Raw genomic sequence first — 115,343 nt, 5'->3', positions numbered from 1 at the left:
TTTCAGTCCCAGGGTTACAACGTATTAATGTATGACTTCAGAAATGCCGGGGAATCTGATGGGAATGAAACGACAATTGCTTTGAAGGAACAGCTTGATTTAAATGGAGCGATTGAATTTGTAAAGGCAGAGAAAAACATGGATCACATCGTCTTAATCGGCTGGTCAATGGGGGCGAGTACCTCCCTTCTTGCAGGCTGTATGAATGAGGATGTGAAAGGGATTATTGCGGACAGTCCATTTGCAAGTCTTGATTCCTATGTTTTGGATTCCTTTCAATATTGGACAAAGCTGCCGCGTTTTATCGGAAGAGTTTCTTCTTATGTAACAAAGCTTAATTTCCTTGGCTTTAAGCCTCATCTTGTTAAACCGATCGAGGTCGTGAGAGAGACGAGGAATAAGAAAATGATGATTATCCACGCGAAAAATGATCCGGCAATCTCTTGTACGGAAAGCGAGAGAATGAAGCTTGCTAATGACGGAATAGATTTGTGGCAGCCGGAAATGGGAGGCCACATCGAAGCATATAGATTAAATAAGCAGGAGTATGAAGAGAGAGTGATTTCTTTTTTAAGGGAATGCTCTTATTAGATACTGTTCCAGATGGCTGTTTTTCAGGCCTTACTGGACTTTTCGACCCCTGTGGTTTATGTTTAACAGTAGCTTAAAAACTTACCGAGGTGACTGAAATGGATTTAGTAGAAATTCGTCAGGAATTAGATAAAACAGCTAAGAGATTAGCGGCTTTTAGGGGGTCTCTTTGACCTCGATTCAAAGGAAGCGCGCATTCAGGAGCTAGATGAGGAAATGGCTCATCCGGCATTCTGGAACGACCAAAATGCCGCACAAGTGGTTATTAATGAAGCGAACGGTTTAAAGGATGTCGTAAATCAGTTTCAGGATATGAGTGAATCATACGAGAACCTGACCATTACGCTTGAGCTTTTAAAAGAGGAACCGGATGATGACCTTCAAAGTGAGCTTGCTTCTGAACTGAAGGAACTCACTGGAAAAATGAATGATTTTGAACTTCAATTGCTGCTTAGCGAGCCATATGATAAGAGCAATGCGATTCTTGAACTTCATCCCGGAGCCGGCGGAACGGAGTCTCAGGACTGGGGCTCTATGCTTCTTCGCATGTATACACGCTGGGCAGAGAAGAGAGGCTTCAAGGTTGAGACGCTTGATTACCTTCCTGGTGATGAAGCCGGAATTAAATCCGTTACTCTCTTAATCAAAGGGCACAACGCTTACGGATACTTAAAAGCCGAAAAAGGGGTTCACCGCCTCGTCCGTATTTCACCATTTGACTCCTCAGGACGCCGTCACACGTCATTTGTGTCCTGTGAAATTATGCCGGAATTCAATGAAGAAATTGAAATTGAAATCCGCACAGAGGACCTAAAGGTAGATACGTACCGCGCGAGTGGAGCCGGTGGACAGCATATCAATACGACAGACTCAGCCGTCCGGATTACCCATCTTCCGACCAACGTCGTTGTATCATGCCAAACCGAGCGTTCCCAAATCAAAAACCGCGAGCATGCAATGAAAATGCTGAAAGCTAAGCTCTATCAAAAGAAAATTGAAGAGCAGGAAGCACAGCTTGCTGAAATTCGCGGAGAGCAAAAAGATATCGGCTGGGGAAGCCAAATCCGTTCCTACGTCTTCCACCCGTATTCCATGGTAAAAGACCACAGAACAAGCACGGAAATTGGCAACGTCCATGCAGTTATGGACGGAGAGCTTGATCCGTTTATTGATTCATATTTGAGATCGAAGCTATAAGCATGTTGGCACCTGGATAATTCCGGGTGCTTTTTTGTTTGGGTAAGTAAAATAAAGGGAATTAAATCGGGGATTTTGTATGGCAGGGGGAAGAAGATGGGCTGTTTAGGATGTTTAGAAAAACCATTGATTGGAATTTTATGCGGAATAATAGGAATAGCCGCGTTTGCTGCCATGTTTCAGGCAGACAGCTGGGAAATGTTTGTGTACTGTATTTCGGTGGTTCTTGGCAGTTTAGGATTTATTCTTATGACATGGAGTGATGGCACAGCAGGGGATTGGGGAGGAGGTTTTTTTACCGCGAGCATTGCCTCAGGAGGGGGACTTGGTTCAATTGAAGCATTCAGGCAGGGTGAATGGGCTCTCGGAGGAATTGTCGGACTCGTCGCAATAGGAGCTGCACTCATTGTGATAGCCCTGCTAAAGGAACGATTCGCTCAGAAACCAGAACGGGATAACCGGATGTAAACAATTTACATGTTTTTTTACGAGTGTACACCGGGTAAAAGAGTAAAAACTGGGCTGTGGGAGGTGAAGCGGATGAAAACTGTAATGAAAGCAATCTTGTCGATTTTGTTGTTTTTTGGTTTTTTATATGGAGCAGGGGGGATATTCCTGGCTGATATCCCTGAGCAGTCATACGATGCTTTAGCCATTGCATTCGGTACAGGCGGAGCCATCTTCATGCTATGGGCTAAAAAAACGATTTATTTATGGGGGCTTGCCTTTATAGCTTTGAGCGGTTCAGTCTTATTCAGTGTGATTGTCTATCGCTGCTTTCGCGATTCAGAATGGGCAATGGGAATTGGATTCCTTTGCGTTGACACGGGAATGCTCATCATGGCAGTTTTCACCCTTCTAGCCTGTTTAAGAGGAAAAGCTCCGAAAAATATATGAAAAAATTATGGACAAGCCGGCTGATGCCGGTTTTTTGTTGTTTACAGAGAGTGGACGGTCATTTTAATCAATTGCAGTGGATAAATGGTTGGTCAATTGATCAATTGCGTGAAAAAAGAATCCCGGTGCATGAGGGGCAGAATCCGCTTAACCGGAACAAATTCCTCATCAGCGGGAATTCCTCTGCCCCCAATTGCCCTTCCAAAACGAGCATAATCACACCGCATCATGGAAAAACTACTCTGGCACTTTACCCCTTTACCACGTTATTTTACCTTCATTTACACCGCCGGATTCCGGTGCTATACTCTTGTCTGGTTAAGTATTCCATTGGAGGGACTATTAAGATGAAACAGCGGAAGCAGTCGTTTACTCAGGAACCAGTCGTTGCAAAAATTCTGGAATATGTCTATATTCTCGCAGGCTCTGCTATTGTGGCGCTTGCTTTTAATCTTTTTCTGCTTCCGAACCGGGTCGCTTCCGGGGGAGTCAGCGGAATCAGCACAATATTGAATGACGCTTTTGGCCTGGAGCCCGCATACGTGCAATGGGCTTTTAATATCCCTTTGTTTGTTGCAGGTGTCATCCTGCTTGGGCGTCAATTTGGTTTTAAAACACTGATTGGGACCTTATTTCTGCCCTTTGTCGTTTTCCTCACAAAGGACGCGGACCCTGTCACAATGGATCCGCTTTTGGGAGCCTTATTTGGCGGAATTGGAGTGGGGCTTGGCCTTGGATTAGTATTTAGGGGGAAGGCATCCACCGGCGGGACGGATCTCGCAGCGCAAATTATTCATAAGTATACCGGCCTCACCTTAGGGACGTGTGTTGCGATGATCGATGGAATGATCGTGCTTGCTGCAACTTTTGCCTTTGATATCGAAGGCGGTCTTTATGCTTTAATTGGTCTGTACGTAACGAGCAAAACGATTGATATCGTTCAAATCGGCTTGGGACGATCCAAGATGGCGATGGTCATTACGAATCATGAAGATGAGGTTAAACAAGCAATTCTGCAGACGATTGACAGGGGTGTAACGAAGGTCTCTGCTTTTGGGGGCTATACAGATATGGAGAAGCCGATCTTAATGTGTGTCGTAGACCAGACCGAATTCACAAAACTGAAACAATTGGTAAGAGGGATTGACCCGTCTGCCTTTGTCGTTGTTATGGATGCTTCGGAGGTTCTTGGCGAGGGTTTCAAGCGGGCCTGACTAGGTTATAATAATTTTATCATTCTATTAGGGAGGCACCTGCCTTGAAAAGAAAAGCATTTGCCCTTATATTCACAGCTTCACTTACATTAACCGCATGCGGCGGCGGAGATTCATCATCTAAACAGGAAGCTTCAGCAATGGATGGAGAACAGCTTTTTAAACAAAACTGTGCCAGCTGCCATGGAGTAGACCTTAAAGGCGGAGCCGGCCCGAACCTGACCCGTGTCGGGGAGGAGCATGATGCGGCAGAAATTGAACAAATCATTAAAAACGGTAAAGGCAGCATGCCCCGGGGGATACTTGAAGGGGAAGATGCTAAGAAAGTAGCAGAATGGCTATCAGAGAAAAAATAAAAGATTCCTTCAGGAGTCTTTTTTTTGTGTGAAAATGTCGAAAAAATGACATAGACATTTTGACAGATAGGCAATTGTATATACCCTAAACCATTGTAAAACATTACTTCTTTTACAGACATGAAATGAAAATGTAATATAAAATGGTCTATTTTTGGCGAATGTTGGTGTTATAATGGACGTTGTGAGAAAAGATTTGGTAATAGGACTATGTTTATACAATCGACAATTACTTACATAAATCGCATTCGCGTTTATGATTCTAAAAAACTAGTTTTGGGTGATTTGCATGATAGAAATGGAAAAGATATATAAAACTTATCCAAATGGTGTAGTCGCCATCAACGGAATTGATGTGAAGATTAACCAGGGTGAGTTCGTTTATGTAGTAGGACCAAGCGGAGCCGGTAAATCGACCTTTATTAAAATGATGTACCGGGAAGAAAAACCGAGCTCAGGGAAAATCGTCATTAACGGCGTCAATCTTGGGAAGCTCAAAGAGAGCAAGGTTCCCTACTTAAGAAGAAGCATCGGTGTTGTCTTTCAGGACTTCAAGCTTCTGCCCCGGCTGACAGTATATGAAAATGTTGCATTCGCAATGGAAGTAATCGGCGAAAGCAATAAAAACATAAAAAAACGTGTAATGGAAGTGCTGGATCTCGTTCAGCTTAAACATAAAGCGAGAAGTTTTCCGGACGAGCTATCAGGAGGAGAGCAGCAGCGGATTTCGCTCGCACGCTCCATTGTCAATAACCCTGGCGTGGTCATTGCAGATGAGCCCACCGGAAACCTTGATCCTGATACGTCCTGGGAAATCATGAATGTGTTCGAAGAGATCAATAACCGCGGTACGACAGTGGTTATGGCAACACACAACAGAGAAATTGTTAACACGATGAAAAAACGGGTCATTGCAGTCGAAGATGGAAAGATTGTTCGTGATGAGGCCAGAGGGGAGTATGGAATCTATGATTAAGACTCTCGGCCGCCACTTCCGCGAAAGCTTAAAATCCCTCGGCAGAAACGCATGGATGTCTTTTGCATCTGTCAGCGCCGTCGCCGTTACCTTGATTCTGGTAGGAACCTTCCTGGTCATTATGATGAACCTCAACCACTTTGCCAATAACATTGAGAATGACGTTGTTATTAAGGTGCTGGTGGATGAGACAGCCTCCAAAGAGGAACAGTCTAAGCTTGAGACCAATATTAAAGGAATATCTGATATAGCAAGCGTCGAGTTTTCTTCCAAAGAAAAAGAGCTTGATAAAATACAGCAGGGCTTTGGTGAACAGGGTGAGGCTCTGGAGCTGAGAGATCAGGACAACCCGCTCCGTGATGTATTCGTTGTAAAAGCAAAAGAACCTCAAGACACGGCTAAAATAGCAAATCAAATTGAAAAATTTGATAGTGCTTATAAAGTGAACTATGGAAAAGAAGAAGTGAAGAAGCTTTTCAAAGGCTTAAATATAGCTAGAAACATAGGAATTGCCCTGATTATCGGACTGATATTCACAGCGATGTTCCTTATTTCAAATACAATTAAGATTACGATTTTTGCACGCCGCCGCGAGATTGAAATTATGAAACTCGTAGGCGCAACCAACTGGTTCATACGCTGGCCATTTTTTATGGAGGGACTCATGCTTGGAACCTTTGGTGCGATTATCCCGATTGTCATTCTGATTTTTGCCTATAACAGCCTGTACACGTGGGCTGCACCTCAAGTTGCTGATTCATTTGCTCAGCTTCTCCCATTCAATCCATTTGTATGGCAGGTATCCTTGATCCTGCTTCTGATTGGAGCCTTGATTGGGGTTTGGGGAAGTTTGATGTCCATTAGAAAATTCTTAAGGGTTTAAGGCGAAAGGGTTTAGACTGGCTGATCCAGCCAGTCTTCCGCAGCCTTACATAGAGATATATTAGGGGAGGAAAAACAGGTGAGAAGAAAGCTTTTAACTTTTGGGGTCGCTGCCATTGTCAGTGTAAACGGCGTTCTGATTCCGCTGAGCAGTAATCAAGTAATGGCAGAAACATTACAAGAAAAACAGAGAAACATTCAAAATGAGCAATCCGGTGTTCAATCCGACCTGTCCAGCAAGCAAAAGCAAATTGCGGAATTAAAGGAAAAAGAAGCCAAGCTGAACGAGGAAATTAAACGTCTGGATACAGAGATTTCTGCAGCCAATGCAAAAATCCGCGAAAAGCAGGCAGATATTGATAACGCAAAAGTAGAAATCGATTCTCTTAAAAAGCAAATTGAAGAAGTGAAGCAAAGAATTAAAGAAAGAAACGATATTGTAAGAGACCGTGCGCGTGCATTACAGGAGAGCGGCGGTATGGGAAGCTATTTAGATGTGCTTCTTGGGGCTCAGGACTTTGGTGACTTTATTTCAAGAATCGGGGCTGTATCTACTATTATTGGAGCAGACAACGATATATTAAAAGCACATGATGACGACAAAAAGCTACTTGAGCAAAAAGAAGCGGAACTAAACAGTACACTTCAAAAGCTAGAAAATGCACTGACAGATCTTGAAGCAATTAAAGAAGATCTTAACAAAAAATCTGCAGAAAAAAATACCGTGATGCAGCAGGTAATGAAAGATAATGAAGAAGCAGAGCATGATATGCATGAACTTGAAGATCAGTCTGCATTCTTAAAAGAACAGGAAGCAGCAGTCCAGCAGGAAATGCAGCGTGCAAAAGCAGCAGAAGAAAAACGCCAGCGTGAAGCGGCAGAAGCGGCAGCAAGAGCAGCTGAGCAAAAAGCAGAGCAGGCTCGTCAAAGCAGTCCATCAGGCAGTTCTTCTGACAGCAGCTCAAATTCTGCACCTTCACCAGCCCCTGCACCGGCACCAAGCGGAAATGCCATTTTCATCTGGCCAGCATCCGGAGCTCATACATCTGAGTTCGGAATGCGTGTTCACCCGATTACTGGACAGAAGAAGCTTCATGGCGGAGTGGATATTGCCAACGGAAATGTTCCTGTACATGCAGCAGCATCCGGTACCGTTATCCGTTCAAGCTATTCAAGCAGCTGGGGAAATGTCGTATTTATTTCTCACGTAATCAATGGTAAGAATTATACGACGATCTATGCTCACCTGGATTCAAGCAGTGTTCACAGCGGACAATCTGTCAGCCAGGGACAGCAAATTGGAATCATGGGTACAACTGGAGGATCTACTGGAACACACCTTCACTTTGAGGTGCATCCGGGTGGATATACCGGTAAAGGCAGTGCAGATAATCCGAGAAAATATCTTCCGTAAAAAGGAAGCTCCCTAAGAACGGCCCAAACGTCTAATGACGCGGGTCGTTCTTTTTAATTTTTTGATTTTTAAACCTGTGGATTTTAGCGGAAAGCGAACGCCTTCTAGCTGCAATCAACAGCAAAGTTTAACAGAGCTTAATTTTAAAAGTGGAAAGCGAGCGCCTGCTCTGGAAGTAACGAGACACTTAGGCGCTGCGGACACGGAACATTATTGTGTTGAATCGAACAACTATGTCATTTCTGTAAATCAGCTCATGATTACTACCTCCCAAAATTTACATGTTTTGTACAAGCCCGGCATATACTAGTAGGAGCCTTATACGAAGCTGTAATCAAACGTTTGTTTAAGGGCAGACAAAAGGAGGAGCTTGATGAATCAGAAGATGACGGCCCTTATGCTTGCAGGTGCCATGATGGTCGGTGCAGGCAGTATGTATACTGGAATTGAACTTATGGAGAAGGAAAAGCAGACCGGGCCTTCAGCCGTTGAACAGGTGGATGCCCTCCCGGCAGCAGCTGTACCAGCTCCAAACGATAGTGCCAGAATCGCTCAAGGGATGGACAAAATCAAGAAAGCTTACGAGCTCATTTCATCTAAGTATGTGGAAAAAATTGATGATGAGGAATTAATGGAGGGCGCCATTCAGGGAATGCTTTCTAAGCTGGAGGATCCTTATTCTGTTTATATGGACCCGGATACAGCGAAACAGTTTTCGGATTCTCTGGATTCTTCTTTTGAAGGGATCGGAGCAGAGGTAGGAAAACGGGATGACCATATCATTATCGTTTCTCCATTTAAAGGATCCCCTGCTGCAAAGGCCGGGCTTCAGCCAAATGATGAAATTCTCCGTATTGACGGAGCTTCCATTAAAAACCTGGACTTAAATGAAACGGTCCTCAAGATCCGCGGTAAAAAAGGGACGAATGTCATTATTGAAGTGAATCGTCCTGGAACTCGCGGTAATCTTACCTTCTCTGTTAAGCGGGATACCATTCCGGTTCAAACCGTATTCAGTGAAGTGAAAACCTATGAAGGCAAAAAAGTTGGCTATATGGAGATCACATCCTTTGCTGAAAAGACTGCAGAGGATTTCACGAAGAATTTAAAAGAGCTTGAAAAACAAAATATAAAAGGTCTGGTCCTGGATGTGCGGGGAAACCCTGGAGGTTATCTTCAAAGTGTGGAAGACATCCTTAAGCAGTTTGTAACAAAGGGGCACCCATATATTCAGATTGCTGAACGGACCGGAGAAAAAACAAAGTATTTTTCTACTCTGAAAGAAGAGAAGGCATATCCTGTCAGCGTCATCATCGATAAAGGCAGCGCTTCCGCCTCGGAAATTCTGGCTGGAGCATTAAAAGAGGCGAGCGGGTATCCGATTGTTGGGGAAACCTCCTTCGGCAAAGGAACCGTTCAGCAGGCTGTACCGATGGGTGATGGAAGCAACATAAAATTAACCCTATACAAATGGCTCACTCCTGATGGAAATTGGATTCATAAAAAAGGAGTAACACCGACGGTTGAGGTGAGACAGCCTGAGTATTACTACGCTGCTCCGATTCAAACGGATAAACCACTCGCTCCCGATACAAACGGGGAGCAGGTAAAAGCAGCTCAAGCGCTGTTGAAAGCACTTGGTTACGATCCCGGACGAACAGATGGATATTACAGCAGTTCGACGAAGGAAGCCGTTAAAGCTTTCCAGCAAAAAAATGGAATGAAGACTTCAGGGATTCTGGATGAAAAAACCTCCTCCAAGATTAATGAAACAGCCGCAGGCAAGCGATTAAATAAAGAGGAAGATCGCCAGCTTCAGGCAGCCATGAAAGTTTTGTTTTAATAGGCAGAAAAAAGAGCAGACCCGCGTCTGTTCTTTTTTTTTTGTTCACGAATAAGAGGGTTATCAGATAGAATGAGTAGGAATAGGTAACCATTAAACAAGACTTACAAAACGATTCTTAAATTGGTTTTACATAGAGCAGGTTCGATTAAAAAAACAGAAGGAAAGATGAGCTTGGCTTCCAAAGACCTGTATTTAAAGTAAAATTCGTAAAAAACGTCATACTTACGAAATAATTTAATCTCAAATATCGTGATAAATCCAATAATTCCTAGTTAGATATGCCTTTTAGCTGGTTTCTTCTGCTATTTCCCATAAAAAATGAATCTTTAGGAAGTTGTTGTTAATCTCTTTTAAATTTACTATGAAAGTAGACACTGTTCTACAACACACTTTATATTGGGGGTTTACAATTGAAAAGGGCTAGTGTGATGAGAGAACAAATATACCGCAAGCTGATGGGAGAGTTAAAGAGCCAGTTACAGCCATCGCTTGTCTCTAATGCGAAAACATCCAAATGGCTTCACTTATTTTGTATGTATCTGGCCAACTATACGGAAGTAAAGGAAAAGAAGGAAATTGATGAAGAGATTATCCAGGAATATTTTTCCTACTTGACATCCAATTATAAAAGGCTGTCTCTGGGTCTCAGTGATATCAAACGGTCTATGCAGCTGCTTGAAGAAACGCTCAATATTAAAATTGATGCACCGCTGCTTGATTTCTCCCTTTCTAATTCTTCCTTATGGGGAAATCTTAAATAATCGTCCTAAAACCGGTTCCGGCCGATATTCAATCCGTGCATCTTTTGATAGAATGGATGATAGATACATCCGTCTAGGATGAATATACGCGTCGAATACTGCTGGAAGCAGGGCTGAACAATCTGTTCAGCCTTTCCGGCCGGGATGGTGAAGGTTTAATGGCTTGGATCATGGAGCTGCTAGAAGGGGCCGTGCATTTTCTGCAGCACCCGCTTACATATTATTTTGTTCTCTATGCCCTGCTGGCAGGGTACTTTCGGATAAAAAAAGAACGAAGCTCCTTTTATACAAAGGTAGAGGTCATTTATGATGACTTAATCTTCACGTATACAAAGGGACTTTTTGCAGGACTGATTGTTTCTGCAGCCGTTATTTTGACGGGGATTTCGCTTCCAATCGGAATGATTGTTCTTATTGGGGCATCCACCGTCGTCTTGAGCTCCTTTTTTAGACTTCAATGGCTTTCTGCAGCCTTCATTATGGGACTTGCATTTGCGGCCTCAGTTCTTCTCATGACTTTTGCAGAGAATAGCCTTCCGCCTTTCCTTAATGAGATCAATCAGCTGAATTCAGCTGTTTTTGCTGTCCTTACAGGAATTCTGCTCATTGCTGAAGGGTGGTTGGTGTACCGCTCAGGCCATCTTCGAACATCTCCATCCATATTGAAAAGCAGCAGAGGGCTGCCAATTGGAAGACATTTGGCGAACCGCCTTTGGATGCTGCCGCTTATCCTATTCGTTCCAGGAGGCACATTAACCTCTGTATTTTCGTGGTGGCCTGTATTCGAAATGAATGGACAAAGCTTTTCACTGTTCATCGTGCCGTTTTTTATTGGATTCCATCAAGAGGTTCGAGGGTCCCTGCCGAAGGAAAGCATCCAGGTGACCGCAAAGCGGATCATATGGCTCGGAGTGATCACCTTACTCATTGCAGGAGCATCCATATGGTGGCTGCCTCTGGCATTTGCCGCTATGATCATCGCCATCGGAGGCCGGATTTTCTTGATCATTCGCCAAAAAATAAACGACCAATCCGCTGCTTTCTTTTTCTCAAAAAAAGACAAAGGCTTAATGATTCTTGGAATCCTGCCTAAATCCCCAGCTGAGAAAATGGGACTGAAAGTAGGCGAAACGATCACAAAAGTGAATGGTGCTTTTGTAAAAACAACAAATGAATTCTATGAAGCTCTTCAAAAAAACAGAGCGCTCTGTAAGCTTGAAATAATTGGATTAAATGGTGAAATCCGCTATGCACAGAGGGCTACGTATGAAGGAGAGCATCATGAACTTGGTTTGCTGTTTGTAGAGCAGCAGAAAAAGAAGGGTAGTCAGGCTGTGTAGTTGTTACCCGCACTCATTCATTTGATCATCTATGGGTTAGAAAAAAACTAAACATCCTGAATGGTAAATAAAACCCGGAAATGCTCTCAGCATTTTCGGGTTTTTTCCTGTATATCCGCCGATGTGAACGGTTTTATTCTTAATACTTTTAGTGAGATGTTTCTATTTTTTTACTAAAATCAAACTTATTTGCTTCATCATAACTGAATGTTGTTCGGTCACGTTTTTTGGCCAATCAATAGGAAATCTGCAGGCGTAATGTTTATTTGTAAATATGAACAGAACATCGGTAAAGCAAATCAATTAATACCGAAATTACCCGGGTGATGCAGATTTAAGGTAACAGAACAAAATAGGATAAAAATGCAGGTTTTTGCTGCAAGGTTTTTACAACTTAGATGGAATCAGGACGCTATATGTAAGCGAACTCCTGATGATTGACCCCAATCAAATTGTTAATAAAGAATATTTTGCAGATCTGGATTTGTTTGAGTTTGTTTTTACAATTGGCGGAGATGCAGAAGAAGATACAGCTGTATTCGTCTGGGGTAAAAACGAAATTGGACAGCTAGTTACAGCACATCGATTAATTTATAGTGAACTAGAAGAAGTAATGGTGGTCCTCTGACCGAGAGGAGCAACAGGAAGTATAGGACCAGCAGGACCACAGGGACCAGCAGGTGAGCCAGGATTGCCAGGAGCACCAGGAGCGACAGGCGCAACAGGAGCAGACGGATTGCCAGGAACGACCGGAGCAACGGGAGCAGACGGATTGCCGGGAGCGACAGGCGCAACGGGAGCAGACGGATTACCGGGAGCACCAGGAGCACCAGGAGCACCAGGAGCAGACGGATTACCGGGAGCGACAGGAGCAACAGGAGCAGACGGAGCACCAGAAGCGACAGGCGCAACAGGAGCAGACGGATTGCCAGGAGCGACAGGAGCAACGGGAGCAAATGTTACTGCTGCTTCTATGTATGCTTCGAATACTTCCGGAAGTGTAATTGCCATTGTGTTGGGTGGAACGAATGTACCGCTTCCGGATAACCAGGATCTAGATGGATTTGCTGCAGATGCTGCCAGCGAAACGTTTACAGTGCCTGAAACGGGACGCTATCGTATAGCTTATCAGGTGAATACAACGGCAGCATTGCTTGCGTCATCTCGACTATTACTGAACGAGACGACTCCAATTCCTGGATCAGTCATTACTCCAACGGCTGCTGTTACAAGCTTAAGCAGTGAAGTTATTGTGCCATTAGCCGCAGGAGATACCATCACTCTTCAACTGTTCGGAGTATTAGCGGCCGCTGTTTTATTGGGCGGGGGAGCGACAGGTGCATTCTTGACGATTAACCGCTTAAGCTAAATATAGAAACGAAATGTGCACCTTCATATTCGAAAACTTGCCTGCTTTTTGGCAAGTTTTTTTATGTAACTTTTTAATTATCCTCACCGGGCTGATAATAAAACGGATCATGTTTATGTTCCTTGGAGCTCTTCGTATCAATATGAAGATTTCCATCGCTTTGATAGGTAGCTAAGAGGACGTTTTCGATAGCGCCTCCTTTGTGGCTTATTTTTTTATCGAGCCACTCCCGGTTATGCTGGAGGTATTTTAAATTATGATCAAGCACTTGCCCGTCCATGATAAGAGGAATCGGGATAAATTCATGACTTACATTTAGTTTTAAATCTTTCGGATTGACGGGACGGTAGTCGGCTTTTGGAATGACACTGATTTCTCCCGAATCCTCCATTAGGGCAATCGCAATGTTTTTCGTTTCGGTAAACCCTTTAATTCGAAGCTGGGCCAGCAGTTCATCAATTGGCATCCGTACCTTTTTCAGTCCTTTTCTGTCAATCTCCCCATTGCGGATCAAAACCGTTGGACTCTCATATAAAATCCACCGCAGCTTGTTATGCAGAGACAGCCTCATGAAGATTTTATAAAAAATGGCTAGAAGGATTGTGTAGAGAACTGCCATCCACACATGGTCTTTTTGTAAAGGCTGGCTAATAATGTTTCCCAAAATGAGAATATAGAGCAAATCAAAGCTGTGCATTTGGGCTACCGCTTTTTTTCCTGTCACTCTTAGTACAAAGTACCCTGCCAGAAATATAATAATGGATCGGTATAATACATCCAATTGTTATTGCCCCAATCTCTTTCGACTTTTAGATAGTATTAGTAATGCTTTCTAATGGAGAATTCATACTTGTTAGCAAAAAAAAGGGAAATATCCGCTAGTTTGAGATTATAAAACAAAAAAACAGGGAAAAGAAGGATTGGAATAATTTTACGAATATGACGATTGGCAGGAGATTTACTTGATGAACAGAGTAGAGATTCATGAAAACAAAACAAAACTTTGGCTGTTATTTATCTTAATGGCAGTGATTGAGGCAGGCTTTTTAATCCCTATTGGTATATATTTCCTGGGTCCGGAAGGCTCAATTGATTTAACGATGCTGCTGCTTTCTGCAGCAGTTGTCTTAATAGTTGGATGGGCAATTAGTAAATGCCTGGCAAGAATCCAAAGCAAGTCTCCTTATTTAATTTTTGAAAGGGAATTTATCACAATATTTCCTTTACCCCAGCAGCCAATGAAGATTTTGATACGGGATATTGATGGTGTTATCCCGTACGTTCTGCAAAACCAGAAGTATATAGGGATTGTGCTTAGAAACGAGGAAGAACGGCTCGAAAATGTTTCGCCTCGTGTGAAGAGGATGGCTCACATCAGTAAAAGTGCCGGTTTTCCTGCTTTTAATATTCACTTAAATTATATTGCCAGGGAGGATCTCCCGACTGTTATGGAACGTTTCGAAGCAATCGGTCTGCCGCTTGGAGTTGAAATGGAAGAAAGAAGATCGCAATAATGAGCGGTCTTTTTTCTTTGTCCTGCTTTAAAGCAGGCAAACTGCTCATTTTTTCTCAATGATTTCGACTATTCATACAATTAAACAAATGCTATAATAAAAACAGAAAGAAACCGCATACATAAATCAGAATTCCTATTAATCAAGAGGATCCTCTGATTTACCTGCATGCAGATTTCTTTTGGAAGGGAATGTTCCAGTTGTTCCATGAAGAGACGGTTTTTATAATAGGAGACGCTCAGGTCTCTCAAAACAATCCTATTTCTAAAGTATTCAGCCAGTTTTTTCTTGGGGTGGTTGTTGATACATCAAATGGCCGAATTGTCGACGCAGAATGCTCGGCAACGATTGATTTGACTGTGAGGTTTGTCCGGTCTATATTTGTTGGCCGGTTAATAGAAGATGAAGAAATCATAACGAGTATCCAAAAAAGATACTTTGGCTCTTCCCAAAAGGCGCTCATCGTCGCTTTTCGGGATGCTCAAAGGAAATATAAACAGCAATTTGCTGCTTTGTCTACCTAATCATAGACAAAATCCAGCCTGATGATCATTCATTGGGCTGGATTTTTTTATTTACTTGCCGCCGCCGTTTTTTAGATTAAAAGACGCCGCTGCACGAATTCAAGGAGGTTCCCAATGATTCAGGATGGATTTATGTATGTCAGTGTGTTAACAGCCTTTGCTGCACTTATGGTTGGATTGGAAAGGAAATTCAAGCACCTTAAGTTTTTTAAGTTCATACCAGGTATTGTTTTAATTTACATTGGTGCCGCATTGATGCAGACATTTGGACTGTTTGCCGCCAACGAATCTACAGGTGCAGCGTATGACAATTTGCGCGGTGCGCTGCTGCCTGCCATGCTTTTTCTCATGCTGTTAAAATGTGATATTCGAAGTGTGATTCAGCTCGGCCCGCGGATGCTGGGTGGATTCTTTGCCGCTGTTATCAGTATTGCTCTAGGCTTTGTGTTTGTTTATTTTCTTTTGCAGTCATTTTATGTGGAGGATACATGGAAGGCCTTTGGAGCTCTGGCTGGAAGCTGGACAGGCGGTTCCGCGAATATGGTTGCTCTTCAAGGGATCTTGGAAGTTCCTGAGAATATTTTTGGCTATGCTTTGATGATGGACACGATTAATTATGCCGTCTGGGTCATGCTTATGTTCTGGCTCGTTCCTTTTGCAGATCGATTCAATAGATGGACGAAAGCAGATACTGGTTTCTTTCAAAGGGGGATGGACGAGTCCGCGGCCGCTTCAGAGGCAGGAGAGCAGTCTATTAAGTTCGAGCATCTGCTTTATCTTTTAGGGATTGGCCTCCTTGTTTCATCCTTATCAACTCTCGCAGGAAACAATCTTCCAGCAGTAGGGGATGTCATTAATGCGACGAGCTGGACCATCATGATTGCTTCAGTGGCAGGCTTGGTATTTGCCCTCACACCTTTGTCAAAGATTCCCGGAGCGCTTGATATATCCAATGTCATGCTGTATATCATTATCGCTATGATTGCTTCTCACTCAGATTTTTCGAATATCGCTCAGGCACCGATCTATCTGCTATCCGGCTTTGCGATTATGGCCATCCACCTGGTTGTCATGATTTTGCTAGGGAAACTATTCCGTTATGACTTGTTCACCCTTGGTGTAGCGAGTCTTGCAAATATAGGGGGAATGGCTTCTGCCCCGATGCTTGCTGCTGCTTACAGCCGTGCGCTGATTCCGGTCGGTGTCATTATGGCGTTGATGGGATCATTTCTAGGAACGTATTTTGGAATGCTCATCGCTAAAATCTTATCGGTTCTATAACGAAGAAAGGAATGTTTCGATGTATGTTCAAAGTATAAAAGCCGTCAAAAGGAAAATACCGCTTCTTGCCCCATTTAAAACCGCGCTGCGTTCGGTTACAGAAATTGAAAGCATCGACGTATCCATTATTTTAGACAACGGGATCATTGGACGAGGATCAGCATCCCCGACAATGGTGATTACAGGAGAATCAGCTGAGAGCATAATGGCAGCGGTATGCGGTCCTATAAAGGATGCATTGACAGGGATAAATATCATGGATTTTCAAGACGCTCTTGGCAGAATACAAGCCGCCTGCATCGGAAATTCCAGTGCAAAAGCAGCAGCTGATATCGCCCTTTTTGATGCCCGCAGCAAGCAATTGAATGTTCCGCTTTGGGGACTGCTCGGCGGAAGAAAATCCATTACTACCTGTATGACCATCAGTGTCGATCATCCTGAGAAAATGGCAGAGGATTCATCTCATGCGGCAGGCAGAGGGTTTAATGTCCTGAAAGTGAAGGTTGGAAGTGATCCGGAGCTGGATTTTGAAAGGATTGAGGCAATTCGATCTGTCATTCCAATAGAAACGCGTCTCCGTTTGGATGCGAATCAAGGATGGAAACCAAAGCAGGCTGTGAGCTTGATCAGGAGAATGGAAACGATGGGGTGGGGAATTGAATTCATTGAGCAGCCGGTTAAAGCAAGTGACTGGGAGGGCCTTAAATATGTGACCGAACGTGTTGAGCTCCCTATTATGGCGGACGAAAGTCTTTTTTCTGCAAGGGATGCGTTAAAACTCACTGCCGGAAAATATGTGGATCTGCTGAATATTAAACTGATGAAATGCGGTGGAATTAATGAAGCATGGAAGATTGCGAGTCTCGCAGAAGTTAATGGTATCCCCTGTATGATTGGAAGCATGATGGAATCCTCGGTATCAGTCAGTGCTGCAGCACATTTTGCTGCTGCTCATCCGAATGTTCATTATTTTGACTTGGATGCCCCGCTCTGGCTAAACGAGCAGCCTGAAGGAATGCAGTATGAAGGAAGCAAAGTGGAGCTGTTTCATTCTCCTGGACTGGGAGTTCATACAGCCTCGCTTTCACAATAAAAAAGGAGTGATGAGAACAATGAAACGTCTCGGGTTGATGATTCTTGGTGTAATCCTTACTATTTGTACCTTACACTTTCCGGCAAATGCTGCAGAGCAGCAAACTGCGTATGTGAATGTATCTGCAGCCACACTTTGGACAGAACCAAATATTTTAAGAGAAATTGATAAGCCTTCTGCTGCTCTTCCAGTTGACTTGTGGAAATGGACCCGCTCCATGACACTTTCGGAAAAGCTTCAGCTATCGGATGACGGGATGCTTGAAACTCAAGCCTTATATGGAAATAAAGTCACGATTTTAGAGAGAAAAGGAGATTGGGTAAAGGTTGCCGTTAAAGGACAGTCCACACCAAGAAACGAACTCGGCTATCCTGGCTGGATGCCGGCTAAACAGCTGGTCTACAGCCGTGCGTTTGCGTTTCATGAGGATAAGCCTTTCGTCCTTGTAACAAAGCCGACTGCTTTTCTGAAAGGAAAACAAAAGCTTGAAATCAGCTATAATACAAGGCTCCCTTTTTTGAAAGAGACAAAGAATGCCTACCGTGTGATGACTCCTGATGGGAAAAAAGCATGGATCAGCAAATTAGATGCAAAGGCTTATTCATCCGAGAAGGCTATTCCTAAGGCAACGGGTACGGACCTTGTTAATACGGGGAAAATGTTTCTGGGACTCCCTTATCTATGGGCTGGTATGAGCGGGTTTGGCTTTGATTGTTCTGGATTTACGTTTACACTGCATCAATCGCATGGAATATCGATTCCCCGTGATTCTTCCGTGCAGGCACGGTCAGGAACCCCGGTGAAAGCAGAGGATTTGCAGCCGGGAGATTTACTGTTTTACGCTTATGATCAAGGAAAAGGCAGGGTGCATCATGTATCTATGTATGCAGGTAACGGGATGATGATTCATTCCCCTAATTCTGAGAGAACGGTAGAAATGATTCCTATAAACACAAAAGGGTATGCAGAGGAATTTGCTGGTGCCCGGAGATATGTAAATTGATCAATTGGGATGCCTTTCCACGGCATCCTTTTTTTATGAATGTCATCTTTCGTTTACATAACTTTAACTTGTCTGTATAGGAACATCCATACTTTTTCCTTACACTATTTTACATAGAACATCAGTAGGTTAATCTAAAGGAGGAATTTTAGTTGAAATTCACGAAACCGTTAGCAGCAGCTGTAATGACTGGGGCATTGCTGATTCCATCCTTTTCTGCAGGGGCAGAAAGTTCGCATAAATTTGAGCAAAAAATCAATCTTTCGAAGATTGCAGGCTACAGCACAGGAGCAACAAGTGAAGAGGGCGGAGTTGCAGAAATCATTAAATATAATCCCGGTAATAAAAAGTTTTACTTAATAAATGGAAAAACGCAAACGATCGACATCGTCAGCCTTAAAGGACTGAAAGCAAATGGGGAGCAGCAGCTTTCTAAAGAAACATCCATTGATGTGGGGAAGGCAGTGAACTCTGAGTCATTTGCATATGGAGATATTACGAGTATTGACGTCAATACAGAGAAAAAAGTCGTTGTGGCGGCTGTTCAGGAAAAGGATTATACCAAAGCGGGCAAAATCGTTGTCATGGATTACAGCGGCAAGATCTTGAAAACCTTTGATGCAGGCGTACAGCCTGACATGGTTAAAATGAGCAAGGACGGCTCATCCATTTTGACTGCGGATGAAGGCGAACCAAGAGCAGGCCTTGAAAAAGGAACCGACCCGGAAGGCTCTGTAACAGTTGTGGATTATAAAACCGGAAAAACGAAGCACATGAAATTCGATAATCAAAAAGTCATTGATAAAGACGTCCACATCCGTAACAAAGAGGGCGGAGCGGCTGCGGATCTGGAGCCTGAATACATGGCCCTTTCCGATGACGGCAGCAAAGCATACGTTACCCTTCAAGAAAACAACGCCATTGCAACGGTTGATGTGAAGAAAGGGAAAATCCTTTCTGTAAAATTCCTTGGGTACAAGGATCATTCCGTAAAAGGCAATGAGCTGGATGCAGCGAAAGACGGTAAAATCAATATGAAAAACCTTCCTGTACTGGGGTCTTATATGCCTGATTCCATTTCCCAGGTGAAGATTGACGGGACAAGCTATTTGATCACTGGAAATGAAGGCGATGCTACAGAATGGGAAGAATTCGAGAATGTGAAAGACTTTAAAGACGTGAAGGATGATATCTCCCTGGACAGCAAGCTGTTTAAGGGTATGTCCAAAAAGGAAGCGAAAGAAAAGCTTGAGGAAATGAAGAAAAATCCGGCTTATGACAAGCTTGAAGTGCTGACAGACAGAGGAAACGATGCGATTTATACATTAGGCGGCCGTTCATTCTCCATCTGGAAAGCTGACACAATGGAGCTTGTGTATGACAGCGGAAGCGATTTTGAGAAAGTTACGGCTGAACGATTCCCTGCCAATTTTAACGGATCTAACGATGATATTGAATTGGACAAGCGCAGCGTCAAGAAAGGTCCTGAGCCGGAGGATGTTAAAATTGGCAAAGCCGACGGCAAGGTTTATGCATTCGTTGGACTTGAGCGAATCGGCGGAATTATGACGTACGATATTTCAAAACCGAAGAAAGCAACGTTTGCGAACTACCTGAACACCCGCAGCTTTGAAGATGATATTGCCGGAGATGTATCACCGGAAGGACTTGATTTCATTCCTGCCGAAACAAGCCCAACGAAGCGCCCGCTTGTTCTTGCAGGCCATGAAGTGAGTGGGACTGTAGCAGTAAACCAGTTGAATGGTGTGAAGGAAAAGCATAAGAAGAACAAGGAAGAAGCAGATACAAAGGAATCCTCTATGTTTGCTGGAATTGAAAAGCTGATGAAGGATGTATTTGCAGGAAAATAAGAAGCTGGAGCGGGATCCATTGCATGCGGATTCCGCTTTTTGTTTGGTGTAAGTCGGTTTATTCGTCGATCGATTAAAAATCGTCGATATATTTTTATTTTCGTCGATATCTTTAAAAAATCGCCTGAGAGATATAATCTAATTTTCGTCGATATCCAGATAAAATCGCCGATATATTCGAATTTTCGTCGATATCTCGATAAAATCGCCGATATATTCTAATCTCGTCGATATCCCGATAATATTGATTGCCGATTTCTGACCCTATGTCCCCAATACCAGACTTAATACAAACGTATTACCGGCTAATTTCCCCGCTGTTTTCCTGCCTGGCAAGAATTTCAATCATAAAATAGCTTTTTGTATTAAAATTGTAAATTCGTAAAAAAGAAGTGCCGGTTAAAGGGGAACTGTGATACGATACTATTTGTTCAAATTTGCCATTGAAAAGAAGGTGCAGCATGGCTCAAACACAACCTGAATTAATGTCCGAAAGGAAGCCGGCAAAAGAGTTAAGTCTATTTCTCCTCACATGGCCGATCTTCCTGGAAGTCTTTTTATTTATGCTAATGGGGATTGCGGATACCTTTATGCTGAGTGCCATTTCAGACGATGCGGTATCAGGGGTCGGAGCAGCCAATCAGTTCCTGCATATTGCCATACTCGTTCTTGAGGTCATCGGTAACGGGGCTTCCATCGTGGTTGCACAATATATCGGATCAAAACGCATGCAGGAGGCAGCTAAAATATCTGCTCTCGCTGTCGTGCTGAACTTGGCCGCTGGTCTTGTTATCAGTGCATGCTTCTTGCTTTTCAGCAGTCAGATGCTGCAATCGCTTAACTTGACAGGCGAAGTTCTAGCCAATGCACAAGGCTATTTGAATATAGTCGGCGGTGCAATTTTTCTTCAAGCCATTATTAATTCACTTGCCGCAATTATCCGTGTTCATGGGTTTACAAAAGAAGCGATGTTTGTTTCGCTCGGCATGAACATCATTCATATTGCAGGTAATTATCTGCTCATTTTCGGTAACTTCGGATTTCCGGAGCTTGGCGTTCAGGGAGCGGCTATTTCCTCCATTATCAGCCGATTTGCTGCGTTAATCGTCTTTTTCTGGCTCCTGTATCGAATTATGGAGGTTCGGATCAAGCTTCAAGATTATTTGAATTTTTCAAAGGAGTATGCCGGAAAAATTTTAAAGATCGGTATTCCATCTGCTTTTGAACAGGTCATGTATCAGGCGTGCCAAATTGTCTTTCTTTTTTACGCTACTTTTCTCGGCTCAGCTTCGCTTGCTGCAAGGCAATACGCTTCCAATCTATCCATGTTCATATTCCTCTTCGCCATTGCCATCGGGATGGGAACTGCGATCATGGTCGGGCGCTATGTAGGCGGCGGCCACAATCAATCAGCCTATGGCCAGGTGTGGAGAAGTGTAAAATGGGCAAGTGCCGTCACTCTTTTTATGGTGGGGGTCATCATTTTGCTCCGTTACCCGCTTATGGAAATGTTTACGGATAACCGTGAAGTCATTGAGCTCGGAGCAAACGTATTGCTGCTAAGCGCTGTGCTTGAGACGGGAAGAACAATGAATATCGTTTTGATTAATTCACTGAGGGCAGCGGGAGATGCTCAATTCCCTGTTTGGATGGGAATGATTTCAATGGTCGGCATGAGTGTCCCGCTTGGCTATCTTTTAGTGTTTCAGCTGGACATGGGGCTTTCGGGAATCTGGCTTGCCATTGCAGCGGATGAATGGACCCGGGCCGTTATTATGTTTTTCCGCTGGCGGAGCCGGAAATGGGAGAAATTCGCGCTCGTTAAGCAGACGGGTGCAGCATGACTGGAAATGAGACTATTCATTAAATCAGTTTTCAAAACAGCCACCTCGATAGTGGATTGTTTTGACTGATTTTCGCTGCAATCCGACAATACGATAATCGTTATTGAACCCCCGGAATGCTTTAATAAAGCGTCCCGGGGGTTCAAGTTTTTTATTGTAAATCCTCATAGACGGGACTGTTTTAGAAAGCCTTTACATATGTGAGATAAATGAAGGAATCGAGCTGAACTGGTTTCTCCTCGAAAGCTGGTTTTTGATTAATTATAATTTTGAAAAAAATCAAAGAAATTACTGTTGTAATTTTTCCCTCTATCATATAAAATCATTTTGAAAACGATTTCAAAAATCGATTTCATAAACAAGGGGGGAATGGATAAGGGGGAAGCTTGCTTGGCGACCATTACAGATGTTGCAAATCTTGCAGGTTTATCACGGTCGACTGTTTCAAGGGTGATGAACAACTATCCTTACGTTTCTGAGGAAAAGAAGAGATTAGTAGAAGAAGCAATGAAAAAGCTCAATTACTATCCAAATTCATCCGCTCAAACGCTGAGAAGCCAGAAAACAGATACCATTGCTGTATTTATTCCAATGCTGACAAACCCGTTCTTTTCATACTTACTTGAGGGAATTGATGCAGTTGCTACTGAGAATGGTTTCAGGCTGCTCGTATGCCAGACCAGATATGACAGAAAAACAGAAAGACAGTTTTTTAATTTAGTAAAGTCTAAGCAAGTAGACGGCATTATTCTTACTTCCATCGAGAACGACTGGAGTACTGTTCGGGATTATATGTCATACGGACCTGTTGTCATGTGCAACGAGTATGATCATGAATCAAACACGCCTAATGTCCGCCTTGATCAGGTGTATGGGGGATACATAGGAACAAGGCACCTGATTGATAAAGGACATAAAAAGATTGCCTTTTGCCAAGGGAGCTTTCGAAGCTTTATCTCAAAAGCGAGAGAGGCAGGCTACAGGCTTGCGATGAAGGAAGCCGGACTTCAGATAAGAGATGAGTATGCCTTTCGCATTGCAGCCGATTATCACGATGGGAAAGAAGTTTTGAAAAAGATTGCAGCTATGGTTGAACGTCCGACCGCTATTTTTACAGGCAGCGATCAGGTTGCAGCGGGGATTGTCTATGAAGCCAGGCATTTGGGCATAAACGTACCGGAAGATTTAGCGGTTATTGGGTTTGATGATCAGCCCATTGCTGAAATGACTCTTCCTCAGCTGACCACCATTCGTCAGCCGGCTCACGAAATTGGCGAACGGGCTATGAAGCTGATGCTTAATCTTGTACTTCCTGAGGAGGATGCCCCCCCTATGCCGGAAGAGCCTTTGAAACTAGAAATAATAGAAAGATCATCTACTTAAATCCTTAATTTTGTAAGGGCTTACAAATATAAAAACAAAGGGGAATTTATAATGAAAATGAAAAAGACGCGTTTTGCAGCTGTCACAGCTCTATCACTTTCTTTAGCACTTGCTGGATGTTCTTCTGATCAGTCATCAAGCACAGATTCTAAAGAAAAAGAAGGAAGCAAGGATGAAAAAGTAACTCTGACTTATGCACGCGGTAAAGACGTAACGAAGGGTACATCTGAAATGGTCAAGGCATTCGAAGAAAAGTACCCGAACATCGATGTCGAGTTCCGAGAAATGCCTGCAGATACAGGCGCTCAGCATGATGCTTATGTAACCGCATTCAATGCGAATTCTACTGAAATTGACGTATTCGATATGGATGTAGTATGGCCGGCTGAATTTGCTCAGGCTGACTACGTACTTCCTCTTGACCGTTACATTCAGCAGGATAAAGTCGATTTGAGCGAGTACAACGAAGGAGCACTTGCAGCTTCCCAATTTAACGGAAAACAATGGGCTCTTCCTAAATTCGTCGATGCGGGTCTGTTATTCTATCGCACCGATTTAGTTAAAGAGGATGAAGTGCCAAAAACATGGGATGACTTAATCAAACAGGCAAATGCGAAAAAAGGACAGGGCGGAACAAAATTCGGATATGTCATGCAGGCGAAGCAATATGAAGGACTTGTTTGTAACGCGATTGAATTCGTAGCAGCTTACGGGGGACAATTCATTAACGAGAAGAATGAAGTTGTCGTAAACAGCCCTGAGACAATCAAAGGTCTTAACAAAATGGTGGAAGTGGCGAAATCAGGCTTTGTCCCTGAGAACGTAACAACATTCACTGAAATTGAATCAGACCAGGCGTTCATTGAAGGTCAAACCGCTTTCCTGCGCAACTGGCCATATGAGTTTGCAAGTGCAAACGATAAAGAAAAATCAAAAGTTGCAGGAAAAGTTGCGATTGCTCCGCTTCCTGCCGGTGATAAAAGTTCTGCGGCTACACTTGGAGGCTGGCAGGCTGGAATCAACAAAAACACTGAGCATCCGAAAGAAGCATGGGAATTCCTTAAGTTTATGGCAGGCGAAGAAGGACAAAAAATTGATGCGATCCACGGAGGCCATGCACCTACTATCAACAAATTATTTGAAGACAAAGAAGTTCTTGAAGCGAATCCAACCTTCGCAGATAAAAACTTCCAGGAAGGTCTAATGGCAGCTGTACCGCGTCCGGTTGCTGCAAACTATCAGGAAATCTCTGAAATCATTCAAATTAACGTTTCCAAAGCAATTTCCGGATCCATGACAGTGGAAGAAGCTGTTCAGGAAATGGAAAAAGAAATGAAAGCTCAAATCAAATAAGTGTATTGCTAGTTTGAGAGCGCACTGGCCCTTTCAAAGGGCCAGTCGCTTTATGTTTTATTGGGAGTATCTTCGTCAAGCTCCATCGCTTTGTTTTGGCTCAGCAGCCGCCTGATTTAAATTAAGGGAGTGAGAAAATGGAAACGAAAACGTCGACTTCTGCCCATGTACCGAAAGATACGAAGCGCAAAAAGAAAAAGAATCCCGAACGGCTCATGGCCTACTCACTAATAGCACCATCTCTGATTCTCATTCTGGCCATTGCTATCTGGCCTGTATTGCAATCATTCTATTTCAGTATGTTTGATCTTAAACTCAGTGATCCCTCTAAATCGGAAACCCATCTAGGCTATGAAATCGATCTCTCCAGATATTTGGACAACTATCCATTCCTCATAAGCGGGATAGATAGCGAAATAAAAGAAAATCCTCAACCAGAGCTAACGGCTATTAAAGAAGATTTGGAGTCTTTGGATAAACAGCTCCAGGATAATCCGAAAGTAAAAGAAAACTATGACCTCGTAAACGACAAACTGCTCAACTTCGAAAAGGTAGATGAAGGAACAGCCGTTGTGGAGATAGATAAAAAACTTGCTCTGGAAATCAGCAGCAAGGCGCAAGAAGCAGAAGCAACACTAAAGGATCTGGAGCTTAAGGATGAAAAGAAAATTACTGGGCTTGCAGACGGACTGAAAGATGTCATACGCCAGCCGAACTTCATTGGATTCAAACATTACTCTGATCAGCTGACTGACGCGAGAATGTGGAAAGCTCTAAGCAATACACTAGTATTCACCGTTTTGTCAGTAGGGTTTGAACTCGTCATTGGACTGGCCATTGCCCTTTTAATCAACAAAGCATTCTTTGGAAGAGGACTCATCCGTGCGACCATCCTTATCCCGTGGGCGATCCCGACCGCAGTATCCGCCCTGATGTGGAAATTCCTTTATGATGGCCAGAATGGAGTCATCGCCAAGATGTTTGAAGAGGTAGGAATCGTTAATAAAATGGCCTACTTGCTAACGACGGATACGGGAGCTATGTTCTCGGTTATCTTTACGGATGTATGGAAAACGACCCCATACATGGCACTGCTATTGCTTGCCGGCCTGCAGACAATCCCGGGATCTTTATATGAAGCAGCATCCATCGACGGTGCGAGCAAATGGAAGCAGTTTACGAGAATCACTCTGCCGCTCCTAAAATCAAGCCTGCTTGTTGCTTTGTTATTTCGAACACTTGATGCTTTCCGTGTGTTCGACTTAATCTTTGTATTAACTGGCGGGGGACCGGCAAACTCAACAGAAACCATTTCCTTGCTGGCGTATAAATACATGTTCAATCAGCAGAACTTTGGAACTGGTTCCGCCCTGTCCGTCATTGTATTTATATGTGTCGCCATCATCTCGATGATTTTCATTCGTTTCCTCGGAAGAGATTTATTAAACGACGGACCAGGAAAGTAGGAGGGAGAAGCAGATGAATAAAAAACCAGGTATCCTATTCTACGTATTTTTAGCAGTCTTTGTTTTTGTCGTCATGTTTCCGTTTTTATGGATCCTGCTTGCATCCATTAAACCGGCGACAGAACTCTTTGGAGAAAAAGCATTTACTCCCTTAACGGACAATCCCACCTTTAAAAACTATATTTCGGTCTTTGTGGATTATCCATTTTTAACATACTTAAAGAACAGTTTTATCGTATCGATCAGCACAACTTTATATACCGTGTTTGTCGCTTCTTTTGCAGCCTATGCGATTGCACGGCTGCAGTTTAAAGGGAAAACCGTCATTCTCGGTTTAGTTTTATCCGTCACAATGTTTCCGCAGATTGCAACGATATCTCCGATCTACATTATTTTGAAAAATCTTGGTTTGACAAACTCCTACCTGGGATTAATCATTCCATATACAACAATCGCACTGCCATTATCGATCTGGCTGCTCGTCACGTTCTTCAGGAAGATTCCATTCGAACTTGAAGAAGCAGCAAGAATGGACGGTGCCACGATTATGCAAACGTTCTGGAGAGTCATCTTCCCGCTTGCAGCACCAGGATTGTTCACAACGGCCATCCTTGTGTTTATCGCTGCATGGAATGAGTTCCTGTTTGCCCTGACGATTAATACAGATGTAGCGTATAAAACGGTTCCAGTAGGTATCGCTTTGTTCCAAGGACAATTCACAATACCCTGGGGAGAGATATCAGCTGCAACCGTTGTAGTAACGGTTCCGCTTGTCATTCTCGTTCTCTTATTCCAGCGCAGAATCGTTTCCGGTTTAACATCCGGCTCTGTAAAAGAATAGAAAAGTATTGAACCCCGCTTCAGGATGGAAGCGGGGTTTTTTCGGAATTTTGTATTCCTGTATGTGAGAAAAAGATTCTAAATAACTGGATAAAAGATAAAATTATAACCAACAAATGTTAAAGTGGTTAGATATTTTATATTACAAGTTTGTAAATGTTGAGGTGCAACTGTTTCGGGTTTCGACAAATTTTTATATAATGCCTAAGGATGCAAAATAAATAGATAAAAAATAATTGGCTCCATGGAGGGATAGAGAAATGGTTTTCTCAAAGAAGAAGGACAAGTTTTCGGATATGCTGATTGAAATTGCGGATAACATAAAAGAGTCATCCGAATATTTCGTCACATATAAAATTTCCAACGCTCATGATTTAAAAAAATTCTTTGAAACGGTAAAAGAGTATGAAAATAAAGGGGATACCCTGGTTCATAACATTATCAAAGAATTAAATCAGGCATTCATTACGCCAATTGAGCGTGAAGACATTCTTCAGCTGGCGATGATTCTCGATGACGTGATTGATGGCTTTGAACAGGCAGCTGCACTGTTTGAGATGTACTCTGTCACTCAGCCTACTGACCATATGAGGAAATTCGTTGTCCAGCTGAATGAAGCGGTCATCGAAATTTCGAATGCAATTGATTTATTATCTGATCGCAAGCTCAATCTTGTCCGCGAACGTGCAATCCGTATTAAAGAAATAGAATCCAATTGTGATAATCTGCTGCGTACATCTGTGAAGAACTTGTTTGCAATGGAAAAAGAAAATCCGATTAAAATCATCCAGCACAAAGAAATCTTTGAAACGCTTGAAGAGATTGCAGACAGCTGTCAGGGCGTTGCAAACACACTTGAAACCATTATCATGAAAAACGCGTAAGGCGGATAACTGATTATGGAAATGACACTCATTATTACCATACTAATTGTCATCTGTGCCCTGGCTTTTGATTTTATTAACGGATTTCATGATACGGCAAACTCTATTGCAACTTCTGTCTCGACTAAAGCATTAAAACCGCGCCATGCCATAATCTTGGCTGCTGTGATGAACTTTGTCGGAGCCTTAACCTTCTCGGGTGTGGCAAAAACCATTACGAAAGATATCGTGGATCCGTTCACCCTGCAGAATGGCTCTGTTGTTATTTTGGCTGCCTTGCTTGCTGCCATTGCATGGAACCTGATTACGTGGTATTACGGAATTCCAAGCAGCTCATCGCATGCCCTGATCGGTTCAATTGCCGGGGCAGTAATCGCAGCTTCTGGTTTTAATGCCTTGAACTGGGCTGGATTTATTAAAATTATTCAGGGACTTATCCTATCTCCAATTCTTGCGTTCGTGATCGGATATATTATATATAGTATTTTTAAAATTATTTTCAGAAAAAATCATCAGCTTTCAAAAACAAACAACCGCTTCCGCAGAATTCAAATTGCAACAGCAGCCCTGCAAGCCTATTCTCATGGAACAAATGACGCCCAAAAAGCGATGGGAATTATCACACTTGCCCTGATTGCTAATGGCTTTCATACAGATCCATCAGAAATTCCATTCTGGGTTCAATTGTCCTGTGCATTAGTAATGGGACTGGGAACATCTGTTGGCGGATGGAAGATTATTAAAACAGTCGGCGGTAAGATTATGAAAATCCGTCCTGTTAATGGAGTAGCAGCTGACGTAACATCTGCAGCGATTATTTTTGGTGCCACATTGATCCATTTGCCGGTAAGTACAACACACGTGATTTCCTCCTCCATTCTAGGAGTTGGATCTTCTCACAGGGTAAAGGGTGTAAAATGGGGGACGGCTAAAACGATGCTCATCACATGGGTAATCACGCTCCCAATTTCAGCCCTGCTCGCTGGAATTATGTACTTGCTCCTGAATTTAATCTTTTAATTGGAAAACCCCCTCTCGCAGGGGGTTTTTTCGTTTGTTTTTATCGTGTTTATAATAGATTTATTTCATCGCCGCATAAATGGAATTTGCAAGCAATCGATAACTGTACTGCGGGTGTGCTTTATTGGTGATGTCGTTTGCAAATAAAGTGATATTTCCTTTCGTGAAGGCAATGGTTTGCCCTTGCAAAGCCTCATGCTTCGGCCACCATCCGCTGATGAAAAAGTCTTTATGATTTGCAACTTTTGCAAGAATTGCGGCATCCTTTGGTACAGCTTTAATGTAGGAGCCTGTGGCAATATATAATTTTTCCTTTTTTGCATATCCGCTTGTCATCATTTGGCCGGCTGAAACATCTGTCCACAAAAGGCCTTCATGGGATGCTCGGGAACCGGTTGTGGTGGAGTAATCAAATCCCGGCAGCAGGTTCTCTTTCTCAGCAAAGTTCAGGGAACTGCTTCCGATACCGATATAGGGCTTGCCCGCCTGGATAAGCGCCTTGGCTGCAAGACCGGAATCATCCACGATAACATCGGCTTCGCTTTCACTTTGGGCAAATTCAAATCCCAGTTCCTTTAGTACATATTTCGAAGCGGCCGATCCGCTGCTGAATACTTTAGGCTGCTTGAGAGCTTTCGTTTTTCCTTTTTTATTATAAGGCTTGAGATCCAAATAGTAGCTGTCTTTAACCAATCCCAATTCCTTACGGGATATCACATAATCTCCTGCTGCATAGCCCTTGCCCGCAGCCGTCAGCTGCTGAACGGGTGCCTTCATTCTGAGAAGCTTGTTCACAGCTTTTACGGCTTCATTGCTGGAATTCTTAACGACGTAGCTGTCCGCTTTTTCCTTTATCTCCGTCTTAGGAGCCGTCACTTTTTTCACTGGCTGCAATCCTTTTGCAAAGGCATTTGCAGAGCGGACTTCCATTCGGGTGAACCCGCGGAGGTCATGGAAGCTGTTCACCACTTCCGCGTACATTTCTTCCCAATCGGATAGATCCTCGCCATCGTAAAGAACGGCATTGACGAACCCGCGTTTTGCCTGTTTCATATCAATGACGTAAGATCCTTTTGGATACGTTTGTTTTCCGGCCTTAACTGCCTTGGATGATTGGCTGACTTTGATGCCATTGCGTATCAGATAGTCGGCCATTTTATGTGCTTCCAGGACGTTTTTTTGAAGCTTCTCATCTACAGGAATGACATAGTAATCCGGGAAGAAACTTTTGTTCCCTTTACGGTCGCGTCCGATTTCTTCTCCTTCCGGATTGACGAACCATTTGTCTGTAGCCCGGTCGTCCCTGCCCAAGACGCCGCGCTCGTAAATATCGAGCTGATTCCTAAATAGCTCCTGTTTGTTCTCCGATACATACTTGGCAGCACCTAAACCAGCATTCACAAGAGCTTTGTAGGATTCCGCATTAAGGTCAGGAATCTCAACCGTATGTCCCATTGCTCCATGGAACATGGAGTAGGTGGAGGTGTAAGAAGGGGTGGCATCATCGAATTTGTTCGGCCAATCCTTTAAAGGAATCAAGTAGCTATCATATTTTGTGTTGGCGATTCCCGCCTTTCCCATCTGTTCTGCCTGTTCGACCATTCCGTCCATGAGCAGATCATACTCGTAATTCTGATTATGGGGAGGGGTACATGGTTCGATAACAAACTCATCATAAAATCCATGGAAATCAAGCAAGGATACCGGAAGCCATTTTGAAAGCCCTTTTGCAAGATTTTGAGTTTCGATTTGCGTTTGGTACGTATTGTCACGGTTTAGATCAAATCCGTTCGCATTTTGACGGGTATTGTACACACGTCCATCCGGATTTTGTGTGAAGTTGAAAAGGAAAATAACATTGTCTAAAGCTTTGTCAATATTGATATTCGTTTCCTTTTCACGGCCCTGGTTGTCGGATGTTTTAAAGGATTTGTTCTTTTCTGTGGCAAAAATGCGGTACAGCTCTACAATGGCGTCCACTCCCGGTGACTCGTCTGGATGGATGTTGTTGATCCAGATGGGTACCTTATAATTCTTAAGCTGGCCATTTGCAATTTTTTTCTTCAATTCTGCCGGATTTTCAAGTTTTTGCTGGGCGATTTGATTTAAATATTGATCAACGGAGGCTTTATCTTTTGCCAGCACCATAAAGTGCATCGGTCTTCCTTCAAATGAAGACCCAAGCGTTTGATAAGAAACATAGCGGCCGTTGATGGCTTCCTTGCTGATTTTATCGATGGCAGGCTTGATTTCGTCCCATTTTAAATATTCATCATAGACGTTCAATTTAAGAGGAACCTTTGCAGCTTGACCCTTTACAGGATCTGTTACGGCTAATTCATAGGTTCCGATTAAGGCAGGGTAAAGCGTACGAAGACTTCTTGGGGAGACATCCTCTGTTCCATAGAGGAGGCTGAACTTCAGTTTCGCTTTAATCTTCGTTGTTCCATCTATGTAGGCAGGCGGCTCTGAGAACGTAATGTAAGGTGAACCGGAGTATTTCTTTGCAGCAGGGTCCCATTGCTTCCACTGATCGAGCGGCTTTCCGCCAAAGGTCCATTGGAGCTTACTTAAGTCTGCTGAATAACCCAGATCGGCTGTTACTTCAATCTCTCTTTCCTCCGTCATGGAGATCAGCGACTGGCTTGCTTTCATCGTCACAGCCAATACAGACTCACTTGTTGTTATAGCCTGTACGGGGGCGAAACCGAATGTGAAAAATACCATTATTGCCATTAAAATAGACAAGCTCTTTTTACCCATAGTTCCCCTTCCTTCCTATGTTTCTATCAAAAAATTACAATACAAGAAAAGGTTATCACAGGATAAGCAGGAGAAAAAGAGAAAAATGAATTAATATTAGTTATTTTGCATATATTTATAGATTAAATGTGATTTGTAAAGGTTTTTCTATATAATAATGTATTATTATTCAAAAAACGTGTCGAAAAAGAAGTAAATCGCTCGTTTTTTGTTCCTTTCTGTCTGAAGTATATTGGATGAAAAGTAATCTCCGACCTAACATAACCCCTTACTCCCTCACATACACTTGTACCTAAAAGGGGGAGAACGATGATTGAATTTCTTTTAGCTGCAGCGGGTCTTCTATTTGTTGGACTGACGGCAAGCTTGCTTAAGGATCGGTGGGGAATGGAGTGCCGCGGGAAAAGCTCCTGGGAACTGCTCATTGAGGAGAAGCGCCAAACAGATGAATATAGAGACTAGTCCGGTTTCTTGTTATTTCTCCCAAATCCCTCTACTATTAAACTAAATAATGGGGAGGGAAGCAGATGAAGCTCGATCATATTGTTCATTATGTAAAGCAGTCGCCGGTGCAAGCGGGTGCTGAATTTCAAATGCTCGGTTTTCACACAATTCAGGGAGGAAGCCATGAGAACTGGGGGACAGCAAACAGTTTGAGTTATTTTAATCTCGCATATCTTGAATTTCTCGCAATTGAAAATAAGGACAAGGCTGAAAAGTCGGACAATCCGCTTATTCAAATGTGCAGCCGCCTTGAAAATGAAGGCCTTTGTCAAATGGCGATTCGAACCAGCGAGATGGATGATTTAGCCGAAAAATTAAAGGGTGCAGGGCTTACGGTAACAGGTCCTTTTTCAGGAAGCCGGACTAGGGCTGACGGGACCGAAATCTCTTGGAGGATGCTTTTTGCCGAACACCCGGAATCCGAACTGCCTTTGCCGTTTTTTATTGAATGGAGCGGTTCGGATGAAGAGCGAAAAGAGGATTTGATACGATCCGGGGCAATTGCGCCCCATCCAAATGGAATAAACACGATCCGGGAAGTCATCTATCTTTCCGAAAATCCTGTGAGGCTTGCGAACCAATGGTCTAAATGGCTTCAGCTTGAGAAAACAGAAACGCACGGAGAAGAAGTGAAAATACAGGTAGGAGAAGCAGATGTCAGCTTTAGAAAACTAGAACATCATCAAGAAAAAGGAATCTACGCGGTTTCTTTCTATCAAAAAAATAATAGGGAGCCCCGTGAAAAAACGTGGCATGGCGGAACCTATATCCTGTAAAAACTTTTACAGAAATCGATTCCTTATGTTAACTTTAAATGAATAACAGTTAACAAAGAGGGGGAGAATGATGGAAAAACAAAGGGTAAAACTGCGCATGCTGATTTTATCCGGAATGTTTGCTGCGATTACCGCTGTATTTGCACAAATTGAAATTCCGCTGCCAATCGTTCCGATTAGCGGACAGACATTAGCCGTAGGAATGGCAGCTACTATTCTCGGAAGCCGGTACGGGGCATTGGCTATGAAGGTATATGCCGGTCTTGGAATGATTGGTCTGCCTGTCTTTGCGGAGGCGAAAGGCGGTCTTCACATATTGGCGGGACCAACAGGGGGATACATAATCGGCTTCATTGCGGCGGCGTTTTTAACAGGATATTTCCTTGAAAAAACAAAGTTTACGCTCAAGTTCGCGCTCGCCGCAAACACGATTGGGATGCTGGTTACACTGCTCTTCGGAACGGTGTGGCTAAAAATCGTGCTGGGTTTGCCATGGGACAAGGCACTCGCTGTGGGCGTCTGGCCATTTGTAGCAGTTGGCCTCATAAAAGCGGTCCTGGCGAGCTGGATTGGAATAGCTGTAAGAAGACGGCTTATTCAAGCGAAACTGCTCAATCAAAAGATTCAAGCAGCCTAGTATTCAGGCATTCATGCTCTTCCTATTGGCAGGAAGGGCTGTTTTTTGTATGGAAAAAAATTGATTGGCTTCCCTTACGATCAAATCCTGGTCAAAATCCATGGATGCTACATGATAAGAATTTGGAAGGCTAATCATCTTTTTACGATTGGCGGAAATGGACTCCATGATCCTTTCAGAACAGGCGGCAGGAACAACATGATCCTCCGGAGAACAGAATACAACGACTGGACACGAGACTTCTGCAAGCCTGATTTTTGCTTCATTCATAGCCTTTCTCAGCTCGGAAATGGCTTTAACAGGTATTTTTTCATAAGCAATTTCCTCCACAGACGGATCCTTTATATCTGGCCGTCCCTCCTTGATAAAACCAGTATCTCCGACAATCTTTTCGTAATCTGGAACTTCAAGTGCTGCATTAATAAGACCTATTCCATCGATTTGCGTGAATTGGCTGGCAAGCTTAATCGTCAGACTGCCGCCCATGGATTGTCCAATAACAAATACTTTTCTGAATCGGCTCTTTAATTTTAAGTAAGCAGTTTCCAGGGAGCGGTACCAGTCTTGAACTGAGCATAGCTCCATATCGGACGGACATGTACCGTGTCCGGCAAGTCTTGGAGCATATACAGAATAGCCTAATGAGGCAAATTTCTCTCCCAGTGATTCCATGCTCTGGGGGGTGCCGTTGAAGCCATGGCACAAAAGAATGGCCTGTTCAGAACTTCTATAGATGGAAAAGGACTGAGCGCCGGTAATCACTCTTTTCAGTTCTTTCATAACTGCCTTCCTCCTTTAAACGATTGTTTCACAGCTGAGAGCCAGCCAAATAAAAAAACCTTCTTTGGCATTGGCTGCTAAGAAAGTTTACGGTCAACATTTCTTTATCGGCCAAAGCACTGCGCTTTGCTGGTAGGAGCACCTTTCCAAATGGAGGTTGCTGTGAAGTCATAGAGCCAGTTCTCTCGTTCACTCTTGATAATTTAATTAATCCTATAAAATTACTTGGTTTTATGTATATTATCATGGCCTGTTTAATGTGTCAATGAAGACTTGTCCGTCCGAAAGGGATAAAATAGTCTATAACATGGAAGAAAATCAATGAATGGAGTGAAATGATGACTAAGCTAGGAATTGTCAGACATGGCCTAACAGAATGGAATATGGAAGGAAGAGCGCAGGGCAGCTCCGATATTCCGCTTCATGAACAAGGAATTAAAGAAGCAGAAATGCTGGCAGAACGGCTTAAGGAAGAGGACTGGGATCTCCTTTATTCAAGTCCGCTGCTCCGTGCAAAACAAACGGCGGATTTTATCAGTAAAAAGCTCGGTGGTCTAGAGGTAGTAACAGATGAACGCATCCGGGAAACCGGTGGCGGGGAAATTGAAGGCACAACAGAAGCTGAACGTGTGGAAAAATGGGGAACTGGGTGGAGAGAACTTGACCTGGGCAGAGAGCAGTCGGGCCAGGTAACAAAAAGAGGAGTAGAATTTGTTGAAGAGCTTTTGGAAAAGCATCCCGGCAAGAACATTCTCATGGTGACACATGGTTCATTTATCAGACATCTCCTAAAGGAATTAACGCCGATGAATGAAGAAAGCGAACCGCTAAAAAATACTTCGATCACCCATCTTCTGCTGGATGACTCTAAGTGGTCATGCGGGCTTTATAACTGCACAAAACATCTCGAAATTAACTAGCTTGCCGGCCCATTACTCGAGCTTGAAGAGTAGCGGGCTTTTTTTATCGCTTTTTTTTGTTGTTCATATAAACGCTTCCAGCAACCCCGCTAAACAGCGCTAATCCAATCGCAATCCACATTTCTAATGACATGAAAAGACGCCTCCTTCTTTTTCTTACCTTAAGGATAATCTGATATTGATTAAAAATCATCAATCAAAAGACGGAGTGACTTAAGTCATTTTTTCCAATTGTGGGAAAAATAAGCTCGTCCGGCTATATCATTTTTTTATAGAAAGCCTTGATGGTAAATGGATTACTTAAAGCAAGATTCCTAGCGGTGAAATTCTGCAGCGACTGAGGGAGAATCAATGATCAGAAATACCCCTTCACCATCCATCCGTTCGACAGTGAAATTGGAAAAAATCCTGTTGCTTTAGACAAAGTGAAAAGGATTTTTTATATTATATGGCAGTTCCCCTTTTTTGTAAAATCAGACCCATATCATCATAAAAATAAATAGTTTGTCTCATTTTGACAGGATATTACAAATATTTTTATATATTTGTCATGTACGGAAGTAACGATTGTTTGCATTTGTGAATCAAATGGGCCTTCTATTAAGGAAGATAGTCTTATTTTTCTGTTTTTCAGAAAAAAAAAAGAGTTAGACAGAGAGGATTTATCGATGTTAAAAATAAAGTGTGCTTTTCCTGAAAACGGAAAATCAACATAGCAAAAGAGGAGGTGAATTCGATGAACAAAGCAGCATTTCTTAAAAACCCGGTTTTAAGAATGAAATCATCCCTATCTGTAGAAAATCCTGCTGGAAACGTACTTGAAGAGATTTCTGCTCAGGATATGATGTCTCAAGTTGGGGGAACAATCATTACGATTTCTCTATGTGCAACTGCAAGTAAATACTTAGGCAACAAAGGTTATGTGTGTACAGCTACAAAAGAGTGCCAGAATTCATGCCAATAATTTTTACATTTTCTGCAGATAGTGGTTGGATCCGCCACTATCTCTATCAAGGTTAGGAGCAAATGATGATGAGCGCAAACATGTACAGCGAACAATTTCAGGATACGCTTCAATACTGGATGACTCTTTATCCGGAGATTAAAACTGCAGAGGATTTTGAACAGGTAATCGGTGATGTGGGTATGACAAGCCTGAATGATTTGCATAGCCGACTACATACCCCGCATCCAGCTTCAGAGAATATTCCTCAATTCATGCAAACCTTCCAATCCAATTTAAATCAGGACTGGTTTATTGACGAGAAATTCAGCCATGTCCCTTTCTATTTCTTTTTTAAGCCGGTAGTGAAGCATCACCTTGATTTGTTTGAAGAGAAACTAAAAAACGATCCGAGTATTTCGTCCCTGCAAACCTTTATCATACGGGCTGCATCGGAGCTTTTTAAAACCCTTCATAATCTTGCGATTCGCACCCTGATTTTAGAGGTGAATATTGCCCGTCTTCAAAATAAGCTCGAAGGGGAAACCTCTGAAGCTCGTTTTCTCTACTTTACCGGCACCCTTCTTAAAGAGCCTGAATTTACCGGGTCTTTGTATGAGGAATATACGGTATTGACCCGTATGATGGACTCTGCTTCTGCAAACTACTTGAATTTTGTCCTGGAAATCGCTGCACATACGGAAAAGGATCAGCTTCTGCTGGAGGAAGCATTCGGACTGAAGGATGGAATTGGAAAAATCGATTCAATTGATAACAATTTGGGAGATGACCATAATGGCGGCCAAACGGTTTCCATCGTCCGCTTTACATCAGGATTCAAGGCTGTGTACAAACCACGCTGTGTAAAGATCGAGCTTGCTTATCAGCGTTTTATTGACTGGCTGAACGAACAGAAGGCAGGCAATATGCTCGCTTTGAAAACGGTTCTGATTATGGACCGGGGTGAGTATGGCTGGATGGAATTTGTTCCTTACGAGGAGTGCACGGATACAGAGGGAGCGGAGAGGTTTTATAAACGAATCGGTCATCAGCTTGCCGTTTTTTATATCCTTAATGCCAATGATTTTCACCATGAGAATCTGATTGCCAGCGGCGAGCACCCTGTTCCGATTGATCTTGAATCCCTGTTTCATTCCGTGATTGTCGATTTGCCTTTTGCTTCGACATCAGAGGTCATGGCCCATGAACAGCTTGCGCGGTCTGTGTATTCAGCTGGATTGCTGCCGCAGAAAATTGTGAAAAGAGTGGATGGCAAGGAAATCAGTGTGGACATCAGCGGACTTGGCGGAGAGGATGAACAGGCATCCCCATTTGTTTCATTGACAATCTCCGGTAATTTGACCGATGAGATCAAAATTGAAAAACATGCCGGCACCCTTGATTCGGAACAAAATAATCCGAGCTTAAAGGGAGAGGTTCAGCGCTCCGAACTATTTTCAAAAGAGATCAAAGACGGATTTACAGCCCTTTATGAATGGATTGCGGAGAATAAGGAACTGGTGATCGCCGAGCTTTCAAATCGGTTCGCGGGAAATCAAAGCAGGTACATAGCGAGGCCTACATATGTTTACAGTCAGCTGCTGAGCACGGCTCTGCACCCGGATTTTCTAAGGGATGAATTGAGCAGGGAAATCCTCCTTCACAGAATCGGCATTCATGCGAGCAGATTGAAAAAACCTTTGCTGAAAGCAGAAATAATGGATCTCATGACCGGATCGATTCCGTATTTCACTTCGAGAACGGATATGAATGCAATTGCCTGGAATGGACGTATCCAGATGGATGAGGCGTTTAACCGGACCCCGCTAATGGAAGCAGCCCACAAAATCAGGAGTATGGGAGATCCGGATTTGCAAAGACAGCTGAGTATCATTGACATGTCGTTTAAAGCAAAGACGAGCAGTGCTGAATCTGAAGTAACAGGGATCCAATTTTCTTTTGAACCAGATAAAAAGGAGCCGGAAAAGTGGCTTGAGCTTGCATGCCGGATTGGCGATCACCTGCTTGAAACGAGTGTTGCGGATCAAGAAGAAGGTTTGGACCGGACCTGGATCAGCACGATGCTGGAAGGAAAAGAGGAAGAGACGTGGTCGATTGGTCCTGTCGGAAATGACCTTTATAACGGCAACAGCGGCATCGCTGTCTTTCTTGCCTGTCTAGGTGAGATCACCGGGATGGAAAAATATAAGAAGGCAGCAGCTCAAACGATTTATTCTCCGATTCAGGAAATAAAGAGCCTGGATTTTAAGCATCCATACCTGGTTGGAGCCTATAACGGTTTAAGCGGTTATTTATATGCCATTTATCATACAGGAAAGCTGTTGAAGGACCCGGAAATGAAGGAATTCGCCATTCGTCATATGAATAAGCTGAAATCCCTGGCATCAGGAGACAAGGTTTACGACGTGGTCGGGGGTTCTGCCGGAAGCATAGGGGCTATTCTTTCCTTATACAAAGAGGAGCTGACTCCAGGAGATCGTGAGGTTATCCTTGATTGCGCTCATACCCATTTCCTTCATTTGAGAAAAAACCATCAAATCTTCGGCTCATCCATTGCATGGAAATCAGATGTGACCAATCCCGGATCCGGTTTTTCTCACGGCAATGCAGGGATTGCTGCATATCTAGGAAAACTGTATGAGCTGACAAAGGATGAGGAAGTGCTGAACACCATCCAGCAAGCCTTAGCCTATGAAAGAGAGTTATTTTCAGAGGAGCACGGGAACTGGTACTCAAGTCCGGAAAAAACAAGAATGTCCATTGGCTGGTGTCATGGCGCGCCCGGCATTCTTCTAAGCAGGCTCTTGCTGAAGCGTTCCGGCTACACCGATGACCAGATCGACTCGGAAATTGTCACAGCTCTTTCAACCACTTTGAGCAATGGGTTTGGACATAATCCATCCTATTGCCACGGGGATCTTGGGAATCTCTCAATTGTTCAGCTCGCAGCCGAAACCTTCGGTGATCAGCAGCTGCAAAGCCAGGCGCTGTCGACCTTTCAGCAGATTTTTGATCAGGTCTTATCAAAGCGATGGAAGGAAGGGGTTTTCCGCGGAACCGATTCAATGAGTGTCATGATCGGGTTAACAGGGTTTGGATATTCCCTGCTAAAGCAGTATGCACCGTCTATCGTTCCGGATATTTTATGGTTTGAATAACCATCAGGAGGAGGATCATATGTCCAATATTCTGGTAGTCGATCAGGTGAGCAGAAGCATTAAAAATCAGCTTGTTACAGACAACGTCAGCTTTTCCATCGGTACAGGAGAAATTGTCGGACTGGCTGGTCCCAACGGAGCAGGAAAAACTACATTAATGAGAATGATTACGGGTTTAATTAAAAATTACGAAGGAGAAATCCTTTTAAATAACAGGAGTGTAAAAACGGGTAAAAAGTTTTCCCGCAAGGAAATCGGCTGTGTGATTGAGGCCCCCGGCTACTATCCGAATATGACCGGCTACGAAAATCTTCAATTCTTTGGCGCTTTAACGAAGTCCATTACGAAGGAAGAAATTTTCGAGGCGGCTGAGCTTACGGAAATTAAAGATGCGCTAAACAAAAAGGTGAAGCATTATTCCATGGGAATGAAACAAAGACTTGGAATCGCCCAGGCGCTCATCGGCGATCCGAAGCTTCTCGTTCTGGATGAACCGACAAACGGCCTGGATCCTTCCGGTATGCGGAATCTGAGAAATTATTTAAAGGTCATCGCGGAGACAAAAAAAATCGCCATGCTGATTTCTAGCCACTCACTTGATGAAATCGAAAAAATCTGCGAGCGGGTCATCGTGCTTAATAACGGGAAAGTTGTCAAAACCTTGCACTTAACGGAAACAGAGCAGGATACCGTGTTCTATGTATTTGAGTCCAATGATGAAATGCTGCTGACTGCCTATCTAGAGGAAGAAGGGTACGAGCCTTCTGCCCTGTCACAGAACCGGATCAGAATCCAAATAAAAAAAGAACAGGTCCAAGCTCTGATTTCAAAAATTGCCGAGCGCGGGATTGGTTTTTCGAGTGTGTATGAATGGAAGGAAAGTCTGGAAACGCAATACTTTGAACTGACAGAAAGAAGTGAGAAGAATGGGTAATTTAGCGGTATTAGAAACGAAAAAGCTGATGAGGAAACCAAGTATTTATTTTGGTGTAATCCTGGCCTCGCTTTTCTCATGCGCGATTGCCTATGTAGCATTTCTCAACCCTGAATCGTTTGGAAAACGAAATGTATATGCATTTTTTGCGGATATAGCGCAGTATGTGCTGATCGTTTTTGCAGCAAAATCACTGGGAGATGAATTTCAGTTTAAGACCTCTGCCATTCTTTTTACGAATCGTTATTCAAGGATGGAGATTCTCTTTTCAAAGATTGTGAGTCTTCTTGGCCTTGGATTGCTGATGGGGCTTGTAAGCGGCATGATTGGAGTCATTTTTTTAGGAGTAATGGGAGAGCTGACTGCATTACATGCAGTGCTTGAACTGACAGGAGTGATTGGCAGATACTTGGTTTATACCTTTTGTGTGGGGAGCTTTGTCCTTTTGTGGACAGTCCTGTCTTTTCATACAATCGCATCTTTATTCTCTGCCATCGGATTTTTCTTTCTGCTGCCGGCGGTAATCGGGATGGCCGTCTCAAAATTCTCGGGGCTTGTGAGAGCGGTTGAGTACATACCTTTTTACTCAGCAAGCAATGTCATTCATCAACCTGCATGGAATCAGGCGGAGGTGACCGGTCTTATTCTATCGGGAATGATCTTTGCAGCATTGGCCGTCTATTTCCTGAATCGCAAGGATCTTACCTAACTTGAAGGGAGGTGAAAATAATGAAAAAAGGTCTTGAACTTATCGAAATCTATAAAACTGAAGATCCAGCAGGTTTCATCCCTGAAAGCGAGCTTAAAAAGCTTTCTGCTGAAAACCCTGCCGGAGGTACTGCAACCATTACGACTTCTTCTTGGGCTTGCGGAGCTACAGTAGCACTTTCTATCGCAGTATGTTCTACATTCAAATGTACATCTAAATGCGGTTGATGTAAGGACAGGTTCGGTTCCTTCCGGTTTGCAGGCCAGCGAAGGAACCGTTCACTATGATCATACCCTTGTTTTACGATACATATGCCAATTTTTACGAATCTAATTGTGAGAGGTTACCAGATGCTATGAAAACCATTATAACTCCTGAACAGCGATTTGCGGAGAAAATAATCCATCAAACCTATGAAAACACCCCTTATGCCAATCATTTTAATGAAACGGGTCTATTTGATGATTTTTATACACCCTTCATCCGCTCCTTTGAACAAGACCTATCCGCTTTGCTCCATTCCATTCCTTCCATTGATTTAGCTATTAACTTCGAAAAAATCATGATCCGCTGCCTTATTTCTTTAAAGGAAGAGCTCATCAATCTATCGATAAAAACGCTTATAACGGACCTGTATGAAAAAAAGAAATCGGGACAGATTCAAGGGGAGACAAAGGAAGAGCGCTATCACGATTATCATCGATCTCTTCAGACGAAAGACGTTTTTATTGAACTATTTAATAAATACCCTGTGCTGATCTATTTAATAGAAGGAAAAATGAAAACGAAGCTGCAGCTGATCTCTGACGTGCTGAACCGGCTATTGGCTGACCTCCTTCCTGTCCAATCGATGCTCGGCGTTTCACAGATGCTGCTCGAGGATATTCAATTCAGCATGGGAGACTCCCATAATAACGGACAGACGGTTCTGATCTTAACAATCAGCGGCAGAAAAATTGTGTACAAGCCTCATACTCTTTCACCGGAGAAAAGCTTTTATACTCTCCTTAACTGGGTTCAGTCAAAAGGGGAACTGCGCGTCCCATTAAAAGGAGCGAACATCATCAGCTGCGGAGAATACGGATGGCAGGAGTTTATCCCTTATCAGGAATGCCGGAGCACGGAAGAGGTTACGGATTATTATTACCGAATCGGGGTCTTGCTTGCTCTATTCAAAATTCTTAAATGCAGTGACATTCATTATGAAAACATCATTTCAAACGGAGAGTACCCTGTCGTAATCGATTTGGAAACCCTGCTTACCCATGAACCCCAAGGAGAGAAAAGCGGAGAACTGATGACCGCTTTTTTCGAGGAGCTGGATCGCTCTGTTCTTGGAACGCTTTTGCTCCCTCAAAACCTGGAGCAGTCGCCTATCGATTTTGATGTGAGCGGTTTGCTTGGCCATGGCGGGGAAACGTCAGACCGCGTGATCACCTATCAGCTTATCAATCCAGGTACCGATGAAATACGATTCACTCCGGATTTCTTTGTTTCTGAAAGCAATCAGAATATTACTAGATTAAATGGAGAAACCGTTCGGGCAGCTGATTATTTGAACAGTATGGAACAGGGCTTTACGGATGGATACCAAACAGTCGAAAAGCACAAGGATGAACTCATTAGACGGATTGAGATGTTTAACGGGACATACAGGCAGGTACTGAGAGCGACTCACATATATGGACGCTTTCTGGAGGCAGCCGGACATCCCGGCTATATGCGCAGCATAGAAGATCGAAAGGCTTTATTTTCCTACCTCAGGGAACATGAAACAGAGGAAACGGCGGCAAAAAACCTGGCTGAGATCGAGTCGTTAATGAGAAACGACGTTCCGTATTTTACTGCGGAATTTTCAGGACTGCACCTGCATGCCGGCCGTGAGATCTGTGCAAGGAATTACTATGAATATTCATTGAAAGATTTGCTCGTTAAAAGAATAGCGGAAGTTAGCATGATGGACCGTAAGAAGCAGATTTCCTACATTCGAATGTCCGTTTTATCAAAGCTTGATAAAAATTGGGGCGGCCGTCATCAGGAAAATCAAGCGGAGATGGTGAATGAAGAAAAGCTCCTTCATTTACCGGCAAGTCCGCTCGATGCTGCCATTCAGCTTGGGGATCTTCTTTTGGAACACGCAATCTGGAACAGCAAGCGAACGAGCTGCACATGGCTTTCCCCTAATTTAGGAAGGGAAGACAAGCTCCATCTGGGGCCAATAAATGATTCCTTATATGAAGGCGCCGGGGCCGTTTTATTTCTCGCTGCCTTGTCTGAAGAAACGGGTGACGCAAGATACAGGATTTTAGCAAGGGGAGCGCTCGGGGGACTTGAGGAGCTGTGGCCGTTAAAGGAGGAAGGGCGGACGCACTCTGTATACTCCGGATTGGGTTCATTGCTTTATTTGTCCTACAACCTGTCTGTTTTATGGAATGACCAGAAGCTATATGAACAATACCGGACATATGTGAAAATGCTCTCGGACATAAAACTGAATTCTGAAACAGAGCTCGACTGGATCGGCGGTCTTTCCGGATTAATCGTCTGTCTTTTAAACATGTATGAGCAGGAAAAGGAAGAGGAGCTTCTGGTTCTTGCATGCCGCATGGGAGAACATCTATTTCTTGAAACCAGGAAAAAAACCGACTATCTAACAGGGTTTTCCCACGGATTAGCCGGATATGCTTACGCACTTTCTTTCCTTGGCAAAGCGGCAGGGGAGGAAAAATATTCAGAAGCGGCTAAAGAACTGGTTGCTAAAGAAAATTCGTATTTTCGAGATGAAACAGGAAATTGGAGAGATTTAAGAACACCTGAAGAAGATCAGGATCTCGTTTTCTGGTGCCATGGGGCAGCAGGAATCGGTTTAGCGAGAGCGAAAATGGCGGTTTTAGCAGCCAGGACAGACGAGGAGCTAATACGGGATGCTGAACGCGCGCTCGAAAAAGTAGTGAAGGATGGATTTGAGGAGGATTCCAATCACAGTCTATGTCACGGGATCTTTGGAAATCTGGATATTCTTCTCGAAGCAGCCGGAATCCTCGGAGACCAGGAACTTCTTGAAAGTGCGCGAAGGCTTGGAGACCGTCATCTTTTCACGCTTAGTGAAGAAGGCTTTCGTTATGGATTGAATCCTTCGGGTGGATTGATGGGTTTTATGCTTGGTTTTTCAGGTATCGGATATTCGCTGCTCAGGCTTCAGAATCCAGTCTATCCATCTGTGCTTTCTTTGGATGTTATGCCATACAGAGGGGTGGGAAACGAAATTGGGCATTCATCATAGGAAGAGAAAAATTCCGTATATTCCCCAGATGCAGCAAACGGAATGCGGCTTGTGCTGCGCAGCCATGATCACGAGATACTACAAAAGCCAGAGCTCGCTGAGTGAACTGAGGGACTTTATTGAAGCAGGAAGAGACGGACTGACTCTTTACCAGCTTAATTCCCTGCTTCTTTCCTTAAAATTCGAAACCCATGTGTACAAAACCGAGTTCGAAGGTCTTTGGCAGCTGGAGCTTCCCGCCATATTATATTGGAATGACAATCACTATGTCATTTTAGAAGAAATCGGACCATCAAAGGCGGTGATTGTAGATCCCGCTTTTGGCCGGAAGAAACTGACGAGGGAAGAACTGCAGCAGTCTTTTTCGAACTATGCAGTAACCGTCAAGCCTTCTGATGAGTTCGTTCCAGTAAGGAAAAAAGAAAACATCTGGTACTCCTTTTTCTCTGATGTGTTTCATCATAAGTATCTTTTTTTGAAGATTGTTTTACTCTCCTTCATAACCTACCTGTTTACGCTCTCCATTCCGATAGCGGTGCAATATTTAATTGATGAGGTGGTAATGAAGGGGAAATTCAGCCAGCTGAATTCTTTGATTGGAACGGCAGCGGGACTGATTGCCTTTTTCGGTCTCCTCATTTATATAAGAGGAAAGAATTTAATCAGCTTTCAGATGGTTTTGGAAAAATCGCTGATGGGGAAAACGTTTATGCATCTGCTTCGGGTTCCGTATAAATTTTTTGAGGTCCGTTCATTTGGAGATATTTTGTTCCGGATGAACAGCTTGCACATTATCCGTGATTTACTGTCAGAACAGCTAATCAAAGGCCTTATTGATTTTGGATCCATCTTTTTTATTCTCATGTATATGCTGTACAGCTCACCTGTCCTTGCGGGGGCAGCCCTTATTTTATTTTTTATAAACGGTGCCTTAACCATGTATACAAGACCTCACATTCTGGAGGCAAATCAGCATGAAATTGCCGAAAACAGCAAGCTGCAAACCATTCAGGTCGAAGCTCTTTATTCCATCCTCGGAGTCAAAACGACCGGGCTGGAGGATACCGTTTATAAGAATTGGAACCATCAATTCAACCGGGCACTGCAAAAGTTTAAAAAACGTTCGGAGATTCAAAATTCCTACACCTCTGTGCAAACAACCATTCAAACCCTGTCTCCGCTGCTGATTTTGCTTATAGGAATCTATCTATTTGCTCAGAAAAGCATTTCGCTTGGAGAAATGATCGCTTTTCATACACTGTCGATCACATTCTTTGCCGTTGGTGTATCAATCTTTCAAACGTACAATAATTTTCTGCTCGCCAATGCCTATTTAGAAAGAGTAAGGGATATTACGGATTCAGAAACAGAGGAAAATCCCGAGAAGCCTGCCGGAGCTCAAATTACCGGGGATATTAAACTCTCGGATGTTTCTTTTTCTTACACAAAGCACTCAGAAAAAGTAGTGAAGAAAATCAGCATGCATATTAAACGCGGGGAAAAGGTGGCGATTGTGGGTCCATCCGGCTCCGGAAAAAGCACGCTGAGCAAGATTCTGCTGGGGCTGTATATGCCTACAGAAGGTGAAATTTATTATGATGACATCGAGCTTGGCCGCTATAATAAGCAGGAGCTTCGTCAGCAAATGGGAATCGTTCCGCAGGATATCAATCTTTTTAACAACTCCATTATGGAGAATATCAAAATGAACAAAGAGGACGTCACAATGGAGGATATCCAAAAAGCGGCTTCTGTTGCGCAAATTGCTGAGGAAATTGAAAGCATGCCAATGGGGTACCATACGCTGGTTTCTGAAATGGGAATGAACCTGTCGGGCGGACAAAGACAAAGGATTGCTTTAGCACGGGCTCTGATCAGCCAGCCTAAGGTGATTATTTTAGATGAGGCAACGAGCTCGCTGGATGCAATCAATGAAGCGCTTGTCGGGGATTACCTGAAGGAAATGGGCTGTACAAGAATTGTCATTGCCCACAGGCTCTCAACAATCTATGACTCAGACCGAATTTTTGTAATGGAGAATGGGAGCATTATAGATGAAGGAACCCATGCAGAATTAATCGGGAATAAAGGGTTGTATTTTGAGCTTTATAAAACACAGTTGGATAGTAAAGAGGAGCTAGCCATTTAATGAAATAGCTCTGTTAAACTTGGCTGTTGATTCAGGCGTTCGCTTATCCTTGGGCGGGCTGCTTGAGCCTTCCCGCCGCTTTGCGCCTGCGGGGTCTCACCTGTCACGCTGCTCTAAAGCACAAGTCTCACGCCTTCCACTACAATCATCAGGCGTATTAAACCAATACCATGCTTTAACATAGCCAATGAAATAAGCGATCTGGTGCAGGATCGCTTATTTCAGTTGTTTATACATGACCTGATGAGGTCCGATTCCTTCTATTTCAAAAACTCCTCCAACCGGATGCAATCCCTGCTTTAAGTAATACGCTTCAACACTTGTTCTTGCATTGCACCACCACAAATCTGCTTTTCTTTCCGCGAGCACTTGATCTGCTTTAGTAAGCAAAGAGCTGCCTGCCTTTCGGTTCCGGTATTGCGGGAGGGTAGCCATTCCACGCAAGCGGTATTGATGATCCCCTGGCAGAAGCGGAGTAACTTCTTCAGAAAAGCTCGCGATGCTGATTAAAAGTTCATCTTCATAGCACCCCAGGTGAAAGGAGCTTTCCTTATCATCATTTTCGTAGCGGCAAGCGTCTTTGGGCTGGCCGGGGCGAAGGAGCTTTTGCCTGAGCGGGATCACTTCTTCAGGCTGTATAAAGGCAACAATCATAGTGTCACATCCTTTGAGACAGATAAGATCGATTGAACCAGGCTTTCTACAGACTGGCTGCGGCTCAGCCTCGGGCTTTGTCCGCACCATAATGACATATACTCTGCGTTATTTTGCTCTGCTGCCGCTTTTCGGATTGTCTTTGTTAAATCATTTTGAAGCGGGTAGGGAAGAATTCTTGTTTCGTTTTCCATCTCATATATGAACTGATTTTTAATTCCGCGTGCCTCTTTTCCTGAGAAAGCATCCGTAACGACTACCTGGTCTTCACGTGCATTTAATACGGCTTCTTTGTATGCAGGATGAGCGGCGCTCTCAAATGCCGTTAGAAAAGCCGTTCCCATTTGAACGCCCTGCGCTCCTAAGCAAAGTGCCGCTCTATATCCCCGTGCATCCATAATTCCGCCAGCTGCAATGACAGGTATTTTAACAAAATCGCAAATCTGCGGAATGAGAGACATTAACCCCAGCATATGGTGAGTGGGAGGACCTGAAAAAGTACCGCGGTGTCCGCCCGCTTCACTTCCTTGAGCAACGATGGCATCAACACCTTGTTCTTCAAGAAGAATAGCTTCCATCACGGAAGTAGCCGTGCCAATAACGATGGATCCGTTATTCTTTAACTCCTTGATAATGTGTTTTGCCGGCATGCCAAAGGTAAAGGAGCAAACAGGAACCTTTTCTTTTAAAACCATTTCAATCTGCTCCTCATACTTGCTGGTTCCTTCATTAAATGTTGGGGGATCTTCTTTTATATGCAGTTCATCACGAAAAACACGCAATGCTTCAAACGCATTTTGAATATCACTCTGGGGTGCTTCAGGATGGTCAGGCACAAAAAGGTTGACGGCATAGGGCTGCTGGATGTTTTTTTTGATGTCCCGGATTAATGCTGAAAGGTCTCCGGGTGCCATATAGCCTGCACCGATTGAGCCGAGGCAGCCTGAGCGGGACACAGCACAAACCAGTTCCGGGCCGGTAATGCCTCCTGCCATGGGCGCCTGGATGATGGGATAATTGATGCGAAGCAGTTCTGTTAAGGATGCTGTCACGTTCATTCCTCCATTTCATTATAGAAACTTTGACAAAGCCCGCCGGAAATCCTTCCATTCCATTAAAAATAGAGGCGGTTGCCGGCCGCCCCTATTTTTACATTATCTATTAATCCCTCTCATACCTTGCTCATCGTATCTTTCGCCTGCTGTTCTTCCAGCCAATGTATCGAGCATGTCCATCTCTTCCTGAGTAAGCTCGATTTTGACAGAATCAATGTTTTCTTTAGCATAGGTTCTTCTCTTTGTACCGGGAATCGGAACAATATCCTCTCCCTTATGCAAAAGCCACGCCAGTGCAATTTGAGAGGACCTCGCCTTTTTCTTTTCAGCAAGCTGATGCACTTCCTCTGCTAAATCAAGGTTGCGTTTGAAGTTGTCTCCTTGAAAACGGGGGAGGAAGCGCCTGAAATCATTCTCTGCAAAATCTTCGAACTGCTTGAATTGTCCGGTCAAAAATCCTCTTCCAAGCGGACTGTAAGCTACGATTCCTGTACCGAGCTCACGCGCTGCCGGTATAATCTCTTCTACATCACGGCTCCAGAGAGAATACTCCGTTTGCAGGGCCGAGATAGGGTGAACGGCGGAAGCGCGGCGGAGTGTTTCGGCTGAAACCTCTGATAACCCAAGATGCAGCACTTTCCCTTCTTTCACAAGTTCAGCCATTGCCCCAACTGATTCCTCGATCGGTGTTTCAGGATCGGGACGATGGAGATAATATAAATCAATGTAATCGGTTTGCAGACGCTTCAAGCTCTCTTCTGCAGATTTTTTCACATATTCAGGGCGCCCGTTAACTCCTCCAGGACGGCCGTTTTCGTCCCTGACGATGCCGAATTTGGTAGCCAGCACTGCATTTTTGCGAATGGGCTTAAGTGCTTCGCCAACGAGCTCTTCATTTTTGCCGTTTCCATACACGTTAGCCGTATCAAAGAAGTTCTGTCCGAGTTCAAACGCCAGCTGAATGGTTTCAATTGATTCCTTGCGGTTTGTTTCCCCGTAAAACTCTGACATACCCATACAGCCCAGACCCAGCGCAGAAACCTCTAAAGAACCCAGCTTCCTTTTTTCCATCGTCATCCGCTCCTCTGGTTATAGTATTTTCAGTTGAAGTATAACCCTGTAAGCTCTTAAAATCAAAAAATTGAGACAATTTAGCGGGTGTGGAATATGATAATTGGGCGCCGGACCCGATAGCTTTTTAACCTTCATTTATGGTATATTTTTTGAAGTGCATCTTGATCTTTGAACCCGACTCTTTTTTAAGAGCTGAATAAACTGATATAGAACGAGGTATATACATGAACTTAAAACAGGAAATTAATAAACGCAAAACGTTTGCGATTATTTCCCACCCGGATGCCGGGAAAACAACATTAACAGAAAAACTGCTTCTCTTCGGAAACGTGATCCGCTCGGCGGGTACCGTAAAAGGAAAGAAATCAGGTAAATTCGCAGCTTCCGACTGGATGGAAATTGAGAAAAAGCGTGGAATCTCTGTAACATCAAGTGTAATGAGCTTCCCATATCATGAATTTCACGTAAATATTCTCGACACTCCCGGACATGAAGACTTCAGTGAAGATACGTACCGTACTCTGACGGCTGTAGACAGCGTGGTTATGATTATCGACTCAACAAAAGGGGTAGAGCCTCAAACGATTAAGCTGTTTAAAGTATGCCGGATGCGCGGAATTCCTATTTTCACATTCATGAACAAGCTGGACCGTGAAGGCCGCGACCCGCTTGAACTCCTGGCGGAAATTGAAGAGGTACTCGGCATTGAGTCCTATCCAATGAACTGGCCGGTAGGAATGGGGAAACGCTTCCTCGGTATTTATGACCGCTATTCCGAATCATTTGTCCGTTTCAACGGGAATGAAGAAGAGACCGTTTATAAAGTAAATGAAATGGAAGAAAAAGCAGCGGATATTTATGAAAACCCAACCTATCAGGATACACTGGGAGAGCTTGAACTCCTAAATGAAGCCGGTAACGACTTTGATCCTGAACGAGTGAGAAAAGGCGAATTGACTCCTGTATTTTTCGGAAGCGCCTTGTCCAACTTTGGAGTTCAGACCTTCTTTGATACGTTTCTTCAATTTGCCGCTTCACCTCAGCCGCGCCGTACGAACGAAGGCTTTGTCGAGCCTGAAAAAGAGGATTTCTCCGGATACGTATTTAAAATACAGGCAAACATGAATACAAAGCATAGAGACCGGATCGCTTTCCTGCGTATCTGCTCCGGTACGTTCGAACGCGGAATGAACGTAACATTAAGCAGAACGAATAAAGTCATTAAGCTTGCGCAGTCGCAATCCTTCATGGCAGGAGACCGGGAAACAGTGGACATTGCTTATCCAGGTGATATCATCGGGATCTATGACCCGAATGCCTATCAAATCGGGGATACGCTCGTAGCGGGTAAAGACCGGTTTGAATATGAAGAGCTTCCGCAGTTCCCGCCCGAAATGTTTAAAAAGGTCCGGGCGAAGAATGTTATGAAATCGAAGCAATTCAAAAAAGGAATTGATCAGCTTGTACAGGAAGGCGCTATTCAGCTTTTCCGCCAGGAGCTTACAGATGATATCATTCTTGGCGCTGTCGGCCAGCTGCAATTCGAAGTGTTTGAAGAGCGCATGCGTTCCGAATACACCGTTGAAATTGAATGGACGTCTCTTGGTGACAGGATTGCCCGCTGGATCGAGGATGAAAAAGTGGACCGCAAAAAGTTCGATAACCGCAGCATGCTCGTAAAGGACCGCTACGGCCAGTACGCTGTCCTATTTGAAAATTCCTTTACGTACCGCTATTTCAAAGATAACAATAAAGACATCAAACTGATTGATCTGCTTGAGAGCAATGATTATCAGAGCTATACGGCTCAATAAGATGGAAAGACGCCCGGCGGGATGCCGGGCGTCTTTTTTGGGTGGTGGCTGCACCAGAAGGCCGTGCGCGATCTTTAGAAGTTTGGCGGCTGCCACTCTTTTTGGCGAAAACTGCCGAATGGGCGCTTTCCGACAGTTTCCCGTTGATAATCGACATTTCTGGGTGGCTATTCGACATACTTCCGTTGCTATTCGACAGAATCCCGTTGCTATTCGACATTCCGCGCCGCTGTTCAACAACCAAAGCCATCAAAAAAGCGCCCCCGAAAAGGAGGCGCTCTGAAACCCTAATTCTCCAGTGTTTTTGGAACAGCAGGAAGGTTTTTTTCTTTGTACAGGTGCTTGGCAAGCAGTGTCTGCAGAATGACGAACACTCCTCCAATGGTCCAATACAGAGGAAGGAATGCAGCTGCTCCGAATGACGCAGCCCCCATCATGATTGGCATCACATAGGCGACCATGGCCATTTGCTTTTGCTGTTCCGCCGGCATGTCCATTTGGGAGACTTTTGCCTGCAGGAAATAGACAGCTGCGGCAATAATCGGCATGATGGTGTCCGGGTGCCCCAGGTCAAACCAGAGAAACGAATGTGCAGCGATCTCCGGAGTTCGCTGTATCGCGAAGTAAAATCCGAAAAGAATGGGAGTCTGGATCAGGATCGGCAGACAGCCCATAGCAAGCGGATTGTACCCATGCTTCTGATAAAGCTGAAGGGTTTCCTGCTGCATAAGACGCTGGGACTCCGGATCTTTTTTCTTGTCTTTGTATTTTTCCTGAAGCTTTTTCATTTCGGGCTGCAGAATCGCCATTTTTTTCTTCATCTGCTGCTGATTTTTGTATTGCTTCATCATAAACGGCATAAGGAGCAGACGGACTAAAAATGTCACCAGGATAATCGCTACTCCATAGCTGCCTCCGAATAGAGAAGCTGTATATTTGATCAAGGCAGAAAAAGGGAATACAACAAAATGGTTAAAAAACCCGGTTGTCTCGCTATTGATTGGTGTATGATCTGCCGAGCAGCCGCTTAGCAGGAGTACTGAAAAAATCAGAAGGAATAAACTTGACCGTTTAAGGAACGTGAACTTAGATGATTGGTTTGGCATAAGTGCCCTCCTCGTATTTTTATCGCCTGTGAATCGTACGAGAAGGGGTGGCGGTCACCGTCATCATCCGGAGAAGAAGCCATTTTCATAATCCTGATTATCCAAGTGTGCAGCTGATCCATGCCGCCGATAAAAAAGCGGTGCGGTTCGGTATCAGATAAGGCCGGCAGCCAATTTCTTTTTATCGACATGTCGGTTTTAACGCTTTTCCCCGATACATAGGTTAAAGCGAGGGTCCCGCCAGCCGATACGACAAGGGATATGAGCAGAATCAAATGGCTCATATCATTTAAAAAATCCAAATCCAAGAACACCCAGTTCACCTCCCTTCCTTTGTAATGCTTCTATTATATCATTTTTTAAGCCCAGGCATTCAAAAAACCGCCGGATTGTCCCGGCGGCTGATGATTTACAGCTCTGAATCTTTTATATGTGCTAGCGGCATAAGGATTTCCTCAGGACTGAAGGCTTCAAGATTCTTCCCTTTGCTGATTCTCTTCGGTGCATCGGGATTGGCTAAAGCTCCTGTACCCAGGCTTACAAAATCAGCATCCCCAGAGGAAATTAAAGAAGAAGCCTTTCTTGGATCCTGAAGCTGTCCATTGGCAATAACCGGCAATCCGCTGTACTCTTTTGCAGCGGCTGCAAGTGATTTACTTCCATCACCAAATGACGATGCTGTACCGTTTGCATCCGTTACATGAATATAATCCAGCGGGGTTTTCCCAAGAAGGGAGAAGATCGCTTCTGCATCCTTATCGCCATGAGGCCATTTGTAATTTGGATCCGACACCTTTGCCTGTGAAATTCGGATTCCGATGATCATATCGTTTCCTGCCGCCTGCTGAACGTCATATATGATTTCCATTAACAGCCTCATACGGTTCTGGAGGGACCCTCCATAAGAATCTTCTCGCTCATTTAAGCTCGCTGTCAGGAACTGGTCGAGAAGATATCCGTTTGCCCCGTGAATTTCTACTCCATTGAATCCGGCCTGACGGGCATTCATAGCTGCGGCCGCGAACCCCCTTTTCACATCCGCAATATCCTGTTCACTCATTTCTTTAGGAACGGGATATGGGCCGGAGCCGCCATAAAACTCGAGCTGTTCTCCTTTAGGGGAAATAGCAGAAGGTGCTGCTGTCTGTTTTGAATGAATGTTTCCCTGAGACTGGCCGCCAGCGTGCATAAGCTGGGCGATAATCAGGGCACCGTGGTCCTGAACAGCTTCAGTAATCGGTCTCCAAGAGGCAATATGACCGGCGGATACTAAGCCCGGCTGGTTTAAATAGCCCTGGCTGTAAAGGTTGTCTGTATAAATACCCTCAGAAATAACGGCGGCAAATCCACCCTTTGCGTAACGTTTGTAATAGCGTGCCATTCGGGAATTAGCCATTCCGTCTTCATCTGCACTGATTCGCGTCATCGGCGAGACTAAGAAGCGGTTTTTTAATTTATAGGGTCCTAGTAGTTGTTCATCAAAAAGTTCAGGGTAATTTCCCATGGCTCATTCCTCCAATATGATTGCGTGTAATGAAACCTTACCCGTTTTCACGATGTAAATCACTTATCAGCATCCTGCAGTGTTTTGCAGGGGCTGTTTTTGTGAAATATACATAACAGATACAAAGGAGGCCATCTCATGACCATTAAAGCAATTCTATTTGACGCCTACGGCACTTTGTTTGACGTTTACTCTGTAAAAGAAAGATGCGAGCAGCATTTCCAGGGAAAAGGGGAGGATATCAGCCGGACATGGAGAGAAAAACAGCTGGAATACTGCTTTTTGACACAGATTTTGCAAAAATATGAGCCTTTTGATCAGCTCACTGAAAAAGCGCTGAAAGCTTCTTTGGCGATTCATGGCGCAGAAGGAAGCGAAAAAGAATGTGCAGACTTAATGAAAGAATACGAACAGCTGAGGCCCTTCGAAGAAACAGAAGAAGTATTAAAACAGCTTAAAGGTAAACAAACGTTTATTTATTCTAACGGAACGAGAGGAATGCTCGATCCTCTCATTAAAAATAACGGATTTCAAGATTTAATAGGAGCGTTGAGCGCAGATGAAATCAGGCAGTACAAGCCGTCACCTGCTTCCTATAGTTATGCGATGGAAAAGCTTGGACTCGATAAAGCCGAAATATTATTTGTGTCCTCTAATCAGTGGGATATTGCAGGTGCTTCAAGCTTTGGATTTAGGACTGCCTGGATTAACCGCACAGGGGAGCCTGTATCCGCATTAGGATTCGAACCAGCGTCTATATGTTCTGATTTAAAAGGGCTTCTAGAAGAAAAATACTAACCAAACTGCCAGCTCTTCCATAAGGAGGAGCTTTTTTCCAATAAGTTAACGAAGATGAAATGTAATGTTTACATTGCTAAACATCCGGCAAACAGTACCTTAATAATTATGCAGTATTATAAATGTAGGAAAGACAAGTGAATAGTAAAACGGTTAAATATGAGAAACCATAAAAACAAGGGGATGCTTTAAATAATCCCTGTACGTTTTTATGGATTTTTTTGTTTACGGAGGAAGGAAGGAAGCAGGATGGAGATACAGCGTGAGTTTATTAAACACCTTGAAAACGATCGGCTCATTTCTTCGATAAAAGATCCTAAAAGTCTTGAGCTTTTTCTTGAGTCGGATATTCAATCGGCTTTTCTTTTAACGGGTAATATCAGTGTGATCAAGCGGTATGTCGATCTTCTCAAGCAAAATGGGAGATTCGTTTTCCTGCACTTGGAGAAAATCCCGGGCATTAGTTTTGACAAGGAAGGGCTTAAATTTATAGCCAAATATGTCAAACCTACCGGGATTGTAACGACAAAAAGTTCTCTGATCCAAATTGCGAAAAAAGAGGGGTTATTGACGATTCAGCGTTTGTTTTTAGTGGATACAGATGCACTCAAGCATGGTCTTCAAACCTCCTGCGAAATTAAGCCGGATGCTTTGGAGCTTATGCCGGGTCTTATTCCTGAAATGATAACAAAAGTAAAAGCGAAAACCGATTTGCCGATTATTACAGGCGGATTGATTTCAAATAAAGCACATATTCAAGCTGCACTAGAGAGCGGCGCAATGGCAGTTTCGACTGGGAAGCCATGGCTTTGGAAAAAGCCTGAATTTTAAAGGATAAGGAGAAAGGTGGAATAATGGATGAAAAGTGTGGAGCTTTCCAGCCTCAGCAAATCCTATGACGGCAAAAATATGGTCATTGACTCTATCAATGCATCCATTCAGCCTGGGGAGTTTTTTGTACTGGTTGGTCCTTCAGGATGCGGGAAAAGCACCATTCTTCGTATGATTGCAGGACTTGAGGAAGTAAGCGGAGGAGAACTGCGAATCGGAGATCGTGCAGCAAACAATCTTCATCCGAGCAAGCGGGATCTGTCAATGGTTTTCCAAAACTATGCCCTATATCCTCATTTATCGGTTGCTGAAAACATTATGTTCGGATTATATACGAAAAAGATTTCCAAACAGGAGCAAAAAGAGAGATGTTCGGAGGCATGCGAAATGCTTGGACTCTCCAGTTTGATGGATAGGAAGCCGCGTGAGCTTTCCGGCGGTCAAAGGCAGCGTGTAGCACTGGCTAGAGCCATCGTTACGCATGCCCCCATTTGTCTGATGGACGAGCCGCTGTCTAATCTGGATGCAAAACTGAGAGCAAAAATGCGCTCTGAAATCCGCCAGATTCAGCGGAAGCTTGGCATTACGATGATTTACGTGACGCATGATCAAACGGAGGCTATGACAATGGCAGACCGTATGATGATTTTGAATGGAGGGAAAATTCAGCAGCTGGGGAAGCCGCTTGATATATACAATCAGCCTGCGAATTCTTTCGTCGCTTCATTTATTGGAGCTCCGCCCATGAATCTGGCTGAAGCGAAGGCTGAAGGAAACCTTCTTCACATTGGAGATAAGCATTTATCTGATGTTCCTCAGGAGGTATTGCTGTCTATAGGGGCAGAGTCTGTTGAAGCCGGAATTCGCCCTGAGCATTTAATACAGGCGCCAGCCGGAGAAGGAAAGCTGACGGGATTGGTTGCTAATGCTGAGATACTTGGAACAGAGACGCTGCTGAGCTTTGACATATCTGAAGGGAAGCAATGGATTGCAAGATGGCCTGGACAATGGGATTTGGAACCGGGTGATTCAATCGAATTAACCTTTAATCAAGAGGATTTACTCTTTTTTGATCCTCAAAACGGAACCAGGCTGAGCACGGGCCATAGATCGCCATTTGCTTCTTCAGAGGAGCAGCCGATATGAATGCCCTGGTTAAGAAAAATCAATCAAAGCTGAAGATGAAAACAGGAAATGGACTCTCTGATTTAGGCTCAGGTCTCCTTTATCTTCTTCCATCTCTGCTGCTGTTCGGAGTATTCCTGTTTTATCCGATGATCAGAACGATTTATCTGAGCCTATTTTATACGGATCCTCAAGGGAATCCCATCGCATTTATCGGTCTTGAAAATTTCACGTATCTGCTCCAGTCTGAGGAATTTTTAAATAGTGCAAAGGCAACGGGACTGTTTGTCCTGTATACAGTTCCAGCGGGTATTCTGCTCTCATTATTTCTTGCTTTAATCGCTAATTTGAAGCTTAAGGGCATTGGTATATTCCGGACGCTATTCTCATCAACAATGGGGATGAGTGTTGCAGCATCCTCAATCATATGGATGTTTATGTACAACCCCTCCATTGGAGTGTTTAATAAGCTATTGAATTTGATCGGGTTTGAAGGGCACTCGTGGCTGCTGGATCCAAACACAGCCCTGCTTGCGGTTGCTTTATCAACGATTTGGATGAACACAGGCTTCGCTTTCCTGATTCTGCTTGGAGGCCTGCAGAACATTGATGAACAGCTCTATGAAAGTGCAAAAATTTCAGGGGCGGGATCTTTTTATCAGCTAAGGAGAATTACTCTCCCCATGCTGTCCCCAACGTTATTTTTCATTACTACCGTTTCTCTGATTAATTCCTTTCAGACATTTGGCCAAATCGATATTTTAACCAAAGGCGGTCCGGTACAATCCACCAACGTGATTGTGTACTCGATTTATCAGGATGCCTTTGTTAATTACAATGCCGGCTCGGCCAGTGCGCAGGCAGTCTTGCTGTTCTTTTGCATACTGGCAGTGACGATTCTGCAATTTCGGCTTGGAGAAAAGAAGGTGCATTATCAATGAGCCTTATGAAGAAAAGTTTATTGTACGTGCTGCTCGTTTTATCCGCTCTGTTCATGATGTTTCCGATTGTATATGCAGTCATGATCAGTTTCATGCAAGGAGGAGAAGTCCTTCAAGGGAAGCTGCTGCCCTCATCTTTTTCCTTTGAAAACTATCAGTCGGCCTTTCAGCAAGTACCGCTGCTTCATTTTTTAATGAACAGTCTAATCGTTTCAGTCACTGTCACAGCAGGTCAGCTCATTGTGTCATCACTGGCGGCTTTCGCGTTTGTGTTTATTAAATTCAGAGGAAGAAATACACTCTTCTTTCTGTTTATATCTACCATGATGATTCCTTGGGAAGCGACGATGGTTCCGAATTACTTAATTGTTCAAAAGCTTGGGTGGATTAATCAGTACAGCTCGCTTACCATTCCATTTTTCGCACTAGCCTTTGGAACGTTCTTGCTCAGGCAGCAATTTAAGACGATTCCATATGAGCTTTTTGAAGCATCGCAGGTAGCGGGTATAAGCCGTTTCCGCTTTTTCTGGAAAGTGGTCCTGCCTGTATCCAAGACGAGTATAATAACTCTTGCTATTTACAGCTTCTTAACGACATGGAATATGTATTTATGGCCGCTTCTCGTCACAAACAACGAGAAGGTAAGAACAGTCCAAATCGGTCTGAAGCAAATGCAATCACAAGAGGTTTCTTCCGAATGGGGAATCGTTATGGCGGCTGCTGTCATTGTTGTTTTGCCGACTCTGATCCTGCTTTTCGCAGGACAGAAGCACCTTCAAAAAGGATTGACTCAAGGTGCAATAAAATAACGTTTGTAAAAGCAGCGGGTATTTCTCCCGTCAATTAACTGAATGAGGCATAGATTGGCCAGCTCACCTTTCTGCATATGAAGGGGAATTGCCAGCCGGTCCATGCATAATCAAATAAAAAATCAGGAGTGAAAACAGATGAAAAAGGTATTGATATTGATTACTGGTCTAATGCTGATCGTGCTCTCAGCCTGCGGCGGAACACAGCCGGAAAAAGAAACAGCAAAGCCTGTGAAGAAAAACGCTGAAGGTAAAATTGAAGTAACATTCTGGCATGCAATGGCTGGAGATTTAGAGACTTCTTTAAAAGAGATTGTGGATGAATACAATAAATCTCAAGATAAGATTGAGGTTAAGCCTGTATTCCAGGGAACATACGAAGAAGCACTGACAAAATTCAATACCGTTGCGGGATCTCCTGACGCTCCAACCATTATGCAGACGTTTGAAGTCGGCACAAAGTATATGATCGACAGCAACAAAATCGAGCCTGTCCAAAAGTTTATTGATCAAGATAAATTTGACACATCTCAATGGGAAAAAAATATTTCAAATTACTACACAGTGGATGGCAAGCAGTATTCTATGCCGTTTAACTCCTCAACACCCGTCTTGGTATACAACAAAGATGCATTTAAAAAAGCTGGCCTGGATCCTGAAAAGGCACCTCAAACTTACAGTGAGCTGAAAAGTACAGCACAAGCACTTACGACTGGCAGCCAAAAAGGATTTTCGATCCTGAATTACGGATGGTTCTTTGAAGAAATGGTAGCTGTACAAGGCGGAACCTATGTGGATAATGAAAATGGACGCAAAGGAGACGCGGAAAAAGCGACGTTCAATGGACCGGAAGGAAAACGTGTTTTTGATCTAATCAGCCAGATGCACAAGGATGGTTCTTTCTACAATAGCGGACAGAACTGGGATTCTATGAGAGCGGCATTCCAATCGCAAAAAATTGCTATGTTCCTTGACTCTTCTGCAGGAATTAAAGAATTGATTGATAATGCTCCATTTGATGTTGGGGTTGCTTATCTTCCTGTTCCTGATGGCATCGAAAGGCAAGGGGTTGTAATCGGAGGAGCTTCGCTTTGGATGTCCAAAGGTACGGCTGAAGAAGAACAGCAGGGTGCATGGGATTTCATGAAATATTTATCTACACCTGAAGTGCAGGCTAAATGGCATGTAGACAGCGGGTATTTCTCTATCAATCCAAAAGCATATGAGCAGGATATCGTGAAAAAAGAGTGGGAAAAGTATCCGCAGCTTAAGGTAACGGTGGACCAGCTGAAAAATACAAAGCCTTCTCCGGCTACACAAGGAGCCTTGATTTCCGTTTTCCCTGAATCCAGACAAAAAGTTGTAACTGGAATGGAAAGCTTATATCAAGGGACAGATCCTCAAGAAGCATTGAATCGGGCAGCAAAGGAAACAGAACGATCGCTTGAGATGGCTAATCGCAAGCAGAAGTAAGCTTCAAAGGGCTGGCCAGAAGAATTCTTCATGGCCGGCCCTTTACTTTTTGGTTGATTTTAAAAACCTGTTGATTGGAGTGGAAAGCGAACGCCTGCTACCTGCAATCAACAGCCAAGTTTAACAGAGCTTAGTATTAAGAATGGAGTTGCAAACATGAAGATATTTGCTCACAGAGGATGCAGCGGACAGTATCCGGAAAATACGATGCTTGCTTTTAGAAAGGCGATAGAAGCAGGGGCAAGCGGAATTGAATTGGATGTTCAAATGTCAAAAGACGGTGAACTTGTCGTCATTCATGACGAAAGAATTGACCGAACGACAGATCGAGTGGGATATGTAAAGGACATGACATATAAGGAATTGCGGAATGCAGATGCAGGAAGCTGGTTTCATCCTTCCTTTCATAATGAAAGGATTCCTCATCTGGAGGAAGTTCTGGATTTGCTTTTGGAAGACCAGTCAGGCACGGTCTTAAATATTGAATTAAAAAATGATGTATTTGATTACCCTAATCTGGAGGAGAAAGCAATGCGGATGGCTGAAGAAAAAAATCTGGCCGGCAGAATTGTTTTTTCATCCTTTAACAAAGCAAGCGTGAAAAGAATGAAACAACTAAATAAAGTCTTTGAAATTGCCTGGCTTTTTGAAGGGAATATGCCAGATGCTGCCTTGATTGCTGAACAGCTTGGCTGCAGCAGTATCCACTGTCCTGCCGAATTCAGTCTCTCCGAAGCCGGATTGGAATATATGAATAACGGGGGAACGTTAAGAGTGTATACGATTAATGACCTTGCTTTATATCAAAGTCTTATTCATACAAAAGTGTCGGCAGTGATGACAGACTTTCCGGATTTGCTGTTAAGAACAATTGAAGAATAGGTTCCTCTAAAGCTATTCAGCATTCGCGGAGCATGATAGAATAACGGTAATATCAAGAAGGAAGAGGGCGTTTCACAATGCTGACGAAAGCGATCCTGGCATTGATTTTTCCGTTTGTTCTTGTCGTGCTTTTTACGAGAGTCACGTACAGTTATATAGTTGGGACTGCTTTAACCGCTGCACTCATCATCGCTTCTTATTTTAAAGGATATACAGAGTTCGACTATATTGTGGGGCTTGATGCTGTATCGCTTGTTGCAGGGGCTATGTATGCACGTAAAATGAACCGTAAACCCAACCATTTGAATAAATAGAGAGAAACCGTGCGATGCGCGGTTTTTTCTGTGCATAAAGAGTGCGTTTAAAGAAAAAGGTTGCGAATGTCTAAAAGCGGGAAAACTGATAGACAGCAAGAAAAATACTGCAAACGTCAGTTCGTATCTTTGGAATTTCCCATATAGTGTATGGTAAAATATAAATACGATAATGCGTGAATTGGGGGCCTTTGTGTGGAACATCGGTTTGAGTTAGTCTCGAAATACAAGCCGGAAGGGGATCAGCCTGCGGCAATCAAGAAACTTGTTGAAGGAATTAATGAAGGGAAGAAGCACCAGACGCTTCTTGGGGCAACCGGAACAGGCAAAACATTTACCGTTTCGAATGTCATCAAGGAAGTCAATAAGCCGACCCTCGTGATTGCTCATAATAAAACGCTGGCAGGCCAGCTCTACAGTGAATTTAAGGAGTTCTTTCCGAATAACGCTGTAGAATATTTTGTGAGTTACTATGATTACTATCAGCCTGAAGCCTATGTTCCCCAGACCGATACTTTTATAGAAAAGGACGCAAGCATTAATGATGAAATTGACAAACTGCGCCACTCTGCAACGACCTCATTGTTCGAACGCAGAGATGTCATCATTATTGCCAGTGTTTCCTGTATCTACGGCCTCGGTTCTCCGGAAGAATACAAAGAACTCGTAGTATCTCTTCGGACTGGAATGGAGCTTGAACGGAATCAGCTGTTAAGGCGTCTTGTAGACATCCAATATGAGCGGAATGACATTGACTTTAAGCGCGGAACATTCAGGGTTCGCGGGGATGTCGTGGAAATCTTTCCTGCATCCAGGGATGAACACTGCATGAGAATTGAATTTTTCGGAGACGAAATCGACCGCATTCGCGAAGTGGACGCCTTAACCGGGGAAATACTCGGCGAACGTGAACACGTCGCGATCTTCCCGGCTTCCCACTTCGTAACCCGTGAAGAAAAAATGAGCGTTGCCATAGGAAACATTGAAAAAGAGCTGGAGGAAGAATTAGTCAAGATGAGGGAAGCCGGCAAGCTTCTTGAGGCTCAAAGGCTTGAGCAGAGGACAAGATATGATCTTGAAATGATGAGAGAGATGGGATTCTGTTCGGGAATTGAGAATTATTCCCGCCATCTTACATTAAGACCTCCCGGCTCCACCCCTTACACATTGATTGATTATTTTCCAGACGATTTTATGATTGTTGTCGACGAGTCTCACGTTACCCTTCCGCAGGTACGCGGAATGTTCAACGGGGACCAGGCACGGAAGCAGGTTCTAGTCGATCATGGGTTCCGTCTGCCTTCTGCAAAAGATAACAGACCGCTTCGTTTTGAAGAGTTTGAAAAACATATGACGAACATGGTTTATGTTTCGGCGACACCGGGCCCTTATGAAATAGAGCATACAGACGAAATGGTCGAGCAGATTATACGTCCGACCGGATTGCTCGATCCTACTATTGAAGTCCGGCCTATTCAGGGACAAATTGATGATTTAATCGGGGAAATCAATGCAAGAGTCGAAAAGAATGAACGGGTTCTCATTACGACCCTGACGAAAAAGATGTCCGAGGATCTGACGAATTACCTTAGGGAAATTGGAATCAAAGTCAATTACCTCCACTCCGAAATAAAAACTCTGGAGCGGATTGAAGTAATACGCGATCTGCGTCTCGGTAAACATGACGTCCTCGTTGGAATTAACCTTCTCCGGGAAGGTCTGGATATACCTGAGGTGTCACTGGTAGCCATTCTGGACGCAGATAAAGAAGGTTTCCTTCGCTCTGAACGTTCTTTGATTCAGATTACCGGACGTGCAGCCAGAAACTCAAATGGCCATGTTATTATGTATGCCGATAAAATCACGAATTCAATGGAAGTTGCGATAAATGAAACGAAGCGCCGCCGTGAAACACAGGAAGAATATAACCGAGTTCACGGAATTGAACCGAAAACGATTCAAAAGGAAATCCGGGATGTAATTCGAGCTACTATGGAAGCGGTGGAGGAAGATACAGACCAAGCAGCACCGGCAATTGCGAAGCTCTCCAAGAAAGAGCGGGAAAAAGTGATTGCTCAGATGGAAAAAGAGATGAAGGATGCTGCCAAGGGACTGGATTTCGAACGGGCCGCAGAGCTTCGTGATTTGCTAATAGAGCTGAAAGCGGAAGGATGACAAAGTATGGCTAGTGAACACATAGTTGTAAAGGGAGCCAGAGCGCATAACCTTAAAAATATAGATGTCACAATTCCTCGGAATCAGCTCGTCGTATTGACGGGCCTTTCAGGATCGGGAAAATCATCGCTTGCATTTGATACGATTTATGCGGAAGGACAGCGCAGGTATGTCGAGTCGCTTTCTGCCTACGCCAGGCAATTTCTCGGTCAAATGGACAAACCAGATGTTGATTCCATCGATGGATTGTCTCCGGCTATATCCATTGACCAGAAAACAACAAGCCGGAATCCAAGATCAACAGTTGGAACGGTCACAGAAATTTATGATTATTTGAGGCTTCTTTATGCACGTGTAGGACGGCCTGTCTGTCCAAATCATGGCATCGAAATCACTTCGCAAACCATCCAGCAGATGGTGGACAGAATTATGGAGTTCCCGGAGCGCACGAAGATGCAGGTTCTTTCTCCAGTCGTATCTGGACGGAAGGGAACTCATGCCAAAACCCTTGAGGACATTAAAAAACAAGGGTATGTAAGGGTTCGGGTAAATGGTGAAATGCAGGAGATTTCTGAAGAAATCATCCTGGAAAAAAACAAAAAGCACTCGATCGAAGTGGTAATTGACCGGATTGTAATCAAAGAGGGAATTGAGGCAAGACTAAGCGACTCTCTTGAAGCAGCGCTTGCCCTGGGTGAAGGAAAGGTCATGATTGATGTCATTGACCAGGAGGAACTTTTGTTCAGCGAGCACCATGCCTGCCCTTACTGCGGATTTTCTATCGGAGAGCTTGAACCGAGAATGTTCTCTTTTAACAGTCCTTTTGGCGCCTGTCCTTCATGTGACGGTCTTGGGTCTAAACTGGAAGTAGACCGTGAACTCGTTATTCCGAATGAGTACCTAACGCTTAAACAGCACGCTATTGCTCCATGGGAGCCTACGAGCTCACAGTATTATCCTCAGCTCCTTGAAGCTGTGTGCAGCCATTATGGAATTGATATGAACGTTCCTGTTAAGGATCTGCCAAACCATCAATTGGATAAAATTTTACTCGGAAGCGGAAAAGATGAGATCTACTTCCGCTATGAAAATGACTTTGGGCAGGTAAGAGAGAGCTATATTAAATTTGAAGGCGTGATGAAAAATATTGAGCGCCGCTACCGTGAAACGAGCTCGGATTACATTCGCGAGCAAATGGAGAAATATATGGCTCAGCAGCCATGTCCTTCGTGCAAAGGATACAGGCTGAAGAAAGAAACACTGGCTGTTAAAATTGACGGCCGCCATGTTGGGGAAACGACCACCCTTTCTGTTCAGGAGGCACACGATTTTTTCGGTAAGCTTGACCTGACTGAAAAGGAAATGAAAATTGCCAAATTGATTTTAAGGGAAATTTGCGAACGCCTTAGCTTTCTTGTTAATGTGGGTCTGGATTACCTGACCTTAAACCGTTCAGCGGGCTCCCTTTCCGGAGGAGAAGCACAAAGGATCAGACTTGCTACTCAGATCGGTTCGAAGCTGACTGGCGTTCTGTATATATTGGATGAACCGTCCATCGGTCTTCATCAGCGTGATAATGACCGCCTTATTGAAACGCTGCAGAATATGCGGGACATTGGGAATACCCTCATTGTCGTAGAGCATGATGAAGATACGATGCTTGCTGCCGATTATCTGATTGATATCGGCCCTGGAGCGGGCGTGCACGGAGGAAACGTCATTTCCGCTGGATCACCTAAGGAAGTTATGAAGGATAAGAATTCTCTGACTGGTATGTATCTGTCCGGCAAAAAATTTATCCCTCTTCCTCAAGAACGGAGAAAACCGGATGGCCGTTACATTCAGGTCAAAGGGGCAAATGAGAATAACCTGAAAAATGTTTCAGTTAAATTTCCATTAGGAACGTTTATTTCCGTTACAGGTGTTTCAGGTTCAGGTAAAAGTACACTCGTAAATGAAATACTGCATAAGGCGCTGGCTCAAAGGCTTCATAAAGCAAAAACAAAACCTGGAGAGCATAAAGAGATTTTAGGTATTGAACATTTAGATAAAGTCATCGACATTGATCAGTCGCCGATCGGAAGAACGCCTCGTTCCAATCCGGCTACTTATACAGGCGTATTTGACGATATCCGCGATGTGTTTGCTTCGACGAATGAGGCCAAGGTCAGGGGATATAAAAAGGGCCGTTTCAGCTTCAATGTAAAAGGAGGCCGTTGCGAGGCCTGCCGCGGTGACGGAATCATCAAAATTGAGATGCATTTTCTTCCGGATGTATATGTTCCGTGCGAAGTATGCCACGGCAAACGGTACAACCGGGAAACACTTGAAGTAAAATACAAAGGCAAAAACATTTCGGACATTCTTGAAATGACCGTTGAAGATGCGCTCGATTTCTTCGAAAACATTCCTAAAATACACCGGAAGCTGCAAACCATTTACGATGTCGGACTAGGATATATCACGCTTGGCCAGCCGGCAACGACTCTGTCAGGGGGAGAAGCGCAGCGGGTGAAGCTTGCTTCAGAACTGCACCGCCGTTCAACTGGGCGCTCACTTTATATTCTCGATGAACCGACAACCGGTCTGCACGTTGATGACATTGCAAGGCTGCTGAAAGTTCTTCAGCGTCTTGTTGAGAATGGAGACACGGTGCTGGTTATTGAGCATAATCTCGATGTTATTAAAGCAGCGGATTATTTAGTCGACCTGGGTCCGGAAGGCGGAAATGGCGGAGGCCAGATCATTGCCTCCGGTACACCTGAACAAGTCATGGAAGAAAAAGCCTCCTATACCGGTCATTATTTAAAACCGATTATTGAAAGGGAACGCGAACGGATGAAAAAACTAGTAAAAGAAAAAGAAGCCGTCGCTAAATAAGTTTGGGCCAGCTCATCTATTGAGCTGGCTATTTTCATATAGTGAAACCAATCACCTATTTGAATCGTAAAAGGATGTAAAGGAGATGGAACTTCATGAAAACCGATAAATTACTTTCTGCACTATGCTATTTCAGTGTGCTTTTTGCACCGTTCTTACTGCCGCTAATCGTTTATTTTGTCACTGATGATGCTGTAACGAAATCACATGCTAAAAAGTCATTTTTGTCTCATGTCATCCCTGCGATCACCATTATTGCTTATATGTTTATCTTTCTGGGTGCAGCCTTTGCCGGACAGAATGAGCTGATAGGTATCGTATTTCTTTCTGGATTTCCTGTCGTGTTACTTGTTAATTTTATTGTTTTCGTCTGGAACATTGTTAAAGGAATTAAGATATTAAAAACAGTTTAAAGGGATTGATTTTCATCTTGCCGAATAGGGTGATACTAGGTTGTATTTTTGAGGAGGAGTTACCGTGCAGGAAGAACGCCGAAGAATATTGAAGCTTGTAGAGGAAGGAAAGCTGAACGTAGAAGAAGCGCTCTCTCTCATAGAAAAGCTTGACCATGAAAAGGAAAGCCATGAGAAAAAGTGGGCATCCTTTACACCCTCAATTTTACTGAAAAAAGACGAAAAAGGCAGTCAGCAAAGCGCTTATCAGGAGAACCCGGAAGGATCGCCTTCAGGAAAAACTGCCTCGAAATTAATGAACTGGATTGATTTCGCCGTGAAGAAGGTAAAAGAACTGGATTTGGATTTAGCCATCGGTTCTTCCTTTGATGTTCAGCATATTTTTCAGTTCAGCGGAAGAGGGTTAATGGAATGGGATGTTCAAATAGTGAATGGGAACGTCACATTTAAACCCTGGCCGGAAGATGAAGTTCGGATAGAATGCGAAACAAAGGTTTATCAGACGGAGGATGCTGCACAGGCAAAAGAGGCTTTTCTTAAAAACTTTTATTGCGAAATGGAAGGCAGCAAGCTAAGAATTCAATGCGAGAAAAAATCTATGAAGGCAAATGTTCTCATTTTCCTGCCGGCAAAGGTTTATGAGTTCGCGAAAGTAAAACTGTTTAGCGGTCCTATTAGAGGGGAACAGCTAACTGTGAAGGATTTTAAAGCAAAAACCGCCAACGGGGTGATTTCACTAACGTCACTCAGTGGTGAAAAAGCAGAGCTTGAAACAGCAAACGGGCAAATTAAATTAGCGCAGCATCAATTTCAAACCGTTGAAGCCGAAACCATTCATGGAATGATTGATGTAAGCGGGGCAGGGAGGAAGCTTGATCTGCAGAGCTTCAACGGGAAAATCCTGCTTCACGTGTCAGATCCGGAATGCAAAACCATCCATTGCAGTGCCGCCACCGGCAGCGTAGAAATTTCGATTCCGCAAACCATTAAAGCGAATGGGGAATTGAAATCAAACCTCGGGTCCCTGCATTGTTACTTGGATGCACTTGAAGTAACAAGTGAAAAACACGAGTCGATCACAAAGGAATTGAAATTCCGATCGAACGAAACCGCTAAAGGTGATTTGTCTGTGTTTGCTGATTCGAAAACAGGCTCAGTTGTTTTAAAGCATATGGAGAGGTGAGAAGAAATGGGAAAACTAACTCGTTCAGTTACGAATAAAAAAGTTGCCGGAGTACTGGGAGGAATTGCTGACAGGTTTGGGATAAATGCGAACCTGCTGCGCGTGATTTATATCATTGCATTGTTTCCGACCGGCGGTGCTCCGTTAATCATTGCTTATTTCGTTTTAGTGCTTTTATTGAAAAAAGAAGGAAATCAAATACATGGTTAGGTGGATCGTCAGCGTTTTAATCAATGCAGTCATTTTAATGGTCTGCGCGCTGATTTTTAAAGACAATTTTCAAATTGCTAGCATCTGGGCTGCCGTATTGGCAAGCCTGGTCCTATCCATAATCAATTTTTTAATAAAACCATTTTTGATTATTTTGACACTGCCCGTTACAGTGTTAACACTTGGTCTGTTCCTCTTTGTCATCAATGCCATTACCCTTATGATTACGCAAGCAATCATGGGCGACGCATTTAACATCGATGGATTTGGAACCGCCATTTTAGCCGCTATCGTCATTTCCCTGCTGCACCTTGTCGTGCAAAAAGGGGTCATTGAGCCAATGCGGGAAAACAAGTAGACCAGCGATATGCCGCTGGTCTATATTTTTTGTTCAGATTGAAGCGCCGCCAGTAAAATCTCATTTGTACTTTCGGGGAAAATGGGAATGATAACGACCAGGTGATGAAATGAAATTTATACGCATACTGCTCATCCTGCTGGTTATCGTTGTTTTAATTGCTCTCCCATATAAAGGCCATGCCGGTGAGGATTTCTCTTTTGTATGGATGTCGGATACTCAATATTACGTTAGAGACCATCCAGAGATACTGACAAATCAAATAAAATGGATTTTAAAAAACAGAACGCCAGAAAGGCTTTCATATTTGATTCATACAGGAGACTTGGTGCATAATTCCAGTCAATACAGCCAATGGGAGAGAAATCATCGGGCTTTTCGCAAGCTTGATGCACAAAGGTTTTCATACGGTGTTCTGCCCGGAAATCATGATTTCACAGGCAATGCGGGCGTTCAGCCTTACCATCGTTTTTTCGGGGAGCATCGTTTTGATTCCAAGCCTTATTATAAGGGCTCCTTTTTAGATAATTGCGGTCACTATGACTTAGCCGGAGGCAAGATTTTTCTTTATATGGGCTGGTGCAAAGCAGGCAAAGGGGAAGTAAAGTGGATGAACCGCGTGCTTAAGCATTACCGGAACAAAGAAGCGGTTCTGGCCTTACATGATTACCTTACGTATCAGGGAACCCGAAGTAAAAATGGAGAAAGAATCTATAGGAATGTAGTCGTTCCAAATAAAAATGTAAAACTGGTCCTGAGCGGCCATTATTATGGAATCGCCAAAAGAGTGGATGTCCCTCAAAAGGGCAGAAAGGTCTATCAGCTCCTTGCCAACTATCAGGGACTTCCTAAAGGCGGAGGGGGATACATGCAAATCTTAACCTGGAAGCAAGACGGGATCCAAGTTAGATCGTACTCTCCATATTTAAATAAGGAATGGGAAAAACCTTATTTTTTGAAAATGAATGGAACCTTCTAAATTTGGGAGGTTCTTTTTATATTCGCTTAACTGTAGTGGAACTATGGATAAACTATAATTGAACCTGCAGGATGTGAAGGAGGCTCACTCCCTGCCTAAGGATAAACGATCACGCGCAGCGGATGGAGTTTAACAGAGCTTATTTTTAAAAAAACTCTACTAAAACTTGCTTCGATTCGAGGACCGTCCTGAAAGACTATATCAGCAGAGATAAAAGTGCTAAAATGGAAGAAGATTTTACATATGGTGTTGGCTAAAGGAGGGCTCATCTATGCCTAAAGTACGTACAAAGGATTTAATGGAAAAATTTAAGATGGAACTGATTAGCGGTGAGGAAGGGATTAACCGTCCGATTATGACAAGTGATTTGTCAAGACCGGGCCTTGAAATTGCAGGTTATTTTGCATACTACCCGAAGGATCGGGTTCAGATTTTAGGCAAAACCGAGCTGTCATTTTTTGAAAAATTATCACGTCATGAAAAAGAAGAGCGGATGACGGCGCTATGCACTCCGATTACTCCGGCAATCATTATTTCTCGTGAACTTGATATTCCTGAAGAACTAAAGGAGGCATCTGAACGAAGCGGTGTACCTGTTCTTCGTTCTTCCATGAAAACTACCCGTCTATCGAGTCATTTAACGAACTTTTTAGAAAGCAAGCTTGCTCCAACTACAGCTGTACACGGGGTGCTTGTTGATATTTATGGTGTAGGCGTGCTGATTATCGGAAAAAGCGGTGTGGGAAAAAGCGAAACCGCACTTGAGCTGGTTAAGCGCGGACATCGTCTTGTAGCCGATGATTGTGTTGAAATCAGGCAGGAGGATCAAAACACACTGATTGGAAATGCTCCTGAACTGATTGAGCATCTTCTGGAAATCCGGGGACTCGGCATTATTGACGTAATGACATTGTTTGGGGCCGGTGCAGTCCGGAGTAATAAACGGATTACGCTTGTGATTGATCTCGAAACATGGGATGCGAAAAAACAATATGACCGTCTCGGCTTAGAAGAAGAGACGATGAAAATTATTGATACGAATATTCAAAAGCTTACGGTACCGGTTCGCCCTGGACGAAATCTGGCGGTTATTATTGAAGTAGCTGCTATGAACTTCCGTCTGAAACGGATGGGACTGAATGCTGCCGAACAATTCACGACAAAGCTTGCTGATGTAATTGAAGAAGGAGAACGCTGATTAACGGTCAGAAGAGGAGCTGAAGGGAATGATAGGAACAATCCAGCCGCTTAATCCAATTGCGGTTGAATTTTTAGGGCTGCAGGTCCACTGGTATGGCATCATAATCGGTCTTGGGGCGCTACTTGGCCTGTGGATTGCTGTAAGGGAAAGTGTAAGGAGAGGTCTTCATAAAGATACATTTGTTGATTTGGTCCTTTTTGCTATTCCAATTGCCATCATCTGCGCAAGGCTTTATTATGTAGCATTTCAGTGGGATTATTATTCGCAGAATCCCGCAATGATTCCTCAAATCTGGCAGGGAGGTCTCGCAATCCATGGAGGTCTGATTGGCGCAGTGGCAACAGGTGTCGTTTTTGCCAGAATCAAAAAGCTCTCATTCTGGAAAATTGCAGATATTGCTGCGCCAAGTATTATATTGGGGCAGGCGATTGGCCGCTGGGGAAATTTTATGAATCAGGAAGCGTTTGGCGGTCCGGTTACGAGGGGATTTTTAGAAAATCTCCATCTTCCGAATTTTATCATTAACCAGATGTACATAGATGGGCAATATTATCACCCTACTTTCTTATACGAATCCCTCTGGAATTTAGCCGGCTTTGCTTTGCTGCTATTCTTGCGAAAAGTGAATCTAAGAAGAGGGGAACTTTTTTTATCCTACGTCATCTGGTATTCAATCGGCCGTTTCTTCATTGAGGGAATGAGAACAGACAGTTTAATGCTGACAGCAGACCTGCGCATTGCTCAGGTCATCTCAATTGTGCTGATCTTAACGGCCGTCGGAATCATCATATACCGTCGCATGAGCGGCCTTTCAAAAAAGAGATATCTGGATTCATAATAAGGAGTGATTCGACTGAAGGCGAGTTTAGCAAATGGCTGGAAGGCGGGGCTTGCTACAACATGGACGCTTGGAAAAGTCATTTTTCCCGTGACGCTTCTCGTAGGGATCCTTCGTCATACACCTGTATTGGATTGGATTATTCAGCTTATAGCACCTCTGATGGGGCTGATTGGATTAAGAGGAGAGGCGGCCATTCCGCTTGTGCTCGGGAATTTTTTAAACCTGTACGCAGGAATTGCAGGCATCCTGACACTCGATTTATCGGTTAAGGAAGTTTTCATACTAGCCGTGATGCTGTCATTCTCTCATAATCTGATTATCGAATCCACGGTCGCCGCCAAAGTGGGAATTAAGCTTTGGCTGATTCTCATTGTGAGAGTGGGGCTCGCCATTATTTCGGCGGCTGTCATCAATCTGGTCTGGAGAGGCGGCGGCGAAATGGCGCAGTACGGTTTTATTTCAAAAAGCCAGTCTCACCCGGATGGATGGGGAGAAATCCTGCTTGATGCAATCGGCAAGGGTGTGCTTGGCATTGTGCAGCTAGCAGCCATCGTGATTCCGCTTATGATTATCATGCAGTTTATGAAGGATTTTGGCTGGCTGAAGGTATTTTCTAAATGGATGGCCCCGGTTACAAGATTCCTCGGCATGAGAGAGAATACCTCAATGACACTCGTTGCCGGCTTAACAATTGGACTCGCGTACGGAGCGGGAGTCATGATTCAGGCAGTGAAAGAGGATGGAGTCAGCTACCGTGATCTGACACTTGCTTTTATCTTCCTTGTTTCCTGCCATGCCGTAGTGGAAGATACGCTTATTTTTGTTCCACTGGGAATTCCGGTTCTGCCATTATTTTTAATAAGAGTCATTACTGCGGTTCTGTTAACCGTGATTATTGCAAAGCTTTGGAAACAGCCTGATTCTTCAGCGAGAAAGGAACCTGTTCATGAAAAGGAATACCATTCTGTTTGATTTGGACGGAACATTGATTAATACAAACGAATTGATCATCGAATCGTTTCTTCATACACTGAATCACTACAAGCCCGGCGAGTACAGCCGCGAGCTTGTCCTGCCGTTTATCGGTCCGACTCTTCACGACACCTTCCACTCAATCAATCCTGAGAAAGCCGAGGAAATGATTGGAGTGTACCGGGCCTTTAACCATAAGCAGCATGATGCTTTGGTTACGGAATTTGCCACAGTTTTTGAAACCGTTCAAAAGCTTCATCAAGAAGGATTCAAGCTGGGCATTGTAACGACGAAGATCAGAGACACCGTAAACATGGGGCTTAAGTTAACGAACCTTGGCCAGTTCTTTGATGTCGTTGTTACCCTGGATGACGTTGAACACGCAAAGCCGCATCCCGAGCCGGTCCTGAAGGCGCTGGAACTCCTTGATTCAAAACCTGATGAAGCAATCATGGTAGGAGATAATCATCATGATATCGAAGCGGGCCAAAACGCAGGTACATTAACTGCGGGTGTAGCCTGGACGATTAAAGGCAGAGAATATCTATCAGCATACAAACCCGACTTTATGCTGGAGCAAATGAGTGATTTGCTTCCAATCGCTGGAGTGGAAAAAGCTTGAGACAAACCACACGCTACCCTGTGTCCGGTGCTAATTCCCTTTGGCATATCTATAAAACGGTGCCGTTTTGGAAGGTTGCCAGAAATTTTATTGTCATCCAGCTTGCCCGATACACCCCGTTTCTCGGCATGAAAAACTGGATGTACCGGACATTCCTGGGAGTTAAAACAGGTGAGCAAACCTCTTTTGCACTCATGGTCATGCTGGATGTCATGTTTCCGGAAAAAATTCAAGTCGGCCGCAATTCCGTGATTGGCTATAATACGACCATTCTGGCTCATGAATACCTCATTAAAGAATACCGGCTTGGTGATGTGATCATCGGGGATGAGGTTATGATTGGGGCAAACAGCACCATTTTGCCAGGTGTGACGATTGGAAACGGAGCAATCGTTTCTGCCGGTACTCTTGTACATAAAGATGTACCAGCCGGAGCCTTCGCAGGCGGCAACCCCATGCAGATCATTTATACAAAAGAAGAAATGGAAAAGAGAGCGACGATCGAACCCGCTGAACAGAAAGACTGATTCTGTTTGGCGGGTTTTTTTGTGGTGGTGCGGTGGCTGGCATTATCCTAGAAAAGCAGTAATGCGTGGCAGGAATGCCAGGGATTATCGTGAAAAGCAGCGATGCCAGGCAAGAATGCCAGGCAAGCGCCCGAAATCCAGTAATGCCAGGCAAGAATGCCAGGCAAACGCCCGAAATCCAGTAATGCCAGGCAAGAATGCCAGGCAAACGCCCGCAATCCAGGAATGCCAGGGAAGAATGCCAGGCAAACGCCCGGAACCCAGGAATGCCAGGGAAAAATGCCAGGCAACATCGTGAAAAGAATCAATGCCAGGCAAGAATGCCAGGCAAGCGCCCGAAATTCAGTAATGCCAGGCAAGAATGCCAGGCAAAAGCCCGAAATCAAGGAATGCCAGGCAAGAATGCCAGGCAAACGCCCGAAATCCAGGAATGCCAGGCAAGAATGCCAGGCAAACGCCCGGAACCCAGGATTGCCAGGAAAAAATGCCAGGCAACATCGTGAAAAGAATCAATGCCAGGCAAGAATGCCAGGCAAACGCCCGGAACCCAACAATGCCAGGCATAACATCCATCTCCCACATTTCAAGGTTGAATCTCACTCAAAAGAGGGAAACATACAAACAGAAGCGAATTTTTCCTTGAACGTCTAACTTTATTTTGTTAGTATGGTAACATATTAGCGAACTAAAGGATTTTGGACATTTCGTATTAATTGGGGGTGCCGATTCGATGTTTATGTTTGAGAAGCCTCTTGGTATGAGGGATACACTGCCAGCTCTTTATAAAACGAAGAGAGCGGTCAGGAATAAGATTATGAAGGAAATCAGCGGCTGGGGGTATGATTTTATTGAAACTCCTGCGCTTGAATATTATGAGACAGTTGGTGTACAGTCAGCGATTTTGGATCAGCAGCTTTTTAAATTATTGGATCAGCAGGGGAAGACTCTTGTGCTTCGTCCGGATATGACGGCCCCGATTGCGAGGGTTGCGGCTTCAAGACTGGCTGGCAATTCGCCGCTCAGGCTTTCTTATCAAGCGAATGTTTATAGAGCACAGCAAAGAGAAGGCGGCCGTCCGGCGGAGTTTGAGCAGATTGGTGTGGAATTGATTGGGGATGAGTCCATAAGTGCAGACGCGGAAGCAATATCCTTGATGATTTCCGCTCTTAAAGCTTCAGGTCTCTCAAACTTCAGGGTTGCAATTGGGCATATCGGTTTTGCGGATGCTCTTTTCAAAGAAATCCTCGGGAACCAGGAGAGAGCGGATAAATTAAGACGATTTCTTTATGAGAAAAATTACGTGGGGTACCGCGAGCATGTGAAATCCCTGGCTTTGTCTTCCATTGATAAGCAAAGGCTGCTTGATTTTCTGGCGCTGAGAGGGGATACAGGGAAAATGCTGCAGGCTCTTTCCATTTGTGAATCCAATGACTGCAGACAGGCTATAGATGAGCTGCAGAAGCTTTGGAGCATGCTGGAAGAATTCGGGGTTTCTGAGTATATAAAGCTTGATTTGAATATTGTGAGCCATATGAGCTACTACACAGGGATTCTATTTGAGGTTTACACAGATAAGGTTGGATTTCCGCTTGGGAATGGCGGAAGATACAACCGCTTAATGGAAAAGTTTGACCGCCCTGCAGCTGCCACAGGATTCGGTTTACAGCTTGGACAGCTTTTAGAAGCACTTGATGTGCATGAAAAAGAGGAGTCAAAGCACTGTGTCCTGTTTTCTCAAGAGCGTATGAAAGAGGCTATTGAATATGCGGGGGAATTAAGAAAAGACGGTAAAATGACAGTCCTCCAAAACCTCTCCGGTGTGCAGGATGTGGATTTCTTTACGAAGCAATTTGAAGAGGTTGCTTATTTTATTGGTTCGAAAAGAGGTGCTTCTGATGAATGATGTGCTGACGATTGCGATGCCCAAAGGCAGGATTTTTGAAGAGGCAGCTGAGCTGTTAAGGGAGGCGGGCTATAAACTTCCGCCTGAATTTGATGACAGCCGAAAACTGATCTTGGATATACCTGAAGAAAATCTGCGCTTCTTCCTGGCAAAACCGATGGATGTTTCGACATATGTAGAGCATGGTGTTGCAGATGTAGGGATTGCAGGAAAAGATGTTCTGCTTGAAGAAGAACGGGATGTATACGAAGTTCTGGATCTACAGATCAGCAGCTGCTATTTAGCGGTAGCCGGCTTGCCGGATCACCCGATGAGTGATGTAGCACCAAGGATTGCAACGAAGTATCCGAACATTGCATCCGGTTATTTCAGAGAACAGGGAGAGCAAGTCGAGATCATTAAATTGAACGGATCGATTGAGCTGGCTCCTATGATTGGTCTTGCTGACAGAATCGTCGATATTGTATCGACAGGCCGGACTCTTAAGGAAAATGGACTCGTTGAATATGAGCACATTACGGAAGTGACATCCCGCTTGATTGTGAATCCTGTCAGCTACCGGATGAAGGATCTTCAGATTGATGAACTGGCTGAACGGCTTTCTAAAGCTGTGAATAACCGGTAAGGAGGGGCGGCGTATGGTAAAAGAAATCATTGAAGCGGTAAAGAAGCAGGGTGATGAAGCCCTGAGGTATTATACAGAGAAATTTGACGGAGTGCGTCTCGATTCATTCAAAGTGACAGAAACTGAGATTCAAGAGGCGTATCGCAATTTAGATGATTCATTGCTTGAGATTATAAGGGAAGCCATTGAGAACATCAGGCTTTTTCACAGCAAGCAAAAGCGTGATTCCTGGTTTATGACAAATCCTGATGGAACGGTATTAGGGCAAAAAGTAACACCGCTCGACTCTGCAGGTGTCTATGTACCGGGCGGGACAGCTGCCTATCCTTCCTCGGTCCTGATGAACGTCATTCCAGCCCAGGTCGCTGGTGTAGAGAGAATCGCCATGGTTTCCCCTCCATCTAGAGATGGGGTTATTCCTGCAGGCGTCCTTGTGGCCGCAAATGAGCTCGGCGTAACGGAAATTTATAAAGCAGGCGGTGCCCAAGCAGTGGCTGCGCTTGCATATGGAACGGAAACTATTAAACCGGTTGATAAAATCGTGGGGCCGGGAAATATATTTGTAGCGACAGCGAAACGTGAGGTTTTCGGTGACGTCGATATTGACATGATTGCAGGCCCTAGTGAAATTGCCGTTGTTGCAGATGAGACGGCGAGAGCAAATGAGGCTGCAGCGGATCTTCTTTCACAGGCTGAGCATGATCCGCTCTCCAAATGCATGTTGATTACGACTTCTCAAGCATTTGCAGAAGAAGTAAAGCTGGAAGTGGAAAAGCAGCTGGAGGATTTGCCGCGGAAAGACATAGCGAAAGCATCTATCGATCAAAATGGAGAATTTCTTGTTGCTGAAACGAAAGAAGAAGCAATCCGTTTGGTTAACGAGCTTGCGCCTGAGCATCTGGAGCTTTTAGTAAAGGACCCATTTGAATGGCTTGGCTCCATTCGCCATGCAGGAGCGATTTTTATGGGAAGATACAGCTCAGAGCCGGTCGGCGATTATTTTGCCGGACCGAACCATGTCCTTCCCACAAGCGGTACCGCCAGATTTTCGAGCCCTCTGAATGTGGATGATTTTACGAAAAAGTCCAGCGTCATTTATTACAGCAAGGAAGCATTTGAGAAAAATGCAGGGAAAATCGCAGAGTTCGCACGCTATGAAGGCCTCGAGGCCCACGCCCGCGCGATTGAAGAACGATTGAAACAGGGGGAATAACACATGTCCAGAAAATCTTCCATTGAACGGAATACAAATGAAACACAAATTAGCCTTGAACTGAATATTGATGGCGAAGGCCAGTCTAATCTTGAGACAGGCGTTCCATTTATGACCCATATGCTTGATTTATTTGCAAAGCACGGGCAGTTTGACCTGTCGGTTCATGCGACGGGTGACGTTGAGGTGGATGACCACCATACAACAGAGGACATTGGGATTTGTCTTGGACAAGTATTCCGCGAGGCTCTTGGCGACAAGAAAGGAATTAAGCGCTACGGTTCAGCGATTATTCCGATGGATGAAGCTCTTGCCCAAGTGGTCGTAGACCTCAGCAACCGTCCGCACTTTGAAATGAAGGGCAGCCTCCCAAGCTCAAAGGTCGGCACGTTTGATACCGAGCTCGTTCATGAATTTTTGTGGAAGCTCGCCCTTGAGGCACGAATGAACCTCCATGTGATTATTCATTATGGCCACAATACACATCACATTATTGAAGCTGTCTTTAAAGCCCTTGCCCGTGCACTTGATGAAGCGTCAACGATTGACCCCCGCATCAAAGGGGTGCCATCGACGAAAGGAATGCTGTAAATGATCGGAATCATTGATTATGGAATGGGAAATATCTTTAGTGTCAGGAAAGCGCTCGAACGTATGGAAATTCCGTATTTTGTCTCCGGTATCCGTGAAGACTTAATCGAAGCAGACGGATACATATTGCCTGGGGTCGGAGCGTTTAAGGATGCCATGCAGAACCTTCACGCAGACAGTCTGGCCGATTTCATTAAAGCAGAGGCTGCAAAAGGGAAACCGATCCTTGGAATTTGTCTCGGGATGCAGCTTCTGTTTGATGAAAGCGAAGAAAATGGCCGCACAAAAGGACTCGGGCTGCTGAAAGGAAAAGTTGGCAAGCTTCCAACTAAAATTCCAGACGGAAGGCAAAAAGTCCCGCACATGGGCTGGAACGTTTTGAATATACAAAATGAGTCATTCCTCATTAACGGGCTTGATGGGAAGCATGCCTACTTTGTTCATTCCTTCTATGTAAGAGCAGACCGTCCGAAAACGGTATTGGCAAGCACAAATTATGGAGTTGAGGTTCCTGCGGTTGTGGGAAGCGGAAATGTGTACGGCACGCAGTTCCATCCGGAGAAAAGCAGTACAGCAGGTCTCGCAATTTTAAAGAGGTTTGCCGAAAAAGTGAAAGAGGGGGCAAATGCATGAAACCGTTCATTTTGTATCCGGCGATCGACATGAGGGACGGCAAATGTGTGCGTCTTGTGCAAGGGGATTACAATCAGGAGACTGTCTATGGGGATTCCCCATTTGATATGGCCAAACTTTTTGCTGAAGAGGGTGCTGAGTGGATTCATATGGTGGACCTCGATGGAGCGAAAAGCGGCAAACCGGTAAACAGCCAGTACGTTCTGCAGGTTGCCCGGGAATTGAAGGTAAAGGTGCAAATCGGAGGCGGTATCCGAACGGAGAGTGATGTTGAACGGTATCTTGATCAAGGTATTGATCGGGTAATTTTGGGAAGTTCGGCTATTTCTGATCCTGCTTTTGTAAAGGAGATGCTCTCTAAGTACAGCGGGAAGATTGCTATAGGGCTCGATGCGAAGGACGGATTTGTTTCAACGGAGGGCTGGCTGAATACATCCCAGGTAAAAGCGGCTCACCTCGGGAAAGAGCTTGCTGAGCATGGTGCGGAAACATTTATTTTCACGGACATCGCTACAGACGGAATGCTGTCAGGACCAAATGTTCAATCGACGGCTGAAATGGCAAAAGCGACAGGCAAAACGGTTATTGCTTCAGGCGGAGTCAGTTCAATTGATGACCTTGAAGCATTATCACGTGAAGAGGGAATTTCAGGAGCAATTATCGGGAAAGCACTCTATACGAAACGCTTTTCACTAAGTGAAGCTCTTCAAGAGGTGACAGGACGATGATAACAAAACGGATTATACCCTGTCTTGATGTAAAGGATGGAAGAGTCGTAAAGGGAGTGCAGTTTGTAGAGCTTAGAGATGCTGGAGACCCGGTGGAACTAGCAAAGTTTTATGACGAAGAAGGGGCAGACGAACTTGTTTTCCTTGATATTTCTGCTTCCCATGAAGGAAGGAAAACAATGATTGAAGTAGTAGAACAAACCGCTGCACAGCTTGCGATTCCGTTTACGGTAGGCGGCGGCATCAACAGTCTGGAGGATATGAAAGCCATTCTTCGGGCTGGTGCAGATAAAGTGTCGGTTAATACAGCTGCGCTCGTAACTCCCCATCTTATTTCTGAAGGAGCCCTATACTTTGGTTCGCAGTGTATCGTGACAGCGATCGATGCAAAATACGATGAAGAGCTAGGGAGTTTTCGAGTATATACACACGGCGGACGCAAGCCGACAGAATGGGAAGCTGTCGCGTGGGCAAAAGAAGCTGTTAAGCGAGGCACTGGTGAAATTCTGCTCACAAGCATGGATCAAGATGGTGCGAAGACAGGTTTCGATCTTGAACTTACGCGAAGAATCAGCGAAGCGGTATCAGTACCTGTCATTGCTTCGGGCGGTGCCGGGAATGCCGATCATTTTTATGATGCATTTACAGAAGGCAAAGCTGATGCGGCATTAGCTGCATCCATCTTTCATTATAAAGAGACATCAGTTAGGGAAGTCAAAAGCCAGCTGAAAGCCAGAGGAGTGAATATACGATGAATACAGATGATATCCGATTTGACGAAAAAGGACTTGTTCCTGCCATTGTCCAGGATGCAGTCAGCAAAGAGGTTTTGACGCTTGCCTATATGAATGAAGAATCGCTGAAAAAAACGATAGAAAGCAAAGAGACCTGGTTCTTTAGCCGGTCCCGCAATGAACTGTGGCATAAAGGTGCAACCTCTGGCAACACTCAATCCGTTGTCGAGCTCTGTTACGACTGTGATAAGGATGCCTTGCTTGTACTGGTGGAACCAAAAGGACCCGCGTGCCATACCGGATCCTTTTCCTGCTTTGAAAAAGCCGGAGGGTCCCAGACACAGCACAATCCATTTTCTATTTTAAGTGATCTGGAACGGGTTATTGCCGAGCGGGATACCGAGCGGCCTGAGGGCTCTTATACGACATACCTTCTCACAGAAGGTGTGGACAAGATCCTGAAGAAAGTTGGAGAAGAGGCTTCGGAAGTCATTATTGCCGCTAAAAACAGAAGTCATGATGAACTGAAGTGGGAAGCAGCCGACCTGATTTTCCATTTGCTTGTTTTGCTTAGGGAGCAAAAGCTTTCTTTCAGCGAAGTATTGAAGGCGCTCGAAGAAAGAAAATAACGATTTTCATGGAAGCCCGGCTTTTGAAGCCGGGTTTTATTTTGGATTGAGTATTCCGGCTATCAGAAAAAGGAAATTCTGCTTTTTTGTGGGGGAACTGTCTTCTGCCCTGTTGTGTACGGGTTAAACTATGGTATACTAACGTACGGTTAAATGTATGAAATGGAGGATTTCCGTGGGAAAACAACTATTTGATCGACAGCAAAAAGCGCAGGTTGTTCCTTTTTTCCAGAACGGCGCCTACTATTACCGCAGAGCATTAAAAGCTTATCGGGTGGAGCGGAATCTGGAGAGAGCAAGCAAGCTTCTTAAGCGGGCGGCAGCGCTCGAACCTGATAACTCCAATTTTCTATCCCAGCTTGCAATGATCTATACGGAAATGGGGAATTACCAGGAATCCAATGAAATTTTGACATCCATTATTGAAAAAGTGGACCCGTCCCAGATTGAGTGTCATTATTTCATGGCCAACAATTACGCCCATCTTGGATTGTTCCATCAGGCGTATAAATGTGCGACTGCCTATTCAACTGAAGCTCCTGACGGAGATTTTATAGAAGATAACGAAGAATTGCTTGAATTACTAATGATTGAAGGGGAAGATGAAGATCCTTCTTTCGAAGATTCAGATGAACTGATTATAAAGCAGGAAACGGCAAGATCTCTTCTTGAGAACGGTAAACTCGATGAAGCGATCTCTCTTTTGCATGAAATCATTGAAGAATTTCCTGAATTCTGGTCTGCTTACAACAATTTATCCCTGGCTTATTTTTACTCGGGAAACGTTGAAAAAGCAAAATACTATCTGGAGCTTGTACTGGAGCTGAATGAAGGCAATTTGCATGCTTTTTGCAATCTGCTTGTCTTTTACTATTACGAGCGCAAGGATAAGGAAGTGCTGGCGCTGACTGAGCAGCTGGCCGCAGTTCATCCAATTATGATTGAACACCGCTATAAACTTGGTGCAACATTCGCCTTGATCGGGAAATACGAGCTGGCGTTTAAATGGCTTCGTTCCCTGCAGCGCCAAGGATTTGAGGGTGATGATACCTTCTTTTACTGGCTGTCCTACTCGGCCTGGCATCTTGGGCATGAGGATCTGGCGAAATCGGCCTGGGACCGCGTCATCCGCGAAAATCCTTCCAAAGCCGGATCTGAGCCATGGGAGAACCAGTCATCGTTAAAGGAAATGACGCTTAAAGAGCGTCTGACACTGGTTTACATTGCTTCAAAATCCAATCAGCTTGAAGAAATTAGGCATCATCATGCTTTAAGACCTCAATCTGATATTGAACAGGAGTTTTTAAAGCATATCCTCTCTCCTGATGCTCACCAAAAAGGAAGCGGGGCTTATTTATATGATGCAGCCGAAGCACTGGAAAAGCAGCTGCATTCAATTGAAGAAAAGACATTTCTCTCCTTCTTTGACACGATGCTTAAGGTTAATTCAGCCAAGCACAGTTTAAAGAATGCAAATGCCTGGTCCGCTGCCTTTTATTACATTCTCAAGGAAAAAGATGAGGAACGGGTGACAAAGACAGAGGTCGCCACTGCATTTGGAGTGACGGTTTCAACTTTGACCAAATATGAACGGCTTGTAAAAGGCCTATAAACATTTCGGGAAAAGTATCGGCAGCGTATGCGGTGCTTTTTTCTTAAATTGAGCAGACCTCATTTAAAAAGATGGCAAAGAAGCCTTACACCATTGATCCCTTTTCATCAAAATGTACTGAACGGACCATCTTCCAGCCTCAGTGCGTTTATTCGTGAGCAAAAAAATAGCGTGTTTTTTTAATATTTAATAGGATGATACTAAGGAATAATAATACGAACCAATCATCCGAATCGGATTTTTTGTAAGGAGTGGAAAAAGTCATGACAGAAGAAAAAATTTACGATGTCATTATTGCTGGTGCTGGTCCCGCGGGGCTGACTGCAGCTGTTTATACATCCCGTGCAAACCTTTCTACACTTATGATTGAGCGCGGAATACCGGGCGGACAAATGGCGAATACAGAAGATGTAGAAAACTATCCCGGGTTTGATCACATTCTTGGGCCTGAGCTTTCTACAAAAATGTTCGATCATGCGAAAAAGTTTGGTGCCGAGTACGCTTACGGAGACATTAAAGGTATTGAGGACGGCGAAGAATACAAAATTGTCCGCGCTGGAAGCAAAGAGTATAAAGCACGTTCCGTTATTATTGGTACCGGGGCTGAATACAAAAAGCTGAACGTACCGGGCGAGAAGGAATTAGGCGGACGCGGTGTTTCTTATTGTGCAGTCTGTGATGGCGCATTCTTCAAAAACAAAGAGCTTGTCGTAGTAGGCGGCGGGGATTCCGCAGTTGAAGAAGGCGTATATCTAACCCGCTTTGCATCGAAAGTAACCATTGTTCACCGCCGCGAGGAACTGAGAGCTCAAAAAATTCTTCAGCAGCGTGCGTTTGACAATGATAAAATCGAATTTATCTGGAATCATACCATTAAAGAAATCCATGAGGACGGCGGAAAAGTCGGCAGTGTAACTTTGGTAAATACACAAACTGGTGAAGAGCAGCCGTTTAAGGCAGATGGAGCATTTATTTATATTGGAATGGTGCCTCTATCTAAACCGTTTGAAAATCTTCGGATTACAAACGAAAATGGCTATATTGAAACAAATGAACGCATGGAAACGAAAGTGCCCGGCATCTTTGCTGCGGGGGATATCCGTGAAAAAACACTCCGCCAAATCGTTACCGCAACTGGCGATGGAAGCATTGCCGCGCAAAGTGCCCAGCACTATGTAGAAGAACTGCAGGAGAAGCTTAAAGCGGTAAAGTAAAACCGTAATTAGGTTTTAACTCTCCTGTAACACAGGTGAAATAAACATGGGGTAAGATATGAATAGTAATTGACCCCCTTTTATAAATAAGTTTAGAGCGCAGGTGCCCTTTCCTGCGCTCCTTTTTTTGTGTAAAAATATATGGTCTGCTTCAAGCCGCTCCGCAAGCTTTTAATTTAGGCTCTGCTAAAGCTGATAGTTGATTTTTAACACCTGTTGATTGAGTGGAAGGCGCGAGACTTGAGCTTTAGAGCAGCGGGACAGGTGGAGACCCCGCAGGCGCAAAGCGGGGAGGATCCCTCACCGCCCGCACAAGGATAAGCGAGCAAATCAACAGCTAAGTTTAACAGTGCTTTAATTTAAAAGGTTCGTTCATTGTGAGTGAACTGTATAAATAGTATAATTAAGTGAATGAAATTTGGCTTTTACACAACGAGGTGAAAGACGTTGCAGCGTGTTGCGAATTGTGTCTTAAAGAAAGACAGTAAAATTCTTCTTCTTCAAAAACCGAGAAGGGGATGGTGGGTAGCTCCTGGAGGGAAAATGGAGCAGGGTGAGTCCTTAAAAGATTCCGTCATCCGCGAATATCGGGAAGAAACAGGCATATATTTAAAAAATCCTGAGATTAAAGGGATCTTCACTTTCTTAATCAAGGAAGGAAATGAAATTGTTTCAGAGTGGATGATGTTCACTTTTTTTGCAGAGGACTATACCGGTGAACATGTAGATGAGTCCGAAGAAGGGCTGATCGTCTGGCATGATGCAGACAAAATTGCCGACTTGCCGATGGCTCCCGGTGACCATCACATTCTGGATTTTATGATGAAGGGATCAGGTGTCATTTATGGCACGTTTACGTATACAAAGGATTTTGAATTATTGAGCTACAGACTCGATCCCCAGTAAAAAATACCCTTTAATTTTAAAAGAAGGGGAGGAGGAAATTCCGGATGGAACTGACAAGCCAGAACATTGGACAGGAAGAAAGCACCCAAACCCACTCAGACATTCAGATGGTCATTATTACCGGAATGTCCGGGGCAGGCAAGACCGTTGCCATTCAAAGCTTTGAGGATCTAGGCTTTTTTTGTGTAGACAATCTCCCGCCGACTCTTCTTCCAAAATTCCTTGAACTGATGAAAGAATCAGGTTCAAAGATGAATAAAGTGGCTTTGGTTATGGACTTAAGAGGCCGTGAGTTTTTTGACAGCCTGCTTCAGGCACTTGATGAAATTGGAGAATCAGCTTGGATTACTCCGCAAATCCTGTTCCTGGATGCAAAGGATTCAACTCTTGTTACACGCTATAAGGAAACAAGACGTTCTCATCCTCTGGCATCTACCGGACTTCCTCTCGAAGGAATTCAAATTGAGAGGGAACTTTTGGAGGAGCTTAAAGGACGGGCGCAAATCATTTATGATACATCCGAATTAAAGCCGCGCCAGCTCCGGGAAAAGATTTTAAAGCAATTTTCAGCAGCAGAGGAGCAAACCTTTACGGTAAATATCATGTCGTTCGGTTTTAAATACGGGATTCCGATTGATGCGGATCTCGTATTCGATGTCCGCTTTCTTCCGAATCCGCACTATATCGAGCATATGAGACTGAAAACAGGATTGGAAGAAGAAGTATCGTCCTACGTGCTGAAGTGGAACGAAACCACCAAGTTTCTGGAGAAAGTGCTTGATTTGCTGACGTTTATGCTTCCGTATTACAAAAGGGAAGGGAAAAGCCAGCTTGTCATTGCGATCGGCTGTACAGGAGGCCAGCATCGCTCAGTAACATTAGCAGAACACATCGCGGGTTATTATAAAAAGGATTACAAGGCCCATGTGTCCCACCGCGATATTGAAAGAAGAAGCAAGAAATAGACGTGCTGCCTAAAATCGTCATCATTGGCGGAGGAACCGGGCTATCCGTTCTGCTCCGGGGACTTAAATCCTACCCCGTTGATATAACGGCGATTGTGACAGTAGCTGATGACGGAGGAAGCTCTGGGCGCCTCCGTGATGAACTGAAAATTCCTCCTCCTGGGGATATTCGAAATGTTCTCGCTGCCCTTTCAGATGTAGAGCCTCTTGTAGAGGAGCTTTTCCAGCATCGCTTCAATAAAGGAGACAGTTTGACAGGCCATTCTCTTGGCAATTTGATTCTCGCCGCCATGACGAACATAACGGGTGACTTCACCCATGCAATAAAAGAAATGAGCAAGGTGCTCAATGTGAGAGGGAAGGTTCTTCCTGCGGCAAACAGCAGTGTCATGCTGCATGCTGAAATGGAAGACCGTTCCGTTGTTTCAGGAGAATCTAAAATCCCTGAGTCTGCGAAGAAAATAAAGCGGGTATTTCTGACTCCTGAAAATATTGATCCTTTGCCTGAAACCATTGATGTCATTCAGGAAGCAGATTTAATCATACTTGGCCCGGGAAGCTTATATACAAGCATCCTGCCAAACTTGCTTGTACCGAAAATTGGACAGGAAGTGTGCAAGGCGAAGGCGAAGAAGGTCTATATTTGCAACGTCATGACCCAGCCTGGCGAAACGCTTGGCTACAAGGCGAGCGATCATATTAAAGCTCTTTATGATCACATGAATTGTGCATTTATTGATACGATTCTTGTCAATGCTGACACGATTCCTGACACGATTAAACAGCGCTATGCTGCGGAACTGGCCCAGCCTGTGCATGCCGATCTGGAGGAACTGGAGAATCTCGGGCTTTCGATCGTCCACGATCATCTCATTACAGATGACCGGGACGTAATCAGGCACGATACGAATAAAGTGGCTAAGCTGCTTTACGGAATTTTACAGAAATCCATCTAAAAAAGGCGTGCGCAATGGAAAATGGAGGTGCAGAATATGTCTTTTGCATCCGAAACCAAAAAAGAACTGACGCAGGTTGAAATAAAGGGCTGCTGCCTTAAAGCAGAGCTTTCCGCTCTCATTCGAATGAATGGCTCCCTCTCCTTCTCAAACAGAAAATTGGTTCTGGATATTCAGACAGAAAATGCGGCAATCGCCCGCAGAATATATATTTTAGTGAAACGGCAATATGACGCTACCGTTGAACTGCTTGTAAGAAAAAAAATGCGTCTGAAAAAGAACAATGTTTACATTGTACGATTAACCCTGCAAGCAAGAGAAATTCTTGAGGATCTTAAAATACTAGGAGAATCCTTCACATTTGTAAGAGAAATTTCACCTGACCTGATCCAAAAAAAATGCTGCAAGCGCTCCTATATGAGAGGCGCCTTCTTAGCAGGTGGATCTGTAAACAATCCGGAGACCTCCTCCTATCACCTTGAAATTTTCTCGCTTTACAAGGAACACAGTGATTCTTTGAGCGAGCTGATGAATACATTTCAATTAAACAGCAAGTCGCTTGAACGGAAAAAAGGCTACATCGCCTATATGAAAGAGGCAGAGAAAATTGCGGAGTTCCTGAATATTATCGGGGCCCATACTGCGCTGCTTAAATTCGAGGATATCCGGATTGTCAGAGACATGAGAAACTCCGTTAACCGCCTTGTGAATTGTGAAACCGCTAACCTGAACAAGACAATCGGGGCGGCATTAAGACAGGTCGAGAATATTGAATACATCGACAGCAAAATCGGACTCGATATGCTTCCGGAAAAACTGAGGGAAATCGCAAGGCTCCGCGTAGATTATCAGGATGTGACATTAAAGGAATTGGGTGAAATGGTTTCCAGCGGAACCATCAGCAAGTCCGGAATCAATCATCGTTTGCGCAAGCTTGATCAAATAGCGGATCAGCTCAGAGCCGGGAAACCGGTTTCCATGAAATAAATTTGGGGATTTAGTGCATTTTTGCTCAAGCCGCAATAGCAAGGGCACTTAACATAATTATGATACAAGGGAGAGGGGATTCATATGGTAGAGAAACAAGTGGAAGTACGCCTGAAGAATGGCCTGCAGGCACGTCCTGCAGCCTTATTCGTCCAAGAAGCCAACCGTTACGGCTCGGACATTTTTCTTGAAAAAGAAGGCAAGAAAGTCAACGCTAAAAGTATTATGGGGCTAATGAGCCTTGCCATCGGTACAGGTTCCACCATCACGCTGATCGCAGAGGGGCATGATGAGCAAGAGGCTCTTGAAGCTTTGACGGAATATGTTCATCAGGAAGTGTAATCATTCAAAAAAAACCGGATTGCCTGGGTAGCAATCCGGTTTTTTCTCTTCTTATTTGTCTTTATCGGCAAGCAGGTTGCGTGTCATTACTTTATCAATCAAACCATACTCAAGCGCTCTGTCTGCTGTCATAAAGTTGTCGCGGTCTGTATCGCGTCCAATGACTTCAATCGGCTGGCCAGTACGTTCAGCAAGAATCTGATTCAGTTTTTCACGAAGGAACAGAATGCGCTTCGCAGCAATTTCAATTTCAGTTGCCTGACCTTGAGCTCCGCCAAGCGGCTGATGAATCATAACCTCACTGTTTGGAAGAGCATAACGCTTTCCTTTTGTTCCTGCTGCAAGCAAGAACGCTCCCATGGATGCAGCCATTCCGATACAAATCGTGTTGACATCCGGCTTGATGAATTGCATCGTGTCATAAATAGCCATACCAGCTGTAATGGATCCGCCTGGGCTATTGATGTAAATGGAAATATCCTTCTCAGGATCTTCTGCTTCAAGGAACAAGAGCTGAGCAACAACCGCATTCGCTACGTTGTCGTCAATTCCGCTCCCAAGCATGATGATTCGGTCTTTCAGCAAGCGGGAATAAATATCGTATGCACGCTCTCCGCGATTCGTTTGCTCAATTACTGTAGGAATTAAATTCACAGTATAGCCTCCCTTATTTAATATGTAATTTCATTATGTACTCTCATCATACAATTATGGTCAATAAAGGTCAAACAAAAACAACCGGATGACAGCTGCTTTTATCAGTCTATGCTGACTGTATTCATGATACCCGATAAAACATTATTTAAACAGGCGATTGCTTCATTAAAAATGAGAAACGGGTGAACCGCGTCAGCTTTTTACCGTTATGCACGCAAGCATACTGAAAATGTTTTGGGAAGGGCTCAAATCCCCCAAAAGAATCTTAGAATGGTAAGATAAGATTCAACAAAACGGATTGCCGAATTCGAACAGGAGAGGGCTGGGACGGATGATTAAAATAAAAAAAGAAGCAAAGGCGGATATGGTATCAAAGCTGCAGGATTATTTGTATAAAGAGTGGGATGAAGAGATTGGAGATCTGGCAGCCGAGATCTTTCTTGAGTACATTGGGAATGAATTGGGGCCCTATTTCTACAATCAGGGTGTTGAGGATGCAAGGTCTTTATTAAATGAAAAGCTGCTTGATTTAGAGGAAGAATATTATTCTCTTGAAAAACCGCTGCGCAAACGAAAGCTCGATTCATAACTCCCAGGAGCCAGCTCATGTGTTATGGCGTGTATTCCCAAACGATGCTTATTCGTGCAATTCTTGAGGACTGATATAACACCGTACGTTAATGCAGGAGAAAAAGCTTGATTAATCAGCTTTAGTGTCATATAATATTCCTTGCTGACACTAAAGGCGCTCGTAGCTCAGTTGGATAGAGCGGTGGTTTCCGGTACCACGTCTGTCGGGGGTTCGAATCCCTTCGAGCGCGCCATACATAGTAATCACAGTCCTCCTGGCTATTGCTGGGGGGACTTTTTATCATTTTTATGGAAAACACTATTTCAGTTACGCCAGGACGCCCGGCCGCGGAGTCTTGCCCTGTAATCAGCCTAAACGAATAAAAAACGCCCTCTCCTTTTCAGGATGGGCGTTTGTACGTTACTATTTTAAGTTTCATGTCTATTCCAAGGAAAACCGGATCATATGTACACTCCAGTGCACGGGGCACTGGCCTGGAATGGACGTGTGTGCAGCAGCAGAATCTACTGCTGATTAAAGGATCATACCAAATTTTTTGCGGAATGTGAAGAGGGAAAGTTTTCTACTTCTTTTGTTCAGTCTTTACCGTGTTATAAGCTTCATCAAGATGCTGAATCCGTTTAAGCACTTCAGCATTTTTCGTTAGCTGATCCTGAACAAGTGTCGATACAACAGAACGATAGTAGCTGTTCATCGCATCGACCTTGTTCATTTTTCCCGTATTCAGCTCGATATGCTGACGGAAGTTCTGTTCAAAGTAAGGGATTGAAAAAAGTTCACTCATGGAAGGTTCTCCTTTCTAAATTTTCTCCTAAACTCCCCTTGCTTCATGTAAAATACAGTAAGGGGGAATGTTTATGAACATGAAAACAGGATTATCGCAAGAGCAGTCGCTGAAGCTTCATTTATCGCAAGAGCTGAGGCAAGCGATCACCCTTCTTCAATACAATTCAATGGAGTTAGAGCAATATGTACAGGAACTGGCTCTTGATAACCCTTTAATTGAAATAAAAGAACAAATGAATCCTAATACATTTTATCATAGAAGGCAATTTCAAGGAGCTAGCTGGGATTACAGTGAAATTGACTTGATTGGCTCCCGGTCCGGCGGTCTCGCAGATTATATGTTTGAGCAACTGAGAATGATTGATGAGACAGACCGGATCATAAAAGGAACGAGGATGTTTGTAGAACAGCTTAATGAAAACGGTTACCTTGAGGAGGATGCTGGAATCCGCGGCCATGGTTTTTCGGATGCAGAAGAAAAAGAATGCCTTCTGATTCTGCAGAGTCTGGATCCGGCAGGTGTAGGGGCGAGAAGTTTGCAGGAGTGCCTTCTGCTCCAGACGAACCGCCATCAATCCAAGCCTAAATCAGCAATGGACATTATAAGCCGTTATTTTACGCTTTTTGCAGAACGGTCCTGGAAAGAGCTTTCTAGAATATCCGGTTATAAAATACAAGAAATACAAAACACCTATGACTATATCCAGACCCTTCATCCTAAACCTGGAAGTACATATGAAGGAACTCACGCTTCTTATGTTGTTCCGGATCTCATAATCGAGCGGACAGGAAACGGATTTGAAGCAGGATCCAACGATGCAGCAGTTCCTGAAATTAGCATCAGCTCTGAATACGAGTCTTTGAAAAGCCAATCCGGGCAAGGAGAACTGAAAAAATATCTTTCTGCGAAACAGCAGCAGGGTGTGTGGCTTCTCAAAACGCTTGACCAAAGGAAAGAAACAATGGTAAAAGTAATGAAAGAAATTTTGTCTGTTCAGCAAGCTTTCTTTCAAACGGGTAAACCGGAGCTGCTCAAGCCGCTAACGTTAAATGATTTAGCGGAAGCGTGCGGAATTCACGAATCGACTGCCAGCCGGGCCTTGAAGGGCAAATATGTTCAGACACCTTACGGAACGCTTGAAATGAAATTCTTTCTTACCAACAAAATCGGATCTGCAAATGAATCAGACCAGTCTGCAGCCGGTGCAAAAGAAGTGCTGCTTCGGCTTGTAAATAATGAAGACAAAACCTCGCCGCTGTCAGACCAGATGATTGCTGCTGTCATGCTTGAGCGGCATGATTTAAAGCTTTCGAGACGGACGGTTGCAAAGTACAGAGACCAGCTGAAAATTCCTGCTTCTTCTATTAGGAGGCGCTACACGGAGGCAAGCAATGATTAACCTGACTGTGTATTCCAGAGAAGGCTGTCATTTGTGCGAGGAAGCCATTCAGCTTGTACAAGAATTGTCCCATGAGATAGATTTTACTTTTACAATTGTGGATATTCATTGCGAAGATGCATTAGTAGAGAAATATGGATTAATGATTCCGGTCGTCGAATATGCCGGAAAAGAGCTTGCATACGGCAAGATAAAAAAAGATTTTCTAAGTAAGCGGATACATGATCACGTAAGGATTGAATAACATTCTTCTCCCTGTTAAAATGAATTTGTAGCAGGGAGATTTTTTTTGCAGCAAGCGGGACATAATATGTCTCATAGGGACTCAAAAAGTCCCGATGACTCGTTTGAAAGGATTGCGTAGATGAGAGAAATGATAGAGGTACAAAAGAAGCTAGTTCCTGATCTGCTCAGCACGATGCAAAAAAGGTATCAGATCTTGCAGTACATACGACTTATGCAGCCTATTGGACGCAGAAGCCTTTCCATCAGCCTTGGCATCAGTGAACGAATTTTACGCGCAGAGGTTCAGTTCTTAAAAGACCGAAATCTGATCTCAATCGAAACTTCCGGAATGACGCTTACTGAAGACGGAACGAATCTCTTGAGAGCCCTTGAAGAAATGATGAAAGATGTTTTAGGTTTGACTCTTATGGAAAATAAACTAAAAGAGAAGCTGAATCTAAAACGGGTCATTATTGTCTCGGGTGACAGTGATCAGTCGTCTTGGGTAAAGAAAGAGATGGGCCGTGCTTGTGTGACCTGCATAAAAGAACACCTTTCCGGAGACAATACCGTCGCGGTTACCGGAGGCACCACCCTTGCTGCTGTGGCAGAAATGATGACACCTGATTCAAACCGTGATTTGCTTTTTGTTCCTGCAAGAGGGGGCTTAGGCGAAAACGTTGAAAATCAGGCGAATACGATTTGTGCGAAGATGGCGGAGCGCGCAATGGGAAATTACCGCCTGCTTCATGTACCAGACCAGTTAAGCGCTGAAGCCTGGCAGTCTTTAATAGAAGAACCTTCTATTAAAGAACTTTTGAAAATGATCAAGTCTTCTAGTATGGTTGTACATGGAATAGGAGATGCTATGACAATGGCAGAACGGCGGAGAACTGCTGCTTTTGACATGGAGAAAATTGAACATGGCAAAGCGGTGGCAGAAGCATTCGGCTATTACTTTGATGAAACAGGCAAAGTTGTTCATAAGGTTCACACAGTAGGGATTCAGCTTGATGACCTGGCGAACCTGAAAAATGTTATTGCCGTTGCCGGCGGTTCATCGAAAGCAAAAGCAATCCACGCCTATATGAAACAATCGCTCGATTCCATCCTTGTGACGGATGAGGGCGCAGCAAAAGAGTTATTAAGGGATTAACAGTCCCTAAATATAAAAAATAATTTCTCACTTTAAAAGGAGGAAACATTCATGGCAACTAAAATTGGTATTAACGGTTTCGGACGTATTGGACGTAACGTTTTCCGCGCAGCTTTGAAAAATTCAAACGTAGAGGTAGTAGCAGTAAACGATCTAACAGACGCTAACATGCTTGCTCACCTACTAAAATATGACTCTGTACACGGCAAGCTTGACGCAGAAGTATCTGTAGACGGCAACAACCTGATCGTGGACGGAAAAACAATCCAGGTTACTGCAGAGCGCGATCCTGCTAAACTTTCTTGGGGAGAAATGGGAGTAGAAGTAGTTGTTGAATCAACTGGTTTCTTCACAAAACGTGCTGACGCTGCGAAACATATCGAAGCTGGCGCTAAAAAAGTAATCATCTCTGCACCTGCAACAGATGAGGATATCACAATTGTTATGGGTGTTAACCATGATAAATACGATGCTGCTTCTCACGATGTTATTTCAAATGCATCTTGCACAACGAACTGCCTTGCACCATTCGCAAAAGTATTGAACGACAAGTTCGGTATCAAACGCGGTATGATGACAACTGTTCACTCTTACACAAATGATCAGCAGATCCTTGATCTTCCGCACAAAGACTACCGTCGTGCTCGTGCAGCTGCTGAAAACATCATCCCGACTACAACTGGTGCTGCTAAAGCTGTTTCCCTTGTTCTTCCTGAACTTAAAGGAAAACTAAACGGCGGAGCAATGCGTGTTCCAACTCCTAACGTTTCTCTAGTTGACCTAGTTGCTGAGCTTGATAAAGATGTAACAGCTGACGAAGTAAACGCAGCTCTTAAAGAAGCAGCTGAAGGCGATCTTAAAGGAATCCTTGGCTACAGCGAAGAGCCTCTAGTATCCGGAGATTACAACGGAAACATCAACTCTTCAACTGTAGACGCTCTTTCCACAATGGTTATGGAAGGCAGCATGGTTAAAGTTATCTCTTGGTATGACAACGAGAGCGGATACTCTAACCGCGTAGTTGACCTAGTTGACTACATCGCTTCTAAAGGACTTTAATAAACCCGATTCGGTTACGTTTGGACGAACCGAAGAAGAAACGATATAATGAAATCGGAAAAGGGGAAGGGGATCTACAGCATTTCCCCCTCCCTTTTTCTATGGTTATATTCCGAAACAGCGGAGATCGCTGTGATGGAAGCTTCACCTTATCCGTAAGAAGGAGGCCTTTGAAATGAACAAAAAATCTGTAAAAGACATCGAGATTCAAGGTAAGGTTGTATTTTGCCGTGTTGACTTCAACGTACCGATGAATGAAGGCAAAGTGACAGATGATACGCGCATACGTGCGGCTCTTCCGACCATCCAGTACATGGTAGAGCAAGGAGCGAAAGTTTTGCTTGCAAGCCATCTTGGACGTCCTAAAGGCCAGGTTGTGGAAGAACTTCGTCTAAATGCGGTTGCAGAGCGTCTTCAAGAGCTTCTTGGCAAAAACGTAGTGAAAACAGATGAAGCTCATGGCGACAGTGTGAAAGAAGAAATTGCAAAGCTTGACAACGGCGATGTGCTTCTTCTTGAAAACGTGCGTTTCTACCCTGGAGAAGAGAAAAACGATGCAGAATTGGCAAAAGCATTTGCAGAGCTTGCTGATGTTTATGTAAATGATGCATTCGGAGCTGCACACCGTGCACATGCTTCTACTGCAGGAATCGCTGAGCACCTGCCGGCTGTTTCCGGTTTCCTTATGGAAAAAGAACTGGACGTACTCGGAAAAGCACTTTCCAATCCGGAACGCCCTTTCACAGCGATCATCGGCGGAGCAAAAGTAAAAGACAAAATCGGTGTCATTGATCACCTTCTTGACAAAGTGGACAACCTGATCATCGGCGGCGGTTTGGCTTACACTTTCATTAAAGCTCTTGGACACGGTGTAGGAAAATCCCTTCTTGAAGAAGACAAAGTGGATCTGGCTAAATCCTTCATGGAAAAAGCAAAAGCAAACGGCGTAAACTTCTACATGCCAGTTGACATCGTTGTTGGAGATGATTTCTCTAAAGATGCCAACACTCAAGTTGTGTCAATTGATAACATTCCGGAAGATTGGGAAGGCCTTGATTGCGGACCTAAATCCCGTGAGATCTATGCAGACGTTATCAAGAAATCAAAGCTTGTGATCTGGAACGGACCGCTTGGAGTATTCGAACTTGAACCATTCTCCCACGGTACAAAAGCAGTGGCCGATGCTCTTGCAGAAGCAAACGATACATATTCGGTCATTGGAGGAGGAGACTCCGCAGCGGCAGTTGAGAAGTTCGGTCTTGCAGACAAAATGGATCACATCTCAACAGGCGGCGGTGCTTCCCTTGAATTCATGGAAGGCAAAGAACTTCCTGGAGTAGTGGCACTTAACGATAAATAAGAAAAGCGGAAGCGCCTTGGGTTAAGGAAGTTCTGCTGCCGCAACACAGAACTGAACTGCAACCTGCGGGGCTCACGCAAGTTTTAAGAAGCAAAAAAGCAAAAAGGCTGTGTGCGCAGCCTTAAGACCTTTTAACATGAAAGGACGGCTTAGCTATGAGAAAACCGATCATTGCAGGTAACTGGAAAATGAACAAAACAATGGCAGAAGCGAAAAGCTTTGCTGAAGAAGTAAAGAGCCTTGTTCCTTCATCTGAACAAGTAGATGCAGTGGTATGTTCACCGGCTCTATTCCTAGATCGCCTAGTGGAGATCGCAAAAGGAACGGAACTAAAAATCGGTGCGCAAAACATGCACTCTGAAGAAAATGGTGCTTTCACTGGTGAAGTAAGCCCGGTTGCACTAAAAGATCTTGGGGTTGAATATGTGATCCTTGGTCACTCTGAGCGCCGTGAAATGTTCGCTGAAACGGATGAAACAGTTAATCAAAAAACACTTGCTGCATTCAAACATGGCTTGATTCCAATCGTTTGCTGCGGAGAAACGCTTGAAGAGCGTGAATCCGGAAAAACAAACGAGCTTGTTGGAAATCAGGTTAAAGCGGCACTTACTGGTCTTTCAGAAGACCAAGTAAAACAAACCGTTATCGCATATGAGCCAATCTGGGCAATCGGAACGGGCAAATCTTCATCTGCAGAGGATGCAAACGAAGTATGTGCCTATATCCGTAAAGTGGTAGCAGAACAATTTTCACAAGATGCAGCAGATGCAGTCCGCATTCAATACGGCGGAAGTGTAAAGCCTGCGAACATTAAAGAATACATGGCTCAATCCGATATTGACGGCGCATTAGTCGGCGGAGCAAGCCTTGAAGCACAATCTTTCCTTCAATTGCTAGAGGGTGGAAAGAATGAGTAAGAAGCCTGTAGCTTTAATTATCCTGGACGGTTTCGGCCTTCGCAGTGAAACAGAAGGAAATGCTGTTGCGCAAGCGAAGAAACCGAACTTCGACCGTTACTGGGAGCAATACCCGCATTCAACTCTTACGGCAAGCGGTGAAGCAGTAGGTCTTCCGGAAGGCCAAATGGGGAACTCTGAAGTAGGACACTTGAATATCGGAGCAGGAAGAATTGTGTACCAAAGCTTAACTCGTGTAAACGTGGCAATCCGCGAAGGCGAGTTCGAAAAGAACCAAACCTTCCTTGATGCAATGGACCATGCTAAGAAAAATGGGACTGCCCTTCATCTTGCAGGTCTTCTGTCAGACGGCGGAGTGCACAGCCATATTGAACATTTGTTTGCTCTTCTTAAGCTTGCAAAATCTGAAGGCGTTGAAAAAGTATACGTTCACGGCTTCCTTGATGGACGAGACGTCGGCCCTCAAACAGCTGAAAAGTATATTAAAGCCCTTCAGGAAAAACTTGAAGAGTACGGCGGCGAGCTTGCTACTATTTCTGGACGCTATTATTCCATGGACCGCGACAAACGCTGGGACCGTGTGGAAAAAGCGTACCGTGCAATGGTTTACGGCGATGGCCCTGACTACCGTGACCCGCTCGAGCTTGTAAAAGACTCGTACGAAAACGGGATCCACGATGAGTTCGTTATTCCTTCTGTCATGACGAAGGAAGACGGTTCACCGGTTGGAACGATTCAGGACAACGACAGTGTCATTTTCTACAACTTCCGTCCTGACCGTGCGATTCAAATTTCCAATACGTTTACGAATGCTGACTTCAGAGAATTTGACCGCGGTGAAAAAGCGCCTAAGAATCTTCACTTTGTCAGCCTGACTCGCTTCAGTGAGACAGTTAAAGGATTCGTAGCATTCAAGCCAGTAAACTTGGATAATACTGTCGGTGAAGTACTTGCTCAAAACAACCTAAGACAGCTTAGAATTGCCGAAACTGAAAAATATCCTCACGTTACGTTCTTCATGAGCGGCGGACGTGAAGAGGAATTTGAAGGCGAAACGCGTATACTAATTGACTCGCCTAAGGTTGCAACCTATGACCTGAAACCAGAGATGAGTGCGTACGAAGTCGCAGATGCTTTGCTTGAGCAAATCCATGGCGATAAGCAGGATGCGATCATTCTGAACTTTGCCAACCCTGATATGGTCGGCCATTCAGGGAAAGTGGAGCCGACGATTAAAGCCATCGAAGCCGTTGATGAATGCCTTGGTAAAGTAGTCGATGCCATCCTTGAAAAAGGCGGCACCGCTATTATCACAGCAGATCATGGGAATGCAGATGTCCTGATCGCAGAAAACGGAGAGCCTCACACAGCTCACACAACAAATCCTGTACCTGTCATTGTGACAAAAAAAGGAGTGGAGCTGCGCGAAGGCGGTATTCTTGGAGACTTGTCCCCAACCATGCTTGATTTGCTTGAAGTAGACAAACCAGCAGAAATGACAGGTAAATCTTTAATAAAATAAAATTTTTCAACTCAAAGGAGAGAAATTAAATGCCAGCTATTGTTGATGTATATGCACGTGAAGTCCTTGACTCCCGCGGAAACCCAACTGTTGAAGTAGAAGTATACACAGAATCAGGCGCTTTCGGACGCGCACTAGTACCAAGCGGTGCTTCTACAGGTGAACACGAAGCAGTAGAACTTCGTGACGGTGACAAAGACCGTTACCTTGGAAAAGGCGTTCTTCAAGCAGTAGAGAACGTAAACAACGTAATCGCTGAAGAAATCATTGGTCTAGACGTAACAGATCAAGTTGGAATCGATACAATCATGATCGAGCTTGATGGAACAGAAAACAAAGGTAAATTGGGCGCTAATGCAATCCTTGGAGTATCCATGGCTGTTGCTCATGCAGCTGCTGACTTCGTTGGTCTTCCGCTTTACCGTTACCTTGGCGGATTCAATGCGAAACAGCTTCCAACTCCAATGATGAACATCATCAACGGCGGATCTCATGCTGATAACAACGTAGACTTCCAGGAGTTCATGATCCTTCCTATCGGAGCACCTACGTTCAAAGAAGCAATCCGTATGGGAGCAGAAGTATTCCACGCTCTTAAATCTGTTCTTAAAGCAAAAGGCCTTAACACAGCTGTTGGTGACGAAGGCGGATTCGCTCCGAACCTTGGTTCTAACCGTGAAGCACTTGAAGTAATCGTTGAAGCAATCACGAAAGCTGGCTACGAAGCTGGCAAAGACATCATGCTTGGCATGGACGTTGCTTCTTCTGAGTTCTACAACAAAGAAACTGGCAAATACGATCTTGCAGGCGAAGGCCGCAACGGATTGTCTTCAGCTGAAATGGTTGATTTCTACGAGCAGCTAGTTAACGAATTCCCAATCCTTTCCATTGAAGATGGACTTGACGAGAACGACTGGGATGGACACAAGCTTCTTACTGACCGTATCGGCGGAAGAGTACAATTGGTTGGAGACGACCTATTCGTAACAAACACGAAAAAGCTTGCTCAAGGAATCGAGCAAGGTGTAGGAAACTCCATCCTGATCAAAGTTAACCAAATCGGTACGCTTACAGAAACATTTGAAGCAATCGAAATGGCAAAACGTGCTGGCTACACAGCTGTTGTATCCCACCGTTCAGGTGAAACAGAAGATGCTACAATCGCTGACATCGCTGTTGCAACAAACGCTGGCCAAATCAAAACAGGTTCTATGAGCCGTACAGACCGTATCGCAAAATACAACCAGCTTCTTCGCATCGAAGACGAGCTTGGCGGTCTAGCAGTATACGATGGTATCAGCTCTTTCTACAACCTTAAGAAATAAGGTTTGTGAATGAAATGAGAAAGCCCTCTATCTTTTGATAGAGGGCTTTTTTAAGGTTTGAACACCTGTTTGATCGTTCCTTTTCCATCAGTTGCCTCCACCTCAGCATGTGCTCCATTTACCAGCGTAATTTGAGGAGGAATATGTCCGCAATCAATATCATAGATGACCGGTATTTGCAGTTCTGCAGACATCTCCTGATAAACATCCTCTGCTGTATAGCCGTCCACCGCCTCATTCGCTGCGCTTCTGCCGAAGACGATGCCGGAACAGTTTTGAAATCAGCCAGCTAATCGCATTTGAACCAGTGATCTTCGCAAGTCCGTCGTGGAAAGCTCACAATTCTCAAAATACCAGAGGATGGGTTCATTCCTGATATACTTTTGGAAACTGGCGAAGTCTCCAAACGGTGTACCTATTAAGTGCCGGACCACATCAATGCAGCCGCCAAGCAGTCTGCCTTCAATTTTCTCGCGAGATTTAGGAATTGTTTTCCACTCCGTCCGTTCAGTCAAATGAAAGACACAAGATGAGGGGTTTGAATGATTCCATTCTTTTTGGTAACTGACGGAAGAATGCTGAAGGATTTCTTCACCTGAACGAGCTGCTAGAACTGACTCCCACATTGTTGTCGTTTCATCGCAATATTCCCCCCGCAAGTCGATCAGATTCGTTCCATGAGCAGTGGCAATTCCTGTTTTAAGGGTAATAGCAAGCAACAGGACACTTAAATCGGAATAACCTAAAATCCATTTTGGCGCTATTTTACTGAAATCTATATATTCCAGTACTTCAATAAGAAGCTCTCCGACCCACGGAGGGATAATCAAGCCGATCTCATCGCTTTGCATCATTTCCATGAATTCAGCTGCCCTTACACTGGCTGGTGCTGATTTTGCCTTATCCTGAGTCCAAACAGTTTCCCCTGCCACAACGCTGAAGCCTTTCTTTTCCATGCGGTTTGAAGCAAGTCTGACTAAGTCATGCAGTTCCCCGGGAACACCGGAAGAGGGGGCTTACCCCTATGCAGGCTCGATTTTTTAAATGCGGGTATCGAATCATTTGTATTCGCCTCCTTGATTATTGCTATCTTACTGGATTGGGACAGGAAGATGTTGTCTCATTTCGTCGAATTGGCCGTAATCGACACGGATTTGCCCGTAATCGACAAACAATTGCCCGTAATCGACAAACAATTGCCCGTAATCGACAAACAATTGCCCGTAATCGACACAAACCTGCCCGTAAAGGACAAACATTCCTCCTCAATAGGCCTGTCATTCAGGTTTTAGAAAAAATTGCCGTAAGCAGACAAGCACTATTGTTTTAACCCCCTCCATATGGTACATTTAAACCAATGCAAACGCGTTTCAGGAGGTGTAGTACATGCATACCTTGTTAATTGTTCTGTTGATTATTACATGCCTTGCACTTATTACAGTAGTATTATTGCAATCCAGTAAAAGCACTGGTTTATCCGGAGCGATCTCAGGCGGAGCGGAGCAGCTTTTCGGAAAGCAAAAAGCCCGCGGTCTTGACTTGATTCTTCACCGGATTACTGTGGTTTTATCTGTAGTTTTCTTTGTTCTTACCATTGCAATTTCCTACTTTAACCTATAAGATGCGGAAGAGGTCTGAGTGCAGGCCTCTTTTTAGTTTTTCTTCCTGCATGCCGTTCCCCGCAATCGTCATATATTCTCATGCAAAACAATTGTCGAAATCTCCCGAAAAATCGATTTACCTCCGTTTTCGTCGATATAATTAAGAAATCGTCGATATATCGAAAAAATCGCCGATTTAAATAAATTTTCGCCGATATATTTTAAAAATCATCGATATATCGCTTGAGACTGTTTTCGGCACTTCATATAAGTATGAAGAACAAAGCTTGTGCCTCATTTTCAGCAGCGCCATAAAGTAACCTAGCGCACCTGCATGAACATCCTCTTCGAAAAAGCCCTGCGCTTTTCTTTTCCCCAAACGTTTGTTTAAATAGAAAAGAGGGAGTTAAGGGAGAATACATATATGGTTTTAGCATGAAACAGACAACGGATAGAGAAGGAGATTCAGCTATGAGAAAAGTGATGCCTAAGCCTTTTTTCTTTGAAGGCGGAGAAAAAGCAGTATTGCTTCTGCATGGGTTTACAGGAAACACGGCAGATGTGCGGATGCTTGGAAGATACTTGAATGAGCGGGGCTATACGTGCCATGCTCCTCAATATAAAGGCCATGGCGTACCGCCGGAAGAGCTAGTTCATACAGGACCGGAAGACTGGTGGAAGGACGTTATGGAAGGGTATGAATTTCTAAAGGAAAAGGGCTATGAAGAAATTGCGGTCGGAGGGTTATCGCTAGGCGGGGTATTTTCCTTGAAACTGGGTTACACTGTACCAGTAAAGGGTATCGTGACCATGTGTGCACCGATGTACATAAAGAGTGAGGAAGTTATGTATCAAGGTGTTTTGGAGTATGCACGCAACTATAAAAAATTCGAAGAGAAAAAGCCTGATCAAATAGAAGAAGAAATGAAAGAGTTCGAGAAAACTCCTATGGGAACCTTAAAAGGCCTGCAGGAGCTGATTGCAGATGTACGTAAGAACGTCGATATGATTTATTCGCCGACCTTCGTTGTTCAGGCACGCCATGATCACATGATTAATACAGATAGTGCAAACATTATTCATGATGAAGTGGAATCGGATGTAAAGCAGCTGAAGTGGTATGAAAATTCCGGCCACGTTATTACCCTTGATAAAGAAAAAGACCAGGTCCACCAGGATGTTTATGAGTTCCTGGAAAAGCTGGACTGGTAAGCCCGAGAAGAAGGAGGGATTTAGTTGAACCAGGATATACAAAAACACGTTGACCGCCTGCTTTCATTTATGCGGGATGAAGCATACAAACCGCTTACAATCCAGGAGCTTGAGGATGCATTTGGAGTAGGGGAAGCGGATGTTTTCAGAGATTTTGTCAAAGCTCTTGTCCATATGGAAGAGCAGGGCCTTGTAGTCCGTACAAGAAGCAATCGGTACGGTCTGCCTGAAAAGATGAACCTAGTGAAGGCCAAATTGTCAGGACATGCGAAGGGGTTTGCCTTTGCCGTAACGGAAGACCCGGCAGATGATGATATTTTCATCCCGCCGAATGAACTTGGAAATGCGATGCACGGCGATACGGTGCTTGTGCGCGTGAGCTCCAATTCATCAGGCGCCAGAAAAGAAGGTACAATTATCCGTATTTTAGACCGCGGAATGAAAGAGGTCGTTGGGACCTATACGGAGAGCAGAAATTTTGGTTTTGTGATTGCGGATGATAAAAAGATTGCTAACGATATTTTTATTCCAAGAGATGCTTCAAACGGAGCTGTAGAGGGCCATAAAGTAGTCGTCAAGATTACTACGTACCCAGAGGGACGGATGAGTGCTGAAGGAGAAGTTATCCAAATTCTCGGGCACAAAAATGATCCTGGAGTCGATATTCTTTCCGTCATTCATAAGCACGGACTTCCTGGAGGCTTCTCACCGGATGTTCTTAAGCAGGCGAATGATGTTCCCGATGAAATTGATGAAGCAGACTACAAGGGCCGCCGAGACCTTAGAAACGAAACCATCGTTACGATAGATGGTGCAGATGCAAAAGATTTGGATGATGCGGTAACGGTGACGAAGCTTGAAAACGGCCACTACAAATTAGGTGTTCATATTGCCGATGTCAGCCATTATGTGACAGAGGATTCACCAATTGATGTTGAGGCGCTGGATCGCGGAACGAGTGTTTACTTAGTTGACCGGGTTATTCCGATGATTCCTCACCGTCTTTCCAATGGACTTTGCTCCCTGAATCCAAAAGTAGACAGGCTCACTCTTTCATGTGATATGGAAGTGGATGAAAACGGTGACGTCGTTCATCATGAAATTTTCCAAAGTGTTATTAAAACGACGGAACGAATGACATACAGCGACGTAAACAGCATTCTTGATGGGGACGAAAAGGTCCGCGAAAAGTATGAACCGCTTGTGCCCATGTTTGAAAAAATGGCCGAGCTTGCTCAAGTGCTAAGAAATAAGCGTATGAATCGCGGCGCCATTGATTTTGATTTTAAAGAGGCAAAGGTTCTCGTAGATAAGGAAGGAAAGCCTTACGATGTCGAGCTTCGCGAACGCGGTGCTGCTGAACGCCTTATTGAAGAGTTTATGCTTCTTGCCAATGAAACGGTAGCTGAGCATTTCCACTGGATGAAGGTCCCTTTCATATACCGTATTCATGAGGATCCCAATGAAGGCAAGCTGCAGCGTTTCCTGGAATTCATCACGAATTTTGGCTACAGTGTGAAGGGTACCGGAAACGAAATTCATCCGCGCGCTCTTCAGCAGATTCTTGAAGAAGTGAAGGGGCAGCCTGAAGAGATGGTTGTTTCAACCGTTATGCTTCGATCAATGAAGCAGGCAAAGTATGATCCTGAGAGCCTTGGCCACTTCGGATTGTCCACTGAGTTTTATACTCATTTCACTTCACCGATTCGCCGTTACCCGGATTTAATCGTTCATCGTTTAATCCGTACGTATTTAATTGAAGGCAAGACGGGAGAAGATACGAAGCAAAAATGGGCGGAAAAGCTTCCGGTTATTGCTGAGCAGGCTTCCAATATGGAACGCAGGGCTGTAGAGGCTGAGCGTGAAACCGATGACCTGAAAAAATCGGAATACATGCTTGATAAAATTGGCGAAGAGTACGATGGAATTATCAGCTCCGTAACAAACTTTGGAATGTTTATAGAGCTGCCGAACACCATCGAAGGACTTGTTCATGTCAGCTACATGACCGATGACTATTACCGCTATGATGAACGCACTTATGCGATGATCGGCGAACGTACAGCCAACGTTTATCGCATCGGGGATGAAATAACCGTCCGCGTAGTAAACGTGAATAAAGATGAGCGTGCCATTGACTTCGAAATTGTCGGCATGAAGGGGACGAGAAGACGTCCAGTGAAGGATGCTCCTAAATCCATCAGCGCCGGACAGGGACGCAAAAAAACAACGAAAGAAAGAGGCTCCGGCCCCCGTGAAAGAAGCGGTTCAGCAGAAGATGGCTGGTCAACCCGGGGACCGAAGAAGAAAAAGAAAAAAACGTTCGATAATGCGCCAAAGGCAAAGCGGAAGAAAAAGAAGCGGTAACGGATAAGGGCGGTGCCAGGCATCGCCCTTCCCGCTTGATTTCAGCCGTGGTAAAATAGAGAGAATATTGATGCTTGAGAGGGGTTTCACATGCCAAAAGGAACAGGAAAAGTGCTGGCTCAGAATAAAAAGGCCAACCATGATTATTTTATAGAAGAAACCTATGAAGCGGGTATTGTGCTTCAAGGTACGGAGATTAAAGCAATCCGTGCAGGGAGAGTCAACTTAAAAGATGCCTTTGCCAGAATTCAAGCAGGGGAACTATACGTCCACAACATGCACGTAAGTCCGTATGAACAGGGAAACCGCTACAATCATGACCCACTTAGAACGAGGAAGCTCCTGCTCCATAAAAGCGAGATCAGCAAACTGATTGGCCTTACAAAAGAAGACGGCTATGCGCTCGTTCCATTGAAAATTTATTTGAAAAATGGCTTCGCAAAGGTTTTAGTCGGACTCGGAAAAGGGAAAAAGAAATATGATAAGCGGGAAGATTTGAAAAAGAAAGAAGCGAAACGCGATATCGAGCGTGCCTTCCGCGACCGCCAAAAAGACTAATGAGAGTGTGATTTTGTGTCCATCGTTTACTTTGGAATAGCGGCTGTGCTAATCCTAAGCGCCGTACTCGTCTTCCGCAGAAGCAGAAGATAACATTATTTTACAATTGCTTTATGCAGGATGTTTGTTATAATAGAACATGTACTGATGATAACTGAATAAGCAACAGCTTATCTTATCACCTGTTCTGTGACGGCCAGACTTCAACCAGGACCTGAACAGACTTTCCCGTATTCCTATTGGGATGGAAGCTTAACGGCTTTTACTCTTATATGGGGACGTTACGGATTCGACAGGGGTAGTTCGAGCTTAGGTTGCGAGCCGAGTCGGCGAGCTCGTTAATAACGCCAACGCCAATAATAACTGGCAAAACTAACAACAACCTCGCTGTAGCTGCGTAACAACAGTTTATAGCGGTTCCTCCCTCCATCGCCCATGTGGTAGGGTAAGGGACTCACTTTAAGTGGGCTACGCCGGATCTCGCCGTCTGAGGGAGAAGGAAGAGAACAATCAGACTAGCTGTCCTGACGCCTGCTGGTAGGCATACGGCACAGCGAAATGCGAATATCCCAGCTACGCTCGTAGACGCTTAAGTGCCGATATTTCTGGACGTGGGTTCGACTCCCACCGTCTCCACCAAATACATATTTTGGTGGCAAACCTACATAGATGCAAAATAAAGCATAAATTGTCCAATGCGACAGTTTATGCTTTATTTTATTTGAGGACTGCCTAAATTCACAATGAAATTCCTAGTATTCATAGCTGGAGCTTAGCATTTCTCATTGTCCAATAATACAGAAGGTGGTAAAATTTCAGAAAAGTGACAAAAAGGAGTGGGGACGAATGATTCAAAAAATTGGACAAATCATGCTGTATGTAAACAACCAGGATGAGGTTGTGAAATTTTGGACGGAAAAAGCAGGCTTCCAGGTCATTTCTGATGAAGATAACGGTCAGGGAATGAGATGGATTGAAATTGCTCCAGCCAATGATTCAGAAACCACAATCGTTCTCCACAACAAAGAATTCATTGCAAAAATGTCGCCTGAATTAAATTTAGGGACACCGTCCTTATTATTTTTCACTGACAACTTGGATCAATTATATACGGATTTATCCAGCAAACACGTGACAGTTGGCGAGTTAGTGGAAATGCCATCTGGCCGGGTCTTTAATTTTGCAGACTGTGAAGGGAATTATTTCGCTGTAATGGAAAAGAAGTAAGAGGCCACTATAAAAATGAAGCACCATCCATTTTAATGGATGGTGCTTCATTTTTACGTCTGTCACAGTGAGATTAGGTTAAGATCATATCCTATAGTGATCCGCTCTCCAGTCCAGAATAAGCTTCTTAATATCATCAGGCTTTAAGTTCTCTGCCGCTGCTTTTTCACTTAAGGCTGGCAGCTCTTTGTCAGATGCAAACCTTAAAGCGACGGCTTGTTTCACAGTCAGCGAGGGATTCAGCAATTTTCCTGTTAGAACATAGTGGCGCAGGTTTTCTTCCGCACGTATAGCTCGGTCCTGTGCTTTTAACGTGTACGTCCGCACGAGCACACCAATGATGACAACACTTGCTGCAGTAAGCAGTATGATAAAGGCCTGGAACACATTTTCCCCGCTGCTCATCGCATTGACTGCATGAATAACTGCTGAGATCAGCATACCGAGAAGCAGTACGGTTAGAACATAATGATAAAGCGGGTGCATCCGTGTGTGGTTTTTGTAATTTTGGGTCTCCATTTTACCCTCTCCGTTTACATTTTTATATTTTATTTCCTCTTTAGTTTACTTATTGGAGCCTTAGTATTCAATTAAATTAAGTCTATGCAGGTTTCAATCCATTCTGACCCTATCACCTTCATTAGTCATCCTGCAAGAGGATATGAGCGGGAATTTCTCTTTGGAGCAGGTAGGCCCGGAGTGGGTAAACCATCTGTTTTATTTCGGCCAGGTTAAATAGACAGAGCAAGATGGACTGCAGGGGATCAGGAGAAGCTGATCCTTTTGTAAACTTAGGCATACATAAAAAATCGGATTCCTTTCCCCAGAAATATTTTACACCAGCGGTTTATATACTTAAGAAAGGTATGGATTGAGGAGGGATGAGATGGGGGAGGTCCTGCATGTTGATGTCCTGATGAAGCTGAGCTTTTCGGCCATTGCAGGCATCATAATTGGATTGGAAAGAGAATTAAAGGGGAAACCCCTGGGCTTGAAAACATGCTTGATTATTTCAGTAACAGCTTGCCTGCTAACACTTGTTTCATACGAGTCTGCTTTTATGTATGCAGAAGCCTATTCCCGTCCAATGGATCCTGGCCGAATTCCCTCGTACGTGATTAGCGGCATTGGTTTTTTGGGAGCAGGTGTCATTCTGAGAAGACACAACGAGGTTATCTCCGGGCTTACAACTGCTGCGCTCGTATTTGCCTCAGCTGCAATCGGAATTACCATAGGAGCGGGTTTTTACATGGAAGCCCTTGCTGGAGTTGCTTTCATTTTTTCTGGTGTAAGAATCCTTCCTTTTCTGCTGGAGAAGTTTGTGATTAGACGCTTGGGAGAAAAAGAATTCAAAGTGAAAATTTCTATTTCAAAAGACACCAACCTTACGAAGCTGCTTCATGAATTAGAGGCTCTGAAGCTTGGCATTAAACGGATCAGAATTAAGGAAGAAAAAGAAGCAATCATGATTTATTGCGTAGTCGTTTCCGAAAAAATAGACAGCCCTGCAGAAATCTTTTATGAAATCAGGAAACCAGCGGGCGTTTTTAGGGTGGATGTAGAGAATATGGAATAGGACTCCGTTTTTTTGCTGAAACTGATAAAAAAAGTGGAGGAAATGTATGCTGAATCAGATAATTTTATGGTCCTTATTCATTTGCCCTTTTTTTCTCCTCTTTTTCTTTCATAAGAAAAACCTGAAGCGATTCGTTGGTTCTGCATTATTTGGTTCTATTCTCCTGACGATTCTTTTCCAGATGGCAAACCGGTTTCAATGGTGTGAGGTTAAAGAAAACATTCCCATTCTAACCGATGTAACTTCGTTTGTTTATGGAGTGTTTTTTATAGGCACCATCCTCATATTAGCACTTACATATGGTGATTGTATGCGCTATATGCTGCTAAACGCTGCGATCGATGCTGTGCAGGCCTTTATACTCAATGCCGTATTTGAACATTTAGGCATTTATAAGCTCGTGAACATGACTCCACTTTGAGTATATATGCTTTGTTTGGCGGTAGCTGTGCCTATCTATTTATTTCAGAAGTGGATGGATGATGATTTTATACCGTCAGCCAGCGAATAACCACCTGTTTCACTAAGAAAATTTCATTGTGTTTAAAGTGGGTATTATTCCCTTGTAAAAAAATGTAGAATAAAAGAGCGAGTTATTTTGCATTTATGAGGAAGGGGAATATATCAGATGACTGAGACGGCCACAAATACTTCCGAAAACCGCGGCATAAAAAAGACCAGATTGCGGCGGATAAATATATTGTTTTTTGCGGTATTCTTTGTTTTTGTTCTGGTGATCATCCGTTTAGGGATTGTGCAGATTGTCCGGGGAGAAGAGTTTAATAAGGAACTATCCAGAACGGAGACCAATGTATCATCCTATCCTGCTCCAAGAGGCAAAATGTTTGACCGCTATGGCAGAGTGGTTGTTGATAATATCGGGGTTCCTGCTATTACATATACGGTTGATAAGAAAACGAAGCCGGAGAATAAAATAAAAACCGCAAGGGAACTGATTAACTATATTGAGATCGAATCAGAAGCTCTTAAAAAGATTCGGGAGCAGGAGAGCAGCAGGGACATAAAGGATTACTGGCTGTCCGCTCATCCGAAAGAAGCAAAGAAGCTCCTTAAGAAAAAAGAGCTGGAGCTGGATGGAAAAGAGCAATATCAGCTTCAAATTGAAAGGGTCCCTCAAGCAGAAATTCAAAAAATGAAGCAAAGTGAAAGGCAGCTATCCATTGCCGTTCTTTTTAAACGGTTTTCCTCCGGGTACCAATATGAGCCGCAAATTATTAAAGCTCAGATTCTGCCTAAGGATGCAAAGCCAGGACCGGATGTCATGCTGACCAATGATGAGATAGCCCGAGTCTCGGAAAATCTTGAAAAAATGCCGGGATTGAACATCATCACGGACTGGGACAGGCAATATCCTTATGGCAATGTACTAGGGCCAATTCTCGGCAAGGTCACAACCTCTCAAGAAGGCCTGCCGCGAGAGCGCATGGATTATTTTCAAGCCCGTGGGTATTCAAGGAATGACCGGGTCGGCAAAGGGTACATTGAAATGCAGTATGAGCAGTTTTTAAATGCCTCCAAGTCTAAAATCCAATATACAACCGACCGGGACGGCAACGTGTCTGAAGAAGTTATCAGTACTGGCAGACGGGGCTACGATCTGCAGCTGACATTTGATATGGAGCTTCAAAAAGAAATTGAGAAAATTCTTGAAGAAGAAATTATTAAGGGAAGAAGAACAGCTGGCAACCGGCTTGTGAGCAGTGCTTTTGCAGTGGTAATGGATCCTAATAATGGAGACATTCTTTCAATGGCTGGAAAGCAATATGATTTCAGAAAAAGCAGCAAGCCGCTGGATTATTCTTATGGAGCTTTTACAGGACAGTATGAGATGGGATCCGTGGTGAAGGGCGCAACAGTTCTCACGGCTTATCAAAATGGAATGCCTGTCAGCAAAGTCTATTATGATGCTCCTATGACATTTAAAAATACGGCCACCAAGTCCTCTGCCGGCAATCGGTCACTTGGCTCGGTAAGTGATATAACAGCGTTAAAAAAGAGCTCGAACATCTACATGTTTAAAGCGGTCATTGAAAATATTGCCGGATTCTCGTACGTGGAGAATGGAACGTTTAAAGGGAGCTTTAAAGATTTCGAGACCTTGAGAAATGGGTACTATCAATTTGGTTTAGGGAGAGAAACCGGAATTGATCTCCCCAATGAATCGCATGGATACAGAACAGACCCTGATAATGTCGGACAGCTCTTAGACTTTTCCATCGGACAGCTGGACACCTATACACCGCTCCAGCTGGCTCAATATGTTTCCGTTATAGCAAACGGCGGATACCGCATTCAGCCAAGAGTCGTAAAATCGGTTCATGAACCCACATCTGAAAAGGGGCTGGGCCCGTTTCATCTGGACAAGGAACCAAAGGTATTAAACCGGATTAACAACACTTCAGCAGAAATCAGACAGGTCCAAAGGGGATTTAAAGCCGTAACACAAACGGGCGGAACCGCTGCCGGCAAGTTCCCAGGCCTCGATGTATCCGGTAAAACCGGCACTGCTCAAACTACCTACAGATACCCTGATTCAGATCTTACGGAAAAAACCTATAACATAAATTTTGTAGGCTACTATCCCACCGATGAACCGCAAATTGCTCTTAGCGTAGTCGTCCCATATGCCGAGAAGAACATCAACAAAGACATCGCTGCCAGGGTAGTGAAAGCTTATGTGGATTTGCAGAAGAAATACGGCGAAGAGCCCCCTGTTATTAACATTGACCCGGCTGAATAAGCAATGACATAAGGCCGCCATGAACTGGCGGCCTTTTTCTGCATAGTTCGCCCTAGATTATTCCATATTAAAAAGAAAATAAGAATTCAGGAGGCGGCGTAATTGAAAATAAACGCAGCTGAAACAGTGGTCAGCCTCCCATGACCGAATTTCCCGTCATTCACACCAATTTTTGGGACGCGGTCCTGGCAGTGCCGGTGATCATCATTGTCACGCAGCTCATAAAAATTTTTCTGCCAATCCCAAGGGCTTACATCCCAGCACTGGCTTCTTTTTTAGGGTTGATGATGTCGGTCTTTTACAGTCATCGTCATAATCTATGGGCGGGATTGTTCATGGGTTTTTTTTACGGCAGTGCTGCGATAGGAAGCTATTCGTCATTAAAAACTTCTATTTTAGCCTACCGGAATGGGTCTGGAAATAAGAAAAAGAAGACTCATCCATAAAGTCATCCTGCCAATATAAACTTGAAAGGTATGATATTTTTGTTAAAACCGATATATTCATCTTATAACACCTGAAAGTGAGGAAAGAGATGTCTTTTAAATTATCGGTTGGACAAGTAAGCAAACTTTATGATATCAGCATTGATACTCTTCGATATTATGATAAAATCGGCTTGCTTCAGCCAGAAAAAGATCCGCAGAATGGATACAGATACTACTACGTTCGGCATTTGGATCAACTGGAAATTATTTTAAATGCGAGATCATTAGAGATTTCAATTCAGGATATACAGAGAGCGATTGATCAGGAATCTATTGAGGTATATATAGATTTGATGAAAAGACAGGAAAATATTATTTCAGACAGAATTTCACAGCTTCAGAAGCTGGAGAAAAAGTTAGCCGAAACGAAGAAAGGAATCATCGAGGCATCTGCTCACCACAATTCTCATGATTTCTCCAGTCTTCCCGTGTTTAATTATGAGTATCGCTTTTACGCGCTGAATTTTGATTGGCTAAAGGATAAAAATCACTCTTACTATGTAAAATTATTTGAAGAGGAAACCCACTATTATTATGCATATGATTTAAGTGAACCAAGCGAATTGCGTGTGAATGACCAGCTGATTTTGATTGATGCAATACATAAAAAGGAATCAGAAATTGATTCATGGATTAAAAAGCATCAGCTGGAGGCTGAAAAAATAACGATAACCGGCATGTTTGTAAAAACTCATTTTTATGGGAACATTCCTGATTTGGAGCAGTATATTAAAAAGATTTGTGCCTATTTTTCGCTAAAGGAAACAAGTATTTATATAAAAGAGGAATTCTATCTTCAGAAAAAGGAACAGGACGAATATTTTTCTGAAATAATCTTAAACGTTATGGATTGACCCTGGAGCAGCTCCACCCTTTATCATCACCTTAGGAGATAAAGGAGGAGCCTCTATGCGATTAATTAAAAATAAAGTGTTTATGACGATACTTGCCACTGATTTTATTCAGCAGTTCGGAATCTGGGTCAGAAATATGGCAATCATGTTTTACATTATGGATGTAACGAGTGGAGATCCGCTCGCAATCTCCACCCTGAATTTTCTGGAATACGTACCCCTGATTATCTTTACGTTTATCGGAGGATTGATTGCTGATCGAACCAATCCGAAAAAAATTATGCTGTTTGGTGATTTTTTAAGTGTAATTTCCTTTGTTATATTAGGTATGCTCCTATCAAATGGCGTGGTGTGGAGCATATTTGCAGCTGTATTAGTTTCAGCGATTATTACTCAATTTTCTTATCCTGCTTCACAAAAATATTTTAAAGAGTATGTGGCAAAAGAGGACGTTGAGAGTGCCATAGGTATTTCTCAGCTGATGGGATCACTTTTTTATGTGTTGGGCCCGTTTTTAGGGAGTTATTTTTATTTTGAATTTGGTATTCATACCACTTTGTGGGTCCTCGCTGCGTTGTTTTTCCTATCATTTATGCTTATCCTCACCCTTCCAAGAACGGCGTTTCAAAAGATCGCAGAATTGCGTTTCAAGGATGAGCTGAAGGCCACTTTCCGCTATATTAAGCGAAAAGAGAGAATCAAGCAGCTCATGAAAATTTATATCCTTTTATCCTTTGCCATGGGAATTGCGATAAATCTTGATATCTTTATTGTGACTGAAAGACTCGGTTTGGGCGAGCGCTACTACCAGCTTTTTTCTGGTGTTGCCGGTGTCGGGGTCATAGCGGGGGGAGTATTATTTATTTTGTTTAAGCAGTATTTATCCAATACAAAAGTGCTCACAGCACTTATCTCCGTGCTTGCGGTAACCCTGTTTTTTGAAGGGTACTCAACGAACTTCGCTTTTACACTCGTTTTGCAGTTTATTGATAATGCGCTGCTGGGCATTTTAAGCGGTTATATTGCAGCACTAATGCTCAAAGAAACAAGACAGGAATACTTGGGGAAAGTAAATGGACTTAGTTCCACAATCATGTATTTGGGAATCACATTGGGAACCCTCTTTTCAGGCTTTGCCATGAAAACCGTGTCGCTCGTTTTTGCTTATGGAGTGGGGAGCGCAGCACTAATTGTTCTCGTTGTCATGCTGAGTATGAAAAAAAAGCAGGTCCTGTGAAAGGATCTGCTTTTTCTGTTATTCACCAAGGTCTACGTTATGATAAACCTGCTGAACGTCTTCTAAATCTTCAAGTGCATCAACCAATTTTTCAAATTGAGCCTGTGCATCTTCAGGAAGCTCTACGTCATTTTGTGCAAGCATGGACAGCTCGGCTACAGTAAATTCTGTAATGCCGGCGCCTTTGAATGCTTCCTGCATCGCATGAAACTGATCCGGCTCTGCATAAACGATGACCGACTCCTCTTCTTCCTGGATATCGCGTGCATCAACATCTGCTTCCATAAGAAGTTCAAGTACGTCATCGGAAGACTTCCCTTCAACTCCGATTACGGCTGTTGCGTCAAACATGTAAGCAACAGAACCGCTTACCCCCATGTTCCCGCCATTTTTCCCGAATGCTGCGCGAACCTCGGAAGCCGTTCGGTTTACGTTGTTTGTCAGTGCATCTACGATAACCATTGACCCGTTCGGTCCAAACCCTTCATAACGAAGAGTATCGTAGTTTTCCTCAGAACCGCCTTTTGCTTTCTCAATCGCACGGTCAATAATATGCTTCGGCACATTGTATGTTTTTGCCCGTTCAAGAACGAATTTCAAGGCTTGGTTCAATTCAGGATCCGGCTCGCCCTGTTTAGCCACTACATAGATTTCGCGTCCAAACTTCGCGTAAATCCGGCTCGTGTTTTTATCCTTAGCTGCCTTTTTTTCCTTAATATTATTCCACTTACGACCCATACTGCTCACTCTCTTTCGGTATTAAATCTAAAATATGATTTGGATTCATTACCTTTTATTATAACGTATTTGGGTGGGTGGTTACGAGTTTTTCTTGAGGGATAGGGGGAGGATGGGAATTGGGAGGGGGTGAGGTGGTCGAAATTTGTCGGAAAGTCGATATATCGGAAAAATAGCCGATATAATGAGATTTCGGTCGATAAATTGAAATAATAGCCGATAAAATTTTATTTTGGTCGATATCTCCGTATTTCGGTCGATATCCTCCAAGCTAACTCCGAACCGGATGAAGGTACAGCAAAATTTTTCGAGAATATAGTAGTATTCTAAAAAAAGGAGTGTTTACATGATCATTAAGAAGAGAAAATCCCCGCTCATCATCCTCAAATTACAAGCTCTGCAGCGAAGATTGCCGGACAATCATCCAAAGGTACCCCAAATTACTGAAGAACTCAAAAAAAGAATGGCAGGCTATAGAGGTGAACTTGCTGCTGACTATCAGCTTTCTCTTTATTCTCAAGATAAACAATTTATTTTCCAGGATTTACGTCTTCCTAGCGAAACCTCTTATTTCCAAATGGATACTCTGCTTATAACCTCTAAATATGCCATTATTTTAGAAATAAAAAATATAGCGGGAACCATATTTTTTGAACCGAATTTTAATCAGCTAATTCGGACCAAAGATGGACAGGAAACAGCTTTTGCTGATCCTATTCTTCAGACAGAACGCCTGCAATTTCTTCTCAAGCAATGGTTTTTAAATAACGGTTTCCCCCATGTTCCTATTTTCTCTCTAGTAGTGATCAGTAATCCGCAAACCATTATCCAATCGCCGCATGCCTACCAGGCTAAATTAGCAGAGAAAATCATTCATTGTGAAAAACTTCCTCTGAAAATTAAAAAAATAGAGTCTGATCTTAATACCGATATTCTTACTGAAAAAGAATTGAGAAAGCTAAAAAGAATTTCAATGAAAGAACACAGTGAGGCAGACTTCCCGATACTTGATAGATTTGGATTAACACATGAGGACCTGTTAAAAGGAGTATTCTGTCCGGTTTGCATACTTAAAATGGAGAGATATAAAGGCGGCTGGTATTGCTTAAAATGCCAGAATAAGTATAGAAACGCTCACCTTGAAGCGCTAAATGATTACAAACTGCTAATTAGTTCTACGATTACGAATAAAGAAATCCGTGATTATTTGCAGCTTGTTAGCCCCTCTTCCGCAACAAAGCTCCTCCATTCTCTCAACCTAAAATCCACCGGCCAAAACAAAGGCAGAGTTTACGAACTCTATCTCAATGAAAAAAGCACCCCATAAAGAGGTGCCATCCAATCATTCCGTACCTTTTTTCCATTTCTCGTCCTCTATCAGCATTTTTCCCGGCCATGTATAAGCCATAATTCCGCCGTCCGCGGTAATGTCTTCGCCTGTTACATAGGAGCTGTCGTCGGATGCAAGGAATAGAGCGACGGTTGCCATTTCTTCCGGACGCCCGAGTCTGCCCATTGGGGTAATCCATTTGTTGGCTTCTCTGAATTTCTCGCCCATATCTTCGTCTTTGCCGCCTACAAGTGTGTCAATTAGCGGCGTTTCAATTGTTCCAGGAGAGAGGGAGTTGACCCGGATTCCATCGCGGGCATAATCAATCGCCATTGCCCGTGTAAAGTTTGTGATTCCGCCTTTTGCAGCATTGTATCCAGAGCGGTCAAGGTCAGCTGCTCTGCCTGACATTGAGGAGGTATTGATAATCGATCCTCCGTTATCAAGCATGAGCGGGATTAAGTATTTGCTCGCAAGGAACGTTCCGCGCAAATCGACGGCTATAATTTTATCGAAAAGCTCAACCGGGTATTCGTGAACTTTGCCGCCTTGCTGATCAACGCCTGCGTTATTGAATAAAATATCGATCGTTCCGTAGGATTCCTTTATTTTTTCGGCAAAATCAACAACGCTATCCTCGCTGGAAACATCTAGATAAGCCGCTTCAGCCTGTCCGCCATTTTCTTTGATTTTTTCCACGGTTTTCTTCATTTCAGCTTCATTGATATCTGCACAGATCACTTTAGCGCCTTCTCTGGCAAAAACTAGAGCGGTCGCCTGTCCGATTCCTGTTGCAGCACCGGTAATGACTGCTGTCTTGTTTTCTAATCTTTCCATTTTCAAAACCCTCCTAAAATATTCTCTGTCTGCTAGATTCCCTGTATGTGAAGGAGTAAACATACGGATGTGTCGGAGGAGAAGCAAAAGAATATTAGAATTCCGAAGGCTAAAAATCCCGATCAGTATAGGACGTATACCAAAATAGCATTGACGAAAAACCCTAAATCCATGTACATTCAAATCAAAGTTTCCTGGGTTCCGCGCACTTTTAGCCGGGTTGGTCCGAGAGGATACGAACGATGCGAGTACACGGAGATAAAAGCACGGAAGGATCTATACC

111 protein-coding genes, 1 tRNA gene, 1 other RNA gene, 1 pseudogene and 1 riboswitch (2 of these 115 running past the window's edge) are annotated in these 115,343 nt (G+C 43.9%); of the genes and pseudogenes, 99 read left to right on the top strand and 15 right to left on the bottom strand.

The window, feature by feature from the left end; genetic code table 11:
• From WCV65_RS18540 to WCV65_RS18475, 14 genes are all read left to right on the top strand, one after another.
• A protein-coding gene (locus WCV65_RS18540) for an alpha/beta fold hydrolase (protein ID WP_338778533.1) crosses the window boundary here: on the top strand, positions 1–591 show its 3' portion. It extends 342 nt beyond the left edge of the window; only the last 591 of its 933 coding nucleotides appear in the window; the start codon falls outside the window, past its left edge; it ends in the stop codon at positions 589–591.
• 98 nt (positions 592–689) lie between these two features.
• Positions 690–1,788, top strand: a protein-coding gene (gene prfB, locus WCV65_RS18535) for a peptide chain release factor 2 (RefSeq protein WP_231889916.1) whose coding sequence is annotated in 2 segments (ribosomal slippage) — positions 690–752 and positions 754–1,788 — 1,098 coding nt in all. Because the reading frame shifts where the segments join, the coding sequence is not laid out codon by codon here.
• 96 nt (positions 1,789–1,884) lie between these two features.
• Positions 1,885–2,256 carry a hypothetical protein gene (locus tag WCV65_RS18530; protein WP_338778531.1) on the top strand — a complete coding sequence of 124 codons (372 nt, stop codon included), beginning with the start codon at positions 1,885–1,887 and terminating at the stop codon, positions 2,254–2,256.
• Between the two features lie 72 nt (positions 2,257–2,328).
• Positions 2,329–2,685: a hypothetical protein gene (locus WCV65_RS18525; RefSeq protein WP_035404732.1), complete on the top strand. Its 357-nt coding sequence runs from the start codon at positions 2,329–2,331 to the stop codon at positions 2,683–2,685.
• Positions 2,686–3,032: 347 nt separating this feature from the next.
• The gene (locus WCV65_RS18520) at positions 3,033–3,899 is read left to right on the top strand and encodes a YitT family protein (RefSeq protein ID WP_338778529.1); all 867 of its coding nucleotides are present in this window, start codon (positions 3,033–3,035) and stop codon (positions 3,897–3,899) included.
• Positions 3,900–3,943: 44 nt separating this feature from the next.
• Positions 3,944–4,255 (top strand): cytochrome c551, encoded by a 312-nt coding sequence (cccB, locus tag WCV65_RS18515; protein WP_338778528.1) that lies wholly within the window; start codon positions 3,944–3,946, stop codon positions 4,253–4,255.
• 289 nt (positions 4,256–4,544) lie between these two features.
• Positions 4,545–5,231, top strand: coding sequence for a cell division ATP-binding protein FtsE (gene ftsE, locus WCV65_RS18510; protein WP_035404725.1), 687 nt, complete (start codon positions 4,545–4,547; stop codon positions 5,229–5,231).
• Positions 5,224–6,114, top strand: a complete 891-nt coding sequence (gene ftsX, locus WCV65_RS18505; RefSeq protein WP_338778527.1) for a permease-like cell division protein FtsX — start codon at positions 5,224–5,226, stop codon at positions 6,112–6,114. The genes ftsE and ftsX overlap by 8 nt, the downstream gene beginning before the upstream one ends.
• A gap of 78 nt (positions 6,115–6,192) precedes the next feature.
• Entirely contained in the window at positions 6,193–7,527 is a 1,335-nt protein-coding gene (locus WCV65_RS18500; RefSeq protein WP_338778525.1) for a peptidoglycan DD-metalloendopeptidase family protein, read from the top strand.
• A gap of 373 nt (positions 7,528–7,900) precedes the next feature.
• Positions 7,901–9,370, top strand: coding sequence for a S41 family peptidase (locus tag WCV65_RS18495; RefSeq protein ID WP_338778523.1), 1,470 nt, complete (start codon positions 7,901–7,903; stop codon positions 9,368–9,370).
• Positions 9,371–9,783: 413 nt separating this feature from the next.
• The gene (locus tag WCV65_RS18490; RefSeq protein ID WP_338778521.1) at positions 9,784–10,134 is read left to right on the top strand and encodes a swarming motility protein SwrAA; all 351 of its coding nucleotides are present in this window, start codon (positions 9,784–9,786) and stop codon (positions 10,132–10,134) included.
• 158 nt (positions 10,135–10,292) lie between these two features.
• Positions 10,293–11,474: a PDZ domain-containing protein gene (locus tag WCV65_RS18485; RefSeq protein WP_338778519.1), complete on the top strand. Its 1,182-nt coding sequence runs from the start codon at positions 10,293–10,295 to the stop codon at positions 11,472–11,474.
• Between the two features lie 373 nt (positions 11,475–11,847).
• Complete coding sequence (locus tag WCV65_RS18480; protein WP_338778518.1) at positions 11,848–12,102, top strand: hypothetical protein; 255 nt, start codon at positions 11,848–11,850, stop codon at positions 12,100–12,102.
• Positions 12,103–12,165: 63 nt separating this feature from the next.
• A complete protein-coding gene (locus tag WCV65_RS18475) occupies positions 12,166–12,843 on the top strand; it encodes a hypothetical protein (protein ID WP_338778517.1) in 678 nt (225 codons plus the stop codon).
• A 73-nt stretch (positions 12,844–12,916) separates the two neighbouring features.
• On the opposite strand, the gene WCV65_RS18470 is transcribed toward WCV65_RS18475, so the two are convergent.
• Complete coding sequence (locus WCV65_RS18470; RefSeq protein WP_338778516.1) at positions 12,917–13,624, bottom strand: DUF421 domain-containing protein; 708 nt, start codon at positions 13,622–13,624, stop codon at positions 12,917–12,919.
• 184 nt (positions 13,625–13,808) lie between these two features.
• Between WCV65_RS18470 and WCV65_RS18465 the strand changes: the two genes are divergently transcribed.
• The 13 genes from WCV65_RS18465 to WCV65_RS18405 all read left to right on the top strand — a co-directional run bounded on the left by WCV65_RS18465 (position 13,809) and on the right by WCV65_RS18405 (position 28,919).
• Complete coding sequence (locus WCV65_RS18465) at positions 13,809–14,357, top strand: STM3941 family protein (protein WP_338778515.1); 549 nt, start codon at positions 13,809–13,811, stop codon at positions 14,355–14,357.
• Positions 14,358–14,557: 200 nt separating this feature from the next.
• Positions 14,558–14,881 (top strand): DUF3870 domain-containing protein, encoded by a 324-nt coding sequence (locus tag WCV65_RS18460; RefSeq protein ID WP_338778514.1) that lies wholly within the window; start codon positions 14,558–14,560, stop codon positions 14,879–14,881.
• A 114-nt stretch (positions 14,882–14,995) separates the two neighbouring features.
• Positions 14,996–16,162, top strand: coding sequence for a DUF819 family protein (locus WCV65_RS18455; RefSeq protein WP_338778512.1), 1,167 nt, complete (start codon positions 14,996–14,998; stop codon positions 16,160–16,162).
• A gap of 19 nt (positions 16,163–16,181) precedes the next feature.
• Positions 16,182–17,255: a dipeptide epimerase gene (locus WCV65_RS18450; protein WP_338778510.1), complete on the top strand. Its 1,074-nt coding sequence runs from the start codon at positions 16,182–16,184 to the stop codon at positions 17,253–17,255.
• Positions 17,256–17,274: 19 nt separating this feature from the next.
• On the top strand, positions 17,275–18,258 hold the full coding sequence (locus tag WCV65_RS18445) for a C40 family peptidase (RefSeq protein ID WP_338778508.1): 984 nt from the start codon (positions 17,275–17,277) through the stop codon (positions 18,256–18,258).
• Positions 18,259–18,410: 152 nt separating this feature from the next.
• A complete protein-coding gene (locus WCV65_RS18440; RefSeq protein ID WP_338778506.1) occupies positions 18,411–20,129 on the top strand; it encodes a choice-of-anchor I family protein in 1,719 nt (572 codons plus the stop codon).
• Positions 20,130–20,614: 485 nt separating this feature from the next.
• Positions 20,615–21,973: an MATE family efflux transporter gene (locus tag WCV65_RS18435; RefSeq protein WP_338782359.1), complete on the top strand. Its 1,359-nt coding sequence runs from the start codon at positions 20,615–20,617 to the stop codon at positions 21,971–21,973.
• A gap of 390 nt (positions 21,974–22,363) precedes the next feature.
• Positions 22,364–23,356: a LacI family DNA-binding transcriptional regulator gene (locus tag WCV65_RS18430; RefSeq protein WP_035404689.1), complete on the top strand. Its 993-nt coding sequence runs from the start codon at positions 22,364–22,366 to the stop codon at positions 23,354–23,356.
• 51 nt (positions 23,357–23,407) lie between these two features.
• The gene (locus tag WCV65_RS18425; protein ID WP_338778503.1) at positions 23,408–24,709 is read left to right on the top strand and encodes an extracellular solute-binding protein; all 1,302 of its coding nucleotides are present in this window, start codon (positions 23,408–23,410) and stop codon (positions 24,707–24,709) included.
• 137 nt (positions 24,710–24,846) lie between these two features.
• Positions 24,847–26,175 (top strand): sugar ABC transporter permease, encoded by a 1,329-nt coding sequence (locus tag WCV65_RS18420; RefSeq protein WP_082883776.1) that lies wholly within the window; start codon positions 24,847–24,849, stop codon positions 26,173–26,175.
• A gap of 13 nt (positions 26,176–26,188) precedes the next feature.
• Positions 26,189–27,016, top strand: a complete 828-nt coding sequence (locus tag WCV65_RS18415) for a carbohydrate ABC transporter permease (RefSeq protein ID WP_338778501.1) — start codon at positions 26,189–26,191, stop codon at positions 27,014–27,016.
• Positions 27,017–27,275: 259 nt separating this feature from the next.
• Positions 27,276–27,899 (top strand): DUF47 domain-containing protein, encoded by a 624-nt coding sequence (locus tag WCV65_RS18410; RefSeq protein ID WP_338778499.1) that lies wholly within the window; start codon positions 27,276–27,278, stop codon positions 27,897–27,899.
• A 15-nt stretch (positions 27,900–27,914) separates the two neighbouring features.
• The gene (locus WCV65_RS18405) at positions 27,915–28,919 is read left to right on the top strand and encodes an inorganic phosphate transporter (protein ID WP_035404677.1); all 1,005 of its coding nucleotides are present in this window, start codon (positions 27,915–27,917) and stop codon (positions 28,917–28,919) included.
• A gap of 60 nt (positions 28,920–28,979) precedes the next feature.
• On the opposite strand, the gene WCV65_RS18400 is transcribed toward WCV65_RS18405, so the two are convergent.
• Positions 28,980–31,682, bottom strand: coding sequence for a M14 family zinc carboxypeptidase (locus tag WCV65_RS18400; RefSeq protein WP_338778496.1), 2,703 nt, complete (start codon positions 31,680–31,682; stop codon positions 28,980–28,982).
• 309 nt (positions 31,683–31,991) lie between these two features.
• Between WCV65_RS18400 and WCV65_RS18395 the strand changes: the two genes are divergently transcribed.
• From WCV65_RS18395 to WCV65_RS18385, 3 genes are all read left to right on the top strand, one after another.
• A complete protein-coding gene (locus tag WCV65_RS18395; protein ID WP_338778494.1) occupies positions 31,992–32,144 on the top strand; it encodes a hypothetical protein in 153 nt (50 codons plus the stop codon).
• Positions 32,145–32,209: 65 nt separating this feature from the next.
• Entirely contained in the window at positions 32,210–32,962 is a 753-nt protein-coding gene (locus tag WCV65_RS18390) for a VOC family protein (RefSeq protein ID WP_338778492.1), read from the top strand.
• A gap of 70 nt (positions 32,963–33,032) precedes the next feature.
• Positions 33,033–33,599 carry a biotin transporter BioY gene (locus tag WCV65_RS18385; protein ID WP_338778490.1) on the top strand — a complete coding sequence of 189 codons (567 nt, stop codon included), beginning with the start codon at positions 33,033–33,035 and terminating at the stop codon, positions 33,597–33,599.
• A 3-nt stretch (positions 33,600–33,602) separates the two neighbouring features.
• Here WCV65_RS18385 and WCV65_RS18380 read toward each other — a convergent pair whose 3' ends face one another.
• Positions 33,603–34,379, bottom strand: coding sequence for an alpha/beta fold hydrolase (locus WCV65_RS18380; RefSeq protein ID WP_338778488.1), 777 nt, complete (start codon positions 34,377–34,379; stop codon positions 33,603–33,605).
• 101 nt (positions 34,380–34,480) lie between these two features.
• Positions 34,481–34,584: riboswitch (SAM riboswitch) on the bottom strand.
• Positions 34,585–34,717: 133 nt separating this feature from the next.
• Between WCV65_RS18380 and WCV65_RS18375 the strand changes: the two genes are divergently transcribed.
• The 8 genes from WCV65_RS18375 to WCV65_RS18340 all read left to right on the top strand — a co-directional run bounded on the left by WCV65_RS18375 (position 34,718) and on the right by WCV65_RS18340 (position 46,496).
• A complete protein-coding gene (locus WCV65_RS18375; protein ID WP_338778486.1) occupies positions 34,718–35,299 on the top strand; it encodes a histidine phosphatase family protein in 582 nt (193 codons plus the stop codon).
• A 736-nt stretch (positions 35,300–36,035) separates the two neighbouring features.
• Positions 36,036–36,263, top strand: coding sequence for a plantaricin C family lantibiotic (locus tag WCV65_RS18370; RefSeq protein ID WP_035404668.1), 228 nt, complete (start codon positions 36,036–36,038; stop codon positions 36,261–36,263).
• 68 nt (positions 36,264–36,331) lie between these two features.
• Entirely contained in the window at positions 36,332–39,421 is a 3,090-nt protein-coding gene (locus tag WCV65_RS18365) for a type 2 lanthipeptide synthetase LanM family protein (protein WP_338778484.1), read from the top strand.
• Positions 39,422–39,440: 19 nt separating this feature from the next.
• Positions 39,441–40,355 carry an ABC transporter ATP-binding protein gene (locus tag WCV65_RS18360; RefSeq protein WP_338778482.1) on the top strand — a complete coding sequence of 305 codons (915 nt, stop codon included), beginning with the start codon at positions 39,441–39,443 and terminating at the stop codon, positions 40,353–40,355.
• Entirely contained in the window at positions 40,348–41,064 is a 717-nt protein-coding gene (locus WCV65_RS18355) for an ABC transporter permease (protein WP_338778480.1), read from the top strand. The genes WCV65_RS18360 and WCV65_RS18355 overlap by 8 nt, the downstream gene beginning before the upstream one ends.
• A 20-nt stretch (positions 41,065–41,084) precedes the next feature.
• Positions 41,085–41,291 (top strand): class II lanthipeptide, LchA2/BrtA2 family, encoded by a 207-nt coding sequence (locus WCV65_RS18350; protein ID WP_035404660.1) that lies wholly within the window; start codon positions 41,085–41,087, stop codon positions 41,289–41,291.
• A 128-nt stretch (positions 41,292–41,419) separates the two neighbouring features.
• Positions 41,420–44,347, top strand: coding sequence for a type 2 lanthipeptide synthetase LanM family protein (locus WCV65_RS18345; RefSeq protein ID WP_338778477.1), 2,928 nt, complete (start codon positions 41,420–41,422; stop codon positions 44,345–44,347).
• Complete coding sequence (locus WCV65_RS18340) at positions 44,331–46,496, top strand: peptidase domain-containing ABC transporter (RefSeq protein ID WP_338778475.1); 2,166 nt, start codon at positions 44,331–44,333, stop codon at positions 46,494–46,496. The genes WCV65_RS18345 and WCV65_RS18340 overlap by 17 nt, the downstream gene beginning before the upstream one ends.
• 216 nt (positions 46,497–46,712) lie before the next feature.
• Here WCV65_RS18340 and WCV65_RS18335 read toward each other — a convergent pair whose 3' ends face one another.
• The 3 genes from WCV65_RS18335 to WCV65_RS18325 form a co-directional block, all read right to left on the bottom strand.
• Complete coding sequence (locus WCV65_RS18335) at positions 46,713–47,150, bottom strand: GNAT family N-acetyltransferase (RefSeq protein WP_338778473.1); 438 nt, start codon at positions 47,148–47,150, stop codon at positions 46,713–46,715.
• On the bottom strand, positions 47,147–48,202 hold the full coding sequence (locus WCV65_RS18330; RefSeq protein ID WP_338778471.1) for a nitronate monooxygenase: 1,056 nt from the start codon (positions 48,200–48,202) through the stop codon (positions 47,147–47,149). The genes WCV65_RS18335 and WCV65_RS18330 overlap by 4 nt, the downstream gene beginning before the upstream one ends.
• A 102-nt stretch (positions 48,203–48,304) precedes the next feature.
• Complete coding sequence (locus WCV65_RS18325) at positions 48,305–49,276, bottom strand: aldo/keto reductase (RefSeq protein ID WP_338778469.1); 972 nt, start codon at positions 49,274–49,276, stop codon at positions 48,305–48,307.
• Between the two features lie 227 nt (positions 49,277–49,503).
• On the opposite strand from WCV65_RS18325, the gene WCV65_RS18320 reads away from it, so the two are divergent.
• The gene (locus WCV65_RS18320) at positions 49,504–51,093 is read left to right on the top strand and encodes a peptide chain release factor 3 (RefSeq protein WP_338778467.1); all 1,590 of its coding nucleotides are present in this window, start codon (positions 49,504–49,506) and stop codon (positions 51,091–51,093) included.
• Between the two features lie 287 nt (positions 51,094–51,380).
• Here the strand turns inward: WCV65_RS18320 and yidC are convergent, their stop codons facing one another.
• The 3 genes from yidC to WCV65_RS18305 form a co-directional block, all read right to left on the bottom strand.
• On the bottom strand, positions 51,381–52,199 hold the full coding sequence (gene yidC / locus WCV65_RS18315; RefSeq protein ID WP_338778465.1) for a membrane protein insertase YidC: 819 nt from the start codon (positions 52,197–52,199) through the stop codon (positions 51,381–51,383).
• Positions 52,142–52,513 carry a hypothetical protein gene (locus tag WCV65_RS18310; RefSeq protein WP_338778463.1) on the bottom strand — a complete coding sequence of 124 codons (372 nt, stop codon included), beginning with the start codon at positions 52,511–52,513 and terminating at the stop codon, positions 52,142–52,144. Before WCV65_RS18310 ends, yidC begins: the two co-directional genes overlap by 58 nt.
• A 95-nt stretch (positions 52,514–52,608) precedes the next feature.
• A complete protein-coding gene (locus WCV65_RS18305) occupies positions 52,609–53,703 on the bottom strand; it encodes an NADH:flavin oxidoreductase (protein WP_338778461.1) in 1,095 nt (364 codons plus the stop codon).
• 138 nt (positions 53,704–53,841) lie between these two features.
• On the opposite strand from WCV65_RS18305, the gene WCV65_RS18300 reads away from it, so the two are divergent.
• The 36 genes from WCV65_RS18300 (at position 53,842) to WCV65_RS18125 (ending at position 87,275) form a co-directional block, all read left to right on the top strand.
• The gene (locus WCV65_RS18300) at positions 53,842–54,501 is read left to right on the top strand and encodes a haloacid dehalogenase type II (protein WP_338778459.1); all 660 of its coding nucleotides are present in this window, start codon (positions 53,842–53,844) and stop codon (positions 54,499–54,501) included.
• Positions 54,502–54,750: 249 nt separating this feature from the next.
• Positions 54,751–55,332, top strand: a complete 582-nt coding sequence (locus tag WCV65_RS18295) for a glycerol-3-phosphate responsive antiterminator (protein ID WP_035404643.1) — start codon at positions 54,751–54,753, stop codon at positions 55,330–55,332.
• Positions 55,333–55,359: 27 nt separating this feature from the next.
• Positions 55,360–56,478, top strand: a complete 1,119-nt coding sequence (locus WCV65_RS18290) for an ABC transporter ATP-binding protein (RefSeq protein WP_338778458.1) — start codon at positions 55,360–55,362, stop codon at positions 56,476–56,478.
• Between the two features lie 35 nt (positions 56,479–56,513).
• Positions 56,514–57,398: a sugar ABC transporter permease gene (locus tag WCV65_RS18285; RefSeq protein WP_231889918.1), complete on the top strand. Its 885-nt coding sequence runs from the start codon at positions 56,514–56,516 to the stop codon at positions 57,396–57,398.
• Positions 57,395–58,207: a carbohydrate ABC transporter permease gene (locus tag WCV65_RS18280; RefSeq protein ID WP_338778457.1), complete on the top strand. Its 813-nt coding sequence runs from the start codon at positions 57,395–57,397 to the stop codon at positions 58,205–58,207. Before WCV65_RS18285 ends, WCV65_RS18280 begins: the two co-directional genes overlap by 4 nt.
• 138 nt (positions 58,208–58,345) lie before the next feature.
• The gene (locus WCV65_RS18275) at positions 58,346–59,680 is read left to right on the top strand and encodes an ABC transporter substrate-binding protein (protein WP_338778456.1); all 1,335 of its coding nucleotides are present in this window, start codon (positions 58,346–58,348) and stop codon (positions 59,678–59,680) included.
• Between the two features lie 156 nt (positions 59,681–59,836).
• A complete protein-coding gene (locus WCV65_RS18270) occupies positions 59,837–60,562 on the top strand; it encodes a glycerophosphodiester phosphodiesterase (protein WP_338778455.1) in 726 nt (241 codons plus the stop codon).
• A 77-nt stretch (positions 60,563–60,639) separates the two neighbouring features.
• Positions 60,640–60,876: a CsbA family protein gene (locus WCV65_RS18265; protein ID WP_035404627.1), complete on the top strand. Its 237-nt coding sequence runs from the start codon at positions 60,640–60,642 to the stop codon at positions 60,874–60,876.
• A 195-nt stretch (positions 60,877–61,071) separates the two neighbouring features.
• The gene (gene uvrB / locus WCV65_RS18260; protein ID WP_035404626.1) at positions 61,072–63,051 is read left to right on the top strand and encodes an excinuclease ABC subunit UvrB; all 1,980 of its coding nucleotides are present in this window, start codon (positions 61,072–61,074) and stop codon (positions 63,049–63,051) included.
• Positions 63,052–63,057: 6 nt separating this feature from the next.
• Positions 63,058–65,931: an excinuclease ABC subunit UvrA gene (uvrA, locus tag WCV65_RS18255; RefSeq protein ID WP_338778454.1), complete on the top strand. Its 2,874-nt coding sequence runs from the start codon at positions 63,058–63,060 to the stop codon at positions 65,929–65,931.
• 95 nt (positions 65,932–66,026) lie between these two features.
• Complete coding sequence (locus tag WCV65_RS18250; protein ID WP_035404621.1) at positions 66,027–66,344, top strand: DUF4870 domain-containing protein; 318 nt, start codon at positions 66,027–66,029, stop codon at positions 66,342–66,344.
• 64 nt (positions 66,345–66,408) lie between these two features.
• Entirely contained in the window at positions 66,409–67,527 is a 1,119-nt protein-coding gene (locus tag WCV65_RS18245) for a DUF4097 domain-containing protein (protein ID WP_338778451.1), read from the top strand.
• A 6-nt stretch (positions 67,528–67,533) separates the two neighbouring features.
• Positions 67,534–67,737: a PspC domain-containing protein gene (locus tag WCV65_RS18240; RefSeq protein WP_035404614.1), complete on the top strand. Its 204-nt coding sequence runs from the start codon at positions 67,534–67,536 to the stop codon at positions 67,735–67,737.
• A complete protein-coding gene (locus tag WCV65_RS18235; RefSeq protein WP_338778449.1) occupies positions 67,730–68,095 on the top strand; it encodes a phage holin family protein in 366 nt (121 codons plus the stop codon). The genes WCV65_RS18240 and WCV65_RS18235 overlap by 8 nt, the downstream gene beginning before the upstream one ends.
• A 109-nt stretch (positions 68,096–68,204) precedes the next feature.
• A complete protein-coding gene (locus WCV65_RS18230) occupies positions 68,205–69,074 on the top strand; it encodes a metallophosphoesterase (RefSeq protein ID WP_035404610.1) in 870 nt (289 codons plus the stop codon).
• A gap of 271 nt (positions 69,075–69,345) precedes the next feature.
• Positions 69,346–70,272 carry an HPr(Ser) kinase/phosphatase gene (gene hprK / locus WCV65_RS18225; protein ID WP_035404608.1) on the top strand — a complete coding sequence of 309 codons (927 nt, stop codon included), beginning with the start codon at positions 69,346–69,348 and terminating at the stop codon, positions 70,270–70,272.
• 28 nt (positions 70,273–70,300) lie between these two features.
• Positions 70,301–71,113, top strand: a complete 813-nt coding sequence (gene lgt, locus WCV65_RS18220) for a prolipoprotein diacylglyceryl transferase (RefSeq protein WP_338778446.1) — start codon at positions 70,301–70,303, stop codon at positions 71,111–71,113.
• Between the two features lie 15 nt (positions 71,114–71,128).
• Positions 71,129–72,088, top strand: coding sequence for a nucleoside recognition domain-containing protein (locus tag WCV65_RS18215; RefSeq protein WP_338782354.1), 960 nt, complete (start codon positions 71,129–71,131; stop codon positions 72,086–72,088).
• Complete coding sequence (gene ppaX / locus WCV65_RS18210; RefSeq protein ID WP_035404604.1) at positions 72,063–72,710, top strand: pyrophosphatase PpaX; 648 nt, start codon at positions 72,063–72,065, stop codon at positions 72,708–72,710. Before WCV65_RS18215 ends, ppaX begins: the two co-directional genes overlap by 26 nt.
• The gene (locus WCV65_RS18205) at positions 72,707–73,237 is read left to right on the top strand and encodes an acyltransferase (RefSeq protein ID WP_338778443.1); all 531 of its coding nucleotides are present in this window, start codon (positions 72,707–72,709) and stop codon (positions 73,235–73,237) included. The genes ppaX and WCV65_RS18205 overlap by 4 nt, the downstream gene beginning before the upstream one ends.
• A gap of 156 nt (positions 73,238–73,393) precedes the next feature.
• The gene (locus WCV65_RS18200) at positions 73,394–73,888 is read left to right on the top strand and encodes a hypothetical protein (protein WP_338778441.1); all 495 of its coding nucleotides are present in this window, start codon (positions 73,394–73,396) and stop codon (positions 73,886–73,888) included.
• Between the two features lie 79 nt (positions 73,889–73,967).
• Positions 73,968–75,140 (top strand): ATP phosphoribosyltransferase regulatory subunit, encoded by a 1,173-nt coding sequence (locus tag WCV65_RS18195; RefSeq protein ID WP_035404593.1) that lies wholly within the window; start codon positions 73,968–73,970, stop codon positions 75,138–75,140.
• Complete coding sequence (gene hisG / locus WCV65_RS18190) at positions 75,133–75,765, top strand: ATP phosphoribosyltransferase (protein ID WP_035404590.1); 633 nt, start codon at positions 75,133–75,135, stop codon at positions 75,763–75,765. The genes WCV65_RS18195 and hisG overlap by 8 nt, the downstream gene beginning before the upstream one ends.
• Positions 75,755–76,978: a histidinol dehydrogenase gene (hisD, locus tag WCV65_RS18185; RefSeq protein ID WP_338782352.1), complete on the top strand. Its 1,224-nt coding sequence runs from the start codon at positions 75,755–75,757 to the stop codon at positions 76,976–76,978. Before hisG ends, hisD begins: the two co-directional genes overlap by 11 nt.
• 3 nt (positions 76,979–76,981) lie before the next feature.
• A complete protein-coding gene (hisB, locus tag WCV65_RS18180; RefSeq protein WP_035404587.1) occupies positions 76,982–77,569 on the top strand; it encodes an imidazoleglycerol-phosphate dehydratase HisB in 588 nt (195 codons plus the stop codon).
• The gene (hisH, locus tag WCV65_RS18175; RefSeq protein WP_338778436.1) at positions 77,570–78,202 is read left to right on the top strand and encodes an imidazole glycerol phosphate synthase subunit HisH; all 633 of its coding nucleotides are present in this window, start codon (positions 77,570–77,572) and stop codon (positions 78,200–78,202) included.
• Positions 78,199–78,930, top strand: a complete 732-nt coding sequence (gene hisA, locus WCV65_RS18170; RefSeq protein ID WP_338778434.1) for a 1-(5-phosphoribosyl)-5-[(5-phosphoribosylamino)methylideneamino]imidazole-4-carboxamide isomerase — start codon at positions 78,199–78,201, stop codon at positions 78,928–78,930. Before hisH ends, hisA begins: the two co-directional genes overlap by 4 nt.
• The gene (gene hisF / locus WCV65_RS18165; protein WP_338778432.1) at positions 78,927–79,685 is read left to right on the top strand and encodes an imidazole glycerol phosphate synthase subunit HisF; all 759 of its coding nucleotides are present in this window, start codon (positions 78,927–78,929) and stop codon (positions 79,683–79,685) included. The genes hisA and hisF overlap by 4 nt, the downstream gene beginning before the upstream one ends.
• A complete protein-coding gene (hisIE, locus tag WCV65_RS18160) occupies positions 79,682–80,293 on the top strand; it encodes a bifunctional phosphoribosyl-AMP cyclohydrolase/phosphoribosyl-ATP diphosphatase HisIE (protein WP_338778430.1) in 612 nt (203 codons plus the stop codon). Before hisF ends, hisIE begins: the two co-directional genes overlap by 4 nt.
• A 175-nt stretch (positions 80,294–80,468) precedes the next feature.
• Positions 80,469–81,905 carry a tetratricopeptide repeat protein gene (locus WCV65_RS18155; RefSeq protein WP_338778429.1) on the top strand — a complete coding sequence of 479 codons (1,437 nt, stop codon included), beginning with the start codon at positions 80,469–80,471 and terminating at the stop codon, positions 81,903–81,905.
• Between the two features lie 263 nt (positions 81,906–82,168).
• Complete coding sequence (gene trxB / locus WCV65_RS18150; RefSeq protein WP_035404573.1) at positions 82,169–83,119, top strand: thioredoxin-disulfide reductase; 951 nt, start codon at positions 82,169–82,171, stop codon at positions 83,117–83,119.
• 447 nt (positions 83,120–83,566) lie between these two features.
• Positions 83,567–84,025 carry an 8-oxo-dGTP diphosphatase gene (locus WCV65_RS18145; RefSeq protein ID WP_035404571.1) on the top strand — a complete coding sequence of 153 codons (459 nt, stop codon included), beginning with the start codon at positions 83,567–83,569 and terminating at the stop codon, positions 84,023–84,025.
• A gap of 44 nt (positions 84,026–84,069) precedes the next feature.
• On the top strand, positions 84,070–84,990 hold the full coding sequence (gene rapZ, locus WCV65_RS18140; protein WP_051860504.1) for an RNase adapter RapZ: 921 nt from the start codon (positions 84,070–84,072) through the stop codon (positions 84,988–84,990).
• Positions 84,987–85,946, top strand: coding sequence for a YvcK family protein (locus tag WCV65_RS18135; RefSeq protein WP_035404569.1), 960 nt, complete (start codon positions 84,987–84,989; stop codon positions 85,944–85,946). The genes rapZ and WCV65_RS18135 overlap by 4 nt, the downstream gene beginning before the upstream one ends.
• A gap of 36 nt (positions 85,947–85,982) precedes the next feature.
• Positions 85,983–86,933: a DNA-binding protein WhiA gene (gene whiA, locus WCV65_RS18130; protein ID WP_338778424.1), complete on the top strand. Its 951-nt coding sequence runs from the start codon at positions 85,983–85,985 to the stop codon at positions 86,931–86,933.
• A gap of 84 nt (positions 86,934–87,017) precedes the next feature.
• Positions 87,018–87,275 carry an HPr family phosphocarrier protein gene (locus WCV65_RS18125; RefSeq protein WP_035404565.1) on the top strand — a complete coding sequence of 86 codons (258 nt, stop codon included), beginning with the start codon at positions 87,018–87,020 and terminating at the stop codon, positions 87,273–87,275.
• A gap of 51 nt (positions 87,276–87,326) precedes the next feature.
• On the opposite strand, the gene clpP is transcribed toward WCV65_RS18125, so the two are convergent.
• A complete protein-coding gene (gene clpP / locus WCV65_RS18120; protein ID WP_211561018.1) occupies positions 87,327–87,929 on the bottom strand; it encodes an ATP-dependent Clp endopeptidase proteolytic subunit ClpP in 603 nt (200 codons plus the stop codon).
• A 334-nt stretch (positions 87,930–88,263) separates the two neighbouring features.
• Here clpP and WCV65_RS18115 point away from each other — a divergent pair, with 334 nt between their 5' ends.
• Together WCV65_RS18115 and WCV65_RS18110 are read left to right on the top strand one after the other, a co-directional pair.
• Entirely contained in the window at positions 88,264–88,521 is a 258-nt protein-coding gene (locus WCV65_RS18115; RefSeq protein ID WP_035404561.1) for a DUF2164 domain-containing protein, read from the top strand.
• Between the two features lie 156 nt (positions 88,522–88,677).
• A tRNA-Arg gene (locus WCV65_RS18110) sits at positions 88,678–88,756 on the top strand.
• A 330-nt stretch (positions 88,757–89,086) separates the two neighbouring features.
• Here the strand turns inward: WCV65_RS18110 and yvfG are convergent.
• The gene (gene yvfG / locus WCV65_RS18105) at positions 89,087–89,308 is read right to left on the bottom strand and encodes a protein YvfG (RefSeq protein WP_035404557.1); all 222 of its coding nucleotides are present in this window, start codon (positions 89,306–89,308) and stop codon (positions 89,087–89,089) included.
• Positions 89,309–89,381: 73 nt separating this feature from the next.
• On the opposite strand from yvfG, the gene rpoN reads away from it, so the two are divergent.
• The 8 genes from rpoN to eno all read left to right on the top strand — a co-directional run bounded on the left by rpoN (position 89,382) and on the right by eno (position 98,274).
• Positions 89,382–90,710, top strand: coding sequence for an RNA polymerase factor sigma-54 (gene rpoN, locus WCV65_RS18100; protein WP_338778416.1), 1,329 nt, complete (start codon positions 89,382–89,384; stop codon positions 90,708–90,710).
• The gene (locus tag WCV65_RS18095) at positions 90,703–90,954 is read left to right on the top strand and encodes a glutaredoxin family protein (RefSeq protein ID WP_231889913.1); all 252 of its coding nucleotides are present in this window, start codon (positions 90,703–90,705) and stop codon (positions 90,952–90,954) included. Before rpoN ends, WCV65_RS18095 begins: the two co-directional genes overlap by 8 nt.
• A gap of 120 nt (positions 90,955–91,074) precedes the next feature.
• Positions 91,075–92,091: a sugar-binding transcriptional regulator gene (locus WCV65_RS18090; protein ID WP_035404552.1), complete on the top strand. Its 1,017-nt coding sequence runs from the start codon at positions 91,075–91,077 to the stop codon at positions 92,089–92,091.
• Between the two features lie 51 nt (positions 92,092–92,142).
• Positions 92,143–93,150: a type I glyceraldehyde-3-phosphate dehydrogenase gene (gene gap / locus WCV65_RS18085; RefSeq protein ID WP_035404550.1), complete on the top strand. Its 1,008-nt coding sequence runs from the start codon at positions 92,143–92,145 to the stop codon at positions 93,148–93,150.
• A 175-nt stretch (positions 93,151–93,325) separates the two neighbouring features.
• Complete coding sequence (locus WCV65_RS18080) at positions 93,326–94,510, top strand: phosphoglycerate kinase (RefSeq protein WP_338778409.1); 1,185 nt, start codon at positions 93,326–93,328, stop codon at positions 94,508–94,510.
• Between the two features lie 155 nt (positions 94,511–94,665).
• The gene (gene tpiA, locus WCV65_RS18075; protein ID WP_338778407.1) at positions 94,666–95,427 is read left to right on the top strand and encodes a triose-phosphate isomerase; all 762 of its coding nucleotides are present in this window, start codon (positions 94,666–94,668) and stop codon (positions 95,425–95,427) included.
• Positions 95,420–96,949 (top strand): 2,3-bisphosphoglycerate-independent phosphoglycerate mutase, encoded by a 1,530-nt coding sequence (gene gpmI, locus WCV65_RS18070; protein WP_338778405.1) that lies wholly within the window; start codon positions 95,420–95,422, stop codon positions 96,947–96,949. The genes tpiA and gpmI overlap by 8 nt, the downstream gene beginning before the upstream one ends.
• A 29-nt stretch (positions 96,950–96,978) precedes the next feature.
• On the top strand, positions 96,979–98,274 hold the full coding sequence (gene eno / locus WCV65_RS18065) for a phosphopyruvate hydratase (protein ID WP_338778404.1): 1,296 nt from the start codon (positions 96,979–96,981) through the stop codon (positions 98,272–98,274).
• 50 nt (positions 98,275–98,324) lie between these two features.
• Here eno and WCV65_RS18060 read toward each other — a convergent pair.
• Positions 98,325–99,336 (bottom strand): annotated as a pseudogene (locus WCV65_RS18060) (S66 peptidase family protein).
• Positions 99,337–99,660: 324 nt separating this feature from the next.
• Between WCV65_RS18060 and secG the strand changes: the two are divergent.
• The 6 genes from secG (at position 99,661) to WCV65_RS18030 (ending at position 105,239) form a co-directional block, all read left to right on the top strand.
• A complete protein-coding gene (secG, locus tag WCV65_RS18055) occupies positions 99,661–99,894 on the top strand; it encodes a preprotein translocase subunit SecG (protein WP_035404534.1) in 234 nt (77 codons plus the stop codon).
• A gap of 452 nt (positions 99,895–100,346) precedes the next feature.
• On the top strand, positions 100,347–101,087 hold the full coding sequence (locus WCV65_RS18050; RefSeq protein ID WP_338778402.1) for a carboxylesterase: 741 nt from the start codon (positions 100,347–100,349) through the stop codon (positions 101,085–101,087).
• Between the two features lie 24 nt (positions 101,088–101,111).
• On the top strand, positions 101,112–103,454 hold the full coding sequence (gene rnr, locus WCV65_RS18045; protein ID WP_338778401.1) for a ribonuclease R: 2,343 nt from the start codon (positions 101,112–101,114) through the stop codon (positions 103,452–103,454).
• Between the two features lie 90 nt (positions 103,455–103,544).
• A complete protein-coding gene (gene smpB / locus WCV65_RS18040; RefSeq protein ID WP_035404524.1) occupies positions 103,545–104,012 on the top strand; it encodes an SsrA-binding protein SmpB in 468 nt (155 codons plus the stop codon).
• Positions 104,013–104,286: 274 nt separating this feature from the next.
• Positions 104,287–104,651: a transfer-messenger RNA gene (ssrA, locus tag WCV65_RS18035) on the top strand.
• A 207-nt stretch (positions 104,652–104,858) separates the two neighbouring features.
• On the top strand, positions 104,859–105,239 hold the full coding sequence (locus WCV65_RS18030; RefSeq protein WP_035404495.1) for a VOC family protein: 381 nt from the start codon (positions 104,859–104,861) through the stop codon (positions 105,237–105,239).
• 84 nt (positions 105,240–105,323) lie between these two features.
• Here WCV65_RS18030 and WCV65_RS18025 read toward each other — a convergent pair whose 3' ends face one another.
• Positions 105,324–105,758: a DUF6526 family protein gene (locus WCV65_RS18025; protein WP_035404492.1), complete on the bottom strand. Its 435-nt coding sequence runs from the start codon at positions 105,756–105,758 to the stop codon at positions 105,324–105,326.
• A 367-nt stretch (positions 105,759–106,125) separates the two neighbouring features.
• Here WCV65_RS18025 and WCV65_RS18020 point away from each other — a divergent pair, with 367 nt between their 5' ends.
• The 6 genes from WCV65_RS18020 to WCV65_RS17995 all read left to right on the top strand — a co-directional run bounded on the left by WCV65_RS18020 (position 106,126) and on the right by WCV65_RS17995 (position 112,155).
• A complete protein-coding gene (locus WCV65_RS18020) occupies positions 106,126–106,815 on the top strand; it encodes an MgtC/SapB family protein (RefSeq protein ID WP_035404489.1) in 690 nt (229 codons plus the stop codon).
• Between the two features lie 46 nt (positions 106,816–106,861).
• Entirely contained in the window at positions 106,862–107,236 is a 375-nt protein-coding gene (locus WCV65_RS18015) for a hypothetical protein (RefSeq protein WP_338778400.1), read from the top strand.
• A 207-nt stretch (positions 107,237–107,443) separates the two neighbouring features.
• Entirely contained in the window at positions 107,444–109,576 is a 2,133-nt protein-coding gene (locus WCV65_RS18010; RefSeq protein WP_338778399.1) for a penicillin-binding protein 2, read from the top strand.
• 140 nt (positions 109,577–109,716) lie between these two features.
• Entirely contained in the window at positions 109,717–110,022 is a 306-nt protein-coding gene (locus tag WCV65_RS18005) for a hypothetical protein (protein WP_035404484.1), read from the top strand.
• 89 nt (positions 110,023–110,111) lie between these two features.
• A complete protein-coding gene (locus WCV65_RS18000; RefSeq protein WP_338778395.1) occupies positions 110,112–110,918 on the top strand; it encodes a MerR family transcriptional regulator in 807 nt (268 codons plus the stop codon).
• A gap of 55 nt (positions 110,919–110,973) precedes the next feature.
• Entirely contained in the window at positions 110,974–112,155 is a 1,182-nt protein-coding gene (locus WCV65_RS17995; RefSeq protein ID WP_035404482.1) for an MFS transporter, read from the top strand.
• 18 nt (positions 112,156–112,173) lie between these two features.
• Here WCV65_RS17995 and WCV65_RS17990 read toward each other — a convergent pair whose 3' ends face one another.
• Entirely contained in the window at positions 112,174–112,893 is a 720-nt protein-coding gene (locus WCV65_RS17990; protein ID WP_035404480.1) for a YebC/PmpR family DNA-binding transcriptional regulator, read from the bottom strand.
• 346 nt (positions 112,894–113,239) lie between these two features.
• Here WCV65_RS17990 and WCV65_RS17985 point away from each other — a divergent pair, with 346 nt between their 5' ends.
• Entirely contained in the window at positions 113,240–114,220 is a 981-nt protein-coding gene (locus tag WCV65_RS17985) for a nuclease-related domain-containing protein (protein ID WP_338778391.1), read from the top strand.
• 15 nt (positions 114,221–114,235) lie between these two features.
• Here WCV65_RS17985 and WCV65_RS17980 read toward each other — a convergent pair whose 3' ends face one another.
• Positions 114,236–115,060: an SDR family oxidoreductase gene (locus WCV65_RS17980; RefSeq protein WP_338778389.1), complete on the bottom strand. Its 825-nt coding sequence runs from the start codon at positions 115,058–115,060 to the stop codon at positions 114,236–114,238.
• 69 nt (positions 115,061–115,129) lie between these two features.
• Here WCV65_RS17980 and WCV65_RS17975 point away from each other — a divergent pair, with 69 nt between their 5' ends.
• On the top strand, positions 115,130–115,343 hold the 5' portion of the coding sequence (locus tag WCV65_RS17975; protein ID WP_338778387.1) for a type 1 glutamine amidotransferase. Its footprint extends 704 nt past the window's final position; only the first 214 of its 918 coding nucleotides appear in the window; the start codon lies at positions 115,130–115,132; its stop codon lies off the right edge, out of view.

This window comes from Metabacillus sp. FJAT-52054 (genome assembly GCF_037201815.1).
Taxonomy (GTDB): domain Bacteria; phylum Bacillota; class Bacilli; order Bacillales; family Bacillaceae; genus Metabacillus_B; species Metabacillus_B sediminis.
This window is presented reverse-complemented; position numbering and strand designations above follow the sequence as displayed.

What these genes read in the sequence shown, in the direction of transcription:
- ftsX (WP_338778527.1), top strand. Translation starts at nt 5,224, where the DNA reads ATGATTAAGACTCTCGGCCGCCACTTCCGCGAAAGCTTAAAATCCCTC.
- hprK (WP_035404608.1), top strand. Translation starts at nt 69,346, where the DNA reads ATGCCTAAAGTACGTACAAAGGATTTAATGGAAAAATTTAAGATGGAA.
- trxB (WP_035404573.1), top strand. Translation starts at nt 82,169, where the DNA reads ATGACAGAAGAAAAAATTTACGATGTCATTATTGCTGGTGCTGGTCCC.
- rpoN (WP_338778416.1), top strand. Translation starts at nt 89,382, where the DNA reads ATGAACATGAAAACAGGATTATCGCAAGAGCAGTCGCTGAAGCTTCAT.
- WCV65_RS18520 (WP_338778529.1), top strand. Translation starts at nt 3,033, where the DNA reads ATGAAACAGCGGAAGCAGTCGTTTACTCAGGAACCAGTCGTTGCAAAA.
- ftsE (WP_035404725.1), top strand. Translation starts at nt 4,545, where the DNA reads ATGATAGAAATGGAAAAGATATATAAAACTTATCCAAATGGTGTAGTC.
- hisA (WP_338778434.1), top strand. Translation starts at nt 78,199, where the DNA reads ATGAAACCGTTCATTTTGTATCCGGCGATCGACATGAGGGACGGCAAA.
- WCV65_RS18450 (WP_338778510.1), top strand. Translation starts at nt 16,182, where the DNA reads ATGTATGTTCAAAGTATAAAAGCCGTCAAAAGGAAAATACCGCTTCTT.
- yvfG (WP_035404557.1), bottom strand. Translation starts at nt 89,308, where the DNA reads ATGAGTGAACTTTTTTCAATCCCTTACTTTGAACAGAACTTCCGTCAG.
- WCV65_RS18095 (WP_231889913.1), top strand. Translation starts at nt 90,703, where the DNA reads ATGATTAACCTGACTGTGTATTCCAGAGAAGGCTGTCATTTGTGCGAG.
- WCV65_RS18010 (WP_338778399.1), top strand. Translation starts at nt 107,444, where the DNA reads ATGACTGAGACGGCCACAAATACTTCCGAAAACCGCGGCATAAAAAAG.
- gap (WP_035404550.1), top strand. Translation starts at nt 92,143, where the DNA reads ATGGCAACTAAAATTGGTATTAACGGTTTCGGACGTATTGGACGTAAC.
- WCV65_RS18435 (WP_338782359.1), top strand. Translation starts at nt 20,615, where the DNA reads ATGTCCGAAAGGAAGCCGGCAAAAGAGTTAAGTCTATTTCTCCTCACA.
- tpiA (WP_338778407.1), top strand. Translation starts at nt 94,666, where the DNA reads ATGAGAAAACCGATCATTGCAGGTAACTGGAAAATGAACAAAACAATG.
- WCV65_RS18030 (WP_035404495.1), top strand. Translation starts at nt 104,859, where the DNA reads ATGATTCAAAAAATTGGACAAATCATGCTGTATGTAAACAACCAGGAT.
- WCV65_RS18375 (WP_338778486.1), top strand. Translation starts at nt 34,718, where the DNA reads ATGACTAAGCTAGGAATTGTCAGACATGGCCTAACAGAATGGAATATG.
- WCV65_RS18495 (WP_338778523.1), top strand. Translation starts at nt 7,901, where the DNA reads ATGAATCAGAAGATGACGGCCCTTATGCTTGCAGGTGCCATGATGGTC.
- WCV65_RS17990 (WP_035404480.1), bottom strand. Translation starts at nt 112,893, where the DNA reads ATGGGTCGTAAGTGGAATAATATTAAGGAAAAAAAGGCAGCTAAGGAT.
- whiA (WP_338778424.1), top strand. Translation starts at nt 85,983, where the DNA reads ATGTCTTTTGCATCCGAAACCAAAAAAGAACTGACGCAGGTTGAAATA.
- WCV65_RS17985 (WP_338778391.1), top strand. Translation starts at nt 113,240, where the DNA reads ATGATCATTAAGAAGAGAAAATCCCCGCTCATCATCCTCAAATTACAA.
- smpB (WP_035404524.1), top strand. Translation starts at nt 103,545, where the DNA reads ATGCCAAAAGGAACAGGAAAAGTGCTGGCTCAGAATAAAAAGGCCAAC.
- WCV65_RS18230 (WP_035404610.1), top strand. Translation starts at nt 68,205, where the DNA reads ATGAAATTTATACGCATACTGCTCATCCTGCTGGTTATCGTTGTTTTA.
- WCV65_RS18410 (WP_338778499.1), top strand. Translation starts at nt 27,276, where the DNA reads ATGGTTTTCTCAAAGAAGAAGGACAAGTTTTCGGATATGCTGATTGAA.
- WCV65_RS18280 (WP_338778457.1), top strand. Translation starts at nt 57,395, where the DNA reads ATGAGCCTTATGAAGAAAAGTTTATTGTACGTGCTGCTCGTTTTATCC.
- WCV65_RS18115 (WP_035404561.1), top strand. Translation starts at nt 88,264, where the DNA reads ATGATTAAAATAAAAAAAGAAGCAAAGGCGGATATGGTATCAAAGCTG.
- WCV65_RS18445 (WP_338778508.1), top strand. Translation starts at nt 17,275, where the DNA reads ATGAAACGTCTCGGGTTGATGATTCTTGGTGTAATCCTTACTATTTGT.
- WCV65_RS18405 (WP_035404677.1), top strand. Translation starts at nt 27,915, where the DNA reads ATGGAAATGACACTCATTATTACCATACTAATTGTCATCTGTGCCCTG.
- WCV65_RS18265 (WP_035404627.1), top strand. Translation starts at nt 60,640, where the DNA reads ATGCTGACGAAAGCGATCCTGGCATTGATTTTTCCGTTTGTTCTTGTC.
- WCV65_RS18025 (WP_035404492.1), bottom strand. Translation starts at nt 105,758, where the DNA reads ATGGAGACCCAAAATTACAAAAACCACACACGGATGCACCCGCTTTAT.
- WCV65_RS18395 (WP_338778494.1), top strand. Translation starts at nt 31,992, where the DNA reads ATGATTGAATTTCTTTTAGCTGCAGCGGGTCTTCTATTTGTTGGACTG.
- WCV65_RS18320 (WP_338778467.1), top strand. Translation starts at nt 49,504, where the DNA reads ATGAACTTAAAACAGGAAATTAATAAACGCAAAACGTTTGCGATTATT.
- WCV65_RS18530 (WP_338778531.1), top strand. Translation starts at nt 1,885, where the DNA reads ATGGGCTGTTTAGGATGTTTAGAAAAACCATTGATTGGAATTTTATGC.
- WCV65_RS18350 (WP_035404660.1), top strand. Translation starts at nt 41,085, where the DNA reads ATGAAAAAAGGTCTTGAACTTATCGAAATCTATAAAACTGAAGATCCA.
- eno (WP_338778404.1), top strand. Translation starts at nt 96,979, where the DNA reads ATGCCAGCTATTGTTGATGTATATGCACGTGAAGTCCTTGACTCCCGC.
- hisB (WP_035404587.1), top strand. Translation starts at nt 76,982, where the DNA reads ATGTCCAGAAAATCTTCCATTGAACGGAATACAAATGAAACACAAATT.
- WCV65_RS18360 (WP_338778482.1), top strand. Translation starts at nt 39,441, where the DNA reads ATGTCCAATATTCTGGTAGTCGATCAGGTGAGCAGAAGCATTAAAAAT.
- WCV65_RS18015 (WP_338778400.1), top strand. Translation starts at nt 106,862, where the DNA reads ATGCTGAATCAGATAATTTTATGGTCCTTATTCATTTGCCCTTTTTTT.
- WCV65_RS18235 (WP_338778449.1), top strand. Translation starts at nt 67,730, where the DNA reads ATGGTTAGGTGGATCGTCAGCGTTTTAATCAATGCAGTCATTTTAATG.
- WCV65_RS18270 (WP_338778455.1), top strand. Translation starts at nt 59,837, where the DNA reads ATGAAGATATTTGCTCACAGAGGATGCAGCGGACAGTATCCGGAAAAT.
- hisF (WP_338778432.1), top strand. Translation starts at nt 78,927, where the DNA reads ATGATAACAAAACGGATTATACCCTGTCTTGATGTAAAGGATGGAAGA.
- WCV65_RS18195 (WP_035404593.1), top strand. Translation starts at nt 73,968, where the DNA reads ATGTTTATGTTTGAGAAGCCTCTTGGTATGAGGGATACACTGCCAGCT.
- WCV65_RS18465 (WP_338778515.1), top strand. Translation starts at nt 13,809, where the DNA reads ATGAACAGAGTAGAGATTCATGAAAACAAAACAAAACTTTGGCTGTTA.
- WCV65_RS18420 (WP_082883776.1), top strand. Translation starts at nt 24,847, where the DNA reads ATGGAAACGAAAACGTCGACTTCTGCCCATGTACCGAAAGATACGAAG.
- WCV65_RS18390 (WP_338778492.1), top strand. Translation starts at nt 32,210, where the DNA reads ATGAAGCTCGATCATATTGTTCATTATGTAAAGCAGTCGCCGGTGCAA.
- rapZ (WP_051860504.1), top strand. Translation starts at nt 84,070, where the DNA reads ATGGAACTGACAAGCCAGAACATTGGACAGGAAGAAAGCACCCAAACC.
- WCV65_RS18000 (WP_338778395.1), top strand. Translation starts at nt 110,112, where the DNA reads ATGTCTTTTAAATTATCGGTTGGACAAGTAAGCAAACTTTATGATATC.
- WCV65_RS17995 (WP_035404482.1), top strand. Translation starts at nt 110,974, where the DNA reads ATGCGATTAATTAAAAATAAAGTGTTTATGACGATACTTGCCACTGAT.
- WCV65_RS18365 (WP_338778484.1), top strand. Translation starts at nt 36,332, where the DNA reads ATGAGCGCAAACATGTACAGCGAACAATTTCAGGATACGCTTCAATAC.
- ppaX (WP_035404604.1), top strand. Translation starts at nt 72,063, where the DNA reads ATGAAAAGGAATACCATTCTGTTTGATTTGGACGGAACATTGATTAAT.
- WCV65_RS18385 (WP_338778490.1), top strand. Translation starts at nt 33,033, where the DNA reads ATGGAAAAACAAAGGGTAAAACTGCGCATGCTGATTTTATCCGGAATG.
- hisH (WP_338778436.1), top strand. Translation starts at nt 77,570, where the DNA reads ATGATCGGAATCATTGATTATGGAATGGGAAATATCTTTAGTGTCAGG.
- WCV65_RS18200 (WP_338778441.1), top strand. Translation starts at nt 73,394, where the DNA reads ATGCCAGGCAAACGCCCGAAATCCAGTAATGCCAGGCAAGAATGCCAG.
- WCV65_RS18400 (WP_338778496.1), bottom strand. Translation starts at nt 31,682, where the DNA reads ATGGGTAAAAAGAGCTTGTCTATTTTAATGGCAATAATGGTATTTTTC.
- WCV65_RS18090 (WP_035404552.1), top strand. Translation starts at nt 91,075, where the DNA reads ATGAGAGAAATGATAGAGGTACAAAAGAAGCTAGTTCCTGATCTGCTC.
- WCV65_RS18285 (WP_231889918.1), top strand. Translation starts at nt 56,514, where the DNA reads ATGAAAACAGGAAATGGACTCTCTGATTTAGGCTCAGGTCTCCTTTAT.
- WCV65_RS18250 (WP_035404621.1), top strand. Translation starts at nt 66,027, where the DNA reads ATGAAAACCGATAAATTACTTTCTGCACTATGCTATTTCAGTGTGCTT.
- WCV65_RS17980 (WP_338778389.1), bottom strand. Translation starts at nt 115,060, where the DNA reads ATGGAAAGATTAGAAAACAAGACAGCAGTCATTACCGGTGCTGCAACA.
- WCV65_RS18240 (WP_035404614.1), top strand. Translation starts at nt 67,534, where the DNA reads ATGGGAAAACTAACTCGTTCAGTTACGAATAAAAAAGTTGCCGGAGTA.
- WCV65_RS18415 (WP_338778501.1), top strand. Translation starts at nt 26,189, where the DNA reads ATGAATAAAAAACCAGGTATCCTATTCTACGTATTTTTAGCAGTCTTT.
- WCV65_RS18295 (WP_035404643.1), top strand. Translation starts at nt 54,751, where the DNA reads ATGGAGATACAGCGTGAGTTTATTAAACACCTTGAAAACGATCGGCTC.
- WCV65_RS18300 (WP_338778459.1), top strand. Translation starts at nt 53,842, where the DNA reads ATGACCATTAAAGCAATTCTATTTGACGCCTACGGCACTTTGTTTGAC.
- secG (WP_035404534.1), top strand. Translation starts at nt 99,661, where the DNA reads ATGCATACCTTGTTAATTGTTCTGTTGATTATTACATGCCTTGCACTT.
- WCV65_RS18050 (WP_338778402.1), top strand. Translation starts at nt 100,347, where the DNA reads ATGAGAAAAGTGATGCCTAAGCCTTTTTTCTTTGAAGGCGGAGAAAAA.
- WCV65_RS18305 (WP_338778461.1), bottom strand. Translation starts at nt 53,703, where the DNA reads ATGGGAAATTACCCTGAACTTTTTGATGAACAACTACTAGGACCCTAT.
- WCV65_RS18125 (WP_035404565.1), top strand. Translation starts at nt 87,018, where the DNA reads ATGGTAGAGAAACAAGTGGAAGTACGCCTGAAGAATGGCCTGCAGGCA.
- WCV65_RS18525 (WP_035404732.1), top strand. Translation starts at nt 2,329, where the DNA reads ATGAAAACTGTAATGAAAGCAATCTTGTCGATTTTGTTGTTTTTTGGT.
- hisIE (WP_338778430.1), top strand. Translation starts at nt 79,682, where the DNA reads ATGAATACAGATGATATCCGATTTGACGAAAAAGGACTTGTTCCTGCC.
- hisG (WP_035404590.1), top strand. Translation starts at nt 75,133, where the DNA reads ATGAATGATGTGCTGACGATTGCGATGCCCAAAGGCAGGATTTTTGAA.
- WCV65_RS18345 (WP_338778477.1), top strand. Translation starts at nt 41,420, where the DNA reads ATGAAAACCATTATAACTCCTGAACAGCGATTTGCGGAGAAAATAATC.
- WCV65_RS18380 (WP_338778488.1), bottom strand. Translation starts at nt 34,379, where the DNA reads ATGAAAGAACTGAAAAGAGTGATTACCGGCGCTCAGTCCTTTTCCATC.
- gpmI (WP_338778405.1), top strand. Translation starts at nt 95,420, where the DNA reads ATGAGTAAGAAGCCTGTAGCTTTAATTATCCTGGACGGTTTCGGCCTT.
- WCV65_RS18335 (WP_338778473.1), bottom strand. Translation starts at nt 47,150, where the DNA reads ATGATTGTTGCCTTTATACAGCCTGAAGAAGTGATCCCGCTCAGGCAA.
- WCV65_RS18425 (WP_338778503.1), top strand. Translation starts at nt 23,408, where the DNA reads ATGAAAATGAAAAAGACGCGTTTTGCAGCTGTCACAGCTCTATCACTT.
- WCV65_RS18355 (WP_338778480.1), top strand. Translation starts at nt 40,348, where the DNA reads ATGGGTAATTTAGCGGTATTAGAAACGAAAAAGCTGATGAGGAAACCA.
- WCV65_RS18325 (WP_338778469.1), bottom strand. Translation starts at nt 49,276, where the DNA reads ATGGAAAAAAGGAAGCTGGGTTCTTTAGAGGTTTCTGCGCTGGGTCTG.
- WCV65_RS18080 (WP_338778409.1), top strand. Translation starts at nt 93,326, where the DNA reads ATGAACAAAAAATCTGTAAAAGACATCGAGATTCAAGGTAAGGTTGTA.
- WCV65_RS18005 (WP_035404484.1), top strand. Translation starts at nt 109,717, where the DNA reads ATGACCGAATTTCCCGTCATTCACACCAATTTTTGGGACGCGGTCCTG.
- WCV65_RS18485 (WP_338778519.1), top strand. Translation starts at nt 10,293, where the DNA reads ATGGCTTGGATCATGGAGCTGCTAGAAGGGGCCGTGCATTTTCTGCAG.
- WCV65_RS18290 (WP_338778458.1), top strand. Translation starts at nt 55,360, where the DNA reads ATGAAAAGTGTGGAGCTTTCCAGCCTCAGCAAATCCTATGACGGCAAA.
- WCV65_RS18020 (WP_035404489.1), top strand. Translation starts at nt 106,126, where the DNA reads ATGGGGGAGGTCCTGCATGTTGATGTCCTGATGAAGCTGAGCTTTTCG.
- WCV65_RS18370 (WP_035404668.1), top strand. Translation starts at nt 36,036, where the DNA reads ATGAACAAAGCAGCATTTCTTAAAAACCCGGTTTTAAGAATGAAATCA.
- lgt (WP_338778446.1), top strand. Translation starts at nt 70,301, where the DNA reads ATGATAGGAACAATCCAGCCGCTTAATCCAATTGCGGTTGAATTTTTA.
- yidC (WP_338778465.1), bottom strand. Translation starts at nt 52,199, where the DNA reads ATGCCAAACCAATCATCTAAGTTCACGTTCCTTAAACGGTCAAGTTTA.
- uvrA (WP_338778454.1), top strand. Translation starts at nt 63,058, where the DNA reads ATGGCTAGTGAACACATAGTTGTAAAGGGAGCCAGAGCGCATAACCTT.
- WCV65_RS18455 (WP_338778512.1), top strand. Translation starts at nt 14,996, where the DNA reads ATGATTCAGGATGGATTTATGTATGTCAGTGTGTTAACAGCCTTTGCT.
- WCV65_RS18275 (WP_338778456.1), top strand. Translation starts at nt 58,346, where the DNA reads ATGAAAAAGGTATTGATATTGATTACTGGTCTAATGCTGATCGTGCTC.